This is a genomic window from Bradyrhizobium sp. AZCC 1610, from assembly GCF_036924515.1.
In the GTDB taxonomy this organism is placed as follows: Bacteria; Pseudomonadota; Alphaproteobacteria; order Rhizobiales; family Xanthobacteraceae; genus Bradyrhizobium.
The window spans coordinates 1778448-1893790 of the sequence record NZ_JAZHRR010000001.1 but is presented as its reverse complement, the minus strand read 5'-3'; the positions used below and the strand labels follow the sequence as shown (position 1 = coordinate 1893790).

Genomic DNA, 115343 nt, shown 5'->3' with positions numbered 1-115343 from the left:
CCGAAGCGATCTTCCCGCCCGGCACCGTGATCTCGGATGCGGCCGAAGAGCTGATCCACAAGCTCAACGCCCGGCTCGGCCACAGCAGCGAGGCGGCGGAGTAGTTCTCCGCCGGGCCCAGTTTCTTCAAAGGATTGCCCTTGCGCGGCATTGCATTCCTCACATTCGTCAGGACAATTGGTTTGGCGGGCGCAGTCGCATGCACGGCGGCGCTCGGCATCGCGTTTGCCGCCGAGCCCAAGCCGGACTTTTCCATCAAGACCAAATGGGTCGAGGCCAGCGTCACCCTCGACGCGAAGATCAAGGCCGATCCGGCGCTGGCGGCGAACTGCCTGGCCGAGGGCAAGGCATGGGCCGTGAAGAACCGTGCCGATGCCGACAAGGAACGCAAGCAGGACCCCGAGTTGTTCCGCAACGCGTGGTCGTTTGAGCGGAAATACGAGATCCGCTCGGTGGTCGACGGCCGCTATGTCAGCATCGTCAGGGGCGACTATGAATATACTGGCGGCGCGCACCCCAACAGCTCGTCCGATACGATCCTGTGGGACAAGTCAGCGGGCAAACGCATCAGCATTCGCCCGTTCTTCACCGAAACGGCCGACAACGGCCCGACGCTGAAAGCGATGCGGCAAGGCGTCATTGCATCCCTCGAGGTCGAGAAAAAGAAACGCGGCGCGGAAGGCACTGATACCAGCGCCATCGAAGCCATCGAGCCAAAGCTTCTCAAGATCGGGCCGGTCTCGCTGGCGCCATCGACCGAGGAAGGCAAGAGCTCCGGCCTGACCTTTCACTACGCGCCTTACGCGGTCGGCTCCTATGCCGAAGGCGAGTATATCGCCTTCGTGCCGTGGGAGACGTTGAAGCCTTATCTGACGCCGGAGGGCGCCAGAATTTTCGGCGGCGCGCGCCCGAAGGAAGATGAAGACCGGCCGCAATGACGGCGGATCAAGCGGCACGGCGGCCGAGCGAGCGTTCGAGCGAATGCGTCCAGTCCGGAATCCATGACACGAACAGTGCTTGCCAGCGATCCGCGTCCTGCGGCGCGGTGTCGAGTTTCACGGACCATTCGATGAAGGTGCGGTTGCCCTCGACGACCGGCAGCAGGTGCATCGTTCCCTCGTAGCGCGTCGGCCCGGTCGCGTCAGGCGCCAACCCGGCCGGAAACGGAAACGGCTCGATGCCGGCATAGGTCAGCGAATGCGCTTCGTCCGAATGGTCGGCGAGCCGCTGCCTGATCCAGTTGCCGAGATAGCAGAAGCGCCTGACTGCGCCGACTTCGTCGCCCCGCCTTGGTCATCCTCAATCACGCTTTCGCTGACGCCTTCGATATACGCCGGATAATTGTTGAAATCGCGGATCAGCGCCCACACGGTTTCCAGGGGATGGTTCAGCACGGTGCTGTAATAAGCTGTCGTCATGGTTCTCTCCGCAATCGATCGCGGCTCGATGCCGGGCCGCACATGGATACCTATTCCGGGTAGCCCGATCGCCGCCACCCGATTTCCGGATGTGGCGAGATGCCCACCGGTGATGAAACCGCTTCACTACCAATGCCTTGCGAGGGGAGCGCAAAGCCGCCTACAATGCGGATATTACAAGAGCGCCTGACCTCGCGGCGCCGCAGGGAGGATCACCATGTCCAAAAAGATTACCCGCCGCGCATTCGCGGCTTCGTCTGCTGCTGCCGCAGCCGTCGCAGGCTTTGGTTTCAAGCCGGCATCGGCGCAGGCCTATCCGGCACGGCCGGTGACCGTGATCGTGCCATGGGGTGCCGGCGGCGGCACCGACGCGACCGCGCGCATTGTTGCGGCGCTGTTGGAAAAAGACCTCGGCCAGCCGTTCAACGTGGTCAACCGCACCGGCGGTTCCGGCGTGGTCGGCCATTCCGCCATCGCAACCGCACAGCCCGACGGCTACACCATCGGCATGCTGACGGTGGAAATCTCGATGATGCACTGGCAGGGGCTCACCGAACTAGCACCAAAGAGCTACACGCCGCTCGCGCTGATGAACGAGGACCCGCCCGGCATCCAGGTCAGTTCCACCTCGCCCTACAAGACCGTGAAAGAGCTCGCCGACGCCATCAAGGCCGCGCCTGCCGGCAAGTTTAAAGCCTCAGGCACCGGCCAGGGCGGCATCTGGCATCTGGCGCTGGTCGGCTGGATGCAGGCGATGGGACTGGCGCCGAACCACGTGGCATGGGTGCCGTCGAACGGTGCCGCGCCCGCGATGCAGGATCTCGCGGCCGGCGGTCTCGACCTCACCACCTGCTCGGTGCCGGAAGCCCGCGCGATCATCGAGGCCGGCAAGGCGCGCAGCCTCGCCGTCATGGCTACGGCGCGCAATCCTGCATTCCCCGATGTGCCGACGCTGAAGGAAGCCATAGGCATCGACTATTCGACCGGTGCGTGGCGCGGCATTGCCGGTCCCAAAGGCCTGCCGGCTGATGTCGCGACCAAGCTCACGGCGTCGCTGAAGAAGGTTTACGACTCCAAGGAGTTCAAGGACTTCATGAGCAATCGCGGCTTCGGAACGGTGTGGGGCGATGCGGCCCAATTCGCAGCCTTTATGGACAGGGGCGACGCCCAGATGGGCGTGGCGATGAAGGCCGCCGGCCTGTCGAAGGCTTGACCTTCATCGGCTGACGTCGCTCGATATCCGCGGAGCTTATCTATGCGTCTTCCCGATCGCGTCACGGGATTGTTTCTCGTTGGTCTCGGCGCGGCTGCCGCCTATGGCGGCTGGCAGTTGCCGCCGGTGCCCGGCCAGCCGGTCGGACCTAACGTCTTTCCGCTGGTGATCGGAACGGGCCTCGCGCTATGCGGGCTCGCGATTGCATTGGGGATCGGCCGCAGCTTCGAGGAAGAAGAACATCTTATTCCGGTCGAGGGCGGCCAGGTGAAGCCGCCGACCGGCAAGCTCTACGGACTGCGCGCCCTGCTCCCGCCGGCGCTATTGCTGTTCTATGTGGCGATCGCCGAGCGGCTCGGCTTCATCCTTACGGCGACGCTGATCGTGTACGTGACCGCAACCGCGCTCGGCGCCCGCTGGAAGGTTGCGCTGCCGCTCGCCGTGCTGGCGCCGATCGGCATCCACCTGATTTTCTCAAAATTGCTGCGCGTGCCGCTGCCGCCCGGCGTTTTGCCGATGCCCTGGTGACCGATGCTCAACACCCTCGCCCAAGCGTTTGCGCTCATTACCACCTGGGAAGTCATCGTCGCGATGCTCGCGGCATCGGTCTATGGCCTCGTCATTGGATCGCTGCCCGGGCTATCAGCGACCATGGCGACTGCGCTATTGGTCCCCGTCACCTTCTATCTGTCGCCGATCGCCGCGATCGCCACCATCGTCGCCGCATCCACGATGGCGATCTTCGCCGGTGACATCCCGGGCGCCCTGCTCCGCATTCCCGGCACCCCCGCCTCGGCGGCCTACGCGGACGAAGCCTATGCCATGACGCGCAAGGGCGAGGCTGAGCTTGCGCTTGGCGCCGGCGTGTGGTTCTCCGCCGTCGGCGGCATCGCGGGCACGCTCTCGCTGATGATCCTCGCGCCGCCGCTCGCCGAGATCGCGCTGTCGTTTTCGACCTTCGAATATTTCTGGCTCGCATTCCTCGGCCTGATGTGCGCCACGCTGGTCGCGCGCTCCTCGCCGGTGAAGGCGATTGCCAGCATGTTCATCGGCCTCTTGGTCGCGTGCATCGGCATCGAAAACCCCGGCGGCGTGCCGCGTTTCACCTTCGGCATGACCAATTTGTTCGGCGGCATCGAACCGATCCCGGCGCTGGTCGGCGTGTTTGCCGTGGCGCAGGTGATGCGCGCGATGCTGACGCCGGAGCCGCCGCCGATCCCGCGGCGCAAATTCGGAAGCATCCTGGCGGGCCAGTGGAAGCTCACCAAAAAATACAATTGGCAGATGACGCGAGGGAACATCATCGGGATCATCATCGGCGTGCTGCCGGGCGCCGGCGCCGACATGGCGGCCTGGGTCAGCTACGCCATGTCCAAGCGCTTTTCGAAAGAGCCCGAGAAGTTCGGCACCGGCCATGTCGAGGGCCTGGTCGAAGCCGGCGCCAGCAACAACGCCAGCATCGCCTCCGGTTGGGTGCCCTCGCTGCTGTTCGGCATCCCCGGCGACACCATCGCGGCTATCGCGATCGGCGTGCTCTACATGAAGGGGCTCAATCCCGGCCCGACGCTGTTCACCGAAAAAGCGTCGAGCATGTATGCGATCTACCTGATGTTCATCATCGCCAACATCATCATGATCCCGCTCGGCATCGTCATGATCAGGCTTGCAAGCTACGTGCTGCGCGCGCCGCGTTCCACCGTCATGCCGGTCATCATGCTGTGCTGCGCCGTCGGCTCCTTCGCCATCGGCAACAACATATTCGGCGTCGTGATCGTCGCGACCTTCGGCGTCATCGGCTATGTCATGGAGGAGAACGGCTATCCGGTCGCCGCGATGGTGCTCGGCATCGTGATGGGCACCATGATCGAGCAGAGCTTCGTCACCTCGCTGATCAAATCCGACGGCAGTGTATTCCCGTTCTTCGAGCGTCCGATCGCCGCGATCTTGGCTGCGATGGCGATCGGCGCGCTGATCTGGCCGGTGCTGGTCTGGGTGTGGCGGCGGCTCAGGCGCGGGGCGCCCGCCGCCGCGTCGGCGCGCTGAAGGACTGCGCAAGGCCCCCTCGCCTGCATGGCGCGGGCGTTGTAAACCAAGCCATGACCCTGCCGAAGAATACTTCCCCCGATGTCGGGAAACTCGCCAAAGAACTCCGCGCCGGCCACCGCGCGGCGCTGGCGCGCGCGATCACGCTGATCGAAAGCCGGCGCGGCGATCATCAGGCCGCGGCACGCGATCTGGTGCAGGCGCTGTTGCCGGACACCGGCAAGGCGGTCCGTGTCGGCATCACCGGCTCGCCTGGCGTCGGCAAATCCACCACCATCGACGCGCTCGGCATGTTCCTGATCGAGCGCGGCCACAAGGTCGCGGTGCTGGCGGTGGACCCCTCCTCGGCCCGTACCGGCGGTTCGATCCTTGGTGACAAGACGCGAATGGCGCGGCTGGCGAATTCCGACGCCGCCTTCATCCGGCCCTCGCCGTCGTCAGGCACGCTCGGCGGCGTCGCCGCGAAGACCCGCGAGGCGATGCTGTTGTGCGAAGCCGCCGGCTTCGACGTGGTGCTGGTGGAGACCGTCGGCATCGGCCAGTCCGAGACCGCCGTCTGCGACATGACCGATTTCTTTCTGGCCTTGATGCTGCCCGGCGCCGGCGACGAATTGCAGGGCATCAAGAAAGGCCTGGTCGAGCTCGCCGACATGATCGCCATCAACAAGGCCGACGGCGACAATATCAAGCGCGCCAATCTGGCGGCGGCCGAATATCGCGGCGCACTGCATATCCTGAGCCCCCGCTCGGAACACTGGCATCCGCCAGTGCTGACCTATTCGGCGCTGACCGGAACCGGCATGGACACGCTGTGGCAGAAGATTCTCGATCACCGCACCGCCATGAATGCCTCCGGCGAGTTCGCGGGACGGCGGCGCGAGCAGCAGGTGAAATGGATGTGGTCGATGCTGGAGCAACGGATGATGGCGCGGCTGCGCGCCGATCCCGCGATCCGCGCCAAGGTGAAGAAGACCGAGGCCGAGGTCGCGGAAGGCCGCATCACGCCGGCGGTTGCCGCCGAACAGATCGCGGAGTGGCTGCGGTGAGCGAAAAACTTCGCATTCTCGTCACCGGCTTCGGCCCGTTTCCCGGTGCGCCCTACAATCCAACGCAGCCGCTGGTGGCGCGTCTGACGCGGCTGCGACGTCCCGCTTTCACCGACGTCAAACTGTCCAGCCATATCTTTCCCGTGACCTATCAGGCGGTCGACCACGAATTGCCGCAGGCTCTGAAGAAGCACCAGCCGCACGCACTGTTGATGTTCGGCCTCGCCGGCCGCACCGGCTATCTCCGGGTCGAGACCCGCGCCCGCAATGCCGTCACCATGTTGTGGCCCGACGCCGCGCAAACCCGCGCCCGCAAGGGCTCGATCGCTGACGGTGCCGACGCGCAAAGGTTCGGCCCGCACACCGCGAAACTGCTCCGTGCAGCCAAGGGCACCGGCCTCGACGCCCGAGCCTCGCGCGATGCCGGAAGCTATCTCTGCAACTATCTGAGCTGGCGCGCGATCGAGTCCATCAATGCCGACAACGGCCCCCGCCTCGCCGCCTTCGTCCACATCCCGCCGCTGGCGCGCGGCGGCGCGGTCAGGCGCAAGGGCTTTTCGCGCATCACGCTGGAAGAACTGGTCGACGCCGGCGAAGCGATGCTGCTGGAAATGGTGAGGCTGGCGCGAAGGGCTGCGTAACTTCGTAGGGTGGGCAAAGGCGCACTTCGCGCCGTGCCCACCATCTTCGTGCACTGAGCGATTTGGTGGGCACGCTGCGCTTTGCCCACCCTACGGATCGGACTGCGCTCGTACCCAACATTAACCCTACCCCGAACAATCACCGAGCTCCTGCCTCGTCTTCACCATGCCGGACCGCAATTTCGCGATACCTATGAAGGCGCGAATGCCGCGCTCTGCATTGCGCGAGGGTTATTCACCATGGACATGAACCGCCGTCATCTCATTGGAGCATCCGCCGCCGGAATGGCCGGCGCGCTGGCGATGTCGCCCGAACCCGCGCGCGCGGCGCCGCTAACCTCGGCGCTTGGCCGCGATGTCACGCAATATGGCGTGCGTCCCGGCAGCCCCGACGATCAAACCGCGAAACTGCAGCGCGCCATCGACGAAGCCGCGCGCGCGCAAGCGCCGCTGGCGCTGCCGCCCGGCGTCTATCGCACCGGCATGCTGCGTCTCTCGAACGGCACGCAACTGGTCGGCGTGCGCGGCGCGACCAAGCTCGTGTTCAGCGGCGGCGCCTCGATGCTGCAGGGTGAAGGCGCCAACAGCGTCGGCCTGACCGGCATCACCTTCGACGGCGGCAACATTCCGTTGCCGACGCGCCGCGGTCTCGTGCATTGCCTCGGCGGACGCGACGTCCGTATCGCCGATTGCGAAATCACGGCCAGTGGCGGCAACGGCATCTGGCTGGAACAGGTTTCCGGCGACATCTCCGGCAACATCTTCACCAAGATCGCGACCACGGCGGTGGTATCGTTCGATGCGCTGGGCCTGATCGTCTCCCGCAACACCATCAGGGATACCAATGACAACGGCATCGAAATCCTGCGCACGGCGATCGGTGACGACGGCACGCTGGTGATCGACAACCGCATCGAGGACATCAAGGCCGGCCCCGGCGGCTCCGGGCAATACGGCAACGCCATCAACGCCTTCCGCGCCAGCAACGTCATCGTGCGGGGCAATCGCATCAAGAATTGCGACTACTCGGCGGTGCGCGGCAATTCGGCATCGAATATTCACATCACTGACAACAGCGTCAGCAATGTCCGCGAGGTCGCGCTTTATTCGGAATTTGCGTTCGAGGGCGCCGTGATCGCCAACAACACCGTCGACGGTGCCGCCGTCGGCGTCTCCGTCTGCAATTTCAACGAAGGCGGACGCATCGCCGTCGTGCAGGGTAACATCATTCGCAATCTGCTGCCGAAGCGGCCGATCGGCACCGCGCCCGACGACGACGCCGGGATCGGCATCTATGTCGAAGCGGACTCGACGGTGTCAGGCAACGTGATCGAAAACGCGCCCTCGTTCGGTATCATCGCCGGCTGGGGCAAATATCTCCGCGACGTCGCCATCACCGGCAATGTGATCCGCAACGCCTTCGTCGGCGTCGGCGTGTCGGTGCTGCCAGGCGCTGGCACGGCGCTGGTCAACAACAACATGATTTCGGAAACCCCGCGCGGCGCCGTGGTCGGCCTCGACCACGCCCGCGCCATTACGACCGACCTGTCAGCCGACGGCGCCCAGCGCTACGCACAGGTGGTGGTCGGAGGCAACGCGGTGCGGCGCTAGTTCGCGCCGCGCTACAGCGCGTTGCGCAGCAGCGGATAGCGTTCCTTCATCGTGTCGAGACTGAGCGGCGGCAACGGCATTTCGTCCAGCGCCGGCGCGTCGGGCACAGACGGCGCCTCGTCCGCGACGGCGAGCCGGCTTTCGAGCGCGACCAGAACGTCGGCGGGAATGTCGCGCCGCGGCGGCGCCGCAACTGGTGCTGGTTTCGGTTGAAGCTGTACAACCGGCTGACGGAACCCTTCATCGCGCGGCAGCGGCGTCAGCAGCAGCGGCGCCGTACGACAGCGGCCAAGCCAGGCCATGTCGATCGCCGTGTTGTCGAGCGCGGCTTCGCGGCTCAACAGGTCACGCCAGGTTTCGACGGCGGCCTTGGCTTCCTGGATGTTTTCGAGAAATTCGAGTTCGGTGTGATAGCGGCGCCAGCGCCCGGTCTCGAACAGTTCGGTGAGGTGTTCCAGCCGTTGCTCGGCAAGGTTGCACCAGCGCGCAACAATGTTGCGGCCGCGTGCCACGTCTGCAGGATGTGCCATAAATCAGCCCGTAAGAGAGAGACGGACGCAGACGCAACCTGAAACGAATCAATTGGACGTGACAGGTATATTCTGTGGAAAACTTTCTCCTTGTCCAGTACGTGGAGCTACGGAGCGCGCAGCGGATCGAAGAAACCCGGACAAATACGGAGTTGTCAGCTCTGTTCACCGTCAAGCTGCACGGCAGCATGGCCGCGTTGCGAAGCGCCTCGATAATTTCGTTTGGGAAGACACGAGGAAATATCGCGCGTCACGCAGCCGAACGGAAAGTCCGCGGTCGGCAAATCCACGCGACGCGGCTTCTTCCAAAAAACCTGTTTCCGAAAATGAAAGACCCGTCCGGGGGGACAACCGGACGGGTCAAGCCATATGGGGCGCTTGGGGTGGATGGGCGCTCGCGCCGAATACAGCCGATGGGGAGGGATTACCGCTCCCACATAGATAAGTCGCAGCACCCTCGCCGGACGTTCAAAACGCCGGGCGATTTTTTTTAACCTGGTGTTCGGGACGACCGCCGGAAAATCACTGTGCAGCAGGCTGTTTTGCGGCGTTTGCGGCCGATTTGTCCGCCGCCATCGATGGCTGGGAGTCATTCAGCGCCCGGCTCACGGAAGCGTTATCGGCAGGCGGGTCGAGCGCCGGCGTTTTTTCTCCCGCAGGCTTGCCGGAAACCGAGGCAAGCGGAACCGCCGGCGCGGCGGCCGCCGCGGTGACCGCGGCAAAGGCGTCGGCCTCGCCTGCTCCGAACTGATCGTCGCGGCCGGGGGCGCCGAGATCGCGGGCGGTCTTCGTCAGGATCGCGCGAACATCGGAAGGCTTCAACGCAGGATTGCGCTCCAGCAACAGCGCCGCAACGCCACTGACATAGGCGGCGGAGAACGAGGTGCCCGACGTGATCTGATATTTTTCATCCGGTGCCGGCAGGAAGATATCCGCGCCCGGCGCTGATATCGCGATGTGGTTGCCCCGGTTCGACGCCACAAACAACTTTTGCTGCGCGTCGGTTCCGCTCACTGCAATGACGTTCGGATTGGCGGCGGGATAGAGCGGCGGCGATTTGGCTCCGGCATTGCCGGCCGCAGCCACCATCAGGATGCCACGGGCTGCGGTGGCGGCGATCCCCCGTTCGATCAGCGGATCCTTCGGGCCAGCAAAGCTCATGTTGATGATCTGCGCGCCATGCTCGGCCGCGTAGTCCAATCCCCTCAGGATCACATAGGACGTGCTCTCCGCGCCCTTCGATCCCGCGCCGAATGCGCGGATCGCAAGCAACCTCGCCTCCGGCGCGCTACCCATCAGTTTGGCATGCGCGACGATCGCGCCGGCAATGCCGGTGCCGTGGACATGCGGACCTTCCTTGCTGCCGAGCGCGTCGAAACTGTCGGCGACCGAATTGACGAGTTCGGGATGTTTGACGTCGACACCTGAATCGATCACCGCGATGGTGACGTTCATGCCGCGGACGAGCGCATGGGCCTGCGGCAACCGAAGCTGGGCGACCGCATATTGCGCGGCGTCGCCCTCGATCGGGGCCCTCTTCTGATCCTGCAGGAAATGGCGGAAATTGAGCTGCACCGAACGCACGCTGCCGTCGGCCGCGAGTTCGCGGCGCACCGCGTCCACCGACCGGTTATCGATGATGCGGAACAGGCCGATTGTGCCGCCGAGCAGCGGGAAACTCTGCGACGCGATGCGCTCCAGGCCATGACGCCGCGCCAGTTCGTCGGCCTCGGCGGTGGACAACGCGCCGTCGATTTCGGCGACGAGTTCGTTGCGGACCGCGCGCAGATTGACCGCGGCTTGCGCGTTGTTGCTGCGCGATGCGCCACTGCCCTTTTTGGACGAGCCGCCGTTGCCGCCGCCGGCCGACATGACCGGACGATCGAAGCATTCGCCGTCAGGACCGCGAAACGCATTCTGGCAGGCCGGATAGAGATTGGGCGAAAACCGCGCATGGGGCAGCGTCGACGGCACGCCGGCGCCCGGGCGGACTCGCAGGGTCGAGCCGATGACGCCGACCCGGGATGGCGGCGTCCGCGCCACCCTATCGGCGCTCACGCTCGGCCGGGCCGCGATGGTCGGATTGATCCGCGGCGTTACCGTCGGATTGATGGTAGGCGTTCGCGCCCCGACATTGAGATTGGGCGTGCGCATGATGCCCTGCGCATGAACCGCCGAGGCTGCGAAGGCCATCAATGGCAGAGACACCGCCGACAAAATCAATGCCGCGCGGCGCGTCTTCATCAGCCAATTCGGGCCATCGTGAACCATGGGACCTCGGCCTTCCCGGGGCGCGCCGGCAGCGTCTTAAGGCGTTGCCACCGCAAGGCTGACGATCTTCTCGCGCTGCAGCCTGCCGATCAGGCCAGCAGCTTCGTCCTTGCTCATGGCCTTGTTGCCGAACTGGAGCCGGAACATGCCGCCCTTGGCGCCGTCGACGATCGAGGCCTGGTAGTTGTCGAGCAGCGCGGTGATGTCGGCGATCCGGGCTTCCGGCGCAAACCGCACCAGCGCACGCGTCGGCGCGACGCTGCCTGCGAGATCGCGCGTAATGGGCGCCGCCGACGGTTCGTTCAGGCTCAGCGAGGCGGTCTGGAACGAAGCGGTCTGGTTCTTCATCAGCACGGCGCCGATCAAGCCGGCCTGCAACAGCAACGCCACGGCGCCGAGGCTTGCCGACCAGGCCAGCGTACGCGGCGACAGCCTTGCGAAAAATTCCGATACCCGGGCGGACAGGCTTACCGAAAGCGATGGCTTGCGCACGGGCTCTCCGTCGATCGCGGCAAACAGCTTCGCCATGGCGCGCGCGGACGGCGCACCCAGGCTCTCGTTGAGGCTGATCGTCTCGGCATATTCTTCGCGGATGACTGCGTATTGCCGGGCAAGCTCGGGATCGCTGGCGAGCGCGTCCTCGACGCGGCGTGCATCGCGCGTGCTCAAGGTGCCGGCCGCATGGAACGGCAACAGCATCTCGATTTCGCCGGGCTCGTGATCCAGCATTTTTCTGCTCGCCGCCATCATGGCCAACCTCGCTCTATGCCGGCTGCCTTCAGCAACTCGGCCAATTTCTTGCGCGCATAAAACAGGCGCGTCTTGACGGTGTTCTCCGGAATACCGACGATTTCGGCCACCTCTTCCACGGACTTCTCGTGGTAGTAGACGAGATCGACGATCTCCCGATGCTCTGGCGAAAGCGCCGTCAGGCACTTGCGCAACGCTTCACCCGTATCCTTCTTCTGCACCACCACTTCCGGATCGTCGGACGTGTCCTCGATCGCGTTTGCGGTCTCATCGTCCAGTCCAACGTCCTTGCGGCGCCGAAGTGCCGAAAGGGCCTTGAACCGCGTAATCGCCAAGAGCCAGGTGGTAACGGCGGATCGGCCTTCGAACTTGCCAGCCTGACGCCATACATCGAGAAAAACCTCGCTGATGAGGTCTTCCGCAATCTGTTCATCCCGTACGAGCCGAAGCCCGAAACGGAACACCCTGACATGGTGCCTTCCGTAAAGCACCTGCATGGCGAGCCGGTCGCCTTGAGCGATCCGAGCGATCAGAATTTCGTCTGAAGCCGCCTGTGCCGCGTTCAATGGCCGTCTCGCAAAGTTGGTCTGACGGGAGAGGCCGGCGGTTCGATGTGAAAGGTGAGATTCTTCACATTACGGCAATGTCCGGATTGCATATGTGATCTACCGCACAGACGGACATTACCAAGCCATATTCCCGGCAAGAACGAGCTGAACCCAAATATTGGTACCATAATACGGAAACACTTTCCTAAAGACGGGCCACGCCCAGGACCTTAGCAAGGCTTCGCCGGCAGGGCAGCACCTGCTTCACGCCCGACCGTTCCCGCTCAAGCGGGTTCCGACTATCGGAATCCGGCAGATTTCCGTTGCGAAACAGTGCAATGGCAGGGTTTTAACGGACCCGACTCGGCTTCAAAAGATACCAAACCTAAAGGCTTTATTCCCTAAAGTTTCGTCCGGCACACTCCAATAGCGACGGGACATGAACAGCGCGGCTTCATTGCTTCAGGGGCAAGGCTCCCACAGTACGGCCGCGCCGGTCCGACTGCCGCTGGAAGTATTGAAGCGCCGGTCCGGCCAGCGCCGCCAGATGCTGGCCGTGCAAGGCGTCAGCTACGCGCTCATCACGTCGGTCTTGCTGGTCTATTGCTACGCCGGCACCGTCCCGATCATCATTCCGTCGGCCTATTTCCTTTCCGGCGTCGGACTGGTCTCGGTCTTTGTCGTGTTGTCGGAAGCGCACTTCAACGACCGGTTCGAGGACCACTATCTCACGATCTTCCAGGTCGCCGGCCACGTCGCACTCCAGCTCTGCTTTCTGCTGGCGGCGCCGCAGATCGGATTTGCCTTCCTGAGCGTGGTATTTCTCATATTCGGGTTCGGCGCGCTGCGAATGACCTCCCGGCAGGCGATCATCACCTGGACGCTCACCATGATCGGCATGGCGCCGATCTTCCTCTTTAGCAGCACCCCGATCGGCCTGCCGATTACCACCCAAACCGAACGCGTCGCGGCCATGCTTTCCTTTGTCCTCACCATCGGACAATGCGCCTTCGTGGGACTGTATGGCAGCTCCATGCGCAAGATGCTTTACGACCGCAGCTTCGAACTGAAAGCGGCGTACAAGCGGATCGAGGAACTTGCCGAACTCGACGAATTGACGGGAGCATCCAACCGGCGCTGCATCATGCGAATGCTGGAGGAGGAGATCGCCCGCGCGACCCGCAGCGGATCGCCCTGCTCCATCGCGCTGATCGACCTCGACTGGTTCAAGCGCATCAACGACGCCTACGGCCATCCAACCGGCGACGAGGTGCTGCGGACGTTCTCGATCACGATGTTCGCCAACATCCGCAGCGTCGACCGGTTCGGCCGCTATGGCGGCGAGGAATTCCTGCTGGTGCTGCCCGACATGGACGCCGGCCAGGCGATGCGGGCGCTCGACCGGTTGCGTACCATTATTGCCGATCTCGACTGGAGCGCGTTCTCGCCCGGCATGAAGGTGACGATGTCGGCAGGTGTTGCAACGCTGAATCCGAACGAGACGTCAGACACATTTCTCGCGCGCGCCGACAGCGCGCTTTATGCAGCCAAGGCGCAGGGACGCAACCGCATTACCAGCGCCTGATCCGACATATTTCAGTTCCGGCCGCGGAGAATCCGCTGCCGGTTTTTGCTCCAGGACAGAGTCATGATTTCGAAAGCCGCCACGTCTCCCTCTCCCGGAAGTCTGCTCGATGAGCTGCAGTCCACGCTTGCGCACGGAACCGTCGCTCGCCGGGTCGAGACCCTGCGCCGGGTAACCGATCTCTTCATCAACGGCGCGGTGGACTTTTCGGACGAGCAGGTCGGGCTGTTCGACGATGTCTTCCAGTGCCTGATCGACCACATCGAAGCCTCGGCCAAAATGCTGCTGGCCAACCGGCTCGCCCCGATCGACACCGCCCCGCCGCTCACCATCCGCGCGCTTGCTTTCGATGATGTCATCGAGGTGGCAGGTCCGGTGCTGTCGCAATCGATGCGGCTCGACGACAAGACCCTGATCGAGAATGCGCGCAGCAAGAGCCAGGCGCATTTGATGGCGATTTCGACCCGCAGGACCCTGAGCGGTGCGGTCACCGACGTGCTGGTCCAGCGCGGCAACGATGAGGTGATCCAGTCAACCGTGAACAATCCGGGCGCGGAGTTCACCGAGCGCGGCTTTACCCGCCTCGTCAGCCGCGCCGAAGGCGACGACAGTCTCACGACCTGCATCGGCCTGCGTCCGTCAGTACCGCGGCATCTCTACCTGAAATTGCTCGCCAAAGCCTCCGACACGGTGCGGCAGCGGCTGGAGGCCGCTAACCCGCAGCAGGCGGCCGAGGTGCCGACCGTGGTCAAGGAAGCAACGCGGCGCGCGCGCTCGGCGACCTCGACGATCACCAGGAACACCGCGATCGCGCACGCGCTGGTCAAGTCGCTGTACGAGGACGGCCGGCTCGATGAATCCGAGGTGGCGTCGTTTGCGGCGGCCGGGAAATTCGACGAGGCCAACGCCTCGATCGCAGCGCTCGCCAACGTGCCGGTGGCGATCGCCGAGAACATGATGATCGAAAGCCGTGCCGAAGGCGTGATGATTTTGGCGAAGGTCGCAGGTTTATCGTGGTCGACGGTCAGAACCATCATCAAGATGCGCGACGAACTGTCCGGCGCGGAGCCGGCCGATCTTGCCACCTGCAAGGACACCTACGAGCGGTTGCGGCCGTCGACGGCGCAGCAGGTGCTGCGCTTCCACCGCATGCAGCAGAATGCGCCTGTCGCGTGAGTACTGTGCTTCCGTAGCCCGGATGGAGCGCAGCGCAATCCGGGTCCCTATCCGCTTGCAAAAGAGTCCCGGATTTCGCTTCGCTCCATCCGGGCTACGGGATGGTGCCGCGAATCGTCAATACTTCAGCAGCTTCGCTCCAGCGAGCGCGCCGATCGCGGTCACCAGTGCGGTCGCGATCGTGTACCAGGCCGCCACGAATAGCGGTGAATCGTCCGTGCAATGCGAGGCATAGAGCGTTGCCGCCAATCCCGCCGACAACAGTCCGGCGATAGCGCCCGCCAATGCAGGCCGCGACGGGGCACCGTGACGCAATCCGAGCAGCGCGCCGGCCAGGATCGGCAGCGACATCAGCGGAATCGCCGTCAGACAGACCCACGAATTCTTGCCGACCAGCCGCGTCATCATCGGCAATCGTTGCGGCATCATCATTTCGCCGCCGATCCCAGCGGTCAAAATTCCCACCGGCGCCAGCAGCAGCCAGCCAAATCCGCGCAGCGAGGCTTCGGGTCGCGACAGATGCAGGCTGACGGCAATCGCTGCAATCGCCAGCGCCAGCGTTACCGCGAATTTCAGGTCGAAGAACGGGTTGCGCATCGCAACCATCACGTCGGGCCTGACGCCGAGTTCGGTAAAGAACATCAGCAGCGAGACCGGCGCGGCGGCCAGCAGCGCGAGCATCAGCGCGTATCCCACCGGGCGCGCACGGTGCTCGTTGTCGGCCGCCAGCGTTCGAATGAGACGATCGGTATCCATTCTCATTGTTCCCGTAACTTCGCCGTCAGGCTGGCCAGCCCCCGGTGCAGCGCCACCCGCACCGCACCCTCGCTCATCGAAAATTTCGCGGCCGTATCCTTGATCGAGGCGCTGTCGACCGCGATCGACTGCAACACGTCGCGCTGCCGCGCCGGCAGCGTCTGAAGCTGGGCGGCAACCTCGCTCGCCGAGGCGGTCTCGGTCGGCGTTTCGCCCGGAAGCGTTTCGGCGAAATCGTCAATGTCGATGAAAATGCGCCGGCCGCGGCGGCGCAACGCATCGATCAGCTTGTTGCGGGCGATCGCAAACAGCCATGGGGCAAACGGGGCGGTGACGTCCCAGGTGTGCCGCTTCAGATGGACCGCCAGCAAAATGTCCTGCACGATGTCCTCGGATTGATCGACCGGTTGCCCTGCCCGCGCCAGACCACGGCGCGCCGCGGCCCGGAGCACCGGCGTGACGGCCCTGAGCAGGCGATGATACGCCGCACTGTCGCCTGCAATGGCCGACCGCATCAGGCCGGTCCATTCGTCATCCCGTTCGCGCAAGAGCGCTCCTACCCTGCAATTCGGTCGATCTTTCAATTTGTTACGTCAGGACGATCCGATCACGAAGTCGTGATCGGAAATCCCAGCGCAACCGGCCGGGCACCCCCTGGTCGGGAATCGGAACGGCCGGCTGCGCGGACGGCAGGCTCATAACATTGATTACGCAGGCTCGCACCCCGCGCAGCTCTCCCGAGGGAGCCCGCATCGGCAAAAATGCCCGCCGGTACATGTCCGCTGCAACACCATTGCCCAGCTTTTGCCCGGTGTTGCCCGAAGATTCCCTGTTTTTGCCGCGCTGTGGACACGGCGCGGGGTCTTTTTTCGGGGCTGGGCGGCGGCCAAATGGGGAGATTCCACATGACGATCAAAGCCAGCGCGGGATCGGCATTGATTTTAGCGGCGGGGCTTTTGGTAGGTTTCGCAGGACCACTGCCGGCGATAGCCGCCAGTGCGGATAGCGCCGAGGTCTCGAAACCGGAGAGCGCGACATCCGGCAAGTCCGCCACGACCGGTTCGCGCTACCTGAAGAAACGCTCCGCCCATCGCAAATCCACCCACGCGGCAACGAAATCCACCGAGAGCAAGAAAGCTGACGAAAAGCAGGTCGCTGATGCGAGTGGCAGTCCCCCACCCGCGATGATGCCCGAGTGGCTCGCCAACGCCAATGCACAAATGACTTCGACCGATGCGGCCCCCGATAGCGCCAAGGCCATGTCGGCGGCGATGTCGGAGAAAGCCAGCACAGTCCTGCAGGCGGCGGCGGACAAGCCAGCTGACGCGGAGGCACCGGCCGATGCCGCCGTGGTTGCCCCCGACCAGCTCAACGACGTCGATCGTGCGTTGCAGGAGGCCCCCTCCACGCAGACGGTTGCGATGGCTTCGGCCAAACCGGCAGCGGAGAGCCCCGGTCAGGCCGTGACTAGCGATAGTTCCACGCTGGACAAGACCTCGCTGATCGGAAAGATCTTTATCGCCTTCGGGGCCCTGCTGACGATGGCGTCTGCCGCGCGCATGTTCATGGCGTAGCTGTCGGCGTTCAGGATGCGGCATCCCCACGTCCGGGGTCCGTTCCCGCCACTTGAAGCCCACCCCGGCAGCGGGCACATTGCGCGCAGATTGGGATACCCCGGGGTGGATCATGGCGACGTTCGAATACATCATTGTCGAGAGCAAGGGCGCGGTCGGCATCATCACGCTGAACCGGCCGAAAATGCTCAACGCGCTGTCGTTCGGCGTGTTTCGCGAGATCGCGGCAGCCGTCGACGATCTCGAGGCCGACGACAAGATCGGCTGCATCCTGCTCACCGGCAGCGAAAAAGCGTTCGCCGCCGGCGCCGACATCAAGGAGATGCAGCCGAAAAGCTTCATCGACATGTTCTCCAGCGATTTCACCGCGATCGGCGGCGACCGCGTCGCCACCTGCCGGAAACCGACGATCGCGGCCGTCAGCGGTTATGCGCTCGGCGGCGGCTGCGAGCTCGCCATGATGTGCGACATCATCATCGCCTCGGACACCGCGAAGTTCGGCCAGCCCGAAATCACGCTCGGCACCATCCCGGGCATCGGCGGCACCCAGCGGCTGACGCGCGCGATCGGCAAATCCAAGGCGATGGATCTGTGCCTCACCGGCCGCATGATGGATGCGGCGGAAGCCGAGCGCTCCGGCCTCGTCAGCCGCGTCGTGCCGGCGGACAAGTTGATGGAAGAGGCGCTCTCGGCGGCCGAAAAGATCGCCTCGATGTCGCATCCCGCTGCGGCCATGGCCAAGGAAGCCATCAACCGCGCATTCGAGACGCCGCTGTCGGAAGGCATGAATGTCGAGCGCAACCTGTTCCACTCGACCTTTGCGCTGGAAGACCGCTCCGAAGGGATGGCGGCGTTCATCGAGAAGCGCAAGCCGGTGAACAAGAACAGGTGACATTCGCTATAGCGAGCGAAGCAAGAATCGTAGCAACCATTAAAGCTTCACCCGATCGCCGGTGAGGCTGACGCCGTGCTCACCGCCGTCAAGGCGTGGCCTGACGACAGCGTGGCGGTGGAGGGAGCAGAGCGACGGCCATCCTTGACGGCGTCTGCGCGCGACGTCGTCGGAGCGGCAGGTCGGGACGAAGAAACGGTGCTGCGGTCGAACCAAGAAACCGAATTCATCCGGTCCGGGCGATTACGGCGGTTGGAGGCGGTTCATCTTGCCACAGCGTGCCGCGGGCCACGACGGTGTTGACGAAGATGAGCAGCTTCCTGGCGCAGGCGATGAGGCAGCGCTTGTGTTCTTTTCCGGCGGCCTTCAGCCGCTTGTAAAGAGCGATAAGCTGCGGGTTCCAGCGAAAGGATGCCGGCAGCGCGGCGGTATAGAGCGCCCGGCGCAGCCTCTTGCGCCCGCCGTCGATGTGACGAGCGCCGACTTGCTCGCCGCTGTCATCGTCATAGGGCGCGAGCCCGGCGAGGGCTGCGGCTTGCTCGCGGCTGAGCTGGCCGATCTCGGGCATGCGCACCAGGATCGCGACTGCGGTCGGCAGCCCGGCGCCGCCGACGCTGTAGATCAGGTCGAGCCGCTGGGCGAGGTCGCGATGCTCGCGGATCGCGGCCACCAGAGCCTTGAGTTCGACCCTCGCCCGCTTGGCCAGGCGGGCGATCTCTTCCTTCCAGACCTTCTGGATACGCGGATCTCGGCAGGTCTCGAGCCGGTTCTTGTACAGTTTAATATCCTCGCCGATCTGCTCGATCAACGTCAGGTGTTCGGCAAAAGGCTGCAGCCGGGGATCGGGGGCGGGATGGATCTTCTTGACCGCAGCAGTGCAGGCCGCGATCAGCGCGGCATCGATCTTGTCGTTCTTGGCTCGCTGCAAGTGGAACTTGGCGTAGGCACGCACCTGCGCCGGCTGAAACACCACCACGACAAACCGCTTGCGTCGCAACTCGACGACGACCGCTTGTTCATAGCCGCCGCTCGCCTCGATCCCAATGCGCTTGACCTTGTGGCGCCGCAGCCACTCCAATAGCACCTTGTGACCTTCCGCCGTGTTCTCGACCTGCAACTGCTCGCAGTTGCCATCGATTGCCACGTCGAGCTTCCGTTTGCCGGTATCGATCCCGGCACAGACTGTGATACGCTTAGCCATCTTCGTCGACCCTCCCTTGTGAATGCGAACCTAAAGTTCGTTCAACCATCCGGGTCCCGATGAAGTGCCGACCGCGATCTTGCTACGACAGACAGCCCTCAAGGCTTCGGTGGGCATCGATCCGATCGATCGGCGGCCCAGCCCGGGTGGCCACCCAGGCTGGGCCATTCCTCACGGAACGACGCAAGTATAATCTGGTGCGCTAATACAAGGGTGGGCAAAGGCGCGTGCCCACCTGCAATGTGTGAGACCTCATCCTGAGGAGCCGCGCAGCGGCGTCTCGAAGGATGAATGGCATTAGCGGGGCCACATGGTTCGAGACGCGCTACGCGCTCCTCACCATGAGGGTTTGACTACTCCGATGGTGGGCACGCTTCGCTTTGCCTACCCTACGGCGCCGGTGCTACTTCGCCCTCTGCAGCGCCGCATTGACCAGCGCGCGATAACCACGCTCCGCAAACGTCGTCGGACGATCGAGGCCCAGCCGCGCCAGGCATTCGAGGCCAGCGGCATCCGGCGGCTGCGTCATCCCCTGCCACAGCAATCCGGGCAGAAGCAGCGGCGTCCGCTGCGCTTCCCGCAGCAACTGCAGCGCCGGGATCAGCCGCTGCTCGATCTCGGTAAAGTCGCTGCCGAACGGAAACGACGGCAGCAGCCCGGTCTCGCGCGCGGGCTTCAAAGCCTCCGCCACCCGTTCCGGAAAATTCTCGCGATGCGCGCGCGGAATTTCAAATGCCTTCGGCAGCTTGCCGGCGTCCTTGGCGATCTTCGTAAGCTCGTCCTGGAAACGGGAATCCGTGACCGCGAGCATCGCCGCAATGGTCTCGGCGTCCGATTTGCCCCTGACATCGGCAACACCGTATTCGGTAACAAAGACGTCGCGCAGATGCCGCGGGATGGTCTCGTGACCGTAGTTCCAGCGGATGTTGGAGTGCGTCTTCCTGCCCGCCTGCCGCGTCGCTTCCAGCGTGAGGACCGAGCGTGCGCCTTGAAGCGCGAACGCCTGCGCGACGAAGTTGTACTGGCCTCCGACGCCGCTGACGACCTGGCCATCGTCGAGGCCGTCGGAGACCGCCGCCCCCATCAGCGTCGCCATCATCGCGTTGTTGACGAAGCGGGCATCGATGCGCGCGCGGCGCTTGGCATCCTCGTCGCCATAGAGCTCGTTGGTGAACGATACCGGCATCATCTGGATGCGCGCGAGTTGCTCGGGCGGCATCTCGCGCAACGCGCGATAGAACGATTTCGGCCCGAGGAAAAATGCGCCGTGCAGCACGACGCCGTCGACCTCGCGCTTGAGAATATCGGCCTCGATCAGGCTGAGAAACGCCTCGATCAGCATTTCGCTGACCCCATACAGCCCCTTCGCGAACGGCGCGCTCTCCACTGGCTCCACGCCGGGCGCGAGCCGCTTCATGATGGCGCGGAACTGCGCACTGTCCCGATGACGGACGATCAGCCCCTGCGCCAGCGCATCGCCGACTTGCCCGATGCCGATCTGCAGCGTGCCGCCATCAGGTACGAGGCCTGCGGCGTGAAGCCCGATCGCGTATTTGGTGTCGCTGACTGGCTCGGCCGGCGGGGCGAACAGCGGGAAATCCGTCGCGGGGCTATCGAGCACGGCGGAAAATTCGTTCCCCGGCAGATCGCCCGCACCCGGCATGAACGGCAGTTCTGAATTGACTTGTGCGAACACTTTGAACGATGCGCGCCCCTCGGCGCGGGCACGCAGCAGATCAAGCGCTGTGTCGGTGTTGCAGCTCAGACTGTAACGGGTCACGCCATCGACTACGCGCTTGGCCACCAATGGCGTGACGACATTGAGCCCGCGCGCCAGCAAATACGATGCAGCATGGGTATAGTTTGCGGAGATGTAATGCTGCTGCGCGAACGGCACCTGCAGCCATTTGCCGGCCAGGAAGAAAAACTCGATCACCTTGACGTTGGGCGGCAGTTCTCCGGCATGCAGTGCATTCGCATAGGTCAGGTCGGGATAATCACCAAACAGGCGATCGATCACGGGGCTGATGAAACGTTGTTCGAGCAGGCTCGAAGGCCGTGGCTTTTCCAGCGTCAGTGCCGAAAATAACGTCAGCTTGATCGAACGGTCGGCGGCGGCGCGTGCGTATAGCACGTTGACGACATGGTTGGCCTTGCCGAGCCCGAGCGGCAAGCCGACCACGAGGTTGGTTCCGACATCGCGGATGATATCCTCCGCGATCGCTTCGGGATCGGAAAACAGCTTTGGCATCAATAGCGGACCCAGGGCGTAGCTGCGAAGCCAACCGCCCTGAACCGGACGCCAGCCGCCGAAGCTATAGCGCATCTCCCGCCGGACTTCGTCTGTGACGAACCGGCAACAGCCAAGCGCCGATTTCACTGAATTGATGTACTGATGTCGCGCGGCAGTTTGCCTGTGGCGGCGACGCCCCCTAAACAGGTAGAGGGAGCCGAGGCTGTCGGCGGGGGCGCAGACAAGCAATGCATGATCCGGAATGACGGGCGACCGGCATTCTCCGAAGATCATGCCCAAACAAACAGATAGAGCGGGATAGCTCGAAGCAGGGTTATCACGTTCTTGTGTTGACTACGGGGTCAAATGGCTAAGCGTGCCGCAAGGGTTGGCCACGTCGAAAGACGGTTGCTTCGATCGGGCATTTGCCTTGCTGCGGCTAGCCTAGCGTTTGCGGCGCCGGCTGCGCATGGCGAATCGCTCCCCGAGGCGCTGGCCAAGGCCTACCAGACCAATCCCGCGCTCAATGCCGAGCGGGCGCGCCAGCGCGCCACCGACGAGAACGTGCCGCAGGCGCTTTCGGGATATCGGCCGCAGATCGTTGCTACGCTCTCCGCCGGCTTTCAGGCGGTGCGCAACCTGCTGCCCGACAACACCATCCAATCGGCGAACCTGAAGCCCTGGACCATCGGCGTGACCGTGTCCCAGACGCTGTTCAACGGTTTCAAGACCGCCAACAGCGTGCGCGTGGCGGAACTGCAGGTTCAGGCCGGTCGCGAGGCGCTGCGCAACGTCGGTCAGGGCGTGCTGCTGGATGCGGTCACGGTCTATACAAACGTTCTCGCCAACCAATCGCTGGTCGAAGCCCAGCGCGCCAATGTGGCGTTCCTGCAGGAAACGCTCAGCATTACCCAGAAGCGCCTGAATGCCGGCGACGTCACGCCCACCGATGCCGCGCAGGCCGAGGCACGTCTGAGCCGTGGTCGCGCCGATTTGAATGCCGCTGAGGTCAATCTGGCCGTCAGCCAGGCGACCTATCTTCAGGTTATCGGCAACGCGCCCACCGTGCTCCGCCCTGCCGAGGCCATGGATCGCCTGCTGCCGCGCAGCCGCGACGATGCCACCAGCTTCGCCTTCCGGGAGCACCCAGCGGTGATGGCGGCAAGCTTTGATTTCGACGTGGCATCGACCTCGATCCGCGTCGCCGAGAGCAGCCTGATGCCGACGATCACACTGCAAGGCAGCGCCAGCCGCAGCAAGCAGTCGGACCCCACGCTCGGCACCTTGGGGACCGATCAGGCTTCAGTAACGACCCAGCTCACGCAGCCGATCTATGACGGCGGTATGGCGGCGTCACAGACCCGGCAAGCCAAGGAAATCGCAACCCAAAGCCGGCAGGTGCTGGACCAGGTCCGCAATCAGGCCCGCACCGCTGCGGTCGGCGCCTGGGTCGCCAATGAAGGCGCCAAGATCGCGGTGACCGCATCCGAAGCCGAGGTCCGCGCCGCCACCGTCGCGCTGGAGGGCGTGCAGCGGGAAGCAGCCGGCGGCCAGCGCACCACTGTCGACGTGCTGAACGCGCAGCAGGATCTGATCCTGGCGAAGGCCCGGCTGATCGGCGCGCAGCGCGACCGCGTGATCGCCTCCTACACCTTGCTCAGCGCGATCGGCCGGCTCGACGTCAAGACGCTCAATCTCAAAACGCCGGACTACCTGCCGGAAGTGCATTACCATCAGGTGCGCGATGCCTGGCACGGCCTGCGGACGCCGTCGGGGCAGTAGGTTGCATTTTCTTCCGGTATTAACCGGACGCTGATCATGTCGGGTATTTTCAGTCGCCAGCCATTTGCGTTCGCCTAAAACCCGGGTCCGCTTCCGTCACCCATTTGTTTGATCGATTTTGCGAGGCCTCGTGGTTTCAAACATCCTGCGCTGGTCGGCCAACGGCTTGTTGGTCCTGCTCCTGTCCGCAATCCTTGTGGTCACCTCATTCCGCCTCGCGGCGTCGATACGCGAAACCGGGGCGCGCGCCCAACTGGCGCCACGGACCGGCCACCTGGTGCCGACGCGTTCAGGCCGCGTGTTCGTGCAGGAGAAGGGTCCGGAGGATGGCATTCCCGTGGTGCTGTTTCACGGCACGGCGGCGTGGAGCGAGCTATGGCGGCATACCAGCGACGTGCTGGCCGCGGCCGGCTTTCATGTGATCGCTCTCGATCTCCCGCCGTTTGGATTTTCGGACCGTCCTGGCAGTTATACGCGGCAGGACCAGGCCGCCCGGATCCACGATGTGCTTGATGCACTGAAAGCTGAGCCCGCCATCATCGTCGGTCACTCCTTCGGCGCTGGTGCTGCGACCGAACTCGCGATGCGATATCCGGATCGGGCGCGCGCATTGGTGTTGGTCGATGCGGCACTCGGATTGACGGTTGCGCCGTCAGCCGCGCCCTGGGTGATCCAGCCGCAATGGATTCGTGAAGTCCTGGTGTCGCTGACCATCACCAATCCCGTGGCGACGCAAATGCTGCTCAAATCGCTGATCGCGAAGAAGGAGCGCGCGCTGCCGGAATATGTTGCGATCCTGCAAAGGCCGCTGGCGCAGCGCGACAGCACGCGCGATATCGCCGGCTGGCTGTATTATTTCCTCGGCGCCGACACCGATGCCGCGAGCGCGGACCGCAATGCCTATGCGAAGCTGGAAGTCCCCGTCGCGATCCTGTGGGGCGACAAGGATACGATCACCCCGGTTGAGCAAGCTCTCGATCTCCGAACGCTGCTGCCGCCTGATACGGACCTGACATTGCTGCCGGGGCTCGGTCACATTCCGCAAATCGAGGACCCCGGCATGTTCAACGATGCCCTGCTCAAGACGCTTGGAAAATTCTAGACTGAGCAGAGATTCGACAAGTCCTACCGATCACCGGCCGGAGACATCATGGACATCATCAGATTGTGCGCCTGGGGCTATGCCGCCCTGCTCGGCTTCGTGATCCTTACCGGCTACATCCCGGCCTTCATCGACGCCAATGACATGATCTTCGGCCTGTTTCGCCGCACCTGGTACGCCGACGGGCTGCATCTCGTCTCGGCGCTATGGGCGGCAATTGCGGCGATGACCTCGCGCCGCGCCTCGGAATTGTTCTTTCAATTGTTCGGCGCGTTCTACTTCGCCGACGGCGTGCTCGGCCTGCTCACCGGCAGCGGCTATCTCGACTTCGGCATCCTGATCAACGGCGCACTCAACCTGCCGCTCTCGACGCGGTTTTTCGCCAACGCTCCGCATCTCGGCCTTGGCGGCGTGGCGATCCTGATCGGCTATGGGCTCGCACCGCGGACGCGGTCCGTCGCTCATGCTTAGGTGGCTGCGGCGCATCCTGGCTGTTGTCGCGATCCTGATCGCACTGTCGGTGCTTGTGCCGCTGGCCTATATCGAGGGGACCTGCCGCCCCTCTTCCGGCGCTGCAGTCGCCAATGCGCCGGCCGTGACCCTGCCCGCGATCGACGAGCCGGGCTACCGGCGCAAGCTGAACAACACCTTCTTCACCTTCCCCGAATGGTACATCGTCTATTCGTTCGAGGATTTCGGCCGCTTCCTCGATCGCTCCGGCGAAAGCCATTTCAACTATCTCGGCCATATCTTCGGGTTCTGGCAGAGCTTCTGCACCATCAACCGCGCGGTGCCCGCAACCGGCGAGCAGCTCACCGAGGTCAAGACCATGATCTACGTGATCGGCATCAGCTACTCCGCTGAATACGCCATCAAGGGACTTTATGAAAACACCGTTGGGCGGGTGTTCGAATGGATCAGGGGCGAGAAGCGCACACCGCAGGACGAGTTCGGCCGCGCCGTGCTGCAGGACTATGCTGCGTTCCTCTACACGATCCCCTGGTACAAATATCCGTTTCGCGAGAAGCTCGACGGCCTGATGGCGATCTCAGCGCCGACGCCGAGCAACTTGCGCAGCTGGGAGCGCGACTTCACGCTCGGCGCGGAATATTTCGTCAAGATCGGCTATGCCGCGCTGATCCAGAAGGCGCTCGACGCCGGTGGTGACAATGAGCCGCGCGACATCATGTTCGCGGTCGCGACGCTGCCACCGCAGATGCTGGCGAAGGAGCCGCGCATCAAGCCGATCCGTGCGCTCAACGCACAATGGCAGCTGGTGCAGGCGCCGCGCTACAAGGCCTTCACCGAGATCGTGCAGGGCCTGCTGGATCAGGGATTCGGCCTTGCGGAAATCGCGGGCAATCACGACATCCTCATCACGGTGATTGCGCCGGATGCCGCCAAGCTGGACATTAAAGGTACGGCAGAATTGTTTTCGCTGGAGCTGGATGCCCGGCCCGGGTTTCGCAGGGCCGGCCTGAAAGCCAGGATCGACCGGCTTGTCGACATCAACCGCGAACTCAAGGCCAGGGGTGCAAGCATTGAGCACTTCTATGACTACTGACGCGCGTCAGCGGCATCTGGCGTTGCCGCTGGGCCGCATCGCCGGTGCAATCGCCTTCGTCGTCTTTGGCTGGCTTGCAGTTGTCGTTGCGTTGACCTTTGGATCGGCCCCCGGCAAGTCGATGGCCATTGTCGGTCCGCAATCACAAGCGCTGGCCGCGATCGCCAGGGCTAATGGCCGCATCCTCGCGTCGAACGATTACGTCACCATTGCGCGTTCCGACGATGCCGGTTTTGTCGCCCGCCTCTATGCCGCGGGCGCACTGCTGGTGCTGGACGCAGAGCAAGCCGGCGGCTGCAGCGGCCTGCCGCCCAAGCGATCCACCGCGCAGCTCTGACGCGTTTACGACGCGTACTTCTGATAAAACGTATTCGTGAATAGCTCGCTCGGATCATGTTTCCGCTTTGCCGCGAAGAAATCGTTGATCTGCGGATACGAGCGCTGCAACTGATCGCGCGAATAATAGAGCTGGTAGGGCAGGAAAAACCAACCCTTGTGCGCGATGGTGAGGTCGATCAATTCCTCCGTCGCCTTCTTCATTCGACGGTTGCCCTCTTCATCGGTGGTCTGGTTGATGTAGAGCACCAGCGAGAACGCCGGCTCCGGCGAATAGGTCAGGAAATTGTTCTCCTGATGCACGACGCGCACGGACGCATTCAACAGATTGGTCTTGTTGTCGGTCAGCACCTTGCGCATGCCGTCGACAAACGAGACGAACTGGCCGCGCGGGATGAAATATTCGTGCAGGATGTCGGTATCGTTGGGCAACGCGTTGCGCAAGTAAGGCACGGAATCGTGCATCGGGTCATTGCGGTTGACGAGACAGGCCTCCGCCGATCCGATCGCCTGCGCGCGCGTCACCGTGCAGGTCTCCATCCGGTGCTCGATGTGCTTTTCCGACAGCCATTTCATTTCCTGAAACAGCGGTCCCTGCTTGGACAGGTTGATGGTGAGCCGCCGCAATTTGGTGCCTGAGACCTCGCCGAGCGGCTCGCGCTTGAAATCAGTGCCGTCCACCCTGGTGTAGGTGTAGAGCAGCAATTCGCGCAGGAACGAGCTTGGCGCGGTCGAGAGGTGGCCATACATCAAGCCGACATTGGCGTCCTTCTCGATCTCATTGGCGAACAACGCCGGAAATTCCTTGTAGTCCATCATGCGGCGCCCGGTCTGGTAGACCAGATTATCGGCAATATCGAGCTCGGCCTCGACGATGACGCCGAACAGGCCGTAGCCGCCGACCACGAGGTTGAATAGATCCGTGTTCTCGGTCCCCGATACCGTCTGCAACGAGCCGTCGGCCAGCATCACCTTCATCGACTTGATCGATTTGGCGAGCGCGCCGGCCTGATGGTCCATGCCGTGGGCGTTGACCGAGATCGAGCCGCCGACACTGAAAATATCGGTCGACTGCATGGCGCGAACTGCAAAGCGCGGATGCAGCACGCTCTGGATATCGTGCCAGGTCGCGCCCGGCTGCACCGTGACCGATCGCGAGCTCTCGTTGAGAACGATCTTGTTGAAGCCGCGCATGTCGAGCACGATGCCGCCCTTGCGGAAGGCGTGCCCGCCCATGCTGTGACGCACGCCGGCGGTCGTCACCGAGAGCTTGTTGTCGCGCGCAAACGCCAGCGTCTTCGCGACATCTTCGACGCTGCGCACCTCGACCACGCCGTAGATTTCGGTCTTGTTGAGGCAGCTCGCATCATTGATGCTGCCGCCAAGCTGCGACCATTTCACATCCTTGAGCGGCGCAATCGCCTTGATCCGCTCCAGATCGATCTTCGCCTGCTCCCCGCTGCCGACCGCCGGCCCGCAATCCTTTTCGCCGGCGGGATCGGCAGCCAGCGCCTGAAGCTTGCGATAGCTATAAATGCCGAGCAGCACGACGACCACGGCGACGACCGACGCGCCGGTTTTGAACTTTTGTGAAAATTTTCGCATGAACTGATTCCAGGGGGATTGCGAGATATTCCGGGCAGCGGATCATTAGTCAAATTTGGGCGGCTTCCGGTTCGATAGACCGGTTGCGTTACCGAAGCGATAACTCAACGCAGCCACGCGCCGGGCGCCCTTCCCGCGCCTCACTTCTCCCGATAATCTGCCGACCGCACAGCGGGCGAAGCAACGCCCGGCGCCGAGGAGGAACGCTGAAGTCGACGGGCACGCCCTGTTCGGACACCAACAATCAACAACATTGTCCATGGAGAACACCAATGCTGACGCGACGCAGTATGATGCTCGCCTCCATCGCAGCCGGAGTGATCATGAACAACAGAACCGCCTCCGCCAAAGCGGCGCAACCCGCGACGCCGGTGAATTTCGACGTGCCCGCGGGCGCCTGCGACTGCCACACCCATATCCATCCGGACCCTGAGAAATTCCCGTTCTTCTCCGGCCGCGTCTATACGCCCGAACTGGCCTCTCCGGAGGAAATGACCACCCTGCACAAGGCGCTGCACATGGAGCGGGTCGTGATCGTCACGCCCTCGATCTACGGCACCGACAACTCGGCCACGCTGTTCGGCATGGCGGCGCGGGGACCGACCGCGCGCGGGGTCGCCGTGATCGACGACAAGACGTCGGAGAGCGATCTCGACCTGATGGGCAAGGCCGGCATTCGCGGCGTCCGCCTCAATCTCGCAACCGGCGGCGTCAATGATCCGAGTGTCGCCCGGCCGCGCTTCACGGCAGCCGTCGAGCGCATGAAAGCGCGCGGCTGGCATGTGCAGCTCTATACCAATCTGGCGATGATCACCGCGATCAAGGATCTGGTCATGGCCTCGCCGGTGCCTGTTGTGTTCGATCATTTCGGCGGCGCGCAGGCTGCCCTCGGCGTCGAGCAGCCCGGCTTTGCCGACCTCGTGGATCTCATCAAATCGGGCAAGGCCTATGTGAAGATTTCCGGCGCCTACCGCGCCTCGAAACTGGCGCCCGACTACACCGATTGCATCCCGCTCGCCAAGGCTTTGATCGCGGCCAATGCCGACCGCATCGTCTGGGGTACCGACTGGCCGCATCCGAACTCGGTCACGCCTGCCGACAAGAAGATTACCGACGTCACGCCGCTGTTCCAGATCGACGACGGGCAGCTGTTGAACCAGCTTCCGGTGTGGGCGCCGGACGCGGCGATCCGCAAGAAGATTCTCGTCGACAACCCGGCGCAGCTTTACGGGTTCTGAAGCCCGGCGCCCGACATCGCGGCGCGCTGAAGTCCGAGCGGGTCGTGGTCGCAGTTGCGCAGCCAGTCGCCGGCCTTGCGCAGGCCGCCGAACGGGAACAGGTGAAACCCCGCGATCGGCGCAGTCGCGGCCGCAGGCGCGCAGCGCAATCCCCTGACGACGTCGTCCGGGCCGGTATCCGTCAGCAGCCGGCCGAACCGGCCGATCTGGGCCCGCAGCGCGCGCATCGAATTGCCGATGCCGCAGCGGAGCGCGAATTTTGTCAATGTCGCCGGCGTCGCCGGACCGGCCAGACCGACGATGACAGGAAGATCGACGCCGGCGCGATCGAGCGCAGCGATCCATTGCAGGACCGGCGTGCTCTCGAAGCAAAATTGAGTGACGATATCGACCCGCGTTCCGGTCCGCCTTCCCCAATCGCGCCACGCTTCGAGCCCCTGCAGCGCATCCGGCAGTTCGAGATAGGGATGGCCTTCGGGATGACCGGCCACGCTGACGGACGTCATTTCGTGCGCCTCGAGCAAGCCACTGTTGCAGACATCGCGTGTCGACTTGAACGGGCCCCTTGCGGCGGCGACGTCGCCCGCGATCAGGACAATGCGCGACACATCGGCCTCGCCCCGCGCCCGGGCCAGGAAATCGTCGAGCGCCCCCCGGGAGGGCATTTCGCGCGCAGCGATGTGCGGCACCGGATTGTAGCCAGCCCGGCGCAACGCGGCAGCCGTTTCGACATTGTGGCGATAATTGTCGCCGGGCAGGAACGTGATGGTGACATCCGTGCCGGCAGCGAAATGATCGCGCAGTTCCGCGACCTGATGCCCGCGCGAGGAGATTTCGACTGATACCGACGACAGCAGCGCGGCTAGTCTGGAGGATGACTGATCGGAGACGGTCACGGGCGCCTCCCAAGGTCATGCCGGCGCGCGGCGGCGCGAGATCACGTAGGTTTCGTCGTTGAACCAGAGGCCGCCATGCTTCTTCAGCACGCGGTCGGTGGCTTCGAGGTAGCGGCCGTCGCGGACCACTTCCGACAACCTGTTATCCTCGATCTGCGCCACGTAGATCGCAGCGTTCCAGGCCGCGAACAGCGTCGAGGTCCCGATCGGCCCGCTGACCTCGTCCGGCAGCGTGTGCATGCGGTAGCGGAAGATCGAGCGCGCGTCGGAGGAGGCATTGAAATTGTAGTGCCGGGCCGCCGCGCCAAGCTCGTGCTTGACCTGGCGCAGGATCGCGTAGCGGTCGGTCTTGAACGGATCATCGCCCGGCCAGACCTGGTCGATGATCTCGATGCCGGGGTCCTTGCCATGCGAATGGATGCCGATCAGCCGCCCGCCTGGCCGCAGCGACTTGACCAGCGGCGTCAATACCTTCGAGGCCTTGAACTCCACGCTCGCCCGCGCCCGGTAGGGCTGTGAGGCAATGACCAGATCGTAATCCGCCATCACCCGGCCGGGCCGCGGCATGATCGGATCGAGCAGGAACGAATGATCCTCGCGCCGCAGCGTCAGGATGACCGGACGCTGGTACACCGGATTGCCCGTGGTGGGGCTGATGCCTGCGCGCCAGTTCTCGGCGAGGAAGCCTTCCAGTTCGCCGATCTGCTCGGCGAAGCCGTGCGCGGTGTTGCCGGTCAGGGTGACATCCTTCCAGATCAAGCCTTGCGCTGACGTCACCGAGCGCGGCGTCAGCCACGGCGCCTCCGCGTAATACAGATTGGTCACGACAAGCACGGTGGCGGGATGCTCGAACAGGCGGTCCGCCATCTTCTCCAGCATCAGGCGGACGTCTTCGTAACTGATCTCTTTCGCCACGACATAGAGCGGCATGGTCGGGAAGCGCGCATGCACCGCCCGCATCACGCGCGACAGCACGGTGCCGTCGCCGACGCCGGCATCGAAGATGCGCAGCGCCGGCGGCGCCGGCTGCAGATTGCCGAGCTCGAGCGAGATACGATTGCCGACCTCGGTCTTCTCGCTGCAGGTCGAGACGAACAGCAGGTATTTCTGGCGATTGTCGAAGAATCGGAAGCCCGGCGGCGCGACGGCATTGGCGGCGGCCGCGCCGTTCAGCGGTTTGGCTGACGGCGACGGTTGGCCGGCCGCTGCGGTCGAAGCGGGCTGGTGCTCGGCGAGATACGCGCGGACCTTGTCGAGCGTGCCGGTCGTGATCCTGGCGCCGTCGCGCAGCCGCGACACCAGCTTGCCGTCATTGACCACCAGCCGCCCGAAGGTCGATTCGGCGGTCTGCGTCTGGCGGCAATAGTCGCGGATTTCTCCGAGTATTTGCTCGGCCGTCGGCGCCGCCTTCGCTGGCTGCGCGTGGCCGTTCTGCCCGCCATTCGATCCTTGGCTTTCCTCGATCCGCATGGCTTCTCCTGCGGTTGGTCCCTGCCGGTATCAAGGGACGGCCACAGGATTGCGTCAACCACAAACCGAGTGGGCAGGAAACATGGGCGTGTGCCCATACGAAAATCCCATCACCCGCATCGGCTCTGACTATTTACGCAACGGCCATTGCGGCGGATGAGTGCCGAGCGGCATCGCCGGGCGCGTCCAGAACGCCGGGGTTTTCGACAGGAACGCCGAGTGCCTGACCGATCGCAGCACACCGAAGCCCGAACCGGCCTCCTCGATGAAGGGCCTCACCGCCTCCCCCTTCAGATCATCGGTCGCAAGGCCGTCGCCAACCCGCCCGAGATTCCACAGCCATCGCCCGGTCTGCGCCAGCGACACCTGGACGTGCCAGCTTCCGCCTTCGCGCGCCTGACGTGCCTTCGCCATCATGGCGCCGAACGCCATGAAGTAACCGGTGGCGTGGTCGAGCATTTGCGCCGGCAACTCCTTCGGTCCGTCGATGCCGGCCGCCTGCCCTTCGGCATGGTTGAAGCCGGTCGCAGTCTGCACCAGCGAGTCGAAGCTGCGCCGCGCCGCCCATGGCCCGGCATGGCCATACGCCGACAACGCGACATAAATGATACCGGGATTGATGCGCGCCGCATCCTCCGGCGAGAAGCCGAGGCCGGCGATGGCATGCGGCCGGTAGCCTTGCGAAAAAATATCCGCCTCGGCCAACAGATCGCGCAGCACCTCCCTCCCTTGCTCGCTCTTGAGTTCGACAAAGCTCGTCAGCTTGCCGCGCCCGGTGTCGATGGTGAGCCAGGGAATTGCCGGCAGGTCGGGCCCGGAAATCAGCAACACGTCGGCGCCGTGCGCGGCGAGCGTTCGCCCCGCGACGGGACCCGCGATCACGCGCGACAGATCGAGCACGCGGATTCCCGCGAGCGGACGATCGCCCGCAGGCCACGGCTTTGGCGCGGCATCACCGATTTTCATGATCGAGATCAGCGGCAGTGCGGCGAGCGCTTTCGCATGCGGCGTAGCCGCCCATTCGTCGTGGGAGCGCATGAAGGCAACGACACAGCCGCCGGCATAAGCCGCGGTCTCGAGCGCCTCGCCGTCCCATTGCATCAGCGCGGCCTGCACTTCTTCGCGCTCCGGCTTGCAGTTCAGCAGCTTGCAGACGGCGTCGCGGTGATGCGGGAAGTTTGTGTGCAGCCGCACGAACCTGTTATCGCGGGTCTTGTAAACTCCGGCGATCGCGTCCCAGGCTGGCGGCGGCGGCTTGCCGTCGACGCGCAGATAGCGTTCGCTCCGGCATTCGACCACGGCATGGCGCATATCGACGGCCACCTCCTGCGCTTGCCGGCTGCGCATCTTCCAGATCTCGGCCGCCGCCAATCCGGTCGCGGCAACGCTGACCTGTGCGGCCGCAGCGACGCGAAACGAGGACGGCAGTTGCGGCTCATCGCCGGTCAGCGTGAGCGCGTCGAGCGCGGAAGCTTCGCCGCCGGCAGCGGACCAGATATCGGAGAGAATTTCGCGGGGGCTTTGCATCGGTGTGTCTATTCCGTTCTTTTAATATCCGACGCAACGTAGCCCGGATGGAGCGTAGCGCAATCCGGGTGGAGCGATCCGCTGACAAGATCTTCCCGGATTTCGCTTCGCTCCATCCGAACTACGGATTACCAGGCACCGTTCCCTCCCCGTCATTGCGAGCGCAGCGAAGCAATCCATAGCGCGGCAAGCGGAGAGATGGATTGCTTCGCTGCGCTCGCAATGACGTTGATACAGTTTCGCGATCTCGCGGCGCATTGCGCCCGAGGTTTGCATCTTCTTTTTGCCCTCCTGAAACACAGAGGGCGCAGGGAAGACCGGGTGCTTGCTGCTTGCCGGCAAGGCAAATCAGTCCGCAGACCGTAGGGTAGACAAAGCAACAGCATGCCCATCATCAAGAAGGACGATCGGTGATAGATGGTGGGCACGGCGCAAGTGCGCCTTTGCCTAACCTACGAACTCGGCGCTACAATGCGGCGGAATCAACAAAGGAAAAACAAAATGGATTTGGGTTTGAAGGGCAGAAACGCCGTCGTGCTCGGCGGCACGCGCGGCATCGGGCGGGCGATTGCGAACACGCTGGCGGGCGAAGGCTCAGGCGTCGCGGTGTGCGCCCGCAACGCCGATCAGGTCGCCGGCACCGTTACCGAGCTGCAGGCGATGGGCGCGAAGGCGACCGGTGCGCCCGTCGACATCACCGACGCCGCCGCGCTGAAATCGTGGATATCGGACGCGGCCCGAGAACTGGGCAGCGTCGACATGCTGTTTTCCAATGCCGGGGCCATGGCGCAAGGCGGCGATCCCGCTTCATGGGAGCAGAACTTTCGGCTCGACGTGCTCGGCGCCGTGAACGCGTTCGAGGCTGCGCGTCCCTGGCTCGAAGCCAGCGGCGAGAAGACCGGCGACGCGGCCTTCGTCATCATTTCATCGATCTCGGCGGCGCAGGCGGATAGCGCCAGCTCATACGGCCCGATCAAGGCGGCGCTGATCCACATGGCCAAGGGACTGGCGCGGCAATACGCGAGCAAGAAAATCCGCGTCAATGTGGTGTCGCCGGGCACGGTTTATTTCAGGGGCGGCATCTGGAACATGGTCGAGCAGAACATGCCGAAGCGCTACCAGGATGCGCTGGCGCGCAACCCGACCGGCCGCATGGCGACGCCGCAGGAAATCGCCAATGCGGCGGTGTTCCTGGCGAGTCCGGCCTCCTCCTTCACGACCGGTTCGAACCTCGTCGTCGACGGCGCGATCTCGAACCGCGTGAATTTCTGAGGGCGTTGTGCGGTAGTGTGGGTGGGCAAAGGCGCGCTTGCGCCGTGCCCACCATCTATCCCGATAGCAAACTGAATGGTGGGCACGCTCCGCTTTGCCCACCCGCTTCTCAATGGCTCCGCCGGCAACGGAGCCATCCTAATCGCAGCCCCGCCTACTTCACCGTGTCCACGCCGGCCTTGCAGGCGACGGCATCCTGATCACCGGTGGCGCCGCTGCAGCCGACCGCACCGATGATCTTGCCGCCCTCGACAAGCGGAATTCCGCCGGGAGACGCTGTCGGCGGGGGCGAATCCAGCGTGATGATAACGGCGCCGGCAGGATTCTGCATCGCGTTGTTGAAGATCTGCGTCGGGCGGCGAAGGCGCGCCGAGGTCCGCGCCTTGTTCTGCGAGATCGTCACCGACCCGTGCTGCGTGTTGTCCATCTTGTAGAAATAGACAAGATCGCCGTGCGTATCGACGACGGAAATGGCGAGCTTCCAGTTGCGGGGAGATTTCGTGGCCTCGGCAACGATCGCCTTCACGACATCGGCGGCGCGATCGGCGGTGATCGAATTTCCGTACGGGACATCGAACGGCATCTGGTCAGGCACCGCTGCCGGGGCGGCTGCCGGCTGCTGGGCCTGAGCCTGGCCGCAGATCGTCACGGCCGCGCACGCCGCGAGAATCGCCAAAGTATTCCGACGCATGTCTTCCTCCCAAGGATATTGATTATGAGGGTATTAATTATGTTGCGGCCGGGCCGTCCCCCTACGCTGCCCGGCTGACGTCGACAGTAGGCGTTTTCCGGGCTTGTTGAAACTCAATTTGGGCGTGCGTATCGCGCCAGAGCGAGATGACTTCTCTTCGATTCGTCATCCCGCTCTAACTTTTTGTTTGAGCATGATCTTTTCGGAAAACCGGTATCCACTTTTCCGGGTCATGCTCTAGGCCCGGTTTGCTGCGGCCGCGAAGACCATTACCGATGTCCCGAACGCGGGCCGACGGCGCAGGCAAAGTTGCGAGAGCTCGCCTTACAAGCTCGCCTTGCACTTGCGAAGCAAACCGGCAAATTTGAAACGATAAACTAAGGGAACTTTACGAAATTACCTTCACTCTGACGGCCTGCTTCAAAGACCCAGCCGACTGGGTATCAATGACGGATGGCCACGATGATTGTCGACGACCAAAGGACAAAAGTGCAGCGCGAACCGCGACGCGAACTGCGCAAGCGGCCGACCTGGATGACGGTCGACGACGGCGTGACGAAAATTGAATGCTTCGTCCTGGACGTTTCGCCGGGCGGCGCCAAGATCGCGACCGATGCGGCGCTGGACGTCAGAGACGGCTTTCAATTGGCGCTGGTGCCCGAACATACGACGCGCCAGTCGTGCGAAGTGGTTTGGCGTCGGGGCAAGACCTACGGCGTAAAATTCCTGTCCTGACCGAATTCCGTCTCCGTCATGGCCGGGCAAAAGCGCGAAGCGCGTCTTCGCGCAGATGTCCCAGCCATCCACGTCTTTCTATCCAAGTGAAGCAAGACGTGGATGCCCGGCAGCCGGCTACGCCAAGGCTTCGCCGGGCTTGGTGCCAGTCCGCCGAAGCTTTAGCGAAGGCGGGCACGAGGCCGGGCATGACGAATTCGCGGTAAGACCGCGCTTCATTGCCCGCATTTTGAGCCAGCCCTAGATCGGCCGAACCTGGTTGGCTCGATCGGACCGGCGGCCGACGTCGACCGGCGGCACACTCGCCACCTGCATCCCCACCCGCTGACATACTCATGTCGTGATTGGCTTCGACACATGACTGTATTATTACAGTCAGATGTCAGTTCGATTACAGCGGGGCAGCGAATGAGTTTGGAATGGCAACAGGCGCGGTCAGGTTCCCTGTCCTGGACGAATCCCGTGTCCTGGTGGTGGGGCCTGTTGACCCTGGTGAGCGGCGTCAATATCGCCGTCTGGTTCGTGCTGTATCGTGAGCTTCCGCTCCAGCCGACTGGCGCTGCCGGCAGCACGGCCGGCATCGGGGCCATGCTGCTGTTCTGTGCGGCCTATGTTTTCGGCTGCGCCTTCAGGTCATTTCTGCCGCGCGCGGACGTGCAGCGGATCTGTCTGTTCGACACCTGGTGGTCGAGCGTTCTGGTCGGACGGTCGGTGGCGACCGTGGCCGAGATCTGTTTTGTGGCGCAATGGGCGATTCTCCTGCATCAGCTCGGCACGATGACCGGGGCGGAAACGACCGTGAATGCCGCGTGGGTGATCGTACCCCTGATCCTGATCGCGGAATGCCTCTCATGGTATGCGGTGCTGACCAGGAATTATCTCGGCAATGCCATCGAAAATTCGCTATGGGCGGTTGCCTTCTTCATCATCGGCGTGGGTCTTTGCCGCCTGCTTCCGGAATTCCATGGTGCAGTTCGCGTGGTCCTGGCCATAGCCATCGCAGGCATTGCGGGCTTTCTGGCGTTTCTGATGACGATCGACGTCCCGATGTACCTGAACCGCTGGCGGACCGGCGATGCCGATGGCGACAAGCGCCTGACGCCCCGCGAGGGCCTGCGCGACGTGAGCACGCGCTGGGTGGTGACCCACGACCTTGCCGAGTGGAAGGATGAGATTGCCTGGATGTCGCTCTATTTCAGCCTGGCGGTCTGGTCCAGCCTCGCGCTGTGCGTGATCTACTCGCTCGAAAATCACCTGCCGCAGTACCGGACCGGGGCGGCAATCGTGAGCGTGTCGTCCGATACGGTGGCCGGTCATGGTGCGAACGGCGTCGTGCCGGTGGTGAACGTTTCCGCGGCGGATGCGTTGAGGAAGAACGCGGCGCCGTAGTGCCATCGTGGTGCCCGCTAAAGCCTTACGTCGCGTGACCGGCGTGCATCTATCGCCGGCGTGGGGCTTTGGTTTCATGAGGGCAAGCTTTGGACAGATTTCAGATAGGCGTTCATTTTCTGGCGCTGACGGCGGCCTTCGCGCTGGCCGTTCCGATCGGCTGGACCGCGAGAAGCCGGCGCGAAGCGCAGGCCTGCGCACCTTCCCGCTGGTGGCGCTGGCAAGCTGCGGATTTATCCAGGCCAGCGAAAGTCTGCTGGTGCATTCCCCTGACGGTATGTCGAAAGTGATCGAAGGCCTGATCACCGGCATCGGATTCATCGGCGGCGGCGCGATCCTCAAACAGGGGACGACCGTGCAGGGCACCGCGACGGCTGCAAGCCTGTGGGCCACCGGCGCGATCGGCGTTTCCGTCGGACTCGGCAGCTACGACGTCGCGGTGACGATCGCCGCTTTTACGTTCCTGACGCTGAGGCTGCTGACACTGATCAAGGAAAGAGACGATGTTAGGGACGGTGGCAAGAGCGACCGTAAGACCGACACCAGGTTGGATTGAGCCCAGGTTTCCTGATGCCCACCGGGACTGGTCGCGAAGCAGCGACGCATACGATGCACAACAGTCACCGCATCGTGAGGCTGTTTCGTCGCCCGCGGCCCGCATGAAATATTCCGTGCCTCGCGTGAAGCCATTTTCCTGACCGAGGAAGAACTCCCGAAACGATATCGTCGTAACGTGATCCTCTTCATACAGTGGAGTCGGTCATGTGGATGATCATCGACATGCTCTACCGGGAATATTGCCGGGCCCGGTTACAGGAGATGCGCAGGCTCACCCTTTCTCGCTGAAGTTCAACAGGGCGCGAGCAATCTGTCGCAGCCGGCATTTGCCGACTTGCGGTAACCCGAAATCAGGGATCATCTTGTCGGACCGTCATCGAAGGAGAAAGTTATGCAGCCATCGACAGACGATCTGCTGATACGCCAGATTAGTGCCCTGGTATCAGCGACCGCTGACGCAGCGTCCACCAGCAGGGAACACGTTCCATTCATGGAAGCCAGGCTCTACGAAACCCTGGCTGCACATTGCGCCGAAAAGCAGAGGCTCGCAGCAACATTTGCCAGAAGTGGGGCCGGAAAGACGCGGACGGAATTGGTCTATTGGTAGACCGGAACCAGCCAGATTATTGTGAGAGCCACATACTTTTTAGATTGCCCTCACGCCGCGCCCGAGGGGGATGCGCGTTCGCCCGTCCCCTCCAACCAGCCCCGATCGGGAGCGCGATCCTCTGAATTGGTCCCTAAACTGTCCCGGGGGAATACCGAACTCGCGCTTGAACGCCCGATTGAACGCTGCTTCCGAGTCATACCCGACCTCGGAGGCCACCTGTATCACAGCCTCCCGCGTGGTTTGCAGCATCCTGGCGGCGAGTTGCAATCGCCAGCGCGCAAGATAGGTCAGCGGCGGCTCGCCGAGAAACCGGGAGAACCTCTCGGCAAGGACCGAGCGCGAAACGCCGGTCTCGGCGGCAAGTTGCTCCACGGTCCAATGGTGACAGGGTTTTCGGTGCAGTAGCGCCAGTGCACCGCCGACGACCGGATCCCGCGCACCTGCGAGCCAGCCGGTCTGTTCCGGCGGCAACGCCTCCATGTAGCGGCGAATGGTTTCGATGAAGAGCGCCTCCGCCATCTTGGAGAGCAGGACCGATTGTCCCGGCCGCGCGGATCCAGCCTGGGAGACAAGATGGCGAACCGAGTTCTCCAGCCATTCGCCGGCCGGGTCGCCCCGCAGATTGATTTTGATCATCAGCGGCAGGCCGGCGAGGAAAAGCCGTTCGGCATGACGTTCGCAGCCGAAATAGCCGCAGACAAACCTTGTCACCTCGCCACCGCCGCCCAGTCGCATCGTGGTCATATGGCCAACCAGGAACTCGCTAAGCGAAGCTCCGCTGTCGAGGTAGGTCGATGGCGAGCCGTTCGACACGGTATGGGCATCGCCGTGGGGGATGATCAGGATATCGCCCGCAGCGACGGCGATGTCGTCTTCGCCCTGGAAGCGCACGATCGCCTTCCCGTCCGTGACCAGATGATAGCTGACCAAGCGCTCGGTTCCGGGAGCAAGTACGTGGGCGACGTCCTGCAGGGACGGCACCAGGAACCCCCAAGGGGCAGTGCACTCTGCGTGGTAGAAGATGGCGCCCGTCATGTGCACCGACGCGAGGGCTTCCGATAGGGCATCCATTTCCTTGGCTCCGCCGAACGTGGACCCCATGGGCTGCAAAGAACCACGGAGTTTCGGCAAAGTTGGGGCTTCGATTTCCCGCTAGGCTCGAATGCCTTGGGTCGGGCCACTTGGCTCCGGCCACCGCGATCAGTCAGCCTGGCTGCCATGAACCGGCATGAAGAACTTTGCAAGGAGGGTCCGATGGGCAAGGCATTCGACGTGATCGTCGTGGGCGCGCGCTGCGCCGGCTCGCCAACAGCGATGCTGCTGGCGCGCAAGGGGTACCGGGTGCTGGCGGTCGACCGCGCGTCATTCCCGAGCGACACCGTTTCAACCCATCTTGTGCATCCCCCTGCCGTGAATGCACTATCGCGATGGGGGCTGCTCGACCGGCTGGTGGCGACCGGATGCCCGCCGATCCATACCTACTCTTTCGACTTCGGCGCGTTCACCATTGCCGGCGCCCCCGGCACGGACAAGGATCCCGTTGCCTACTGCCCGCGGCGGACCATCCTCGACAAACTGCTGGTCGACGCCGCCACCGAATCCGGCGCGGAGATCCGTCAGGGTTTTGTCGTCGAGGAAATAGTGATCGAGAGGGAGCGCATCATCGGCATCAAGGGCCGATCGAAGCAAGGCGGCGCCGTCACGGAACATGCCGACGTGATCGTGGGGGCCGACGGCCGGCACTCCGTGCTGAGCGAGGCGGTTCATCCCGAGCAGTACCGCGAGAAGCCGCCTCTGCTGGCGGGTTACTACAGCTATTGGCGAGGGCTGCCGACCGACGGCCGCTTTGAAACCTTTGTCCGCGACAAGCGTGCATTTGCGGCAATGCCGACCCATGACGATCTGACGCTCGTCATTGCGGGATGGCCTTACGCGGAGTTTGCGGAGAACAAGAGGGATATCGAGGGCAATTATTTGAAAGCCATCGAACAGGCGCCGGACTTTGCCAAAAGGCTGCGCAGCGCCACGCGCGAAGCGCCGTTCGCCGGCGCAGCGGTGCCGAACTATTTCCGCAAGCCTTACGGCGCCGGCTGGGCGCTCGTAGGGGACGCCGGCTATAACAGGGACTTCATAACGGCGCAGGGAATTCTCGATGCCTTCCGGGACGCCGAACTCTGCGCCACCGCGATCGATCAATCATTGTCGGGCGCGCGGCCATTCGAGGAAGCCATGAGCGAGTACCAGCACACCCGCGACGCGGCGGCCGGGGCGATGTACGATTTCACCTGCGACCTCGCAACGCTTGAGCCGCCGCCACCCGAGCTGCAACGGATCCTTGGCGCGGTTCATGGCAACCAGGCCGCCATGGACGGTTTTGCACGTCTGAATGCCGGGACGATATCGCCGACGGAATTTTTTGCGCCGGAGAACATCGAAGCGATCTTTGCCGCTGCAGCCAGAGCTCAAGGATGAGTGCATAGTGACCCGCAGATAGATCAGCTCAGTGAAAATCCCGGGACGGCGGCAGGATGCGGACGTCGCGTGGGTGGCGGATTTTCTGCGGGGAATTTTCCGGGTGCTCGCGGCGGTCGTCGTTGAGCGGCTCGATCAGCGCGGGGCCAGCCGGGACCGGATGCTTGCGGCTCGGCGCATCATTGGCGAGGCCGATCAGGTCGTGGGAGCGGTCGAACATCCGCTGCGCTACCAGATGCGTCACCTCCTCCGGGCTGCTCTGGATATAGCCCTCGACCAGGATGAGGCGGGCGCCCATCACCTCTTTCCGGTACTGCTCCATCACCTTGGGCCACACCACGATATTGGCGATGCCGGTCTCATCCTCCAGCGTCATGAAGACGACGCCCTTGGCGCTGCCCGGCCGCTGCCGCACCAGCACCACGCCGGCGCAACTGATACGACGTTTGTCGTTTTTGTGGTTGACGTCCTTGCAGGCGACGACGCGCTCTCTCGTAAACCTCTCGCGCAAAAACTCCATCGGGTGGCCCTTCAGCGACAGCCGCACCGTCTGGTAATCGGCGACCACCTGCTCCGGCAGCGGCATCAGGGGCAGCGGTTTTGCATTCTCGTCGGGTTGCTCGCGGGCGATCGCCGCCTGAAACAGCGGTAGCGGCACGTCGTCGGGCAGCCGCCGCACCGCCCACAACGCGGCGCGGCGATCGAGCCCGATGGAGCGGAATGCATCGGCGTCGGCGAGCAGGATCAGCGCGCGTTTCGGCAGGCCGGTGTCGCGGGCGAACTCTTCCAGCGAGGTGAAGGGACGGCGTTTGCGCGCAGCGACGATGCGGTCGGCCCAGTCTTGCTCTTTCCCCACATTGTCATTCGCGCTACGCGCCCCCACGATGCGCAATTGCGCATCGGAGAATGACAGTTGAAGCTGCTTCAGCCGCTCCTCATCTTCATCAATCCAGCTAAATCCATCGATTTGTCGGAAGCCAAGTCTTACCGCACAGTATTTTCCCTCCCCCTCCTCCAGCGTGTTCTGCGCAAAGCTGTAGGACACGTCGATCTCGCGCACCTCGACGCCGTTCTTGCGGGCGTCGCCGACGATCTGCGCGGGCGCGTAAAAGCCCATCGGCTGCGAGTTGAGGAGACCGCAGCAGAAGGCATCCGGGTGGTAATGCTTCAGCCATGAAGAGATATAGACGAGCTGGGCAAAGCTTGCGGCGTGGCTTTCCGGAAAGCCGTAAGAGCCAAAGCCCTTGATCTTCTCAAAACAATTTTGGGCGAATTCAGGGGCGTAGCCACGCGCGATCATGTTGCCGATCATCTTGTCTTCGAACTTGCCGATGGTGCCGACATTGCGAAACGTCGCCATCGCGCGGCGCAGGCCGTTGGCTTCCTCGGGCGTAAACTTTGCAGCCTCGATCGCGATTCGCATCGCCTGCTCCTGGAACAGCGGCACGCCGAGCGTCTTGTGCAGCACCTTGTAAAGCTCGTCCGGTTCGCCATGCTCAGGCGCCGGCGAGGGATAGCTCACCTGCTCGATCTTGTTTCGCCGGCGCAGGTAAGGATGCACCATGTCGCCCTGGATCGGGCCGGGCCGCACGATCGCGACCTCGATGACGAGGTCGTAGAAGGTGCGCGGCTTCAGCCGCGGCAGCATGTTCATCTGTGCGCGGCTTTCGACCTGGAATACGCCGAGCGATTCACCCCGCTGCAGCATCTGATAAACTTCGTCGTCGTCTTGCGATTTGATGTCGGCCAGTTCGTAACGCTCGCCCTTGTGGTCGGCGATGAGATCAAAGCATTTGCGGATGCAGGTCAGCATGCCCAGCGCCAGCACGTCGACCTTCATCATGCTGAGCGCGTCGACGTCGTCCTTGTCCCATTCGATGAAGGTGCGGTCGTCCATCGCCGCGTTGCCGATCGGCACATAGGTATCGAGCCGGTCCTGCGTCAGCACATAGCCGCCGACATGCTGCGACAGATGGCGGGGAAATTCGATCAGCTCGGTGGCGAGTTCGACCGCAAGCTCGACCATCGCATTGGCAGGATCAAGTCCGGCCTGACGAACCTGCATCTCGTTGAGGCCCTTGCCCCAGCTTCCCCATACGGTATCGGCGAGCGCCGCGGTAACATCCTCCGTCAGCCCCAACGCCTTGCCGACATCGCGGATCGCGCTGCGCGGGCGATAGTGGATGACGGTGGCGATAACAGCGGCGCGGTGGCGGCCGTAGCGGCGGTAGACATATTGCATCACCTCCTCGCGCCGCGAATGTTCGAAATCGACGTCGATGTCGGGCGGCTCCAGCCGCTCCTTGGAAATGAAGCGCTCGAACAACAGATCGACCTTGGTCGGATCGACCGAGGTGATGCCGAGCACGTAGCAGACCGCCGAGTTGGCCGCCGATCCCCGGCCCTGGCACAGGATGTTCTGGCTGCGCGCATAATGGACGATGTCGTGCACGGTCAGAAAATAATGCGCGTATTTCAGCTCGGCGATCAATGCGAGCTCTTTCCGCAAGGTGGCGCGCAGCGTGTCAGAGATCACCCCGCCGAAATATTTGTCGACGCCGGCCCAGGTCAGGTCTTCGAGGTGCTGCTGCGCGGTCTTGCCCGGCGGCACCGGCTCGTCGGGATACTGGTATTTGAGCTGATCGAGCGAAAACGAAATGCGGCTGGCAAAGCGCATGGTTTCCGTAATCGCCTCGGGCAGGTCGCGGAACAGCCGCGCCATTTCGCGGGCCGGCTTCAGGTATCGCTCGGCATTGGCCTCCAGTCGCCTGCCGATCGCGTCGATCGTGGTCTTCTCTCTGATACAGGTCAGCACGTCCTGCAGCCGGCGGCGGGCGGGATGGTGGTACAGCACCTCGTTGGTCGCCAGCAGCGGCACTTTGGCGGCGAGCGCTAGACGATGCAGCCGCGCCAGCCGGCGCTTGTCGTCGCCGCGATAGAGCAGGCTTGCGGCAAGCCAGACGCCATTAGCGCGGCTATTCTTCAGCCGCGCCAGAATTGTTTGCGCCTCCGCGGCGTCGAAGCGATGCGGCAGCGTCAGTATCAGAAGCTGGTCCTCGGCGAATTCAAGCAGGTCATCGAACCTCAGATGGCATTCGCCCTTTTCGATCCGCTCGATGTCGTCGCCGCGCTTGCCGCGGGTCAGCAATTGGCAGAGCCGGCCGTAAGCGGCGCGGTCGCGCGGATAGACCAGAATGTCAGGCGTGCCGTCGATGAAGACCAGGCGCGCGCCGATCAGGAGTTTTGGCTTATGCGTGACCTCGGGATTGTCGAGTTCCTTGTACGCGCGCACCACGCCGGCCAGCGTGTTGTGATCGGCGATGCCGATGGCGGGAATGCCGAGCAGGCTTGCCTGATGCACATAGGCGCGCGGATCGGAGCCGCCGCGCAGGAACGAGAAATTGGTGGTGATGCCGATTTCGGCATAACCGGAAATGTTGGCAACGCCTTTCATGCGAACAGTCCGTGCACGAACCATCTGACCGGCGCGGGCTCGCCTTCCGCGTCAGCCGGTTCGCTTTCATAGAGCCCGTCGCGAAAGATCCAGAAGCGCAAACCCGCTTCATCCTCGATGCGGAAATAGTCCCGCGTCGGGCCATCGCCGTTTTGCTTCCACCATTCCATGGCGATGCGTTCGGGCCCTTCCACCCGCACCACCGCATGCGTCACACGGCGCCAGGTGAACTGATGCGGTGGGCCGTCGGGCACGGTTGCAAACGGCACTTTGATCGGCTCCGGCCTGTCGAACAGCCGCAGCGGCCGCAGCGGCGGCTCGCTCTCGATACGCTCCGGCCATGCCGCCTGCGCGGCGGCCGCCAGATGATGCTGTGCTGCTACGGCCATCACCGCGCGCTCGGGGATGTGGGTATCCTGCGGCAGGTGCACGACCACGCGCTTGCCGCCGATGCGCGCGGCGATGCGGTCGATCAGCGCAGACAGTTCGTCATTGTCATGAACATTGGCGTCGAGATCGCGCTGCTGCTGCACCACGATTTCGGTGCGGCTGGCGGATAACCGAATGAGATCGAAGCCGAAGCCGGGATCGAGGGGATCGTTGAGCGCATCGAGCCGCTCGCGAAACAGGCGATCGATCATATCAGTCTTTGTCACCGGCCGCCCGGTATCGACCGAGATCGTGCGCACCGCGCCGTCGGTGCGGAAAAAACTTGCTTCCAGCCGCCGAGCGCCCTTGCCCTGCTTGTCCATCGCCGTGACCAGCATGGCAGCGAGCGCGGACAGGTTCATCGCGATCACGGTGTCGGTGGCGACCGGTTCGGGAAAGCGTTTCTCGACGATGTAATCCGGCAGCGGTTTTCGGGGGCTGATCGGCGCATCGCCCTGCCCCAGCGCCTGCGCCAGCAAGGCCGTGAAATGAGCGCCGAACCGCGCCGTGATTTCGTGACGCCCGCGCGAAGCGACGTCGCCGATGGTCTTTAACCCCGCGCGGCGCAGGCCGCTGGTGATGGCGTCACCGGCGCCGAGCGCGGATACCGGCAGCGGGCTGACGGCCTCCGCCTCCTCGCCATCGGCAATGATTTGTCCCGAACTATGGCGCGTCAGCGTGCGGGCGCAGATCGAGGTACTCGCGATCGCAGCGCTAACGGCAAAGCCGCGCCGGCTCAGCGCGCCGCTCATGATCTGCAGCAGCGCGCGCTCGCCGCCGAACAGATGGGCGCAGCCGGTGATGTCGAGATAGAGCCCGTGCGGCGGATCGAGCGCCACCAGCGGTGTGAAGCGGTCGCACCAGTCGGCGATGTCTTCGAGCGTCTTGCGGTCGGCGACCTCGTCCGCATCGAATACCGTCAGCTCCGGGCAGATGGCGCGGGCATTGGCGAGCGGCAGGCCGATCGAGAGGCCGGCGCGGACGGCCAACTCATCAAGCGCATAAATCAGAATGGCGTTATGCTGCTTGGCGACGACGACGCTGGGGGGTTTATCCAGCTCTTCGTTGTCGCTCCCCACCTTGCGCTTGATGCGGTCGATGGGCAGGCGTGGCAGCCACAGGCTGAGGATACGCCGCCGGTTCGCTGAATAGGCACTCATCACATTTCCATTCCATGATCCACCGGCCGACCGGGCCATGACGGTTACGAACGAGTTGCGCGTCGAACACCGGCGCGCCCCACGCGCTCCACGGTGCTGACGGCGGCGAATGCGCCGCGCGCACGATCCATCGGGTCTCCGCCGTCGAGGGCCGCGGCTCCGCCGCCATCCGTAGCAGCAATGCGGTGACGCCGGAGGCTGCCGCGGCTAATGTAAGCTTGCGGCTGGCGACGAGATCGAGCTGACGCGCCTGCCCCCAGACTTCCAATACGACGGCGCCTAGCGCATCGCAGGCCAGCGCGTCGGCGGCGGTCCGCAACGCGGCGTCGGTATCCGGGGCGCGCACGGTCACGAGTAACCGCGGATCGAGCCCCAGCTCGCAAAGCCCGCTCATCGACAGCGCGCCGGATTCAATTTCCGAAAAATCCTGCCGCACCCAGACCAGCGGCCGGCGCGGCGATACCCTTCCCGCGAGGCCTGCGATGAATCCCGTGGCCGCCGCGCCCTGATGACCCTCGGCGAACACTTCATGCACCACTGCTGCCGCAAGACCGCCGCACAGCACAGCATCCGCTGCCGCATGGCCAAGCGCGACCTTGTTGAGGTCATGCGCATCGCCATGCGTCTCGATCCGCTCGATGCGCCCTCGCAAATTCGCAAGCGTGCTTGTGCGTGCGGTGCTCATGCGCCGCTCCTTAAGGAAATTTTGCCTTTACCGCTTTTTCCTAGTGAACCCGCGGCCGGCTCATTTGTTCATGATATGTTCTAATATAAAGCTAACCCGCCCGGCAGAGTCAATCGCGATCGACGCTTTGACGATTCATGAACGGAATCAAAGGGATTCAACGATGGCCGTGCAACGTAAGCTGGAAATCACGGCGGATGCCAACCTCGTACGATCGTCATTGCGAGCGAATGACGGGGAGCAGAGAAAATGCACCACATCACCCTCGACAGCGAAACCGATTTCGATGGCTGGCGCAAAGCTGCCCGCGCGCTGGCGCTGAACAATGTAAAACCCTCCGACGTGACCTGGCGCGTCGCGGAAGATGCGCCTGAACTGTTCGCGCCGGCGGCGCCGCCGCCGGAGGGCACCTTCAGCGTACCGGCCAGATTCGTCGAGTTGGCGCAGACCGCGATCCTGCACCGCAACCCCGAGCGGTTTGCCCTGCTCTATCGCCTGCTGTGGCGGCTGCGCGGCAACCATGACCTGCTCGACATCACGACCGATCCCGATGTGGCAGAGCTCGCCGCGATGGCGAGGGCCGTGCGCCGCGACGAGCACAAGATGCATGCCGTTGTCCGCTTCCGCGAAATCGGCCGCGAACAGAAGTCGCACTTCGTCGCCTGGTTCGAGCCGGAGCACCACATTGTCGAGCTCGCCGCGCCGTTCTTCGCGCGCCGTTTCGCCGACATGCCCTGGTCGATCCTGACGCCGGATGTCTGCGCGCATTGGGACGGCCATGTCGTCTCGATCACGCCAGGGGTCGCCAAGAGCGAGGCCCCGACGGCGGGCCGGCTGGAGGAAACCTGGCGTCGTTACTGCGCCAGCATCTTCAATCCGGCGCGGCTGAAGATGGAGATGCCGAGCCGAAGGAACTTGCCGCAGGCTTCGTCGGTTAAACCCTGGATCGACGGCCCCATGACCGCGAACGCCGAGACTGAACCGCGCACGCCGCAGGAACCTTTAATGGCCCGCAAACACGCCGACGCTATCGAAACCCTGCGCGAGGAAGCCGCCGATTGCCGCGCCTGCCCTCTCTACAAGAATGCCACCCAGACCGTGTTCGGCGAAGGCCGGCAAACGGCGCGGATCATGCTGGTCGGCGAGCAGCCCGGCGACAAGGAAGATCTTGCCGGCAAGCCGTTCGTCGGGCCTGCGGGACAGATGCTCGACCGCGCCCTGGAAGAGGCCGGGATCGACCGCCGCACAGTCTACGTCACCAATGCGGTCAAGCATTTCAAGTTCGTGCCGCGCGGCAAAATCCGCCTGCACCAGAAGCCGAATACGCCGGAGATCAAGGCGTGCCGGCAATGGTACGAACGGGAACTGGCTGCAATCCAACCCGAGCTGGTGGTGGCGATGGGCGCCACCGCGGCGCAAAGCGTGTTTGGGAAAATCACGCCGATCAACAAGAACCGGGGCCACCCGATCGATCTCGACGACGGCACCCGGGCGCTGGTGACAGTGCACCCGTCCTATCTGTTGCGACTGCCCGATGCCGATGCCAAGGCACGGGAATACCGGCGCTTCGTCGAGGACCTGATGATAGCGGCCGACCTGCTGCGAAGATCGGCGCACGCGGCCTGAATTGCCGGCAATCCGGCAGCCGCAATTTCTGGTGAAATATAACGGGAAAAATTGACAATCGCCCCCGCAACCATTAATTGATAGAAGACACAATCGCATTCTCAAGGGAATGTGGGACGTCTGGTCACGCCACGACGCTCCCATGCGGTCGACGCGCTGCGCGGTCCACGTCAGCCCCGGCGCCGTGCAGCGCGCGACCTTCTTCCTTGCGGGCGCCCACCTGCAGCGCATCGTCATCACCGTCGGCGAGAAGATCGGCAAGACGCATCTGACCTACGCGCAAGGCGCGTCCGCCGAACTGGTTGCCGCCTCCACGATCGGCGTCGCCGACGTGTTCGGCCTGCCGGTCTCCACCACCCACGTGCTCTCGTCCGGCGTCGCCGGCACGATGGCGGCCAACGGTTCGGGCCTGCAGATGGCGACCATTCGCAACCTCTTGATGGCATGGGTGCTGACGCTGCCGGCCGCAATCTGCCTGTCGGCCAGCCTCTACGTGCTGTTCTCGAATCTGCTCTGAGATTATCGGCGGGGCGGTCGGGTCGCTGCCATGTGCAGCCTCGACGGGTAGCAGGAGGCCGGAGCTAAACTCCGGCCATTCCGTTATCTGTAAGGTAGTCCCGACGCGATGACACCCAGTACCTTCGCAGTCATACCACGCAACCCGACACGCCGGAGTCGCCCATGACCAAAATGCCCCCCGACGACGCCATGCCGATCCACGAGCGCATTCATGCGGAGATGCTGGATAGTTTCGATGAGGAACTGGAACTTGAAATTGACGACGATCGCCTCGATGCGCTGACCAATGAATTCGCCGACCATACCGCGAAGGAGACCGTCGATCGGCGCGTCTATTTCAAGGAATTATTCCGCCTGCAGGGCGAACTGGTGAAACTACAGAGCTGGGTGCAGGACCATAAGCTCAAGGTGGTCGTGATTTTCGAGGGCCGCGATTCCGCTGGCAAGGGCGGCGTCATCAAGCGCATCACCCAGAGACTCAATCCCCGGGTCTGTCGTGTCGCGGCGCTTCCGGCGCCGAACGAGCGCGAGCGCACGCAGTGGTATTTCCAGCGTTACGTTTCGCATTTGCCGGCCGGCGGCGAGATCGTGCTGTTCGACCGTAGCTGGTACAACCGCGCCGGCGTCGAGCGCGTGATGGGCTTCTGCACCGAAGACGACGTCGAAGAATTCTTCCGGTCGGTACCGGAATTCGAGCGCATGCTGGTGCGCTCCGGAATCATCCTCATCAAGTACTGGTTTTCCATCACCGATGAACAGCAGCATCTGCGCTTCATGATGCGGATCCACGACCCGCTCAAGCAGTGGAAGCTCAGCCCGATGGATGTGGAATCGCGCAGACGCTGGGAGCAATACACCAAGGCCAAGGAAGCGATGCTGGAGCGTACCCACATTCCGGAAGCTCCCTGGTACCTGGTCGAAGCCGACGACAAGAAAAAGGCACGGCTGAACTGCATCGCGCATCTGCTCGAACAAATTCCCTACCAGGAAATCGAGCGCGAGCCGGTGGTACTACCGCCGCGGGTTCGCAACCCGGAATATAGCCGCGGGCCGATTCCGCCCGAAATGTACGTGCCAGCGCGCTACTGACCGCCGCCGGACCGTAGACGGTGGCGCCGGGACATGGCTGGATTTCTGCCATGTCTCGAATGTTCACCCGGGCCCTGAGGCGTCCTATCGGCATCTCAAGTCGCGGCTTAGCTGCAAATAAAGAAGGCTTGCACTGGGGATACTGGCCTTCCTTGATGTGCATTCGAACTTCACGTGCGATGGAAGTTCAAGAGAGGAGCGAGGCGCGCTACGCCGCCGCCAGCTTGTTCTCGACCAGCTTGATCCAGTACGAGGTGCCGTACACGATCGCCTCGTCATTGAAATCATAGGCGGGGTGATGGAGCCCTGCGCTGTCGCCGTTGCCGCAAAAGATAAAGGCGCCCGGCCGCGCCTCGAGCATATAGGAAAAATCTTCCGCGCCCATGAGCGGCGGCATCTCGTGAACGTTCTGGGCGCCGGCCACTTCCTTGGCCACTTGCGTGGCGAAGTCGGTTTGCTCGGCATGGTTTTTGGTCACGGGATAGCCGCGCTCGTAAGTGAGGTCGATCTTCGCCCCGGTCATCTGCGCCACGCCCGCGCACACCTCGCGGACCCGCTTCTCGACCATTTCGCGCACTTCCGGCGTCAAGGTACGCACGGTGCCCCTGAGTTCAGCGGTCTGCGGAATCACGTTGCGGGCGTTGCCGGCGTGGAACTCGCAGATCGAGATCACCGCGGAGTCCAGTGGATCGAGGGTCCGCGAGACGATCGATTGCAGGGCGGAAATGAGCTCAGAACCGACGAGCACGGAATCGATGCACTTGTTCGGGCGCGCGGCGTGGCCGCCGAGCCCTTCGATCTTGATGTCGATCGAGTCGGTCGCGGCCATCACCGGACCGGGACGGATGGCAAAGGAGCCGACCGGGATACCCGGGCCATTATGCATGCCGTAGACCTGCTCGATGCCGAACCGGTCCATCAGACCGTCCTTGATCATGGCGGCGGCGCCCGCACCGCCCTCCTCGGCCGGCTGAAAGATCACGACCGCGTCGCCGGCGAAATTCCTGGTCTCGGCGAGATATCGCGCTGCACCCAAAAGCATCGCGGTGTGGCCGTCATGGCCGCAGGCGTGCATCAGGCCCGGCGTCTTGGAGGCATGGGGCAGATGGGTCGCTTCCTCGATCGGCAGCGCATCCATGTCGGCGCGAAGCCCGATTACCCTGATCTCGCCATTGCCGGGCTGCTTGCCCTTGATGACACCGACGACGCCGGTGCGGCCGAGGCCGGTGGCCACCTCGTCGCAACCGAATTCGCGCAAGCGGTCCGCCACGAATGCTGCAGTGCGGTGAACGTCGTACAGCAATTCGGGATGTTCATGGATATCGCGGCGCCATGCCTGAATATCGGGTTGCAGATCGGCGACGCGGTTGACGATGGGCATGGGAATTCTCTGGTCTCGGGTTGGAACAGTATCATCTCTGTAGCATGCAAGCGGCGGTCCACCCAACACGCTGCTGCAGAGCCCCCATCCACCCGGGGAGCTTGGCCGACCAGGCTGGAAAGCCGGGTTACGCGGCCAGCGTGTTCTCGACCAGCTTGATCCAGTAGGAAGTGCCGAACACGATCGCCTCGTCGTTGAAATTGTAGGCGGGGTGATGCAGCCCCGCGCTGTCGCCGTTGCCGCAGAAGATCAGCGCACCCGGCCGCTGTTCCAGCATGAAGGCGAAATCCTCGCCAGCCATCAGCGGTGGCATCTCATGCACATTGGCATCGCCGGCGATTTCTCTGGCGGCCCGCGTCGCGACTTCCGTCTGGTGGATATGGTTGACCGTTACCGGATAGCCGTGGGTGTACTCCAGATCGATCCTGGCGCCCGTGATTAGCGCCACGCCGGCGACGACCTCGCGGACCCGCCTTTCCACCAGTTTCCGCACTTCGCCGTTCAGGGTACGGACGGTGCCCTTCAGCTCCGCGGTTTGCGGGATCACATTGCGGGCGTTGCCGGCGTGAAATTCGCACATCGAAATGACCGCCGATTCCAGCGGATCGACGCTGCGCGACACGATCGACTGCAGCGCCGTGATCAACTGCGCGCCGACAAGGACGGAATCGATGCATTTGTGCGGACGCGCGGCGTGGCCACCGAGCCCCTCGATCTTGATGACGACGGCATCGCCTCCGGCCATGATTGGACCGGGCCGAAGCGCGAACGCGCCGACCGGAATGCCCGGACCGTTATGCATGCCGTAGACCTGCTCGATACCGAAACGGTCCATCAGCCCGTCCATGATCATCGCAACCGCGCCCGCGCCGCCCTCCTCGGCCGGCTGGAAGATCACGACCGCATCGCCGGCGAAATTGCGGGTCTCGGCGAGATAGCGCGCAGCACCCAGCAGCATGGCGGTGTGGCCGTCATGGCCGCAGGCGTGCATCAAGCCCTTCGTCCTGGAAGCGTAAGGCAGATTGGTCACCTCCTCGATCGGCAGCGCGTCCATGTCCGCCCGCAGCCCGATGACCTTCACGTCACCCTTGCCGGCGGGCCTGCTGCCCTTGATGACGCCGACGACGCCGGTCCGGCCGAGACCGGTAATAACCTCGTCGCAGCCGAATTCCCGCAAACGGTCCGCCACCAATGCCGCAGTGCGGTGCACGTCGTAGAGCAGTTCCGGGTGTTCATGAATATCCCGGCGCCAGGCCTGGATGTCGGGTTGCAACTCGGCGACGCGATTGACGATGGGCATGGAGATAACAGGCTTTCCGGGGTTGAATGCTTCTGCCCCTGTAGCATGCAAGGGGCGGTCCAACCAACGCACCCTGCCGCAGAGCCCCATCCATGCAACGGCCGAGCGGCGGGAGGATGGTCGGGCTTGTCCCGGCCGGCCACGTCTGACTAATAAACGCCCAAGAAGACGTGGATGCCCGGAACATCTAGCGCGAAGACGCGCTTCGCTTTTGTCCGGGCATGACGGCGTCGAAGGGTGGAACTGAGAGATGCCGAAACGGCTTGAAGGCGATTTCGACTATATCGTGGTTGGCGCAGGGACTGCCGGCTGCATCATGGCCAACCGGCTATCGGCCGATCCGAAAAACCGCGTGCTGATCCTCGAGGCCGGCGGCAACGACAACTGGATCTGGTTTCACATCCCGGTCGGCTATCTCTTTGCGATCGGCAATCCGCGCTCGGACTGGATGTTCAAGACCGAGGCAGAGCCCGGGCTCAACGGGCGGGCGCTTGCCTATCCGCGCGGCAAGGTGATCGGCGGCTCCTCCGCCATCAACGCCATGATCTCGATGCGCGGACAATCCGCCGATTACGATCACTGGCGGCAACTCGGCCTGACCGGCTGGGGCTATGACGACGTAAAGCCGCTGTTCCGGCGGCTGGAGGATCATTTCCTCGGCGAGAGCGAACATCACGGCACCGGCGGCGGCTGGCGGATCGAGGCGCCGCGGCTGTCCTGGGCCATTCTCGACGCGGTCGGCGACGCCGCCGAGGAAATGGGCATCAGGCGCATTGCGGATTTCAACACCGGCGACAATGAAGGGGTGAGCTATTTCCACGTCAACCAGAAGCGCGGCCGCCGCTGGTCTTCGGCGCGCGGCTTTCTCAAGCCGGTGCTGAACCGCAATAACCTGCGGCTGGAAAAGCATGTGCTGGTCGACGCGGCTCATCATCGAGAACGGCCGAGCGGTCGGCGTACGCTTCCTGCAAGGTGGCGAAGTGGTCGAGGCGCGCACCAAGGGCGAAGTGATTTTGTGCGCCGGATCAATCGGATCGACGCAGGTCTTGCACCGATCCGGCATCGGACCATCAGACTGGCTGTCGCCGCTCGGCATCGATGTCGTGCTCGACAAGCAGGGCGTCGGCCGCAATTTGCAAGACCATTTGCAGCAGCGCGCGATCTACAAAGTCGAGGGCGTGCGTACGCTGAACGAGACCTACTGGTCGCTGATCCGGCGCGGGATGATGGGGCTCGACTATGCCTTCCGCCGCCGCGGACCGCTGACCATGGCGCCGTCGCAGCTCGGCATCTTCACCCGCTCCGACCCGCGCCGCGCGCGCGCCAACATCCAGTTTCACGTTCAGCCGTTGTCGCTCGACAAGTTCGGCGATCCCCTGCATCGCTTCCCCGCCATCACGGTGAGCGCCTGCAATCTGCAGCCGACCTCGCGCGGCACCGTGCGCATTCGCTCGGCGAAGCCTGACGAGGCGCCATCGATCGCGCCGAATTATCTGTCGACCGACGACGACCGCCAGGTCGCGGCGGATGCCATCCGCACCACGCGGCGGCTGATGAAGCAGAAGCGGCTCGAACGATATCGCCCGGAGGAATATTTGCCCGGCCCCAGCGTCGGCGACGACGACGCCTCGCTGGCGAAAGCCGCCGGCGATATCGGCACCACGATCTTCCATCCGGTGGGGACGGCGAAGATGGGCACGGCGAACGACCCGATGGCGGTGGTCGACGAACGGCTGCGCTTCTTTGGGCTCGACGGCTTGCGCGTGGCGGACGCGTCGGTGATGCCGACGATTACGTCCGGCAACACCAACACGCCGACGGCGATGATTGCGGAGAAAGGCGCCGCGATGATTCTGGAAGATGCGCGCTAACGCTGCCTAAGCGCTGGTCTGGGAGGACGATCAAGGCAAGGCTGATCCGTCAATCGACCCGCAGTAGAGGCTCAGGCTGCCGCGGCCGGTAAGTTGTTCACTTCGCCGCGCGCCGGATAGTCCTTGCCGATGACGAAGTCGATGGCGCCGAGAATATCGGCGAAGTGCGGCCGCGCGAACGGCATCGTCTGCACGCTGGCGAAATAGAGCGTGTGGTCCGCCCGCACCAGAAACAGCCCGGGCTCCGAAAACAAGGCCGGCTCCTCGACTCCGGCAGACGTCATTCCGCGGCCCGTCGAGACGTACAATCCCCACGCGCGAGCGACACGGAGATCAAGGCCAAATCCCAGCCTCAGGTTCGGCAGCCTCCACTCTCGCTTGCTGCGTTCCGCGCGCTCGGCATTGTCGGATGATATCGCGACGACGCTAACGCCCCGCTTGGCAAAATCCGGCAGCTTTGTTTCCAAGTCACCTAGCTGCGTCCGGCAAATCGGGCAGTGCAGACCACGATAAAATACGAGCATGGTGAAACGTTCTGGATTTTCGGCGGCAATATCGAATCGCCCGCCACCAACCAGGCTTACCGCAAGGCTCGGAACGAGCTGGCGCGGAACAAGCGGCGTGATGTCAGTCATGATGTTAGTCATGGGTCGGCTCCACTGGCTTCTCGCCCAGCAAATAGGCACGTTACCCAGATTTGAAATCCGCGCTCGATCACGCTCAGGTGAATGATCGTCGCGACGCTGCGCAGCCGACGATCACCTCGGACAATACCAAACACGCCGACGGCGATGATCGCCGAGAAAGGCGCTGCGATGATCCTAGAGGATGCGAAATAGTGTAACGGCGGATGCAGCGCCCGCCGTCACACAACCGGCACGCAGTCCACTATCGCACTGTGCGACGATGCCGCGGTGCGACCGACAGGCGATCACGTTTGGGCACGGGCGAGCCATAATACGCATACGCGTTCGCCGAATCGGGCGGGCGAACCACGGACCTGCCCGCAGTTACGTCCGCGTTGGGATGATAGAACGCGTAGGCGCCGGGCTCCTGTATCGCAGCCTGCGCGAACACCGGCGTTGCAATGGCCGTTGCGAGAAGCGCGACCGCAATGGCTGGAATGAACTTCGTCATGATGAGCATCCTTTGATCGTGGGACCTCATCTATGTGGGCGCGGCAACGCGGAAGTCAGATAGCTGCAGCCCCCATCACCGCGATTTGAGATATTGCACGCAGTACGTGCACGGCGCCGTGATGCGAAAGCGCTTTTTTCTTCCAGCAGGATTGTGAAAAGCACAGCACCATCGCTGCCCGGCCTTCTGACGAAATGTCTCTTCTCCGCTCACTCACGTGATCGCGCAAAACCGACGCGACGATTCATCTTGCACAATTCCATGGTCAGCTATGCTTGCGGCGGATAGCGCTCGAAGATCGGCAACTCGTGCGCGCGCTCCATCCAGCGAATCCGCTCTGCGGTCTGGATATGCATCATTGCCGGAACGGCGTCGGGGTCGTCGTAGGTCGCGCTTTGAATGTCGATAATGCCGGGCATTATGTTGGCGTTGGTGTAGAACAGCCCGGTGCCGCAGTCGGCGCAGAAGTGCCGGCGGCCATGTTCGGAGGACGCGTAGACCTTGGGCTGCCCCTTCGTCACCTTGACCGCATCTTCTGCATACATCGCCCAGCCGACAACAGGCGCGCCGGCGTGACGCCGGCAATCGGTGCAGTGACACAACGCATGAACGATGAGTTCGCCCTCGACCTGATAGCGGATGGCGCCGCAATGACAGCCGCCGGTGATGGTGCTCATGCGCTTCTCCGATAGCTTTGGAGCTTGTAGCCCGGATGGAGCGCAGCGCAATCCGGGACATCCATCAACCGGAGAGACGTCCCCCGGATTGCGCTTCGTTTCATCCGGGCTACGAGGATTTACGCCGACTTCCTGACCGCGTTGTCGACCAGGGTCTTGCCGAGCGACCAGATCGCGCCGGGGACCTTGTGGCTGGCGGCGATGACGTCGTCGAACGACTTCTCGATCCAGCTGCAGTCTTCTTCCGTGATCACGAGCGGTGGCAGCAGCTTGATGGTGTGGCTGCCGTGGCCGGAGACTTGCGTCAGGATCTTGTGATCCTTGAACAGCGGCACGGTGATGAGCTGGCAGAACAGGCCCTTGTTGGCGGTCTCCAGCAAATTCCAGGAAGCCTTCAGCCGCAGCGATTTCGGCGGACCGAACTCGACGCCGATCATCAACCCCTTGCCGCGCACTTCCTTCATCAATTCGTAGCCCGGCACCATCCGCGTGAGCGCGAGACGAAGCTCGGCGCCGCGCTTGGCGGCCTGCTCAACCAGCTTTTCGTGCTTGATCACGTCGAGGGTTGCGATGCCGGCGGCCATCGCCAGATCGTTTTTCGCAAAGGTCGAGCCGTGCACGACCGCGCGGTCCATCTGGTTGAAGATCTTGTCGAAGATACTCTTGCGCGTCAGCAGCGCGCCGACCGGGACATGGCCGCCCGACAACGCCTTCGCCAGCAGCACCATGTCGGGCTCGACATTCCAATGCTCGACCGCGAGGAATTTTCCGGTGCGGCCGATGCCGGTCTGGATTTCGTCGGCAATGAAGATGGTGCCGTATTTCTTGCACAGCGCGGCGGCGCCCGGCAGGAATTCGTCCGTGGGCAGGTTGACGCCCTTGCCCTGGATCGGCTCGACGATGAAGGCCGCGACCTGCCGCGACGACAGCGCCTGCTCCAGCGCTGCAAGATCGTTAAAAGGGATCTGCGTGCACCCCGGCAGCAGCGGCTCGAATCCGGAGCGGAAGTTCGCATCGTCCATCAGCGACAGCGCGCCATAGGACAGTCCGTGAAACGAGTGAGAACAGGAGACGATGCCGGGGCGGCCGGTCGCGCCGCGCGCGAACTTGATCGCGGCCTCGACGGTTTCGGCGCCGGAATTGGAAAAGAACACCTTGTCCAGATATGGCACATGCTCGAGCAGGCGTTCCGCCAGCACGCCGGCGAGCGTGGACACATCAAGTTGAACCAGATTGGGAAAATCGCTGTCGAGCACGCTTTTCAGCGCCTGGCGCAGCGCAGGATGATTGCGGCCAATCGCAAAAACGCCAAATCCGCTCAGTAGATCGAGATAGCGGGCCCCATCACGATCGAACAGGTATTGACCTTGACCCTTCTGAAAGCCCACATCGTAGCCGATGGTCTTCAGCACACGGACGAGCTGCTCGTTCAGGTGGCGCGCATGCATGGAACTTCGCTGCGCCTGCCGCTCTACAAACAGCCCGGAAACATCTAGATATGAATCTGGCATTCGCTACATACGTCGGTTGATGGCTGGTTCGTCAACTGAAAACACTCAATGCGGCGTTTTGACCCCGCTTTGGATCATCTACTTAAACACAGGTTTGAACCATGTTGCACTGCTCAAGAACGATCGCGCGTACAATAGTTTATTCGGGAGTTCTTTTAGCCACAGGTCTTAACGCGGCGCTGGCCGCCGACCCCACCGGCGACTGGAAAGTGGCCGATGGCGTGGCCAACATTCGCGTCGCCCAATGTAGCGGCAACATGTGGGGCGTCGTCGCCTGGGAAAAGACACCGGGCGGCAAGGACAAGAACAATCCGGATACCGCCAAGCAGAGCCGGCCGACCCTGGGCATGCCGATCCTGATCGACATGAAGAAAAAGCCCGGCGTCGATGCATGGGAAGGCGAAGTCTACAACGCCAAGGATGGGCAGCTCTACAGCTCGACGATCAAGCCGGTCGGCACCGACCAGCTTGAGATTCAAGGCTGCGTGCTCGGCTTCCTCTGCGGCGGTGAAACCTGGACCCGAGTCGGACCGCCGATTCCCTCAAGCCCCACCAACAGCATGGCCAAGGGTGCGCCGAAGGGGCCAGCCGGCGCGCCGCCCAAAACCGCAGCTCCGGCTCCTGCGCCGGCGGCGCCGAAGACCACGGGTGCGGTCAATCCGGCACCCGCGCCGAAGGCCGCGCCCGGTCAGAAGCAGGCGGCGGCCGCCCAGCCCGCCGATATCGGCGATATCTGCTTACTGCCCGACATCGCGCGGTTTGCCCATTAGCGCCGGCTGGAACAGCAACACCGCTGCCAGCGTGATGACAAACGACAGCGCCAGCAATTTACCCATGCTGGCGGTGCCGGGATGACTGGATAGCCACAGGCTTCCGAACGCAGTCGCGGTCGTCAGCGCCGAGAAAAAGATCGCACGCGTCAGGCTCGACTGCAGCAGGTTATTTCTGCCCTCGCGCCAGGCCACGACGTAATAGATCTTGAAGGCGACGCCGACGCCAAGCAGCAACGGCAGCGCGACGATATTGGCGAAGTTGAGCGGCAGCTCGATCAGGACGCAGAGCTCCAGCGTCACCGCGCCGGCCACCAGCAGCGGCACCATCGTCATCAGCACGTCGGTGATCCGCCGCAGCGTCAGCCAGAGCAACAGGCTGATCACCAGGAGCGCCCAGATGCCGGCATGGATGAACGCCTTCACGATGGTGTCGCCGGATTTGAGGATCGACACCGGCCCGCCGATCGCATTCGGCTCGGCCGCCAGCACCGCATCGGCAAATCGACGCAGGTTTTCGTTGTCGTTGGGATCGCCCTTCGGTAACGCCTCGACGCGAATCAATCCATCCTTGGATTTCCAGCTGTTCAACAGTTCCGGCGGTAGCGTCTTCAACGTGACAGGGCCTGCCTGCATCGTGTTCTTGAGCTGATCGAATACGATCTTGAGCGGAGCGACGAAAATATTCTGCGCCTTGTCGCGCGTCGCCTGGTTGCTCCCGGCAAGTTTCGACAGCGCATCCGCCAGCCTTCGTGAGGCAACCGCGCCCGGACCCTTGCCGTCGCCGGCGGCTCTGCGCAGGCTATCGACCGAACTCTTCAGCGCCTCCACATTCTCTTCATCCGTGGGCGCGGCGTCGACCTGATCGGGATTGAGCGCAGGCCCCACCACCCTCGCCGCCTTCCCGATCAGTTGCAGCTTCGCAGGCTGATCCTCAGGCACGAAACTATCGATCGACATCACGCGCAGGACTTCCGGCAGCTTTTCCAGCCGCGCCTCGATCTTCTTCGCTTCCGCTTCCGAATTGGTCAGCACGTTGATGGCGTTGGCGCCGGTGTTGGGGTCCTTGCGCAGGTCGAGGAAGGTCGCGATCGATTCAGCCTTTGGATTGCGCAAGTTGATCGGGTTGAAGTCGAACTTCATGAAATAGAGCAGCGGCAGGCCGGCCACGACAAGGAGCAGCGTGCCAACGACGATGATGACGCGATGCCGTTCGAGGAATTCGTCCACCGGCGCCAGAAACGCGTATCCAACAGGCTCGCTCTCGCCGGGCGGGTGAAGCAGCTTCAGCATGGCAGGCAGCGCCGTGATGCTGGTGATGAACGCGATCAGCATGCCGGCGCCGGCAATCTTGCCGAGTTCGGAAATGCCCTTGTAGTCGGTCGGCAGGAAACACAGGAAGCCGGCAGCGGTCGCCATCGCGGCGAGCGACAGCGGGACCGCCGAACGTCTGGCCGCGCTCTCCAGCGCAAGCGCCAGGTCCTCGTTCTTGAAGCGCTCGGAACGGTAGCGGACGCTGAACTGGATGCCGAAATCGACGCCGAGGCCGACGAACAGCACGGCAAAGGCGATCGACAACAGGTTCAGCGAGCCCACCATCCACAGGCCGACGGCGGTCGTGAGCGAAAGGCCGATGAACAGGTTCACGAACACCGCAAAGATGATCTTTGACGAGTGCAGCGCCATCCAGAGAATCACGAGGACAATGAGGACGGTTGCGACACCGTTGACGATCGCACCGTCCTGCACGGTCGAATATTCCTCGTTGGCGATCGGAACCGGCCCGGTCAGCCGCACCCGCGCGCTGTATTGGCCCGCAAAATTGAGATCGGTCGCGGCCTTCCGGATCGCGTCGGTTGCATCCTTGCCGGGTTCGAGCTCGCTGTAGTCAAGCTTAGGCTTGAACTCGATGAAGGCGCGCCGGTCGGCGTCGGTCAAAGGCTTGTCGCTGACAAGTTCGCGCCAGGAGAACGTCGCCGTTCCCTTGTTCAGGATGTCCTCGACCGTCTGGCCGATCAGGTTGAAGGGCCGTTCGGTATTGTCGAGCTTGACTTGCCCGCGCTTGACGCCGGCAAGCCCGGTCTCCAGCGCGCCGGTCAGGCCGCGGATCGAGGGATCGCCGGCCATGATCTCGATCAGGGGGGCGGCGGCTTCGAGCTGGCCGGCGACCTTGCCGACTTCTTCCACCGGCAGGAACAATAGCCCGTTCTTTTCGAAGAACTCGCCGGAACCCAACGGCTGCACTGATTCGAAATGCCTGGTGTCGCCGGTGAGTTTTGTGGCCAGCGCCTTGCTCGCGGCACTGGCAAGTTCGGGCGTTGGCGCCTCCACAACGGCGAGAATCAGTTTTTCGCGGTCGAACGCCTGCTCGAACTGGTTGTCGCGCTTGCGCCAGTCGAGGTCGGGCGAAATCAGCGTGTTGATGTCGGTGTTGATAGCGAAATGCCGGGCCGCATAGTAGCTCCCTCCGACTGCCAGAAGCAGGGAGACGATGACGACGAGAGTGGCAAACCGCGTACAGGTTCTGACAACGGAGACAACAATGCTGGTCAGCACTTCATTTCTTTCTAAATCTCAAGGAGAGCTGGGCGAAAACGCCCGCTGTCTAGCGGAGTTCCCGGATGCGATCTAATGTTGTTTTGGTTACTTCCCGACGGTTCAAACGAAGCCGCCAAAACAGACCGGAACGGGCGTTCGGCGTCGGTATAGCCTGTCCGGATGGGCGAGAAAGTGACGAACCGGTGAGGAACAACGGTTCACAGGAAACGGATATTGGTGTTTTGTTACCAGTTACTTGGTAACCATTGCGCGATTGGCCTTTTCTATCTGCACGATTTTTGACACATAGTCCTGCGTTTCCATCTACTTGGGTGGGGATTACCGACGGGTTCCGGTCATGGTGCGGATATTGCAGATATCCGGATGTGACCGGCTGCACGGAGACCTTCGGGTGAATTTGCGAATTCTGTACCTGGTGCAACTAGCGTAATGGACGTCCCATGGAAGTGTATCTAGCGCAGCCCCGCGGATTTTGTGCGGGCGTCGTGCGTGCCATCGAAATCGTTGAGCGTGCGCTCGAGAAGTACGGTCCGCCGGTCTATGTCCGGCACGAGATCGTGCACAACAAGTACGTGGTCGAAAGCCTCAAGGCCAAGGGCGCGATCTTCGTCGAGGATCTGTCGGAGGTTCCGCCGCTGGCGGTAACCGTGTTCAGCGCCCATGGCGTGGCCCGCAGCGTCGAGGAAGAGGCTGCCGCCCGCGGCCTGCCCGTCCTCAATGCCACCTGCCCTCTGGTCACCAAGGTCCACAATCAGGGCAAACGGTATATGTCCAAGGGCCGGACCCTGGTCCTGATCGGGCATGCCGGCCATCCCGAGGTCGAGGGCACCATGGGCCAGGTTCCAGGGCCGGTTCTGCTGGTCCAGGACGTCGACGACGTGGCGGCGCTGACGCTGCCGACCGACGCCCCGGTGGCCTATATCACCCAGACTACCCTCAGCGTGGACGACACAAAGGACATAATTGCCGCCCTTCAGGCCAAATTTACAGATATTCAAGGCCCCGACATCCGGGATATCTGCTATGCGACACAGAACCGCCAATCTGCGGTAAGGGACCTAAGTAAGCTGGTGGACGTCATTCTGGTGGTGGGGGCCGCCAATAGTTCCAACTCAAACAGGCTCCGCGAAATCGGCACCGAGGTCGGCGTCGCGAGTTATCTCATTGCCGACGGGAGCGAGTTGAACCCCGATTGGCTGAAGGATGCAAAGGCTGTCGGCATCACGGCGGGCGCATCGGCGCCCGAAGTTTTGGTCGACGACGTGATCGAGGCTTTGAGGCGTATCGGACCCGTCACGGTGTCGGTGCTTCCCGGCCGGGAGGAAAATATCGAGTTCCGGCTCCCGGCCGAACTGACTGCGGGCTGATCGGCTTCAAGAGTTCCAAGTCCAGAAAGAAATCTCTCAAATGGCAATACCGTTCTTCAAGGAAATCCGTATCGGCGGCTATCTCATCAAGCAGAAGCTGCTTGGCCGGAAGCGCTATCCGCTCGTGCTGATGCTGGAGCCGTTGTTCCGCTGCAATCTCGCTTGCGTCGGCTGCGGCAAGATCGACTATCCCGACGCCATTCTCAATCGCCGCATGTCGGCGCAGGAATGCTGGGATGCGGCCGACGAATGCGGCGCGCCGATGGTGGCGATCCCCGGCGGAGAACCGCTGATCCACAAGGAGATCGGCGAGATCGTCCGCGGCCTTGTGGCGCGCAAGAAGTTCGTCTCGCTGTGCACCAACGCTCTGCTGCTGGAGAAGAAGCTCGATCTGTTCGAGCCCTCGCCCTATCTGTTCTTCTCGGTGCATCTCGACGGCCTGAAGGAGCACCACGACAAGGCGGTGTCGCAGAAGGGCGTGTTCGACCGCGCCGTTTCCGCGATCAAGGCGGCCAAGGCGCGCGGCTTCGCTGTCAACGTCAACGCGACCATCTTCGACGGCCATGCGGCCGAAGACATCGCCAAGTTTCTCGACTTCACCACCGAACTCGGCGTCGGCGTCTCGATGTCGCCGGGCTACGCCTATGAACGCGCCCCGGACCAGGAGCACTTCCTCAACCGCACCAAGACCAAGAAGCTGTTCCGCGACGTGTTTGCGCTCGGCAAGGGCAAGAAGTGGAACTTCATGCATTCCGGCCTGTTCCTGGACTTTCTGGCCGGCAACCAGTCGTATGAATGCACGCCCTGGGGCATGCCGGCCCGCAACATCTTCGGCTGGCAAAAACCCTGCTATCTGCTCGGCGAAGGCTACACCAAGACCTTCAAGGAACTGATGGAGACGACGGACTGGGACACCTACGGCACCGGCAAGTACGAAAAGTGCGCGGACTGCATGGCGCATTGCGGCTATGAGCCGACCGCTGCCGACGCCGCGCTGACCAATCCGTTGAAGGCGATGTGGGTTGCGCTCCGCGGCGTCCGCACCACGGGTCCGATGGCGCCCGAGATCAATCTCGATAAACAGCGTCCGGCCCAGTACATCTTCTCGGCCGAGGTTCAGAAGCGTCTGTCCGAGATCCGCCGCGACGAGGCCGCCGCTGCCGCGGCCAAACAGCAGGAAAAAGCTTCCACTGCCGCCTGAACGCGTGGAGCAAAAAGATTAAGGGCCCCGGTTCTCAACGAGCCGGGGCCCTTTTCTTTTTGTTTGACGCCTTCGAAAATCCTGAAGGCGGGCGCCCTTGCGTGGGAATCAGATCCCCGCGGCGGCGAGCCCCTCTTCGCCGTGCAGGAAGCCGCGGCAGCCGCGCAGGGAGCGCAGCGCGCGATTGAAATCGATTCCCGTGGAAACCAGCGCGCGCAGCGTGGTGGGATTGCGCGCCACCCCGCGCAGCACCTTGCCGAGGTCGATGTCGCCGTTCGGCTTGATGGCGCTCTTGGCCAGCGCTGGAAGCGCCCGGCTGGCGGGATCGGAGATGACCCGCAGCGCCGCGAACGGCAAGCCGGCCTCGGCCGCATAGGCCGCCGCGATATGGCTCTCCATATCGACCGCAGCCGCCCCGGTTTCTAAATGCAGCGCGGCCTTGCAGGCGGCTGCCGCGATCACCTGTTCCACGCCGGAAAGGACGCCCCGGACCACGCGCCGGCGATGCAATGCGGCGCGGGCGATCAGTTCCTCGTTCAGCGCCAGACCTGCCAGAAAACGGGTATCGCCGGCCAGAACCTCGGTCGCCACCACCACGTCGCCCGATTTCAGCGACGGATCCAGCCCGCCGGCGACGCCGAACGAGATGACCCCCCTGAAAGTGGTGGAATCCAGCGTTGCCAGCAGTGCGCGCAATTGCTGCGGGTCGCTGGAACTGCAGATCACGATCATGCCGGGCCCGGCCGCAATGCGGGCCTCCTGCACCAATCCTGTCACGATCAAAACCGGCCGCGGATCATTCGAATTGCGATCAACCGAATTGTCCACGATCGCGGCGGCCCCCGCCTCCAAAGTCACATCCCGACCCCTACCACCCTGCTGTTGGTGCTTCTCAAATTTCGATACCGCGCCAGCGCCCAGAGCGGAAAGAACTTCGAGTAGCCATGATACCGCAAATAAAACACCCGCGGAAAGCCTGTTGCCGTGTAACGCGCCTCGTCCCACAGCCCTTTCTCGGTCTGTGTGGCTTTTAGGTACTCCACACCCCGCACGACGGCCGGGTTTTCAACTTCGCCGGCCGCCATAAGTCCAAGCAAGGCCCATGCCGTTTGCGAGGAAGTCGACGGCGCGCCCTCGAATCCCTTGTAATCCAACCGGTAGCTGACCGCATCCTCGCCCCAGCCGCCGTCCCGGTTCTGGATCGACACCAGCCAGGCCGCCGCCTTGCGAATCATGGGGTCCTGGTGGTCCACCCCTGCGGCATTGAGCGCACAGAGCACCGACCAGGTTCCGTAGACGTAATTGAGGCCCCAGCGGCCGTACCATGACCCTTCCGCGAGCTGGGTGCGGCGCAGATAGGCGATTCCGTCCGCCACGGCCTTGTTGCTCCCGGCAGTCTCGCCGAGCTGCGCCAGCATCGAGATGCAGCGCGCGGTGACGTCCTCGGTCGGCGGATCGAGCAGCGCGCCGTGATCGGAGAACGGGATGTTGTTGAGGTAGTATTCGAGGTTGTTGACGTCGAAGGCGGCCCAACCGCCGTCGCGGCTCTGCAGGCCCTCGATCCACTCGCGGCCACGCGAGATCGCCTGGTCGTATTCCTTGCTGCCGGACGCCCGGCGCGCGCGGTCCATCGCCATCACCACCACGGCGGTATCGTCGAGGTCGGGATAATACGCATTGTTGTACTGGAACGCCCAGCCGCCCGGACGGACGTCGGGGGCCTTCGCCGCCCAGTCGCCCTTGAGGTCGAGCACCTGCCTCGGCGTCAGCCAGTCGAGGCCCTGCTTCATCTTCTCGAGCGTCTCCTCGCCACCGGCCTCCGCCAGCGCGTGGCAGGTCAGTGCGGTGTCCCACACCGGCGAGACGCAGGGCTGGCAATAGGCCTCGTGCTCGCCGATCACGAGCAGCTTCTCGATGCCCTTGCGGGTGACCGCGCGCGGCGGATAGTCCGGTCCCTTGCCGAGCGCCTCATACATCATGACGATGTTGGCCATCGGCGGATAGATCGCGCCCATGCCGTCTTCGCCGTTGAGCCGCTCTTCGGTGAAAGCGAGCGCCGCATCGATCGCGCGCTGGCGCAGCTTCTTCGGAAACAACGGCTCGATCACCCGCAGGATCTTGTCGAGCGTGCTGAACAGCGTGAACCAGCCCCAGCTTTGATGCGGCGCCTTCGCCGTCATCCCGACCGATCTGGGATCCTGCAGGAACAGCTCGTCGATGCCGACGCCCTTGGGATTTTTCGCCAACGGCTTCAACGCCGCCATCACCATCAGCGGCACGATCGTGGTGCGCGCCCAGTAGGAAATCTTGTTGAGATGGAACGGCGACCACGTCGGCAGCAGCATGATCTCGACCGGCAGCACCGGCACCGCGCGCCAGCTCAGCACGCCATAGAAAGCGAGCAGGAATCGCGTGAAGACGTTGACGCGGGCCGCGCCGCCGTGGCTGCGGATCGCCTCACGCGCGCGCACCATGTGCGGCGCATCGACGGAATCGCCGATCATCTTCAGCGCGAAATAGGATTTTACGCTGGCGCTCATGTCGAACGCGCCGTCCTGCACCAAGGGCCAGCCACCATGGTTGCCTTGCGTGCGGCGCAAATAGTTCGCGATCTTGGCTTCGAGGGCGCTGTCGACGGGCTCGGCGAGATAGTGGCGCAGCAGGATATATTCCGACGGGATCGTGCTGTCGGCTTCCAGCTCGAATACAAAGTGTCCGTCGGATTGCCGGTAACCAAGCAGCGCTTCGGTCGCCGACGAGATGCTCTTCTCCAGCGCGACGGGATCGACTGTCGCGACGGCTTCGCCTGCAATTGTTTTGTCGATGGAAAGCATATCGCTAGCATCCCTCTATTCGCGCGCTGGCTCTGTGAAGCCGGTCACGCAACAAGTCCGGTCGGGCCTTAAGGCCTCGCCAGGACCAGATCGGCGGCACGGTCGCCCGACCGTATCGATCCTTCGATGGTTGCCGGCAATCCCGTATCAGTCCAGTCGCCGGCGAGAAACAGGTTTTTGAATGGTGTCACCGCCCCCGGCCGCAGCGCGTTCTGCTCCGGTGTGGCCTCGAAGGTCGCACGGCGCTCGCGCACGATCTGCCAGGGCGGCAATTCAGGTTCGCCCGGCAGGCTAGCTGCCTTGCAGACATCCCGCCAGATCGCCAGCGCGAGTTCTTCGCGCGGCATGTCGACGAGGCGGTCGCCATTACTGATGGTGACCGACAGCCGTTGCGGAAACGCGAACAGCCATTCCACGAGGCCACCGACGACGCCGAGAATCGGCACGGCATCGCGGGGCGGATCGAAGCGGAAATGCGCATTGACGATGGCGCGGAATTTCGACGGCGTCTTCAGGCCCGGCAACAGCGCCGCCGCCGGGCGCGGCGGCACCGCCAGCACCACGACGTCGTCGGGGCCGAGCGCAATCGCGTCGCTGCCGAATTTCAGCTCGCCGACGGCGTTGCCTGTCATCGCGAATTCGCGCAGCTCATGGCCGAACCGGATCGAGGCGCCCTTGTCCTGCAGCAGCTTGATCGCCGGCTCGACCAGAACCGCGCTGAGCCCATCGCGTGCGATCAGCGGCCGGCAGGCCTGCCCGCCCGCCAGCAGCGTTTCCCGCACGATCGCGCCGGCCAGGCCCGCCGAACCCTCGGGCGGATCGACATTGAGCGCGGCCAACAGCAGCGGTTGCACCAGCCGCTGGTACAGCGTGCCTTTGCAGGGGATCGTGTCGCCGACCAGCCGGCCGGTGCCTGCCCAGAGCAAAGGCATCAAGGCGAGATAATCGAGCAGCTTCGTATCGGGGACGCGGCGCGCCTCGTCGAACACCCATAGCGGCAATTTGCCGTCGCCGAGATCGAGCTGCCAGCGCTGGCCGGTCATGATGTCGGCGAAGGGAAACTGCGCAAGCTTCGGCCCGACCAGCCCCGCCTCGGTGCCGATCGATCTGGCGTAGGCCAGCGCATGGCGATTGCCGGACAACAGCAAATGGTTGCCGTTGTCGATGGTGAGATTGGTGGCCGCGTCGAAATAGGACCGGCAGCGGCCACCGGCCTGCTGCGTGGCCTCGTGGACATGCACCCGGTAATTGGCGTTGGCGAGCCGCACGGCGGCCGAGAGGCCGGAAATGCCGGCGCCGATGATATGAACGTTTTTCTGCATCAGATGATCGCGTAACGGAGAAGGATGGCAATCTTCGCCCATTTGTGAACGCGGACCGGCTCGCGCGGGGCGGCAAAGCCCCGGGCCAGCAACAAGTCCAGTATCGCGCGGTAGTATTTCGACATGATCCGCGGCGCGCGCACCACGCGCCGCGAATTGCGCTTCATGATCTCGTCGGCCTTTTCGAAATGCTTTTTCGCCCGCTCGGCCAGCGGCAGGCAAACCTTGGGAAGTGCGCGATCGACAGTCACTTTCTGCGGATTGTCGCTGGTGATGCCGGCGAGCAGCAGGCCTTCGCGCGGCAGATAGAGGCGGCCGAGGCCGGCGTCTTCGTCGATGTCGCGCAGGATATTGGTCAATTGCAGCGCGCGGCCGAGATGGTGGGCGAGCAGGATGCCGTCTTCCTCGGGCATGCCGAACACTCGCACCGACAGGCGCCCGACGGCGCTGGCAACGCGATCGCAATAGAGATCGAGCGTGGCAAGATCCGGCGCACGAATGTCCTGTGGCACGTCCATCTCCATGCCGTCGACGACCGCGAGAAAATCCTCGCGCTTGAGGCCGAAGGTTTTCACCGAGGCGGCGTAATCCTGCAGACGCGGCGGCGGACGACCGTGATATAGCGCATCGATGTCGTCGCGCCATTGCTGCAGCGCGGCCAGCCGCTCGGGCCGCGGCCCGTCGGAATCGGCGATGTCGTCGACCTGCCGGCAGAAGCTGTAGATCTGGAACATTGCCTCGCGCTGGCTGCGCGGCAGGATGCGCATCGCGGCGTAGAACGAACTGCCGGACGCGGTGGTGCTGTAATCTGCGTTGGCCGCCGCCGTCTGCACCGTCATGCGCCGGCCGCCGGTTTTGTCTGGGGGCGGCGTCCCGAGGCGCGCCTGATCATTTCGCTGGCGATGCCGCCGATGCTCTGCACGAGCAATTCGGGCTTGCTCAGGTGTACGCGCTCGCTCAGGGGATCGCGCACCTTCAGCATGCCGACGATCTTGTCGGCAAAGGCCTGGATCACGGCAACCTCGAGCCCGAGCCGGAAATCCTTTACCTCGGCGCTGAGCGACCTGCTTTCATTGAGCAGCGTCTCGGTGCGCACCGCGAGCGCCTGCAGGCATTGCAGCAGCACCGGCTGCGACTTCGCCCCGCCCAGCATCTCGACGGTGGCGCCGGTGGCGGCCAACGCGTCGCGCGGCAGATAGACGCGGTTGAGGTTTTTGTAGTCCTTGGCGCAGTCCTGCAAATGGTTGTTGATCTGCAGCCCCGCGCACAGCGCATCCGACGCGGCCCAGGTCGAGGTGCTCTCGCCATGGACGTCGAGCATGAAACGGCCGACCGGCATGGCCGAATAGCGGCAATAATGAATGACGTCGTCCCAATTCTCGTAGCGCAGCTTGGTGACGTCCATCCGGAACGCGACCAGCACGTCGAGCGCGTGGCGCGGCGCCATCGAACGCTCGGCAAAAGCGCGGCGCAGGCTGACCGCCTCCGGTTGCGTGTCGCCGTTGCCCAGCAATTCGGCTTCGAGCAGGTCGAGATAGCGCAGCTTCTCGTCCGCGCCGAGCGTCGCGTGATCGGCGATGTCGTCGGCCGTCCTGACGAAATTATAGAATGAGAGGATCAGCGCCCGGTGACGCGGATGAATGATCCACGACGCGACCGGAAAATTCTCGTCGCGGTGGGTCTTTCCGGATCGCAGGTCGCTCGCGCTGGTCATCAAAAACTGGCTACATCAATCGGAATTGGCGCATGCGCCGATAACAGGCGCATGCGAGGAGATCGCGTGCCCCATATAGGGGAATACGCCGCCAAAACCAATGCTATCTGGGCTGATTAGCCCCGCCCGTGACGCGCGTCATAGAGCCGAAAATGGCTTTTCCGCGGGGGTCAACGGGCGCAGCGCGCCTTTATTGGCCGTTGTTCTTGAGAACCTGGTTGCAAGCCGCGCTGATCTTGGACCGGTTTTCCTTGAGGCACGCCAGGACGGTGAAGTCGCCCTGGTCGATCACCGGACGACAGAACTTCTGCACGTCACGGGTACAGGCCTTCTGCTCCTCCGCCGTTCCGCTGCGCTGCTGCGCGAATGCCGCATTCGATGAGATCGAGATCGACAACAAGGTGAGGGCCAGGAGAGATTTACGCATCGTATTCCTTCATTTCGGCGGCAAGAAATCCTGTTCTCGATTTGCACTTCGGCATCGCCGGAACGGATTTTGTTTGGATGGCAGGCGCGCCGCGTAACGCAGCGACGAACAGATGACAAGCATGGTAAATGCGGACAAATTTACGGCGACCTCTACGGCAACCTAAGCACCTTTAATAACCGACTGATATCTAAAGTGTATTTCCGCCACACTTTCCCGGAAATTGGTTGTTGCAGACAATGCGGTGCAAAGCTAGATGCTGCGCCACGGAGTCGGCGTGAATGTTCGATTCCTCTCGGTCGACTGCGCACTTTTTCGTGCCGAAAGCGCCGGAAACCGCACTCCGTCATTTGAACCTAAGATACTGCGGGAACACTAAATCTTCGATGCGGCGAGACGTATCTTTGCTAAGAACGTCTATTTGATGGGAAAACTACAATGAAACTGTTTGGTTCCAGCTTGTTCGGTCAGGCTCTCGCAGCTGCCGGCGTCGGCGCCGCGCTCATGTTGTCGGTCGCCGCAAGCCATGCCCAGGCGGGGGGTCCGTTTGCCGGTTTTGATGGAAACTGGTCCGGCTCGGGCACGGTCGCGCTTTCCAACGGCACTACCGAGAACATCCGCTGCAAGGCCGACTACAAGGTCAACGCCAACGGGCTCGGCCTGAGGCAAAATCTGCATTGCGCCAGCGACAGCTACAAATTCGATCTGTCGAGCGACGTCACCAGCCAGGGTGACCGCATCTCCGGCAACTGGAGCGAGAAGAGCCGGAATATCTTCGGCAATCTGCAGGGCACCGCAGGCGGCGGCCAGATTGACCTGTTCGTCGAGGCTTCCGGATTTGCAGCCAACTTGAATTTGCGCACCACCGGCAACAAGCAGTCCGTGCAGATCGACTCCAAGGGCGAAATCCGCGGCGTCAAGATCACGATGACGAAGACCTGACGCTGCCCTTTGAAACAATGTGAAAGGCAGCGCCGCGGCGCTGCCTTTTCATTCTGATCAGCCGAATTTCCAGCTCCAATACGCATCGCCGCGGTCACGGCGTTCCGTCACTTCGATCCGCATGAAGCGATCATGCGCAAGGGCTGCTCCCACCCATAATTCGTTCCAGGCATCGAACACTTGAGGCGACAGCGCTTCACGTCCCGCCATTAGGCGCCACGACGTCTGGCGCACGGTTGCGCCCGAACCTTCCACCTGTAGTTCCGCGTCGTCGTCCTGTCCCCGCGACAGCCGAGCGAAGGCCGCCGCAAAGCCGGCAGCGCCCGCTTCTACCCCGCCCAACAGCGCCGCGACGTCGTCGAAAGTGTGCATCCCGACGAGCCGCGCCGCGGCGCCGGCGAGGTGGCCGCCCTCTTCCGGGCCGAGCACCCTGATCGTTTCCGGCACGATCGAGGTGACGTACTCCATCGCATAATTGCGAAGCACCTTCTGCAGCCGTTCCTCCGGCCATGTATTCCCGGGTAGGCGCGGCGCGAGATCGGCCCGGAACGGCGGACAGCGCTCGCCGGGGGAAAACTGCAGCCGCTCCTCGGGCGCAAGCTCGTGATCCCACTCCTTGTAGTAGCCCTCCAGCCCCGGCTGGCCGTCGACGGTCTGGCCGGTGCAGACGAAGCCGAGCCTGGGATTGCCGAGCACGACGCCGTTATTGGCATGCCATCCGCGCAGCATCGCCCGCGACACTTCCGAGGGGATGCCGCAAATCGCAGTGCCGGACCAGATCCAGCGCGGCGGCGGATAACGCACCCAGGCCTTGCTGTCGCTCTCATAGACATACTCGACCTTCACACCGCCGACCTGGTTCGACAGATAGTGATACTGGGCGCACGCGACCGCATGCGGAAGCTGGTCGAGGCCGAGTTTCTTCAATCCGGGCAGGAAGCGCGCCAGTTGCTGCCGCCGGAAGGTGCGGAACACCACCTCGGCCGCGCGGGCTGCGCCGGCCCGCGAGGCCAGCATCAGGATCAGCCCGGTGAGGTAGGAATGATAGATGTGTTCGACCGCGCGGTAGGCGGCGGCATCGGCGACCGTTGGACGAACTGCCGGTTCTGCTGACGCCATTCAGCGGCCTCGTTATTCCGCGGGCTTGGTGTGGCTGACGCCGCGAATCTTTTCCGACAGGTTGATCAGGAACATCGAGGTCGGCCGCAGGATGAAGAGATCCGCGACCAGGGCTGCGATCATCGAGAACGCGCTGAGCCAGCCGAACAGCCGCAGCGACGGCAGGTCGGAGAACACGGTGACGCCGAGACCGCAGGCCAGCACCACCGTGGTCAGGATCAGCGCCGGACCGACCAGCACGGTGGCGCGCTCGACCGCCAGCGCCGAGCCGATGCCGGGCTTGCTCTCCAGCCGCAACCGGTTGAGGAAGTGGATAGTGGCGCTCAGGCCTAAGCCGAACGACACCGTCAGCGCGACCACGCTGGCGAACTGCAGCCCCTCGCCCATTATCCACAGCACCGTACCCGATGCCACGACAGGGAAAATGCCGGGCAGAATGCAGGAGAACATCACCACGACCGATCGGAATGCCAATCCGATGAAGATCGCAACTATGAGGAATTCGATGGTCAGGCCGTGATTGAGTTTCTCGATCATGTTGGCGCTGTTGCGCGCGGCGATCGCCGACAGGCCGGTGACCGCGACTTCGAAGCCGGGATGCTCTGATCGCACCTTGTCGAGCGCCTTGTCGAGCTTGTCGACGACGGGAAGGATTTCGCTTGAATCGAGATCGGGAACGCGGCCCGAGACCACCACCGCATCCTGATCGGCCGAGATGAAACGGCGGACCAGATGCTCAGGGATCACGCTGACATATTCCTTCAGCGTCGCAACGTCGCTGCTGCCGGCTTTCTCGGCGAGCCAGCGGCGCAGGGTTTCGAGCGACCAGACGTTGCCGACGCCGGCCGATTTCTCCACCATCGAATGAACGTCGGCGATCGCCTTCAACGTATCCGGCGCGTAGAGCGAGGCGCCCTTGGGGAATTCGATCAGCACGTCGATCGGATTGGCGCCGGTGAGCTTGGCGTCAAGGCGGCTCGATGCCGCCACGGCCTGCCGCTTGTCCGGCACCTGGTCGGCGAGCCGATAGCGCGGCTCCAGCGTGGCGTAGATGAAGCCGAGGCCGGCGACGAGCAGCAACGCGAGCAGGCTGAACAGCCCGGGGCGGCTGACCATGCGCACCGCGATCCAGTAGCAGAAATTGCGCAGCGCCTGCACGCCGGCATCCGCGCTCTGGAATTTGACCGCGAAGATCTTCTCGTTGCGGACGAACAGCACGCCGAACACCGGTACCAGCGAGAGCACCGCAACGAGCGCGATGATGGTGGCGGCAAGGCCGGCCTCGCCGAACTTTCGGATCAATTCGGAATCGGAGAACTGCAGGGCGATGAACGAGATGCCGGCGGTGCCGTGGGTCAGCACGCAGGCCGGGCCCACCACCAGCACGGCGTTGGTGAACGCGGTTAATTTGTCCTGGCCCGCGATCAGGCGGTCGCGCGCGGCGAAAGTCAGCTGCATCGAGTCCGAGAAGCTGATCACCATGATGAGCGGCGTCATCACGTTCAGGAACATGTTGAGATTGAAGCCGGCCCAGCCGAGGCTGCCGAGCGCGAGCAGGATCGCAATGATCGGCGGAAACGCCGCAACCACCATGAACGATATCTTGCGGAAGAAGATGATCGCGATGATACAGCCGGCCAGAATGCCGAGGATGTTGTAGGTCAGCCCGTCGCGCTTGACTGCGTTGCGGATCTCGAGCTGCATCACGGGAACGCCGGAGAGCTGGGCGTTGAGACCGCTGCCCGACAAATCGTCGGCCATGATCTTCCGCATTTCGCCGACTACCTTGCCGAGATCGTTGGAGGAAACGACCTTCGGTTCCAGCGACAATACGATCAGCGCCAGCGTGCCGTCCTCCGACAACAGCTTGCCGCGAATGATCTCGTTGGATTTGACGGTCTCGGCGAACTTCTCGTAGGCGGCGCCTTGCGGCAGTTCGGGCGGGAACAGCGCGGCCGGCAGCTTGCCAGGCTCCGGCGCCTGACGCGCCGAAAACAGCGACACCAGACCACGCACGCCCTCGACCAGTTGCAGGTCGGTGACCATGTCGCGGATCTTTTCGAGGTTCTCGCGGGCCAGCAGCGTCTTGCCCTCAACCACGACCAGCACGTCGAATTCGGTCGCCGGGAAGCGCTTGGTCACAGCCTCGTATTGCTTGTAGTCCTTGGAATCGGACCGGAACAGCTGGCTCAGCGAGTCGTCGATCTTGATCCGCTCGATGCCGAAGAGCGCAGCCACGATCAGCGCGGCGAGAATGATCATCGACACGATCGGCGCCTTGACCGCGATCAGGCCCATGCGCTCGAGCCCGAAGGCGATGCTCTTGCCCGGCGGCGGCTCCTCGATGGCTTCGACGTGGACGTGACTTTCGGAGTTCTTGTCGAGCATACCCTGTCCAGTTCTCACGTCGGCCTAATCTGTGCAGCTTGGTTTTATGCAGTTTGGTGGCGCGAATGCGGCTTTGTCAGCCCCATCCGATCGGCGCTAGCCATTGAAATCACGCGGTAAATTAACCGCCGCCGTTTTACAGGGCCGAACCCCATCCGGCAAGCGCGCGCGGCGGGGCAAATCGACACGAAGGTGACGAAAATGCGCGTTAAGTCTCTGATTTGCCACACCCGTCGGCGCCACTTTGGGGCGTTCCGCCGAGTAACGCCAACGCCAGTCACGATGGCGCGGCGCAACCAGTTTCGGTCAATTTTTCGGGAAGCGGCTCCCGCGAGGAGACCGCGCCTGAAGTGACGCATCGCAGGTTCAATCGATCGGCTTGGCAGCGATGAGCGCGGTTCCGCTTTCGTCCTTCAGCGCCACGCCGGTGATCTGGCGCGCGATGCCTTCACGCACCAGCCATGCGATCTTGAAGGCGGCCTCATCGTAGCTCAGCCCCGCACCGTGGATGTTGGACACGCAATTGCGCTTCTCATCGGTGAGGCCAACGCGCGGTGCAAAGGTGAGATACGCGCCGAGGCTGTCGGGCGCCGACAGGCCGGGCCGCTCGCCGATCAGCATCACGACCATCCGCGCGCCGAGCACGGCGCCGATCTCGTCGCCCAGCGCCACCCGCGCGCCCGACGCGACCACGACATGGCCGAAGCGGATCCCTGCCTCCGTCAGGCGCGAAGCAAGATGGCGAACCAGTTCGACGGCGTGGACATTGACGGCCGCCGGCGACAGCCCGTCGCCGATCACGATCACAATCTCGCGCGCGCTGCCGCTTTGCTTTTCCAGCGCGCGCCGTGAATCCGGATCGAGCATGCGTCCGAGATCGGGACGGCGCAGGTAGTCGCGGCGGTTGCGCGCCTGACTGCAGACTTCGCTCACGGGCACGCCGAGACCGGCCAATCCGGCAACCAGATGCTGCGCTTCGAAAGCTGTGTGAACGGCGTCGCGCGCACGCGCGTGGTCGAGTGTGAAGGCAAGCAGTGCGTCGGTCGGCATGCTCGCGCCGGAGCGGCCGAGCCCGACGCGCGCCGGCGTCAGTTCCCGCAAGGCTTCGAGCGGGCGGGACGGCGGCGCCGGCGTTTTCATGGGCTTTACTCGGCAGGGACCGAGGCCTCGCGCAGCCGGATCGAATAGTTCGACGCGTTCTGCCGGCCACTGGTGGCAGCGCGCGCAAATTCGATCAGGTGATGCGCAATCGTCGCCGAGCCAATCAGTCCCTCGATATCGCCGCAACGAAGCCGTCCCAGCGCGAACTTCCAGAACACTTTTCTGTAGTCGCCGAGTACGCCGACCTGCCAGAAGATGTTCCGGAGCATGATCAGGGCGCGCTTGATATTGGCCCAGTTCTTCTGCTCGGGCGCCACCGGCACCTTGATCCGCTGCGCATAGGTGTAGTCGCATTGATACTGGTAGCGCGCGTACAGCTTTTCCGGCTGATAGGCGACTTCCATGCACCTGCGCCAGGAATCGACCACCTGCTCGTAGGGCAGCAGGAACTCGACGTTGGAATCGCGGCTGTCGTCGTGATTGAGCCGGCCTTCGCGCTCCAGCCGGTCCCACAACGGCGTCTTCGGCAGCGCCTGCAGCAGATTGATCGTGAGCAGCGGTATCCGCGATTCATCGACGAATTTGAGCAGCGCATCCGCGGTGCCGGGCTTATCGGTATCAAGGCCCATGATGATGCCCGAGACGACTTCCATGCCATAGGAGTTGATGGTGTGAATGCCTTCCTGGATCGGGACCATCATGTTGTGGTCCTTGTGCATCGCCTTCAATGCATCGGGGTCGGGCGTCTCGATGCCGCAGAATACGGTGACGAACATCGCCTCGCGCATCTTCTCGAGGATCTCGGGGCGCTTGGCGATGTTGAGCGTCGCCTCGCAGGCGAGCCGCGTGACGTAGCCGGTTCGCTTCTGCCATTCGACAAGGTGCGGCAGTAGATCCAGCGCCGCTTTCCGGTTGCCGATGAAATTGTCGTCGACGAAATAGACCGTGTCGGTCATGCCGCATTCGCGCAGCTTGTCCAGTTCGGCGACGATCTGCTGCGGCGTCTTCAGCCGCGGATTGCGGCCATAGAGGCCGGGGATGTCGCAGAACTCGCACTGGTAGGGGCAACCGCTCGAATACTGGATGCTGCCGAGCAGATATTTCTTCACCTCCGCCAGCTCGTAGGCCGGGATCGGAAAGTCGCTCATGGCAATGCGGTCATTGGTCGTCAGCACCACCTGCTGCGCGGGCCGCGATGGATCGCGCGCCAGCCGAGCGATCAGATCGTTGGTGGCATCGCCCAATTCGCCGACATGCAGATAGTCAAACGAGGGATAGTAATCCGGGCACGCGCTCACCGACGGTCCACCGATCGCAACGGCGAGATCGAAGGCATGCGCGCGGCGGCAGATGTCGTTCATCTGCTGACGCTGGATATGCATGCCGCTGACGAACACCGCCTCCGCCCATTCGAAATCTTCCTTGGTGGCGGGACGAATGTTCTCGTCGATGAAGCGGACCGGCCAGTTCTCCGGAAGATAGGCCGCGATCAATAACAGGCCCTGCGGTGGCATGAAGGCCTGGACGCCGGCGGTCAGGGGATAGGCGTATTCGAATGTACCAAAAGAGGATGTATAGCGTGGGAAGACGCACAGGATACGCCGTACCGTTCCGATGCCTTCAGCTCTCATCAAAATTCCTCAAGCCTGACATGAATTTAAGCACGACATTGAAAGCTGGGCCAGAAATTCTTCAACATTGTGACAGTCAACTCTAACTCATTGTGGGTTCTAACTCCTTGTGGGTTCAATTGGTTGCAGGAAAAATCTACTGGCTCGGGGCCCGGCGCTCAGGCGATCAGCCGCGCGGCAAAGTCGGGCAGCAGACTCGTGTTGCCCACAAGCCGGAAATCGCCGTCCGCGAGGCCTGAGCGAACCAGCCAATCGTCGAATTCTGGCGCCCGCTTCAAGCCGAAGAGATCGCGGATATACAGCGCGTCGTGGAACGAGGTCGACTGATAGTTCAGCATGACGTCGTCGGCGCCCGGCACCCCCATGATGAAGGTGACGCCGGCGGCGGCCAGCAGCGTCAAGAGATTGTCCATGTCGTCCTGATCGGCTTCGGCATGGTTGGTGTAGCAGACGTCGACACCGAGCGGCAGGCCGAGCAGCTTGCCGCAGAAATGATCCTCCAGGCCGGCGCGGATGATTTCCTTGCCGTCATACAGGTATTCCGGACCGATGAAGCCGACGACGCTGTTGACGAGCAATGGATCGAACGCGCGCGCCACCGCATAGGCGCGCGCCTCGAGAGTCTGCTGGTCGACATTGTGATGGGCGTTGGCAGACAGCGCCGAGCCCTGCCCGGTCTCGAAGTACATCACATTGTCGCCGACCGTTCCGCGGCGGAGCGACAGCCCGGCCTCACGCGCCTCGCGTAACAGCGCGAGATCGACGCCAAAGCTGCGGTTGGCAGCCTCCGTTCCCGCGATCGACTGGAACACCAGATCGACCGGAGCGCCCTGTCCGATCAATCCGAGCGTCGTGGTCACGTGCGTGAGCACGCAGGCTTGCGTCGGTATCTGCAGCCGCGAGATGATGCCGTCGAGCAACCGCAGCAATTCACCGATGATTGCCGGATCGTCGCTTGCCGGATTGATGCCGATGCAGGCGTCGCCCGATCCAAGCAGGATGCCGTCGAGGATCGAGGCGGTAATGCCCTTGGCGTCGTCGAAGGGATGGTTGGGCTGCAGCCGCACGCTCATCCGCCCCTTCAGGCCGATGGTGTTGCGAAACGCCGACGTCACGACGCATTTTTTCGCGACCAGGATCAGATCCTGGTTGCGCATCAGCTTCGAAACGCCCGCGGCCATTTCCGGCGTGATCCCGCGCGAAACGTCGCTGAGCGTTCCGCTGGTTGCGGCATCGGACAACAGCCAGTCGCGGAAGCCGCCGACGGTCAGCGAAGAGATCGGCGCAAAAGCTTGCGCCGCATGGGTATCGAGGATCAGCCGGGTGACCTCGTCGTCCTCATAAGGGATCACGGCCTCGTTGAGGAATTGCTTGAGCGGCATGTCGGCGAGCGCCATCCGCGCCGCGATCATCGCTTCCGCGCTTTCGGCCGCAACGCCGGCAAGACGATCGCCGGACCGCGGCGGCGTCGCCTTGGCGAGCAGTTCGCGCAAACCGGCGAATACGTAGGAGGTGGCGCCGATGACCTGGCGATAGACCATGCTGACTTCCTGCGCCCCTACCCGCTCCGCTGCCTCGCGATCCTATCATCACGCGCGCGACAGCGCGTAAGAGGATCTTTTCGAGTGCGGCGGGCCGCTCCGGCCAGCCGCCTCCGGCTAGTTCAGCATAGCGTAATAGCGACTGAAAAAGCTTGTCTCATAAACGAGCGCGGCGAACACGAACAGCGCATGGAACCTGGGATTACGCGTTGTCGCGGCCACCGCGCACATCAGTATGAATATGCCGATCCGCGGCAGATATTCGAGTCCCAGCGATCGGAGATAGTCTTCGCCCTTTATCAAGGTGTCGACCACATCGAGCGCTTCTGTCAGGGCCACAAAGCCAAAGAACCAGCGGCGGCGGGAAAGAAAGTAGTCCTGATAACCCTTATATTCCTCGAGATCCTGCGGGAAAAGCAGGGCGCTCAAGAAATAGTACATCGACGCGTAAACGCAGACGAAGACATACAGGACAAACGTCCAGTGGTGGACGAAGCTCAGACGAAACTCCCACCACCAGAACGTGACCACGTTCAGGAGCGCCCAGGCGACCCAGCCCAGATGAACAGACCAGATCGGGTAGCGGCCGGGATGCTGGATCAATGCCGCGATGCCGCTGACCAAACGCGTGACGCTGAGCCCGAGGATCAGGGCGATCAACACGCGGACGTGAAGATAGAGATCGACGTTGCCCGGCAAGGCGGCACTTTGAGCCATTCAGTCCCCGTTCTCACGCATTATCGAACCAGCGCGGCGCCTTGTGGCGACAGGCGTCACGTGATGATTCGAGACGATGGTTTAAGGATTGCGCGCTTGCCGCCCGGACAAGACACGTTCGACCAAGCTCCGTCGCCGTGCTCGCTGTCTAACCTGATTCGCTTCCTGCGTGCTTGCCAATGCAGGACGCCTTTCGCGAGTACGCTCGTACGCGCTTGCGGCAGGTTGGCACGCGGGCCAGATTCGCTTGGCGGCGTTGCCGTCACGGAAAAGCGAGAGCCGATCATGCCGTTCGTATTGGCAGACGGTTGCCGGGCACGGCGGCCTCTCCCGGCGCGCAGGCCGCATAAATCATCGGATGCGAGGAATAGCGCCCATCTCGTCGTGCCGAGATCGCAACCATCTCCAATTGCGCTGGCATACCAGAGCCCGCTCCGGTCGCGCAGAAATACCAAAAGTTCCCGTCTACGAAATTCGTCATAAATCTACAAGCAATTGAAGTAACTATATAATTTTACTTCGATTGCAGGGTTTGCAGTCTCGTAGGTTAAGACATTGTCCATCATAATTCAGCACAATTTGCAGATCGCCGACGGTACGTCCCGCCCCCGCTGTGGAGCGCCGGTACGGCTCGCATTGTAGAATCCCTAGCTCATTTTGGTGGCACCATGGCATCCCGGTTTTCGCTCGCAGCCAAATTGTATTCGATCTTCGCGCTGTTCGCGGTGCTCGTGGCGGCCATTACGGCCTTGTCCGACTACAACACCCGCCGGAACGCCGAACTCACAGAAGCGGTCGCAACCGCAAGCCGCGCGGCGCTCAATGTCGAGCGCGTCAATTCGCTGGTCTATGCGGTGGTGATGGAATCCCGCGGCGTCTACATGTCGACGGATCCGGCTGTCGTAAAGAAATTCGGCGACGGGTTGCTGAAGTTCAACGAACGCATTCTCGACGTCGTCAAGAACTGGCAGGCGCTGGTACAGGCCGACGACGCCCAGCAATTCGCTACCTTCAAGAAGCGCATCGAACAATTCGTCGAATTCCGCAAGGAACTGGTTCGCCGCGGCGTCGAGATCAACGCCGCCGCCGGGCGCGAATGGGGCGACAATGACGCCAACCGCGAAGTGCGCTCGGCGTTGAACAAGGATCTCGAGGCGCTCTCCCGGGTCTACGCCGAACGCAGCCGGAAACTGGCGCAACAGACAGACACCAACCACACGATGGCCTTTGTCCTGACCTGCCTGGGCGCGCTCGCGCTGATCGTGGTGGTCATGGGCGTGTTGATCATCGCCCGTTCGGTGGCGCGTCCGCTGTCATCCATTACAGATACCATCAAGCGCGTCGCGGAAGGCGCGGAAGGCGTCGAGGTCCCCCACACCAACCGAGCCGACGAAATTGGCGCCCTGGCCCGCGCGATCAAGATCTTCCAGGAAGCGATGGAGCGCAACCGCAACCTCAATTCACAGGTGCTGGAAGATTCCAGGGCGCGCGACGCGCGCACCCGGCAAATCGAAGCCTCGGTCGACGCGTTCCGGGAAGCGATCGGCGGCGTACTGCGCGCGGTCACCGACAATGCGACCTCGATGCGCGGCACCGCCCAGACCATTGCCAGCGTGTCATCGGATGCGAGCGGACGCGCGGTAGCCGCCTCCGGCGCGACCGAGCAGGCTTCCAGCAACGTCTCCGCCGTCGCCAGCGCCGCCGAAGAGCTTTCCGCTTCCGTCGAGGAAATCGGCCGCCAGGTCCGTCAATCGGCCGGCGCCGTCGAGCAGGCAGGTCAGCGCACCGAGAAATCGGTTGCCGAGATCGAGGGGCTCGCGGCCGCGACGCAACGCATCGACGGCGTGCTCACCCTGATCCAGGCGATCGCCGAGCAAACCAACCTTCTGGCGTTGAACGCGACGATCGAAGCCGCGCGCGCCGGCGACGCCGGACGCGGCTTCGCCGTAGTCGCCCACGAGGTCAAGGCACTCGCCGAGCAGACCGCCAAGGCGACTGCCGAGATCGGCCAGAATGTCAGCATGATCCAGACGTCGACCAGGAATTCGGTGGACGCGGTCCGCGAAATCGGCAACGCCGTGCGCGAGATCAACGACGTGACGTCGATCATCGCCGGCGCCATCGAGCAGCAGGATGCGGCGACCCGCGAGATATCGCAGAACGCGCAACTGGCGGCGCAGGGTAACGGTACGCTCGTCGTCAATATCGGTTCGCTCAGCGACGCCATCGGCACGACCAGCACGGCGGCGGCTTCCGTTCTCACCGCATCCAGCGAGCTCACGGCCACGGCCGAGACGCTGTCGCGCGAGGTCGAGAAATTCTTCCGCAACTTGCGCGCGGATTCGTCGGAGCCGGCGCGCAAGACCGGCACCTGAGCCGGCGGCATCTCGGGTTTCGCGCCAGAGTGTGAGGAGCCCACGAATCTGGCTCCGCAAAGTTCGGCAAGACTTCGGATTGACACTCCGCCGACACGCCGATTATTGGCCCTCGGCACGCCACAGGACTTGTTCGGGAGAAGCAGCCTGATGGCAGTCCACTCAACGCCCGTGAGTCATATTTCATGCTTCGAGGCTCCGGTTCGGGAGCTTGATTCATGCCTATCTCGACTTTCGCAACCTCGAAACGGCGGGTGCGAGATGAGCTGGATATCGGACATATCGCTGATATGGCAAAATCGACGCGAATGACACTTAGCGGATTATTAACGCTTGAGGTGCCTGATCACGTTGCGGATACTGGAGCAGTGAGATGTCGCTCATTCTGTGCCTGCTTGCCATCGCGCTGATCGGCGTTGCTGGATGGGGTATCCTGTCCGTTATGACGGAGCTGACCAAGCAGTATCCCCAGGAGCCGTTCGACACCATTTCCCGCAGATTTGAGGTCGAAGTCTTCATCTGGAGCTCCCGCGCACCACGCACATTGCGCCGTCAATACATTGCGACGCAGGCGTGCGCTGTCCCGGCAGCGCTCTGCCTAGCCGCACTAGTATGGCTGAATGAGACGCGCCCTGATGTCCATCTCTGGGGGACTGTCGCATTCTGCGCCGTGTCGCTTCTAATGGCCGGTCGTCTGGCGTGGGTCGTCATTCGGCGTGGGGTTTGACCGCATTGACGGTCCTTGCGTACAGATCCGTGCTGCAAAGCGGACGTGGATCAAGCCACGTTCGCTAATCTCGGCTTTTGGGCCCTACGGCTTAAGCCGACCGGACGGTGGCGAGGAACTTGCCGACCTCGGCCTTGAGGCGCTTGTTTTCGTTGGAGAGCAATTGCGCTGACGCCAGCACCTGGGACGACGCCGTGCCGATTTCACCGGCGCCGCGATTGACGTCGGCGATGCTGGTCGCGACCTGGGTGGAGCCGAGGGCTGCCTGCTGCACGTTGCGGGCAATCTCCTGGGTCGCCGCGCCCTGCTCTTCGACGGCGGCGGCAATCGCTGCCGCGATTTCGGAAACCCTGCCGATGGTGCCGCTGATCTCTTTGATGGCGAGCACCGAATCCAGGGTCGCTGCCTGCATCCCGGCGATCTGGGTAGAAATCTCGCTGGTGGCCTTGGCGGTCTGCGTGGCGAGCGTCTTGACCTCCTGGGCAACCACCGCAAAGCCGCGGCCGGCGTCGCCGGCTCGCGCTGCCTCAATGGTCGCATTGAGCGCCAGCAGATTGGTCTGCTCGGCAATCGTGGTGATCAATTTGGTGACGTCGCCGATGCGGTTCGCGGCATCAGACAATTCGGCGATTCGGGCGTCGGTCTTTTGCGCCTGAACCACCGCCTCGTTGGCGATCCTGTTGGAGTTCGCGACTTGTCTGCCGATTTCATTGACGGAGCTGGCCATTTCCTCCGTGGCTGACGCTACCGACTGCACGTTGGTGGAGGTTTCCTCCGAAGCCGCGGTGACGACGGTGGAGAGCTCCTGGGTGGCGGCGCTGCTGTTGGTCAGGACGGCTGCGGAATTTTCCAATTCGGACGATGCCGCGCCGACATTTTCGACGATATCGCCGACGGCGATCTCGAAGCTTTCGGCCAGATTGTGCAGCTCGGTTCGGCGCGCGGATGCCAGTTCGCGGCGTTTCTCTTCGCGCTCCGCCGTCTCGCGTTCGGCTTTGGCAATCGCCTGCACCTTGAATTCCTGGATCGCATGGGCCATCTGGCCCACTTCATCGCGGCGCTCGAGGCCGGGCAACTGAACCTCGAAATTTCCGCCCGCCAGTTCGCGCATCGCCCTCGACATCGCCACGACAGGACGGGAAATACTTCGGCCAATCAGAAACGAAACGAGGATACCGGCAAGTGCAACCGCCAGAAGGGCCGCCATCAGCGTCATCTGCTGTTGCTCGAGCTTGATCCCGGCACGGGCAATCTCCCGATCCTTGCTCTCGCTGCTATGCGTGATCAGATCGTCGGCCAGTTTTTCGATGACGGCAAAGTTTCGTTCTGCGCCCTTGATGAATATCAGCGCCGATCCGGCGTCGCCGTCGGCCATCTCGATCGCGTTTTTCGATTGCTTGAGATAGCCTGCGACCGCAGCTTTCAGCTTATCGAAAGTCTCCGGGCCGACCCCGTCCTTGATGCCTTCGACGGCCTTCAGCGCGTCGGAAATCTTGCCGGCGGCCGCGGAAGCCTCCTTGGCGACCGCGGCTATTTTCTTCTCGTCCTTTTCGTTGGCTGCGGTGGCAGCAAGACGATACAGCTTGGCGTGCGCCGTCCACACCGTGGTGGTGAGATCATTGGCCAGTTCCGATTGCCGCACCGGCCCGGACACCAGCGCATCGACGGCGGCCTGATTCGACCGCAACGTCTGCAACGCATAGGCGCCGAGCCCGATCAGCACGACGATCAGAAAAGCCGGCGCGAGCTGGACTTTCCACGAAAGGCCAATGTTTCTGATCCAGCCGAGCATATCACCCCTTCAATGCGGCGATCGCCGCACGACAACGCAAACGCTTGATCGGGGTCAGAGCTTGTAGACGCCTGCGCAGACGGCCGTGTTGTCCACCTTCTCGCAGTACATTTCCTTCGGCTCGACCTTCTTGCTGACCGGATTGACGAACTTGTAATCCTGCCAGAACGTCGGCTGCTTGGCGGCGAGTTCGACGCGCTCCTTGACGTAGAGCTTGCCGTCGACGTCCTGGGCATCGATCAGGTCCTTGCCGACAAACTTTTCGTTGGAGCCGTGCGCGAGCACTTTGCCGTCGAGCTGATAGACCACGACGTAGAGGTCGCGATCACGGAACTTGCTGGCCTTGTTGGTGATCTCGGGATACGCCTTTTCGGCGCCCTGATCCCTGATGAAGGCGACCGCCTGTTTGACCATGGCGACGGCTTCGTCCTTGTTCGCTCCACCGCCCGCACTGGCGGCACCTCCGAGAACGAGCATGGCTGCCACGGCAGAAACGAACGGCTTTGTTGACCAATTGTTCACGATTGTCTCCCGGTTAGGTGGGTTGGACTTGCAGACGCGGTTCCGCGCACGTCAGGATGGCGGCAAAAGAGCAAAGCTTCCGTTAAGGTGCCTATCCGTAGTGCAGCGGAGATTGGCGCAGCCTAACCGCTTGGCAGGATAACCGGTCGTTAAGGAATCAGGCGCGGGAGGTATCCCGCCTCACTCGACCAACAGCACGTCCACGGCAACGCTGAGCTTCTGCTTGCGCGAGCCGACGATGATGCCGTCGACCGGCGAGACGTCGGAGAAGTCGCGCCCCACCGCCAGAATGATGTGATCGTTCTCGACCAGCAGGTCGTTGGTCGGATCGAACCCGATCCAGCCGAGTTCGGCGCCGCACCACACCGAGACCCAGGCGTGGGTGGCATCGGCGCCCTGCAGCCGCGGCTGGCCCGGCGGCGGAACGGTGCGGAGATAGCCGCTGACATAGGCCGCCGGCAGCCCGAGCCCGCGCAAGCCCGCAATCATCACATGGGCAAAGTCCTGGCAGACGCCGTGGCGTTTCTCGAACACTTCCCTGAGCGGCGTCGAGATTACCGTGGCCTTCGGGTCGTACCTGAAATCGTTGCGGATCCGGTGCATCAGGTCGACGGCGCCTGAGAGGATGCCGCCGCCCAGCGGGAAGCTTGGCGCGGCATAGGCGGTAAGCGGCGCCAGCACCGGCACCAGCGAACTCGCAAAGACATATCCGACGGGCGAGGCCGGGCCAAGACTGGTGGCCTCGAACGCCACATCGCGGATATCTTCCCATGACGGGCTCGGCGCATTGCGCGCCGGCGCATTGCGCGACACCGAAACCCGCGAGCGGGAATCGATCCGCAAGTTGCGGTGCGCGGTCTCGATCAGCACGCTCTCGGTATGGGTTCCGAAAAAATCCCGCCGCGCCGTGCGTTCCACCGGCTTGGGCCGGATCTCGACCGTATGCGAGATCAGTTGCTGTCCGTCACTGCTGCGCGGCTCCAGCCGCAGCGAGCACCGCGCAAAGCTCACCGGGCTTTCGTAAGCGTAGGTCGTGACGTGACGGATGTCGTAGATCACGCGAGGCCTGTCAGCTTCTCCGGCCGGCTCGCATTGGGCCCGTGCGGAAAGTAATGCAGACCGATGGCATCGGCGAGATTGAGCAGATCCTGCTCCAGCGCGAACAGGGTTTTGACATCCAGCGTCGCGGCCTCGGCTGTCGTCAACATCGCCTGCAACGCTACCGCCAGCCGCTGCGGCCGCTCGATCAGGCCGTGCTCCTTCAGGCTTGGGAGTGCGGCAATGTGATCATGCAGCGTCGCCACCTGAAACGCGACCGAGCGCGGATTATAGGGATCGAGCACCGCGAGATCGCGCACCGGCGCCAGCGCCGGGCCGACCAGATAGCGCGAACGATAGGTGATCTGGCAATCGACCAGCGTCAGCAGCACATCGAGGTCTTCATCGCCGGCTTCGTCATAGGCGAACTGTCGCGCGAACCGCGCGGTGTTGATGGCGCGCTCGACACGGCGGCCCATGTCGAGGAAGCGCCAGCCCGCGGCGCGATTCATGTTTTCCTGCGCCAAACCTGCAAGGCTTGCCAGTTCCTGCAACGTCAGTTCGGCGGCGCTGACGACGCTGTCATCGTCGTCGACCTGCAAGGCGAGACGCTCCACCATCTCGGTGATGATCTGCCAGGCATCTGGCGAAAGCCGCTCGCGCAACGAGCTCGCGGTACGCTGCGCCGATTTTACCAATGACAAAGCCGAGCCGAATTTGTCCGGGCTCTGCAGCGCCTCGGCGACGACCCTTGCGGGGTGGGTCCGCGTCGCCTGCGAGGTCGCGCCCCAGGTCACCAGAAGCCGCTGGATGCGCTCGACCGAGGGCAGCGTGGTCGACGATCCCTTGACGGGGTCGCGCATCGGCGCGCCGAGCGCGCGGATCAGCCGCAGCGTCGCCTCGGCGCGCTCGAGATAGCGACCGAGCCAGAACAGATTGTCCGCAGCCCGGCTCGGGACCACGCCGGCGATGCGCCGGATGCGCACGGCTTCGGCGGCCGGCAGCAGCGTCGAAGCCGACACTGCTTTGTCGGAGACAATCCAGACATCCGCCGACCGCGCGCCATCGCCCATCGAGACGGCACGGGCATCGGGCTCGTCAGCGATCCGGCAGAAGCCGCCAGGCAGGATCGTCCAGCCCTGGGGCGTTGCCGCGGCAAATACCCTGAGCACAAACGGGCGCGGCGTGATCCGGCCCTGCTCCCACACCGGCGTCGTCGACAGCCGCACCAGTTCCTGGCCGACATAATCGATGCCGCGATCGGCGATCGCGCCCCTCAGCCGGTCGCGCTCGGCAGGCGACAACTCGGCGGCGAGCACCGGCCCATGGCTGGAAAAGCCAGGAACGGCCCGGCCATAGGCGCCCTCGATCGCGAAATCTTCCAGCCGCGACAACACTTCCTCGCGCGCGGATTTCTGCCCGCACCACCAGGTCGCGATGTGCGGCATGATCAAATTCTCGCCGAGCAGCCGCCGGCACAGGCTGGGCAGGAACCCGAGCAGCGCCCGCGCCTCCAATACGCCCGAGCCCGGCATGTTGGCGACGACGACGCCGTTCTTGCGCAGCACGTCGACCAGGCCGGGCACGCCGAGATGCGACGACGCATCGAGTTCGAGCGGATCGAGGAAATTCGAATCAACCCGGCGCAGCAGCACGTCGAGCCGCTTCAGGCCGGCGACGGTGCGGATGTAGATGCGGTCGCCGCTGACGGCGAGATCGTCGCCCTCGACCAGCAGGAAGCCGAGGTAGCGCGCCAGGGTGGCGTGCTCGAAATAGGTCTCGCTGAAGACGCCCGGCGTCAGTAACCCGATCCGCGGCTCGTCGCGGTCGGCGCTGGCACGTAGTGAATCGCGGAATGCCTCGAAGAACGGCGCCACGCGCTCGACATTCATCGACTTGTAAAGGTTGGAAAAGGCGCGCGACAGCACCAGGCGATTTTCCAGCGCGTAGCCGGCGCCCGATGGCGCCTGGGTGCGGTCGTTGAGCACCCACCAGCGCCCATCGGGGCCGCGGCCGACATCGGCCGCATAGAAATGCAAATAGCGGTTTCCCGGCGGTTTGACGCCGCAAACCGCGCGCAGATATTCGTTGCTGCCGGCAATCGCGGCCGCGGGCACCGCGCCATCGGTGACCAGCCGGCCCTCGCCATAGAGATCGCGCAGCACCATTTCGAACAATTGGGCGCGTTGCGCGATGCCCGTGGTCAGTTGCTGCCAATCGGCCTCGTCGATGATCAGCGGCAGATGGCTGAGCGGCCACAGCCGGTCGGCGGTCTCGCCGGGCGCACGGTAGGTGACGCCGGCCTCACGCAGGTGCCGGTCCGCGGAGGCGAAGCGCCGCTCGATATCGGCTGGCGAAAGCGCGGCGAAGGCATCGAAGAAACGGCTCCACGCCACGCGGGGCGCGCCGTCCTCGCCGATATATTCGTCGGGAATGCCGGGCAACCGCGCATAGTCGCGCGTCCATTGCGCGATCCGGCGCTGGCCCGGACGGGCCTTGCTTTCCTGACTGTTGCCTTGGCCGGCCATTCCGATTCCCCGAGAGCGTTGCTCCCGATTAGATCAGGAGCGGCGTCCTCAAGTCGAGCGTCAAAGGGAATTCATTTGTGCGTTCCTCGGGCGGCGGGTCGATCTTGCCGGGGGTGTGGCCGTGGTCCTGAAACCGGGCCAGCCGCCGGGCTTCCGCCTCATAGGAATTGACCGGCTTGGTATCGTAGCTGCGCCCGCCGGGATGGGCGACGTGGTAGACGCAGCCGCCGAGCGAGCGGCCGTTCCAGGTATCGATCAAGTCAAATGTCAGGGGGGCGTGGACCGGAATAGTCGGATGCAGCCCCGAGGCCGGCTGCCAGGCCTTGAAGCGGACCGCGGCGACGGCCTCGCCGGACCGGCCGGTTGCCGTCATCGGCATCCGCCTGCCGTTGCAGGTCACAACATGACGGCCTTCGACGAAGCCCACAGCCTTGACCTGCAGCCGCTCCACCGAAGAGTCGACATAGCGCACGGTGCCGCCCGCCGAGCCTTCTTCGCCAAGCACGTGCCAGGGCTCCAGCGCCTGACGCAATTCCAGCGCGACACCACCATGATGGACGCGGCCGAACACCGGAAAACGAAACTCGAGCTGTGCCGAATACCATTCGTGCGAAAACTCGTAGCCGGATTGCCGGAGCTCATCGAGCACGCCGAGAAAATCCTCCCAGAGGAAATGCGGCAGCATGAAGCGATCGTGCAGCGCCGTGCCCCAGCGCACGAACTTGCCCTGCTGCGGCTCGCGCCAAAGCTTTGCGATCAGCGCGCGGATCAGCAATTGCTGCGCCAGCGACATCCTGGGATCGGGCGGCATTTCGAGCGCGCGGAATTCGACCAGCCCGAGGCGGCCGGTCGGCCCATCAGGCGAATAGAGCTTGTCGATGCAGATTTCAGCGCGATGGGTATTGCCTGTTATGTCGACCAGGATGTGCCGGAACAGCCGGTCGACCAGCCACAGCGGGGCCTCGATCTCAGGCGGCGGCACATGAGCCAGCGCGATTTCCAGTTCATAGAGCCCGTCATGCCGGGCCTCGTCGATGCGCGGCGCCTGGCTGGTCGGGCCGATGAACATGCCGGAGAACAAATACGACAGCGACGGATGGCGCTGCCAGTACAGCACGAGGCTCTTCAAGAGATCGGGGCGACGCAGGAACGGCGAATCCTGCGGCGTCGAGCCACCGACCACGACATGGTTGCCGCCGCCCGTGCCTGTATGGCGGCCATCGACCAGAAAACGGTTGGCGCCGAGCCGAACTTTTGCGGCGTCGTCATACAGGCCGAAAGTGATATCGACCGCCTCGCGCCAGCTCTGCGCCGGCTGGACGTTGATTTCGATCACGCCGGGATCCGGTGTCACCTTGATCACCTCGACGCGCGGATCGTAAGGCGGCCCGTAGCCTTCGACATAAACCTGGACTTGCAGTTCCTCGGCGGCCGCTTCGAGCGCCGCGATCAGTTCGAGATAATCCTCAAGCTTTTCGACCGGCGGCATGAACGCGCACAAGACGCCGTCGCGGATTTCGACGGATGCCGCCGTGCGCACCGGCTTGGGTTTGGGTTTCGGCTTCTCCGCCAGCGTTGCGGGCGCGCCTCCCGCTTCGGCGTCTTTATCTTCGACCGCGAGTTCGAGACGCGGCTCCATCGGGTCCTGCTCGACCACGTATGGATACTCTTCCGGAGGGACATGCGGCAGCGATGCCATCGGCAGCCGCAGCCCGAGCGGGGAATCACCCGGTATCAAAAACAGATGGCCACGCTTGAGCTGCCAGCGCTCGCTCATCCAGCCCGAGGCGTCGCCGTCCGCGTGCTGGATCGGCAGCACGAAGCCTTTGGGTTTGTTCAAGCCCTCATCGAATACCCGCGCCATGCGCGAGCGCTCTTCGGGATCGGCGAGTTTGGAGTCGCTGGGATCGACATTGAGCGGAAGTGCTGCTTCCTTCTGCAGCCAGTGTACGGAATCTTCATAGGCCGGCATGACGTAGCCGGCATCCAGACCGAGCCGCTTCGCGGTGCCTTCCATGAGAGCTCTGGCGTCTTCTATGTCGGCCTTGCGCGGGTTCTCGATACTCGCGATCAGCTCGGCATTCTTCCAGATCGGCACGCCGTCCTTGCGCCAATAGAGCCCGAACGCCCAGCGCGGCAGGCTCTCGCCCGGATACCATTTGCCCTGCCCGTAATGCAAAAGCCCGCCCGGCGCAAAGCGGGCCTGCAGCTTGCGGATCAGTTCGTCCGCCAGCGCCTGCTTGGTCGGGCCGATGGCGGCGATGTTCCATTCCGGTGATTCCAGATCGTCGACGGAGACGAAGGTCGGCTCGCCGCCCATGGTCAGCCGCACGTCGTCGCGCTTGAGATCGGCATCGACCTGCTCGCCGAGGCTATCGAGCCGCGCCCAGGATTCATCCGAGAACGGCCGCGTGATCCGCGGCGCCTCGCGGATACGCTTGACGCTCATTTCGAATCCAAATTCGACGTTGGCGAAGCCCGCGCTGCCCGAGATCGGCGCCGCCGAACGGTAATGCGGCGTGGCGGCGACGGGAATGTGCCCCTCGCCCGTCAGCATGCCCGAGGTGACGTCGAACCCGATCCAGCCCGCGCCCGGAAGATAGACTTCGGCCCAGGCGTGCAGATCGGTGAAATCGCTCTCGACCTCGCGCGGCCCGTCGACCGGATCGATGTCGGGACGCAATTGCATCAGATAGCCGGAGACGAAACGCGCGGCGAGGCCGAGGTGTCGGAAGATCTGGATCAACAGCCACGCGGAGTCGCGGCACGAGCCGGTGCCGCGCGCCAGCGTCTCTTCCGGCGTCTGAATGCCCGGCTCCATCCGGATGACGTAGCTGATCTTTTTCTGCAATTGCGCGTTGAGCTCGACCAGGAAATTGACGGTGCTGTCGGCCTCGCGCGGAATCTCTTTCAAGTAAGCTGCGAACAGCGGTCCCTGCTCAGTGGTGACGAGATAGGGCGCAAGCTCGGTCTTGAGGTCGGCGGGGTATTGAAACGGAAAGGAGTTGACGTAGGGCTCGACGAAGAAGTCAAAAGGATTGACCACCGTCATCTGCGCGGTGAAGTCGACTTCGATCTTGAGTTCGGTCGCCTTCTCCGGAAAGACGAAGCGCGCCAGCCAGTTGCCCTGCGGATCCTGCTGCCAGTTCACGAAATGATTTGCCGGCGTCACCTTGAGCGAATAGCTCAGGATCGGCGTCCGCGTATGCGGCGCCGGCCGCAGGCGTACGGTTTGCGGGCCGAGATCGATCGGTCGGTCGTATTTGTAGTGCGTGACGTGATGCAGTGCGACGAAGATCGACACGGACCGGAAACTCCAGCGGCTTTTTTAAGCAGAACACTGCTTCCGGGTAGGATCAAGCACTAACAACGGGCAGCGATTGCCCAGCCAAAGGGCGATTTGTGGCGGATTGCTTGCCGGAGCCGTCGACCTATGGTTGATTTGAAGATATCGATGCGGTCGCTGGGAGTCGTCGATGAGTTTCCTGGTAGAGCTGGCCCGAGGCGCATATCCCGCGGACGCCCTGAACCGCTTCAAGACAACTTCTCAATTCGGCCTCGACAATGCGCGCGCGATGATGTGGCTGTCGCAGCTCGCCTACGAGACTGCGCACCAGGACAAGATCAAGGACATCCTCGGCTCCTGGACCATGAACATGCGCGCATTCGTGAGCAACGATCCCATTACGGGCCTGCCGCCTCATAGCGCCTGCGTTGTCGTTGCGGGCGGACGCGGCGCGACAATCGTTACCTTCTCCGGTACCGACCCGCTCAAAATCGAAGACTGGATCACCAACTTCACCCCGGCACTTTCCACTTCCGATCTGCACAGCGGTTTCGAGCGGGCTGTCGACACGGTCTGGCCGGTCATCAAGCCGCTCATCGAGAACCGTCCCTCCGCCGAGCAACATCTGTTTTTCACTGGACACAGCCTTGGCGGCGCGCTGGCGCTCATTGCTGCAGAACGCGCCGTGCGCGAACTCGGGCCTCGGGGTCAAGCGATGGCCGTCCATACATTTGGCGGCCCGCGCGTCGGCGGCGTGACCTTCTTCAATGCTTACACGCCCAACCTGGGCGATCGCACATTTCGCCTTGTTCATGGAGGCGATATCGTCGCAACCGTGCCGCCGACCAGCAACTTTCGCCATGTCGGCCAATCCATCCAATGTCCAAGCGACGGAAGTTTCGAGGGCGCGCAGATCACCCCCGCCCAGGATAACAAACCGGCCTTTATCGAAAGCATAGTTCAGGACGGGCTTGCCGATTTCAGGGCGTTCGCGGCGGTTCGCTTCCTTCGCCGCATCGGCCCGCGGCCGCTCGACCGGCTCGCGGTGTTGCTGCCGCGTATGGTACGCGACCACATACCATCGAACTATTTCCGGGCGCTCGGGATCCCGCTGTAAAGCGCGATCACATCGTCGCCCCTAACACCCACGGCGCGAACTCGGCGCCGCCGAAGTCAAAGCTTTCGCTCTTGGTCAGCTGGCCGGATGCCGTTTTCAGCATCAGCTCGAAAATGCGCTGGCCGCATTGCTGCACGGTTTCCTCGCCGTCGAGGATGGTGCCGCAATTGACGTCCATGTCGTCTTCCATCCGCTTGTACATCGGCGTGTTGGTCGCGAGCTTGATCGAGGGCGCAGGCTTGCAGCCGAATACGCTGCCACGTCCCGTGGTGAAGCAGACCATGTTGGCGCCGCCAGCCACTTGGCCCGTGGCCGCGACCGGGTCGTAGCCGGGCGTGTCCATGAAGACAAAACCCTTCTTGGTGATGGGCTCGGCGTAATTGAGCACGTCGACCAGATTGGTGCTGCCGGCCTTGGCCATCGCGCCCAATGATTTTTCCAGGATCGTGGTGAGGCCGCCGGCCTTGTTGCCGGGGCTCGGATTGGCGTTCATCTCGGCGCCTTCGCGCCTGGTGTACTCCTCCCACCAGCGCATCAGGCCGACGAGCTTTTCGCCGACCTCGCGGCTGACCGCGCGCCGGGTCAGCAGATGCTCCGCGCCATAGGTTTCCGGCGTCTCCGAGAGGATCACGGTGCCGCCGTGAGCAACCAGGAGATCGCTCGCCGCGCCGAGCGCCGGGTTCGCGGATACGCCGGAATAACCGTCGGAGCCACCGCATTGCAGCGCCACGGTCAATTCGCTGGCCGGCACCGGCTCACGCTTTACTTTATTGGCGTCGGTCAACGCCTCCTTCACGAAGGCTATCCCGGCCTCCACCGTCTTGCGGGTGCCGCCGACTTCCTGGATGTCCATCGCGCGCAGGCGGCCGGCAAGCTTCTGCTCCTGCATCAGGCCGCCAATCTGGTTGACCTCGCAGCCGAGGCCCAGCACGACGACGGCGGAAAAATTCACATGCCGCGCATAGCCGCCGAGCGTCCGGCGCAGCAGCGCCAGCGGCTCGTCCTGCGTCATGCCGCAGCCGGTCTTGTGGGTCAGCGCCACCACACCGTCGACATTTGGGAAATCGGCCAGCGGATTGTCGCCGGTGAACGGGTTCTTCTTGAACATGTCGGCGACGATGCCGGCGACATGGGCGCTGCAATTCACCGAGGTGAGGATACCGATATAGTTGCGCGTCGCGACCCGGCCGTCGGCGCGGCGGATGCCCTCGAAGGTCGCCGGCAGATCGAAATTCGGCACCGGCTTGACGTCGACGCCATAGGCATAGTCCTTGGCGAAATCGCCCATGCCGCAGTTCTGGGTGTGAACATGCTGGCCCGGCGCGATCGGCGCGGTGGCGAAACCGATGATCTGGCCGTAGCGGCGTACCGCTTCGCCCACCGCAATCGGCTTGATCGCAACCTTGTGGCCCGCCGGGATGCGCTCGACCGTGGTGACCCCTTCGGCCACCACCATGCCGGGCGGCAGGCTCGCGCGCGCGATCAGCACGCCGTCGTCGGGATGCAGGCGGATCACGGGTGCCGGGGTCATGGGGTGTCTCCTGTCAGGCTGCGAGGTACCGTGCCCCGGATGCAGCGCAGCGCGCAAGCGGTGCGCTGCTGTTCCGGGGCCCACGCATACCGCTCGCATCTATGGGTCCCGGCTCTGCGGTGCACCGCTAAGAAGCGGTGCACCGCGTCCGGGACACGAGGCGTTTACGCCTTGCCGCCCGAGTCCTTGCGGGTCTGATTCACCTGCATCTTGGCGTAGGTCATCATCAACCCGCTCTCGTTTGACAGCGTCACAAGCTTGAAGCCCATGTTGATCGCGCGCACCGCGCCCTCGGCGCCGGAGCAGTGGATGCCGGGATTGAGGCCGCGCCTGCCGCATTCCTTGACGATCTTCTCGTAGATCTTGAGGATTTCCGGCTCGTCGCGGTCGAGCTTCGGCACCAGGCCGTAGGAGAAGCCGAGGTCGGACGGGCCGATATAGACGCCGTCGATGCCTTCGACGTCGAGGATCGATTCCATGTTCTCGACCGCCGTCCTGGTCTCCATCATCGGCAGCAGGACGATCTCGTCATTGGCCGTCTGCTGGTAGGTACCGGCGGAGCCGTACATGCCGGAGCGGATCGGGCCGTTCGAGCGCGTGCCCTTCGGCGGGTATTTTGCATACTGGACGAGGTTCCTGGCTTCCTGTGGAGTGTTGATCATCGGGCAGATTACGCCATAGGCGCCGCCATCGAGAACCTTGCCGATGATGCCGGGCTCGTTCCAGGGCACGCGGACCATCGGCGTCACCGGGTGGCCGTTCATCGCCTGAAAGCATTGCACCATCGAAAGGTAATCCTGCACGCCGTGCTGCATGTCGACGGTGACGCTGTCGAAACCGCATTGCGCGATCACTTCGGCCGAGAAGCCGGACGGGATCGCGAGCCATGCGTTCACCACGGCCTTGCCCGAGGCCCATACTTTCTTGACATTATTGGTAGCCATTGATCGCTTTCCCTTTGTGATCGTTACGATTGTTGGAGTTCGCGGAGTGGATTAGCCGGTCGCGTGTTGAATAGCCGCCTCGCTGACGCCGACCTCGCGGGCGGTGTTGACGATCGCGGCCCAGGTATCGTCGGGCAGCGGTACGCCGTTCCTGGTGCGCTCGGCGCGCATCTTGCGTTCGGGGTCTCCGGGGACCAGCACGGACTCGACGCCGGCAATCGGCTTGGTCTCCCGGATGAAGTCGGTGTAGCGCGAGATTTCCTCGTCGAAGTAATTGCTGGTGTCGATCACCTTGGGATCGACATAGAAGGCGAGCATGCCATTGGCGAACTGCCGGCCGCCTGACGTCGCGCCGGTGCCGGTGAGCGCGCCGCCGAGCAATTCGCAGATGAAGGCGAGCCCCGAGCCCTTGTGCTCGCCGAACGCGCGGATCGCGCCTGTCCCCTTGGTATGGTCGCGCGGCCCATCCGGCGTGTAGGGACCGTAGAGCACAGACGGCTCGTCGCTCAGCGTGCCGTCGGCGTCAACGAGTGCACCGGTCGGCAGTTTCTTGCCGCCGCGGCTCGCCACCAGCACCTTGCCTTCGGCGACGATGGAAGTCGCGAAATCGAGCACGATCGGATCCTGCCCCTGGCGTGGAATGCCGACGCAGTAAGGCGCGGTCGATAGCCGCTTCTGGACGCCACCGTAAGGCGCGACGAGGAGCGAGCCCGCGGCGTTGACGAAGTGGACCGAGACCAGCCCCTCGGCGGCGGCCATTTCCGCCCAGTCGCCAACACGGCCGATGTGGCCGGCGTTGCGCAGCGCGATCGCGGCAAGGCCTGCCTTCTTGCACTTCTCTATGCCGGTCCGCACCGCGAACGGCGTCACGGTCTGGCCATAGCCGAACTTGCCATCGACCACGGCGAGCGACGGCGTATCGACGACAATCTCAGGGGTCTGGTTGGGAACGACATTGCCTGTCTTCTTCCAGCGGATATAGACCGGCACCCGGATCACGCCGTGGCTATCATGGCCGGTGAGATTGGCTGTCGTCAGGTAGGTGGCGATACGCCTGGCTTCCTCGGGCGAGGATTCCGAATGCGAAAAAACCTCGGCGACAAAATCGATCAGGTTGTTGACTTGTATGGTGACCATATCCGGATTTTCAGCCCTGTCCTTGCATGGGGAAGCCTGCGTTTTTCAGCGGCGAACCCAAAGACTCCCGCACCGGTTTTCATGACCGGCTTGGCCGGCACTTTGAGCGAAAAATCCCGCGCGTGTCTACCGCCACAGTCGCGTTAGCCAAATGATCGCAATCATTTGCCGGGCCGCTATGCATCGGGCCCGTAGCATCATGCAAATTTGTGATTACTCATCAGCCTCGGCGTCTGCCTCGTCAGCCACTTCCATCTCCGCAAGGCTGCGCTCCAGTTCGCCCAGCATGTCCTGCAGTTCAGCGAGCTTGCGGGCGCCGAAGCGGCCGGTGATTTCGGCGTAGATGGCTTCCGAGGTCGGCGCGACGACCTCGATCAGCTTCAACCCCTTGGACGAGATCGACACCTCGCCGCGGCGCAGATCGGCCTTGGCGGTCCGCCGCTCGATCAGATCGCGTGCTTCGAGATCGCGCAGGATTCGCGACAGGCTCGGACCCAGCAGGAAGGCAACGCGGGCCAGCTCGGTGACCTCGATGGTATCCACCGCCGTCAGCGCGCGCAGGATCCGCCATTGCTGCTCGGTCAGCCCGTGGTTGCGCAAGGACGGACGGAACTGCCGCATGACGGCTTCGCGAGCGCGCAGCAGCGACATCGGCAGCGAACGGGAGAATTCGCGCATCGGCGCGCGGCGGGCCTCAGTCGTTCCCTCCGGGTCCGAACGCGGTCCGTTCGGCGATTTCTTGCCTGCCATCGTCAGTGGTCCGCCATCAGGAATCATGGATTCCGCGAAGGATAAAGTTTTGCGGCGCAACAAGCACCAAATCAGTTTGCGGCGGATAACTTAACATGTTAAACAAATTTCAGCACCCGCTTTTTGCTGAGCAGCCGGACGACCCATGGCCCTTTCCAAAGACGATATCCGAAGCGCCGCCGAGCGGCTCGATCACGCCGAAAAGACCCGTACGCAGATCCGCCAGCTTTCGCTCGAACATTCCGGCATAACAATCGAGGATGCCTACGCAATTCAGAAGGCGTGGGTCGAGATGAAGGTCGCCCGAGGGCACGTCGTGAAGGGCCACAAGATCGGCCTGACGTCGAAGGCGATGCAGAGCGCGCTCAATATCGATGAGCCTGACTCCGGCATCCTGCTCGACGACATGTTCTTTGCCGATGGCGGGCTCGTCCCGTCCGATCGCTTCATCGCCACCCGCGTCGAGGCCGAACTCGCCTTCGTGATGAAGTCGCGGCTCTCGGGGCCGGACTGCACGATGTTCGACGTGCTCAACGCCACCGACTTCGTTGTGCCGGCGCTGGAGATTCTCGATACGCGAGTTGAACGTGTCGATCCGCAGACCAAATCCACCCGGAAGATTTTTGACACCGTCGCCGACAATGCCGCGAATGCCGGCATCGTGCTTGGCGGCCGACCGATCCGGCCGATGGACGCCGATTTGCGCTGGATCGGCGCGCTCTGCTTCCGCAATGGCCAGCTCGAGGAAACCGGGCTGGCGGCCGGCGTTCTTAATCACCCAGCCACCTCGGTGGCCTGGCTTGCCAACAAGATCGCGCCGAACGGGCTGGCGCTGGAAGCCGGGCAGGTGGTGCTGGCGGGCTCGTTCATCCGCCCGATCGAGACCCGCAAGGGCGACACGATCCAGGCCGACTATGGACCTTACGGTTCCGTGAGTTGCTACTTCGCCTGACGCGTTAAGAGAGTTGGAGTCATCGCAACATGCCGCATTTCACGATTGAATATTCAGCCAATCTCGACGCCCGCGTCGACATGGCCGCGGTGGTGGAACTGGTTCGGAAAGCTGCGGTCGAGACCGGAATCTTCCCGCTCGGGGGCATTCGGGTCCGCGCACTCAAATGCGAACATTATGCGATTGCCGACGCCCGCCAGAACTACGGCTTCCTCGACATGGTGCTGCGGCTCGGCGAGGGCCGCAACCTCGCTACGCGTCAGAAGGCGGGCGAACATATTTTCAAGGTCTTGTCGGCCTACCTTGATCCCGTGTTTGCGAACCAGAAGTTCGCGCTGTCGTTCGACATGCAGATCAACGACAAGGAAACCAGCTGGAAACGCAACAACATCCACGAGGCTCTGAAAGTGGAGACTATCAATGGATAAGGCGACACCGAAGGACCGGTTTCAGGTCAACCGTGACCGCGCAGCTCCCCTGCTCGCCAAGTTAAAGAGTGAGGGCATCGGCCACATGATCGGCGGCGAGACGGTGCCGTCGACTTCGGGCCAGACGTTCGAGACGAAATCCCCGGTGGATGGCGCGGTGCTGGTGTCGGTGGCGCGCGGCAATGCCGAAGACATCGACCGAGCGGCGAGCGCAGCTGCGCTCGCGTTCAAATCCTGGCGCGACATGCCGGCGGCAGCGCGGAAGAAATTGCTGCATCGCGTCGCCGACGCGATCGAGGACCACGCCGACGATATCGCGGTGCTGGAATGCATCGACACCGGGCAAGCGCACCGCTTCATGGCCAAGGCCGCGATCCGGGCGGCGGAGAACTTCCGCTTCTTTGCTGACAGATGCGCCGAAGCCCGCGACGGCCTCAACACGCCGAGCGAGGAACACTGGAACATCTCGACCCGGGTGCCGATCGGTCCGGTCGGCGTGATCACGCCGTGGAACACGCCGTTCATGCTGTCGACCTGGAAGATCGCGCCGGCGCTCGCCGCGGGCTGCACGGTGGTGCACAAGCCCGCGGAATGGTCGCCGGTAACGGCAGACCTTTTGGCCAAACTCGCGAAGCAGGCAGGTCTGCCCGACGGCGTGCTCAACACCGTGCACGGCATGGGTGAGGAAGCCGGCAAGGCGCTGACCGAGCACCCCGCCATCAAGGCGATCGGCTTTGTCGGCGAGAGCTCGACCGGCTCCGCGATCATGGCGCAGGGTGCCCCCACCCTGAAGCGGGTGCATTTCGAGCTCGGCGGCAAGAACCCGGTGATCGTGTTCGACGACGCCGATCTCGACCGCGCGCTGGATGCGGTGGTCTTCATGATCTACTCGCTGAACGGCGAGCGCTGCACCTCGTCGAGCCGGCTTTTGGTCCAGCAAGGCATCGCCGACAAATTCATCGAAAAGCTTACCGCGCGGGTGAAGGCGCTGAAAGTGGGACATCCGCTCGATCCCACCACCGAAATCGGGCCGCTGATCCATGAGCGGCACCTCGCCAAAGTCTGCAGCTATTTCGAGGTCGCGAAGAATGACGGCGCCACCATCGCGGTGGGCGGAAAGCCGCATGACGGCCCCGGCGGCGGGCATTACGTGCAGCCGACGCTGGTCACCGGCGCGCATTCGAAGATGCGGGTGGCGCAGGAGGAAGTGTTCGGTCCGTTCCTGACCGTGATCCCGTTCAAGGACGAGAAGGACGCGATCGAGATCGCCAATGGTGTGCAGTATGGCCTGACCGGCTATGTCTGGACCGGCGACATGGGCCGCGCGCTTCGCGTCGCCGATGCGCTGGAGGCCGGGATGATCTGGCTCAACTCTGAAAACGTCCGTCATCTGCCGACGCCGTTCGGCGGCATGAAGGCCTCAGGCATCGGCCGCGACGGCGGCGACTACTCGTTCGACTTCTATATGGAGACCAAGCACGTCTCGCTCGCGCGCGGGACGCACAAGATTCAGAAGCTGGGAATCTAGAACTCAGCGTCGTTCCGGGGCGCGAAGCGAACTACGGTGCGCAATTGCGCACCTGAGAACCTCGAGATTCCCCGATGCGCAATTGCTCATCTGAGGTTCGGTCCTGCGGACCGCCCCGGAATGACGAACTAACCAAGGGAACGCCCATGCCGGTGCCGACACACATCTTCGATCCGCCGTTCAACATCATCCGTTGCAGCCACGCCGTGCTCGATGTCGTCGACCTCAACAAAAGCCGCGCGTTCTACGAGAACACCGTCGGCCTCCATGTCGAGGACAGCGACGACAAGGCGGTGTATTTGCGCGGCAGCGAGGAGCATCAGCATCACTCGCTGGTCTTGAGGAAAGCGGCGACGGCCGCCTGCAGCCGGCTGGGCTTCAAGGTCGGCAATGACGGCGATCTCGACAAGGCCGCCAGCTTCTTTTCCGAGAACGGCATTACTTACGGCTTCGTCGAGCAGCCGTTCCAGGGCCGCACGCTGCAATTCACCGATCCCGCCGGCTTCCAGCTCGAACTTTACGCGACGATGGAAAAGCGCCCGCATCTGCTGCGGCGCTACGACCTCTATAAGGGCTGCCATCCGCAGCGGCTCGACCATTTCAACGTGTTCGCGCCGGAAGTGCAGAACACCGTCGATTTCTACGCCCGGCTCGGCTTCCGCCTGACTGAGTATGGCGAGGAAGACGGGCCGAACGGGCGGATCGCGGCGGCCTGGATGCACCGCAAGGGCAATGTCCATGACTTCGCCATCACCAACGGCCGCGGCCCTCGCCTGCACCACATGGCCTATTGGACACCGACGGCGATGAACATCCTGCATCTCTGCGACGTGATGGCTTCCAGCGGCTACCTGAAGAACATCGAGCGTGGCCCCGGCCGCCACGGCATCTCGAACGCGTTCTTTCTGTATGTCCGGGACCCGGATGGACATCGCCTCGAACTCTACACCAGCGACTACTTCACCGGTGACCACGACCACGAGCCGCTGCGCTGGTCGCTGAAGGACCCGCGCCGGCAGACGCTGTGGGGCGCGCCTGCGCCACGCTCCTGGTTCGAGGAAGGCTCGCCCTTCACCGGTCAGGCAGTGCGCGAACCGGCCTTCGTCGCCGACGTCACGATTGCGGATTGATCGGACAGCAGATGACCCCTCCCCGCCTTGCTACCTTCACCGTCGGCGGCGCGCAGAAATACGGCGCCGTCACCGATGCCGGCATCGTCGATCTCTCGGCGGGCTTCGGAAAGGAGTATCCGACGCTGCGCGAAGCCATCGCTGAAGGCGCCCTGATGAGGCTTGCCGAAGGAGCGGCACGGCGCTCACTGGACTATGCGCTCGATGCGATTACATGGCAGCCGCCTGTCCCCTCGCCCGAAAAGATCATCTGCATCGGCGTGAACTACCCGGACCGCAACGCCGAATACAAGGACGGTCAGGACGCGCCGAAATATCCGAGCATGTTCATGCGCACGCCGCGCTCCTTTGTCGGCCACAATACGCCGCTGGTGCGCCCGCGCGCCTCGGCGCAGCTCGACTATGAGGGCGAGTTGGCGCTCATCATCGGCAAGGCCGGCCGGCACATCAAGGAGAGCGACGCGCTGGACCATATCGCCGCGGTTACGCTCTGCAACGAGGGTACCATCCGCGACTGGGTGCGCCACGCCAAGTTCAACGTCACCCAGGGCAAGAATTTCGATTCCACCGGCAGCCTCGGCCCGTGGCTCGTGCCCTACACCGATGAGAGCCAGATCGCGGACATCCGCCTGACCACGCGGGTCAACGGCGAGACGCGGCAGGACGACCACACGGGACGATTGATCTTCGGCTTCCGTTACCTCATCAACTATCTCTCGACCTTCACCACGCTGGTGCCCGGCGACGTCATCGTGACGGGGACGCCGACGGGGGCCGGGGCGCGGTTCGAGCCGCCGCGCTATCTCAAGCCCGGCGATGTCATCGAGGTTGAAGCCGAGGGCGTCGGTGTGCTCAGAAACGGCGTGGCCGACGAAGCCTGACAAATCCTGTGAGCGAGTGGATAGTACGATGAAATCAACTTCCGGCGGCGAAGCGATCGTCAATGGCCTCGTCGCGCATGGCGTCGATACCGTGTTCGGCCTGCCCGGTGCGCAGATCTACGGCCTGTTCGACGCCTTCCATCAGGCGCAGTTGAAGGTGATTGGCGCGCGGCACGAGCAGGCCTGCGGCTACATGGCCTTCGGCTACGCGCGCTCTTCGGGGCGGCCCGGCGTGTTCAGCGTGGTGCCCGGCCCCGGCGTGCTCAACGCCGGTGCGGCGTTGCTCACCGCCTTCGGCTGCAACGAGCCGGTGCTGTGCCTGACCGGCCAGGTGCCGACGTCCTTTCTCGGCAAGGGCCGCGGCCATCTGCACGAGATGCCGGATCAGCTTGCGACGCTGCGCACCTTCGTCAAATGGGCCGAGCGCATCGAATATCCCGACGTGGCGCCGGCCATGGTGTCGCGTGCATTTCAGGAAATGCTATCGGGACGTCGCGGTCCGGTATCGCTTGAAATGCCATGGGATGTGTTCACCCAGCGCGCGCAGGTCGGCCCTTCCCGGGTATTTGACACCTTCCCCGCACCGCAGCCCGATCCTGACCGCATCAAGGCTGCGGCGGCGTTGATCAAGGATGCCAAGCGGCCGATGATCTTCGTCGGCAGCGGCGCGATCGATGCCGCTGAGGAAATTCTCGAACTCGCGGAAATGATCGACGCGCCCGTGGTCGCGTTCCGCAGCGGTCGCGGCATCGTTTCCAATGCGCACGAACTCGGGCTGACCATGGCGGCGGCCTACAAGCTCTGGCCGACTACCGATCTGATCATCGGAATCGGAACGCGCATGGAGTTGCCGACCTCCGGTTTCCGCTGGCCGTACCAGCCCAAGGGCTTGAAATCCGTTCGTATCGATATCGATCCCGTCGAAATGCGCCGGCTTACGTCTGACGCTGCCATCGTCGCGGACGCCAAGGCGGGCACCGCCGATCTGGTGGCGGCCGTGAAAAAGGCTGGCTACAGCAAGACCAGCGGCCGGCGCGCCGAAATCCGCGAGGCCACGGCCGCGGCGCAGCAGGAGATCCAGAAGGTTCAGCCGCAGATGGCGTATCTGAACATCCTGCGCGAAGTGCTGCCTTCAAACGCCATCGTTACCGACGAGCTGTCGCAGGTCGGTTTCGCCTCCTGGTACGGCTTTCCGGTCTACGAGCCGCGCACCTTCATTACTTCAGGCTATCAGGGCACGCTCGGCTCGGGCTTCCCGACCGCCCTCGGCGCCAAGGTCGCCAACCCGGACCGCCCGGTGGTCGCGATCACCGGCGACGGCGGCTTCATGTTCGGCGTGCAGGAACTGTCGACCGCCGTGCAGTTCAAGATCGGCGTGGTGACGCTGGTGTTCAACAACAACGCCTACGGCAATGTGCGCCGCGACCAGCGCCAGCATTTTGACGGACGCGTGGTGGCGTCCGACCTGGTCAATCCCGACTTCGTCAAGCTCGCGGAATCCTTCGGCGTTGGAGCCGCGCGCGTGACCTCGCCGGATCATTTCCGCCCCACGCTGGAAAAGGCGCTGGCTGACGGCGGGCCCTACGTGATCTCGGTGGAGGTGCCGACGGATTCGGAAGTGAGCCCGTGGGCGTTTATTCACCCGGCGAAGAACGCCTAAACCTGCTTCGCCAAACTCCGCTGCAGCCGCGAGGCCGCAATCACCAGCAGGCCCGCGCCGGCGACCGACCAGCACGCCACCGGCGCCCAGTGCAATAGCGGCGCGTATTCCGGCAGCTTCTGCAGGCCGCCGGCAACTGCCGCCATCCGCGCAAAGGTCGCGAGTGCGAGCGCGGAAAACACCAGTCCCACCACCTTGCCCTCGGCGCCGGTCTCGCCGATCGCCAGCGCGGCCGAGACCGCCGCCATCAACATGCAGCCCCACGCAGCACCTGCGATGAACTGCGCCGCAATCAGCACGCTGAGATTGCCTGCCGTCTCCGCGCCCAGCACCGCCAGCGCCCCGAGCAGGCCGGCGGCGCCCATCACGACCAGCCCGCCGCGGTGCTTGACCACGACGCTCGCCGGAAACATCGCGATGTTGAAGCCGATCCAGAACACCGGCATCAGCCATTGCAGCTCATCCGGCTTGGCGAACCGCAGGAAGAACGGCGTGCTGTTGATGGAGAAATGAAGTTGATAGCCGAGCGACAGAATGACCATCGAGGCGATAAAGAACATCGGCACCTGGCCGAGCGATTTTACGGGAACTGGTTCTTTCGCGACGCGAGGCGCCTGCGCCAAATTGCGCTCGACCTTCGACAAGGCAAGCGTGGTGAGCAGCAGCACCACGCCTGAGATCACAAAGGGTAGCCGCGGGTCGTGATTGCGCAGCACCACGCCGAGATAGGGCGATACCGCACCCGCCAGACCGTAGCCGAGCATCGCCAACGCAGACAGGAACGGTATCGCCGGCCGCGCGGCATATTTTCCGAGTAACGTCAGCGGCGGCGCGCGCAGTGCCGATGACGTCACGACCCAGATCAGGATCAGTCCGATGAACCAGACCTGCGCCGCCGGCCCCGTGCCCGCCACGAACGGCAGCGCGACAAAGGCCGCGCAGGAGATTGCGGTCAGGACGCCCACGAATACGCCGAGCTTGCCGACGAACGGCGCGATCCGGTCGGCGGCAATTCCCATCGCGGTATCGGTGATGGTGAAGATCGCCTGATCCAGCATCAGGATCAGGATCACGGCTGATGGCGCGATCCCGACTTCGGCGCACAGTTTCGGCAGATAGATGACGTAGGTGGTCCAGCCCAGCGTGAATACGAGCTGCAGAACGGCGAGATAGACGCCGGTACTGCTGGCGCTGGTGTTGGTTTCGGACGTTACCTCAGATGTGGTCATGTCGGCCCCCGGCTAGGGAAGCATAGACAAGGGGTGCTTCAGTGAAAAGCAGTATGAGCCGTCTCGTGCCCCGGATGCTGCGCAGCGCGTTCGGGATCGCGCTTCGCGCGACTCCTACGGTGCGCTGCTAAGCCGGGGCCCATCGCGGCGGCAGTATGGGTCCCGGCTCTGCGGAGCAGCGCAAAAGCGCGCTGCACTGCGTCCGGGACACGTATCACCGCGCCTTACGAAAGGTCAGGTTGATGCGCTGGTGGCCCAGCAGCGCGTGTTCGCCATCGGCGAGCGGGGCTACGCCGTGAAAGAATAGCCGCGACGGGCCGCCCCAGACCACGACGTCGCCATGCTCCAGCCGGTAGCGGCGCGGCTTGTCGGCCCGCTTCGGGCCGCCGAACAGGAAGATCGCCGGCAGACCCAGCGATACCGACGCGATCGGCGCGGCAAAATCCTGTTCGTCCTTGTCCTGATGCAGTGACATCCGCGCGCCGGGCTCATAGCGGTTGATCAGGCAGGCATCCGGCGCAAAGCCATCGAAGCCGCCAGCGATCGCCGCCTGCACCGCCAACTGACAAAACACCGTCGGCATCGTCGGCCAAGGCTGGCCGGAATTGGGATCGATGCCGTCATAGCGATAACCGCTGCGATCGGTGACCCAGCCGGCGCTGCCGCAATTGGTCATCGCGACCGACATCTGGTGACCGCCCGGCGTGAACATCCGCCGGAACGGCGCCTGGGCTACGATCTCGCGCAACGCCGCGATCAAGTCGCTCTCAAACGGCTTGACGAATCCGCGCAGCAATACGGCGCCATCGGCCATCGCTTCGCGCGACGGGCGGACGTCGGGAACGGTTTCGAACAGATCAGCCGTCAATGCAGCCTGCACTCACTTCTTCATTTGGCGTCGTGAAAAATCACGCCGACGGTATGGCGGTGGCCGGAGCGGATCCGGCTGACGCCGTGGCGCAGATTAACGCGATAGGGCCCGCGCGTCCCCTGCACCGGCCGGTGATGCACAGCAAAGGCCACCGCGTCGCCCTGCCTGAGCGGAACCACCTCGGGCCGCGACTGCATCCGCGGCCGCTGCTCCGTCAGCACGAACTCGCCGCCTTCGAAATCGCGCCCCGGTTCCGACAGCAGGATCGCGACCTGCAGCGGAAACACATGCTCGCCGTAGAGATCCTGATGCAGGCAGTTGTAGTCGCCCTCGCCATATTGCAGCAGCAGCGGCGTCGGCCGCGTCTGTCCGGCGTCGTGGCAGCGTTTCAGGAACGCCTCGTGCCGGTCGGGATAGCGGATATCGATCCCCATCGTCTCATTCCAGCGATTGGCGATGCCGCACAATCGCGCATAGAGGGCGGGCCGCAATTCCGCAATCAGGTCGGGCAACGGATAGGCGAAATACTTGTATTCGCCACGGCCGAAGCCATGGCGTCCCATCACGATCTTGCTGCGGAAATGCCTGTCGTCCGGATAGAGCGCGGCCAACTCGGCGCATTCGTCAGGCGACAGCAATCCCTTCAGGACGGCGCAGCCCTGCGCATCGAGGTCGGCGGTCGCCTTCGCCCAGTCGATGGCATCGACGCGGGCGACGATGTCGGAGGATGCGGAACGGTCGAAGTTTCTTGCGGTTGCTTTCATGGCAAGCAGTTTCGCAAATGGCCCTGGCTCACGCCACCCGATTTCCGGCAGGGGGTCGTCCCTGCGAACGCAGGGACCCATAACCACAGGTCGTCGTGATTCGCCGCGCTGTGGCTCCAGCTGGACCATAACAACCAACGACGGTCGTTATGGGTCCCCGTGCGCGGGGACGACGTGTGGACAAACTTAACCCAACACCGGCATCGTGATCACATCATACCCGTGACTGATCTTGCGCTTCAGCACGGGATCTTCCAGTTCGAACTCGAACCGGCTGGCCGGGCGGATACCGCCCTTGGCCGCGAAGGTGCCGCCGAACATGGCGCAGCCGTCGGGCAGGCCCTTTCCGCCGAAGCCGCGTTCGATCAGATCTTTCACCGGCAGCATGGCGTCCAGCGTGCCCTCCTGATACAGCACCCGCGCGCCATCGATGACGGCCCAGGAACGCAGGATCATCTGGTCCCAATGCGCGATGACCTCCTCAAACTCCCACAGCACGGAGGCCACCGGCTTGTCGCACATCTGCTTGGAGACCGTGACGCTGTAGCTCTCCACCTTGCGGTCGGTATGGTCGGAGCCGCAGCCGACGAAGATGCGGCCCTGCCAGCCGATCAGCACGAACTCGACCTCGCCGCTGGAATCGCCACCCGAGACCTCGATGCGGTCGGCTTGCGTGATCCGCCGCGCTGAGCAGCGGTAGTAGATCGGCGTCGACGCCGGCCGCGCGATGCCGATCGCTTCGAGTTCGGCGATGTGCTTGTCGCGCGCCACTGGATCGCGGCCGGTCCAGCCGGCGATGACGGCCTGATCGATCGCAAGCGTTAGCGGCGTCAACATACCCTTGTCGTCGACGTTGAAGGTCAGATCAAACACGGATGATGTTCTCCATTCCGGCGGCCAGCTCGAAAATGCGGCGGTCCGACCCGCCCGCGGCGGCCAGCATCAGCCCGACCGGCACCTCACCTTCGCGATGCGCCGGCAGCGAGATCGCGCAGCCGTCGAGCATGTTGATCAGCGTGCAGTTGCGCAAGGAGCGCAAATTCTGCGTGGCGAAGGCCTGGTCGTCGGCGAGATCGGCAATGACTGGCGGCGTATTTGATGTGGTCGGCAACACCAGCGCGTCATAGGGCGCAATGCGCTGTTCCGTTCGCGCAATGAACGAACGGCGCGCCTTGAGGATGTCGATATAGTCCGCCGCGCTGATGCCTTCGCCGCGCAGGATACGGACGCGGACGCGAGGGTCGTAGACGTCGCCTTTGCTGGTGAGCAGGTAGCGATGCCAGGCGTAGCTCTCAGCGGCGGCAAACCCGCCCTTGCTGTTCATAACGCCGACGTCGTGAAATTCCGGCACCTCGATCCGCTCGATCGACGCGCCCTGCCGCGACAGCGTCGCCAGCGCACGCTCGAATGTCTTCGCGACCTCTTCATCGACGTCGTCGAGCGCGATCGTGGTCGGCACCGCAAGCCGCATGCCCTTGATCGGGCGCGGCTGCAATGGTTGCACGGCCTCATCCGCGAGCACGGCATCGAGCACCGCGCAGCAGCCGACGGTGCGCGCCAGCGGACCAAAGCTGTCGAGCGAGAACGACAGCGGCACGCCGCCGTCGAGCGGCACACGGGCCTGCGTCGGCTTGTAGCCGACGATGCCGTTATAGGCCGCCGGAATCCGGCAGGAGCCGCCGGTGTCAGTGCCAAGCGCGCCATGGGCCATACGATCGGCGACTGACACTGCGGCGCCCGAGGACGAGCCGCCGGGCACATGACCGACGCTGCGATTGAAGACGCTTTTCGGCGTGCCGTAGTGCGGATTGATGCCGATGCCCGAATAGGCAAACTCGGTCATATTGGTGCGGCCGATCACGATAAAGCCCGCCCGGCGCAGCCGCGCCACCACGGGCGCATCGGCCTCAGCCGGCGCAGAATCCTCCAGCGCGCGGGAGCCTGCGCGGGTCACCTGCCCCTTGATGTCGTAGAGATCCTTGATCGACACGGGAATGCCGGCATAGGGCGACGGCGCGGCGCGCGCTTGTCGCAGATGGTCCATCGCGTCGGCGGCGGCGATCGCCGCATCCTTGTCGACGTGAATGAAGGTCCGCGCGCCTTCGCCGGCGGGATCGGCAATCCTTGCGAGACAATCCTCAACCAGCTTGCGCGCGGTGGTGCGCCCAGTGTCGAGGTCGGCGGCAAGGCTCGCGAGTGTCGGATGGTTCGGCATGGCGTTCTTGATTACTTCCTGTGCGATTTACCGTGGCGCGGACTATCTCCGATGACGGGCTGGCATACAAGCGCTCTCACGCACAGGGAATGCGGCCATGCGACAGCACCGCTGCTGGGACCGTTGACGGAGATCGGTCAATGTCGCATCAAGACCGCAACAAGCGGGTGGACGCCCGCGCCCCAAGGAGATTAGCCGATATGGCGGAGCCTGCGCGCGCAAAACCAAAACCCACGCCTGAAACGCAACATTTCTGGGATGGAACGCAGGCCGGCGAACTTCGCCTGCAACGCTGCGATGCCTGCGCCAATGTGTATTTCCCGCCGCGTCCGTTCTGCCCCTCCTGCGCCTCGCGCAAGGTCTCGGTCTTCAAGGCCAGCGGCAAGGGCACGCTCTACAGCTATGTCATCAACCACCGCCCGGCGGCGCCCGGCTTCACCCCGCCTTACGCGATCGCGGTCGTCGAACTCGACGAAGGCCCGCGCATGATGAGTAACATCATCGACTGCCCGCAGACGCCGGAGGCACTCGAACTCGACATGAAGCTCGAAGTCGCATTCGAGAAGCTCGACGACAAGATCACCCTTCCCCTGTTCCGTCCGGCGAAGGGCTAACCACCATGCGCAAAAATGCAGTCGCCGTCGTCGGCGCAGCCGAGACCACCGAGCTCGGCGTCATCCCGAACATGTCGCAGATCCAGTTGCACGCGGATGCCGCGCTCAACGCCATCGCCGATGCCGGACTGAAACTGTCTGACATCGACGGCATCGCCACGGCGGTGGAGACCCCGCAGCAGATCGCCCATTACCTCGGCATCACGCCGACCTGGGTCGACGGCACCTCCGTCGGCGGTTGCTCGTTCATGCTGCACGTCCGCCACGCGGCGGCTGCGATCGAGGCCGGTCTCTGCAAGACCGTGCTGATCACGCACGCCGAAAGCGGCAAGTCGATGATCGGCAAACTGCCGCGCTCGACCTCGCCCGACAGCTTGAACGGCCAGTTCGAATCGCCGTTCGGCGTCTACGGCCCGCCCAGCATGTTCCCGATCCCGGTGCTGCGCTACATGAAGACCTACGGCATTACCCATGAGCAGATCGCCATGGTCGCGGTGGTGCAGCGGGAATGGGCCGCGAAGAATCCGCGCGCCACCATGAAGGCGCCGATCACGGTTGAGGACGTGCTGAACTCGAAGATGATCGCCTATCCGTTCCGCATCCTGCAATGCTGCCTCGTCACCGACGGCGGCGGCGCGCTGATCCTCACCTCCGCCGATCGCGCCAAGGACTTTCCGAACAAGCCGGTCTATATTCTCGGCACCGGCGAAAGCGTGGAAACGCCGATGGTCAGCCAGATGGAAACGTTCAACTCCTCGCGCGCCTTCAAGGTCGCAGGTCCCACCGCGTTCCGGGAAGCCGGCATCACCCACAAGGACGTCGATCACCTGATGATCTACGACGCCTTTGCGCATCTGCCGCTTTTTGGCCTGGGCGATCTCGGCTTCATGCCGCACGAGGAAGCCGGCAAGTTCATCGCCGACGGCAACACCCGCCCCGGCGGCAAGCTGCCGCTCAACACCAATGGCGGCGGTCTCAGTTACATGCATTCCGGCATGTACGGCATGTACGCGCTGCAGGAGAGCGTGCGGCAGATGCGTGGCATCGCACCCGCGCAGGTCAAGGACGCGAAAATCTCGGTCTGCCACGGCGTCGGTGGCATGTTCGCGGCAAGTGGCACGATCATCTTTACGAACGAACGTTAGCAATGGCTGGCCCGAGCGCAGCGCTCAATCCGTCATTGCCGGGCTTGACCCGGCAATCCATCTTCTTCTGAAGAAGGATGGATGCGCGGGTCAAGCCCGCGCATGACGAGTGGAATTCTGCTTGGGCCGCGGAAAACAGGACAGGAACAATGGCAAAATCACTGCAAGACAAGGTCATCATCGTCACCGGCGCAGGCCGCGGCATCGGGCGTGAAATCGCACTGCTCTGCGCCGCCGAAGGCGCCAAGGTCGTGGTCAACGATCCCGGCGTCGCCGCCGACGGTGCCGGTTCGAGCGCTGCGCCCGCCGAGGAAGTCGTCGAGGAGATCCAGAAGCGCGGCGGCACCGCGGTCGCCAACTTCGAGTCGGTGGCGGAAGCGATCCCCGCGAGCAAGATCGTAAAGACGGCGACCGACCATTTCGGCCGGCTCGACGGCGTCGTCAACAATGCCGGCATTTTGCGCGACATGATCTTCCACAAAATGAGCGTGGAGGCGTTCGAGGCCGTCATCAAGGTGCACCTGATGGGCTCGTTCTATGTCAGCCACGCCGCGGCGCGGCTGTACCGCGAACAGGAGAGCGGCTCCTTCGTGCACTTCACCTCGACCTCGGGCCTGATCGGCAATTTCGGCCAGGCCAATTACGCCGCCGCCAAGCTCGGCATCGTCGGCCTGTCGAAGTCGATCGCACTCGACATGGGCCGCTTCAACGTGCGCTCGAACTGCGTCTCGCCCTTCGCCTGGACCCGCATGATCGGCACCATTCCGACCGAGACCGAGGCCGAGAAGGCGCGCGTGGCAAAAATCCAGCAGATGGGACCGGAGAAGATCGCGCCGATCTGCGCCTATCTGCTCAGCGACGCCGCCAAGGACGTGACTGGACAGATTTTTGGGGTGCGCATGAACGAGATCTTCCTGTTCAGCCAAAATCGTCCGCTGCGCTCGGTGCAGCGGAGCGAAGGCTGGACGCCGCAGACCATCGCCGAGCACGGCATGCCGGCGCTTGCGGGATCGTTCTACAAGCTCGACCGCTCTGCGGACATTTTCCCCTGGGATCCGATCTGACGGCTTTATGAAAATGGTCGTCCCGGCTGGTTGCTGGGGCGACTATCTTCGGTCGCTCAGCGTACCCCGCCCGCTTTATGCCGGATTGCGAGCCGATGTTTTCCTTCCAACAAAAAACTTGGGAGGAAATCATGACAACCTCGCTGACCTTTCTCAATCCCCAGCATAAAGGCGGCGGCTTCGACCGCCGCAAGATGCTGACCGGCGCAGCGGCGCTTGCAGCTTCGGCAGTGACGATGAAAGCTGCCTCCGCGGCCTCTGTAGCGCCGCTCGGCCAGACCGCCGCGCCAACCACGGCAACGCCGCCCCTGCCGCTCGGCCCGCTTCCCGGCGCCCGCTATCCGGATTCTCGCCTGGAGTCGATGAAAAAGCCGAAGGTTTCGTTCGGGCCGACAGGCTTTCCGGCCTTCGCGGGCACCATGGCGGTCGAGCGCGTCGCAACCGGATTCCGCTGGGCCGAAGGCCCGGTCTATTTCGCAGCCGGACGCTACGTACTGTTCTCCGACATTCCCAACAACCGCATCATGCGCTTCTCGGAAGATGACGGCCATCTCAGCGTCTACCGCCAGCCGTCGATGAACTCCAACGGCAACACCATTGATCGGGAAGGACGCCTGATCACCTGCGAACACAGCGGCCGACGGGTAACCCGGACCGAACTCGACGGCTCGATCACGATCATCGCCGACAAGTACAATGGCAAGAAACTGAACTCGCCGAACGACGCGGTCGTCGCGGCCGACGGTTCGATCTGGTTCTGCGACCCAGCCTACGGTATCGGCGGCTTTTACGAGGGCATCAAGGCCGAGCCCGAGCAGGAAAAGAAAAACGTCTACCGGGTGGATCCGAAATCCGGCGACATCAAGATGGTGGTCGATGACTTCGTGCAGCCGAACGGCCTTTGCTTCTCGCCTGACGAGAAGAAGCTCTATATCTGCGATACCGGCTTCACCGACGGGCCGGACAACCCGTCGCATATCCGCGTGTTCGACGTGGATCTCGGGGCCGGAAAGCTTTCGAACAGCAAGGTCTTTGCGGACATGCCCAAGCCCAGCATTACCGACGGGCTGCGCTGCGACACCGCCGGGCGTCTTTGGTGCTCCGTGGGTTGGGGCGATCCGAATGAGGACGGCGTGCGCTGCTACACGGCGGACGGCGATCTGCTCGGCAAGATCCACATCCCGGAAACTGTCGCCAATTTGTGCTTCGGCGGCCAGCAGCGAAACAGGCTTTATATCTGCGGCTCGTCATCGCTCTATGCAGTCTACACCAGTGCGCAGGGCGCGATGAAGCCGTGACCGCCGGCAACGGGCGCCCATGATTATTGAGGATGCGATTTCCACCACGAGTCGTCCCTGCGAACGCAGGGACCCATAACCACAGGGTTCTGTTGTTAAGGATGGGGTCTCCCACCCTGCCTTACTGATAGATCACGCGGTATGGGTCCCGGCGTTTGCCGGGACGACGTGAGAGGGATCCCCCTACCCGCTATTCCTCAACCCCGCCGAAATCCCGTTGATCGTGAGCTGAATGCCGCGCAGCACCTGCTCGTCCGGATTCTGCGCGCGGTGTTCCTTCAACAGTTCCACCTGCACGTGGTTGAGCGGATCGAGATAGGGGAAGCGGTTGCGGATCGAGCGCTCCAGCAGGGGGTTGCCCTGCAGGAGCCGTTCATGCCCCATGATGTCGAGCAGCGTCTCGATCGAGGAATGCCATTCGCGCCGGATGCGCCCAAAAATGCTTTCGCGCAACTTGACGTCAGGCACCAGCTCGGCATAGCGCGAGGCGATCGCGATCGAGCTCTTGGCCAGTACCATGTCCATGTTCGACAGCAGTGTGCGGAAGAACGGCCATTCGCGGTAGAGTTCCTGCAGGAACGGCATGCCCTGCTCCGGATGCTCCGCGATCCAGGTTTCGACTGCGGAGCCGAAACCGTACCAGCCCGGCAGCATCAGCCGGCATTGCGCCCAGCTGAACACCCAGGGAATGGCGCGGAGGTCCTCGATCTCGCGGGTCTTCTTGCGCGACGCCGGACGGCTGCCGATGTTCAGCGTCGAGATTTCGGTGATGACGGTCGAACCCCAGAAATAATCGGCAAAGCCTTCGGTTTCGTAGACCAGCCCGCGATAAGCCTTGAACGCCAGCGCGGACAGTTGCTCCATCGCGGTCAGGTATTCCTTGCGCGGCGCGCTCTGCCGCGGATGCAGCAGGCTCGCCTCCAGCGTCGCCGCGGCGAGGATTTCCAGATTGCTGCGGCCAACTTCCGGGTTGGAATATTTGCTGGAGATGATCTCGCCCTGCTCGGTGATGCGGATCTGGCCGTTCACGGCGCCGCCGGGCTGCGCGATGATGGCGTCATAGCTCGGGCCGCCGCCGCGGCCGACCGACCCGCCGCGGCCGTGAAACAGCCGCAGCCGCACGCCGTGACGCTCGAACACATCGACCAGCTCGATTTCGGCCTTGTAGAGCTCCCAGCCCGAGGTGACGAAGCCGCCATCCTTGTTGCTGTCGGAATAGCCGAGCATCACTTCCTGAACGCCGCCGCGGCTGTCCACCAGCTTGCGGTAATCGTGCAGCGACAGCATCCGGTCCATGATGCCGGATGACGCCTGCAAATCCTCGATGGTCTCGAACAGCGGGACGATGTTGATGGCGCTGCGGCCTGAGGGATTGACGAGGCCGACCTCCTTCAGCAACAGCGCCACCTCCAGCATGTCGGACATGCCCTTGCACATGGAGATAATGCATTGGGAGATCACATCGGCGCCGAACTTGGCGTGCGCCTCGGCCGCGGTGTGAAACACCGCGAGTTCGCCCAGCGTCTCCTCGCTGTATTTGACAAAGGACGACGCCAGCGGCCGCGGGTTGCGCAATTCGCCCGCCAACAGCGCAACGCGCGCTTCTTCGCCGAGCGCGAGGTAAGACGTGCCAGGAGTCGCGGCGTCGAGCAGCTCCGCCACCGTGCGTTCATGCACCGCGGAATTCTGCCGGATGTCGAGCCGGGCGAGATGGAAGCCGAAACAATCCACGGCGCGCCGCAACAACCGCAACCGTCCGCGCGCGATCACGCCCGAATTGTTCGCGATCAGCGAGCGGTTGAGCACGTCGAGATCGGCCTTGAATTCCTTCACGCTTCTATAGGGAGCGGCCTCGCCGACCGGCCGACGGGTGGTTTCAACCTCCAGCCGCAGCGCGGTCGCGGTCAGCCGGGCATAGATGCCGGACACCGCGAGACGATACGGTTCGCCGCTCCGATGCGGCGATTTGTCGGGCGAGCGCTCGGCCAGCGCGCGCAATTCGTCGGAGACATCGGCAAGATGCGCCGCCAGCGACAGTTCCGAGCCGAGGACGTGCAACTCCTCCAGATAGAAGTTCATCACCCGGCTCGACTGCAGCCGCAAGGTACCGCGCATGACATCGGCGGTGACGAACGGATTGCCGTCGCGATCGCCGCCGATCCAGCTTCCTATCGTCAGGAACGATGCCAGGTCGCCGGGCGTGCCGCCCTCCTCCTGATTGAGTCGGTCTTCCAGCGCGCAATGCAGCCGCGGCACCTCATGCAGGAACGTGTAGTCGTAGAATGACAGACCGTTGGCGACCTCATCCAGCACGGTCAGCTTGGTCCGTCGCAGGAGGTTGGTCTGCCAAAGCGTCAGCACCGCACGGCGCAACTGCTCGGCGCTGGCCTCGATTTCCTCCGGCGTCATCTGGACGCGTTCGCGGCGATCGAGCAACGCGGCGATCTCCATCTCGCGGTCGATCGTGCTCTTGCGGCGGACTTCGGTGGGATGCGCGGTCAGTACCGGGCTGACCTGGGCCGCGCCAAAGAATCGGCGCAGGTCGGCGGCGCTGAGCCCGGCGGTCTTTGCATGCGACAAGGTCTGCATCAGCATGTTTGGCCGCGGCCC

At 63.4% G+C, this 115343-nt stretch carries 94 protein-coding genes and 3 pseudogenes (2 of these 97 cut by a window edge); 44 read left to right on the top strand and 53 right to left on the bottom strand.

Translation table 11 applies throughout. The features are described from left to right. Together scpA and V1279_RS09055 are read left to right on the top strand one after the other, a co-directional pair. Positions 1-104 carry the end of a methylmalonyl-CoA mutase gene (gene scpA, locus V1279_RS09060; protein ID WP_334434494.1) on the top strand. The gene continues 2056 nt to the left of window position 1, outside the view, so 104 of the gene's 2160 nt are visible here — the last part of the coding sequence; its start codon lies beyond the left edge, outside the window; the stop codon is at positions 102-104. Positions 105-182: 78 nt separating this feature from the next. Then, positions 183-938 carry a DUF3298 and DUF4163 domain-containing protein gene (locus V1279_RS09055; RefSeq protein ID WP_334434492.1) on the top strand — a complete coding sequence of 252 codons (756 nt, stop codon included), beginning with the start codon at positions 183-185 and terminating at the stop codon, positions 936-938. A 7-nt stretch (positions 939-945) separates the two neighbouring features. On the opposite strand, the gene V1279_RS09050 is transcribed toward V1279_RS09055, so the two are convergent. Next, positions 946-1110, bottom strand: coding sequence for a hypothetical protein (locus V1279_RS09050; protein ID WP_334434490.1), 165 nt, complete (start codon positions 1108-1110; stop codon positions 946-948). Positions 1111-1190: 80 nt separating this feature from the next. Beyond that, complete coding sequence (locus tag V1279_RS09045) at positions 1191-1418, bottom strand: SRPBCC family protein (protein ID WP_334434488.1); 228 nt, start codon at positions 1416-1418, stop codon at positions 1191-1193. Between the two features lie 217 nt (positions 1419-1635). On the opposite strand from V1279_RS09045, the gene V1279_RS09040 reads away from it, so the two are divergent. The 6 genes from V1279_RS09040 (at position 1636) to V1279_RS09015 (ending at position 7972) form a co-directional block, all read left to right on the top strand. Continuing rightward, on the top strand, positions 1636-2631 hold the full coding sequence (locus tag V1279_RS09040) for a tripartite tricarboxylate transporter substrate binding protein (protein WP_334434486.1): 996 nt from the start codon (positions 1636-1638) through the stop codon (positions 2629-2631). A gap of 42 nt (positions 2632-2673) precedes the next feature. After that, on the top strand, positions 2674-3159 hold the full coding sequence (locus tag V1279_RS09035) for a tripartite tricarboxylate transporter TctB family protein (protein WP_334434484.1): 486 nt from the start codon (positions 2674-2676) through the stop codon (positions 3157-3159). Positions 3160-3162: 3 nt separating this feature from the next. Then, the gene (locus tag V1279_RS09030) at positions 3163-4674 is read left to right on the top strand and encodes a tripartite tricarboxylate transporter permease (protein WP_334434482.1); all 1512 of its coding nucleotides are present in this window, start codon (positions 3163-3165) and stop codon (positions 4672-4674) included. Between the two features lie 53 nt (positions 4675-4727). Beyond that, positions 4728-5720 (top strand): methylmalonyl Co-A mutase-associated GTPase MeaB, encoded by a 993-nt coding sequence (gene meaB / locus V1279_RS09025; protein WP_334434479.1) that lies wholly within the window; start codon positions 4728-4730, stop codon positions 5718-5720. After that, positions 5717-6361, top strand: a complete 645-nt coding sequence (locus V1279_RS09020) for a pyroglutamyl-peptidase I (protein WP_334434477.1) — start codon at positions 5717-5719, stop codon at positions 6359-6361. The genes meaB and V1279_RS09020 overlap by 4 nt, the downstream gene beginning before the upstream one ends. Before the next feature lie 240 nt (positions 6362-6601). Further along, entirely contained in the window at positions 6602-7972 is a 1371-nt protein-coding gene (locus V1279_RS09015; protein ID WP_334434475.1) for a TIGR03808 family TAT-translocated repetitive protein, read from the top strand. An 11-nt stretch (positions 7973-7983) separates the two neighbouring features. On the opposite strand, the gene V1279_RS09010 is transcribed toward V1279_RS09015, so the two are convergent. From V1279_RS09010 to V1279_RS08995, 4 genes are all read right to left on the bottom strand, one after another. Continuing rightward, on the bottom strand, positions 7984-8502 hold the full coding sequence (locus V1279_RS09010; protein WP_334434473.1) for a TIGR03809 family protein: 519 nt from the start codon (positions 8500-8502) through the stop codon (positions 7984-7986). A gap of 522 nt (positions 8503-9024) precedes the next feature. After that, on the bottom strand, positions 9025-10746 hold the full coding sequence (locus V1279_RS09005) for a S8 family serine peptidase (RefSeq protein ID WP_442894743.1): 1722 nt from the start codon (positions 10744-10746) through the stop codon (positions 9025-9027). Positions 10747-10809: 63 nt separating this feature from the next. Then, positions 10810-11523 (bottom strand): hypothetical protein, encoded by a 714-nt coding sequence (locus tag V1279_RS09000; protein ID WP_334434471.1) that lies wholly within the window; start codon positions 11521-11523, stop codon positions 10810-10812. Next, positions 11520-12089: a sigma-70 family RNA polymerase sigma factor gene (locus V1279_RS08995; protein WP_212418354.1), complete on the bottom strand. Its 570-nt coding sequence runs from the start codon at positions 12087-12089 to the stop codon at positions 11520-11522. Before V1279_RS08995 ends, V1279_RS09000 begins: the two co-directional genes overlap by 4 nt. A 421-nt stretch (positions 12090-12510) precedes the next feature. On the opposite strand from V1279_RS08995, the gene V1279_RS08990 reads away from it, so the two are divergent. Both V1279_RS08990 and V1279_RS08985 read left to right on the top strand, forming a co-directional pair. Then, the gene (locus V1279_RS08990; RefSeq protein ID WP_334434467.1) at positions 12511-13656 is read left to right on the top strand and encodes a GGDEF domain-containing protein; all 1146 of its coding nucleotides are present in this window, start codon (positions 12511-12513) and stop codon (positions 13654-13656) included. A 63-nt stretch (positions 13657-13719) separates the two neighbouring features. Continuing rightward, positions 13720-14832: a DUF2336 domain-containing protein gene (locus V1279_RS08985; RefSeq protein ID WP_334434465.1), complete on the top strand. Its 1113-nt coding sequence runs from the start codon at positions 13720-13722 to the stop codon at positions 14830-14832. A 117-nt stretch (positions 14833-14949) separates the two neighbouring features. Here V1279_RS08985 and V1279_RS08980 read toward each other — a convergent pair whose 3' ends face one another. Further along, positions 14950-15588 (bottom strand): DUF1109 domain-containing protein, encoded by a 639-nt coding sequence (locus tag V1279_RS08980; protein ID WP_334434463.1) that lies wholly within the window; start codon positions 15586-15588, stop codon positions 14950-14952. A gap of 2 nt (positions 15589-15590) precedes the next feature. Continuing rightward, the gene (locus V1279_RS08975; protein ID WP_334434461.1) at positions 15591-16136 is read right to left on the bottom strand and encodes a sigma-70 family RNA polymerase sigma factor; all 546 of its coding nucleotides are present in this window, start codon (positions 16134-16136) and stop codon (positions 15591-15593) included. A gap of 357 nt (positions 16137-16493) precedes the next feature. Between V1279_RS08975 and V1279_RS08970 the strand changes: the two genes are divergently transcribed. Together V1279_RS08970 and V1279_RS08965 are read left to right on the top strand one after the other, a co-directional pair. Next, entirely contained in the window at positions 16494-17162 is a 669-nt protein-coding gene (locus V1279_RS08970) for a hypothetical protein (RefSeq protein WP_334434459.1), read from the top strand. Positions 17163-17274: 112 nt separating this feature from the next. Next, on the top strand, positions 17275-18054 hold the full coding sequence (locus tag V1279_RS08965) for an enoyl-CoA hydratase (RefSeq protein WP_334434457.1): 780 nt from the start codon (positions 17275-17277) through the stop codon (positions 18052-18054). A 226-nt stretch (positions 18055-18280) separates the two neighbouring features. On the opposite strand, the gene V1279_RS08960 is transcribed toward V1279_RS08965, so the two are convergent. Together V1279_RS08960 and V1279_RS08955 are read right to left on the bottom strand one after the other, a co-directional pair. Beyond that, complete coding sequence (locus V1279_RS08960) at positions 18281-19255, bottom strand: IS110 family transposase (protein WP_334431405.1); 975 nt, start codon at positions 19253-19255, stop codon at positions 18281-18283. 403 nt (positions 19256-19658) lie between these two features. Further along, positions 19659-21506, bottom strand: a complete 1848-nt coding sequence (locus tag V1279_RS08955) for an acetyl-CoA hydrolase/transferase C-terminal domain-containing protein (RefSeq protein WP_334446273.1) — start codon at positions 21504-21506, stop codon at positions 19659-19661. 348 nt (positions 21507-21854) lie between these two features. On the opposite strand from V1279_RS08955, the gene V1279_RS08950 reads away from it, so the two are divergent. The 5 genes from V1279_RS08950 (at position 21855) to V1279_RS08930 (ending at position 26273) form a co-directional block, all read left to right on the top strand. Then, the gene (locus V1279_RS08950) at positions 21855-23270 is read left to right on the top strand and encodes a TolC family outer membrane protein (protein WP_334434455.1); all 1416 of its coding nucleotides are present in this window, start codon (positions 21855-21857) and stop codon (positions 23268-23270) included. 130 nt (positions 23271-23400) lie between these two features. Next, a complete protein-coding gene (locus tag V1279_RS08945) occupies positions 23401-24372 on the top strand; it encodes an alpha/beta fold hydrolase (RefSeq protein ID WP_334434453.1) in 972 nt (323 codons plus the stop codon). 48 nt (positions 24373-24420) lie between these two features. Continuing rightward, positions 24421-24843 carry a hypothetical protein gene (locus tag V1279_RS08940; RefSeq protein WP_334434451.1) on the top strand — a complete coding sequence of 141 codons (423 nt, stop codon included), beginning with the start codon at positions 24421-24423 and terminating at the stop codon, positions 24841-24843. Continuing rightward, positions 24836-25936, top strand: coding sequence for a hypothetical protein (locus V1279_RS08935; protein WP_334434449.1), 1101 nt, complete (start codon positions 24836-24838; stop codon positions 25934-25936). Before V1279_RS08940 ends, V1279_RS08935 begins: the two co-directional genes overlap by 8 nt. Next, positions 25926-26273: a hypothetical protein gene (locus tag V1279_RS08930; protein ID WP_334434447.1), complete on the top strand. Its 348-nt coding sequence runs from the start codon at positions 25926-25928 to the stop codon at positions 26271-26273. Before V1279_RS08935 ends, V1279_RS08930 begins: the two co-directional genes overlap by 11 nt. Before the next feature lie 5 nt (positions 26274-26278). On the opposite strand, the gene V1279_RS08925 is transcribed toward V1279_RS08930, so the two are convergent. Then, entirely contained in the window at positions 26279-27877 is a 1599-nt protein-coding gene (locus V1279_RS08925; protein WP_334434446.1) for an FAD-binding oxidoreductase, read from the bottom strand. Positions 27878-28149: 272 nt separating this feature from the next. Here V1279_RS08925 and V1279_RS08920 point away from each other — a divergent pair, with 272 nt between their 5' ends. Next, entirely contained in the window at positions 28150-29115 is a 966-nt protein-coding gene (locus V1279_RS08920) for an amidohydrolase family protein (protein ID WP_334434444.1), read from the top strand. Here the strand turns inward: V1279_RS08920 and V1279_RS08915 are convergent. The 3 genes from V1279_RS08915 to V1279_RS08905 form a co-directional block, all read right to left on the bottom strand. Beyond that, positions 29103-30011, bottom strand: a complete 909-nt coding sequence (locus tag V1279_RS08915) for a methylenetetrahydrofolate reductase (RefSeq protein ID WP_334434442.1) — start codon at positions 30009-30011, stop codon at positions 29103-29105. The two genes, V1279_RS08920 and V1279_RS08915, sit on opposite strands and share 13 nt — an antisense overlap. Positions 30012-30026: 15 nt before the next feature. Continuing rightward, on the bottom strand, positions 30027-31481 hold the full coding sequence (locus tag V1279_RS08910; RefSeq protein WP_334434440.1) for a hypothetical protein: 1455 nt from the start codon (positions 31479-31481) through the stop codon (positions 30027-30029). 129 nt (positions 31482-31610) lie between these two features. Next, complete coding sequence (locus tag V1279_RS08905; RefSeq protein WP_334434438.1) at positions 31611-33008, bottom strand: CoA transferase; 1398 nt, start codon at positions 33006-33008, stop codon at positions 31611-31613. Between the two features lie 501 nt (positions 33009-33509). Between V1279_RS08905 and V1279_RS08900 the strand changes: the two genes are divergently transcribed. After that, positions 33510-34280, top strand: coding sequence for an SDR family NAD(P)-dependent oxidoreductase (locus V1279_RS08900; protein ID WP_334434436.1), 771 nt, complete (start codon positions 33510-33512; stop codon positions 34278-34280). Between the two features lie 154 nt (positions 34281-34434). On the opposite strand, the gene V1279_RS08895 is transcribed toward V1279_RS08900, so the two are convergent. Further along, positions 34435-34971 (bottom strand): GlcG/HbpS family heme-binding protein, encoded by a 537-nt coding sequence (locus V1279_RS08895; protein WP_334434434.1) that lies wholly within the window; start codon positions 34969-34971, stop codon positions 34435-34437. A gap of 462 nt (positions 34972-35433) precedes the next feature. On the opposite strand from V1279_RS08895, the gene V1279_RS08890 reads away from it, so the two are divergent. From V1279_RS08890 to V1279_RS08880, 3 genes and pseudogenes are all read left to right on the top strand, one after another. Then, positions 35434-35706 (top strand): PilZ domain-containing protein, encoded by a 273-nt coding sequence (locus tag V1279_RS08890; protein ID WP_334434432.1) that lies wholly within the window; start codon positions 35434-35436, stop codon positions 35704-35706. A 408-nt stretch (positions 35707-36114) separates the two neighbouring features. Then, complete coding sequence (locus V1279_RS08885; RefSeq protein WP_334434430.1) at positions 36115-37095, top strand: hypothetical protein; 981 nt, start codon at positions 36115-36117, stop codon at positions 37093-37095. A gap of 89 nt (positions 37096-37184) precedes the next feature. After that, positions 37185-37651, top strand: a pseudogene (locus V1279_RS08880) (MgtC/SapB family protein). Positions 37652-38299: 648 nt separating this feature from the next. Here V1279_RS08880 and V1279_RS08875 read toward each other — a convergent pair. Further along, positions 38300-39394: an AraC family transcriptional regulator gene (locus V1279_RS08875; RefSeq protein ID WP_334434428.1), complete on the bottom strand. Its 1095-nt coding sequence runs from the start codon at positions 39392-39394 to the stop codon at positions 38300-38302. A 123-nt stretch (positions 39395-39517) separates the two neighbouring features. Here V1279_RS08875 and V1279_RS08870 point away from each other — a divergent pair, with 123 nt between their 5' ends. Continuing rightward, positions 39518-40735, top strand: a complete 1218-nt coding sequence (locus V1279_RS08870) for an NAD(P)/FAD-dependent oxidoreductase (protein ID WP_334434426.1) — start codon at positions 39518-39520, stop codon at positions 40733-40735. Positions 40736-40763: 28 nt separating this feature from the next. On the opposite strand, the gene V1279_RS08865 is transcribed toward V1279_RS08870, so the two are convergent. Genes V1279_RS08865 through V1279_RS08855 form a run of 3 tightly spaced genes read right to left on the bottom strand, consistent with a single transcriptional unit; the run spans position 40764 to position 46463 of the window. Next, positions 40764-44189: an error-prone DNA polymerase gene (locus V1279_RS08865; protein WP_334434424.1), complete on the bottom strand. Its 3426-nt coding sequence runs from the start codon at positions 44187-44189 to the stop codon at positions 40764-40766. Continuing rightward, positions 44186-45778, bottom strand: a complete 1593-nt coding sequence (locus V1279_RS08860) for a Y-family DNA polymerase (protein WP_334434422.1) — start codon at positions 45776-45778, stop codon at positions 44186-44188. Before V1279_RS08860 ends, V1279_RS08865 begins: the two co-directional genes overlap by 4 nt. Continuing rightward, on the bottom strand, positions 45669-46463 hold the full coding sequence (locus V1279_RS08855) for an ImuA family protein (protein ID WP_334434420.1): 795 nt from the start codon (positions 46461-46463) through the stop codon (positions 45669-45671). Before V1279_RS08855 ends, V1279_RS08860 begins: the two co-directional genes overlap by 110 nt. 249 nt (positions 46464-46712) lie before the next feature. Here V1279_RS08855 and V1279_RS08850 point away from each other — a divergent pair, with 249 nt between their 5' ends. From V1279_RS08850 to ppk2, 3 genes and pseudogenes are all read left to right on the top strand, one after another. Then, positions 46713-48089, top strand: a complete 1377-nt coding sequence (locus tag V1279_RS08850; protein WP_334434418.1) for a UdgX family uracil-DNA binding protein — start codon at positions 46713-46715, stop codon at positions 48087-48089. 223 nt (positions 48090-48312) lie between these two features. After that, a pseudogene (locus V1279_RS08845) lies at positions 48313-48606 on the top strand (inorganic phosphate transporter); the annotation flags it as partial. 173 nt (positions 48607-48779) lie between these two features. After that, positions 48780-49697: a polyphosphate kinase 2 gene (ppk2, locus tag V1279_RS08840; RefSeq protein ID WP_334446271.1), complete on the top strand. Its 918-nt coding sequence runs from the start codon at positions 48780-48782 to the stop codon at positions 49695-49697. 208 nt (positions 49698-49905) lie between these two features. Here ppk2 and V1279_RS08835 read toward each other — a convergent pair whose 3' ends face one another. Beyond that, positions 49906-51078, bottom strand: coding sequence for a M20 aminoacylase family protein (locus tag V1279_RS08835; protein WP_334434416.1), 1173 nt, complete (start codon positions 51076-51078; stop codon positions 49906-49908). Between the two features lie 127 nt (positions 51079-51205). Beyond that, positions 51206-52378 carry a M20 aminoacylase family protein gene (locus tag V1279_RS08830; protein ID WP_334434414.1) on the bottom strand — a complete coding sequence of 391 codons (1173 nt, stop codon included), beginning with the start codon at positions 52376-52378 and terminating at the stop codon, positions 51206-51208. A gap of 250 nt (positions 52379-52628) precedes the next feature. On the opposite strand from V1279_RS08830, the pseudogene V1279_RS08825 reads away from it, so the two are divergent. Next, positions 52629-54249 (top strand): annotated as a pseudogene (locus V1279_RS08825) (GMC family oxidoreductase). 71 nt (positions 54250-54320) lie between these two features. On the opposite strand, the gene V1279_RS08820 reads toward V1279_RS08825, so the two are convergent. The 4 genes from V1279_RS08820 to hpnO form a co-directional block, all read right to left on the bottom strand. Continuing rightward, a complete protein-coding gene (locus V1279_RS08820) occupies positions 54321-54896 on the bottom strand; it encodes a peroxiredoxin-like family protein (RefSeq protein WP_334434412.1) in 576 nt (191 codons plus the stop codon). Positions 54897-55137: 241 nt separating this feature from the next. Then, the gene (locus V1279_RS08815) at positions 55138-55386 is read right to left on the bottom strand and encodes a hypothetical protein (RefSeq protein WP_334434410.1); all 249 of its coding nucleotides are present in this window, start codon (positions 55384-55386) and stop codon (positions 55138-55140) included. 269 nt (positions 55387-55655) lie between these two features. After that, the gene (locus V1279_RS08810; protein ID WP_334434408.1) at positions 55656-56063 is read right to left on the bottom strand and encodes a GFA family protein; all 408 of its coding nucleotides are present in this window, start codon (positions 56061-56063) and stop codon (positions 55656-55658) included. Between the two features lie 119 nt (positions 56064-56182). Beyond that, on the bottom strand, positions 56183-57574 hold the full coding sequence (hpnO, locus tag V1279_RS08805) for an aminobacteriohopanetriol synthase HpnO (protein WP_334434406.1): 1392 nt from the start codon (positions 57572-57574) through the stop codon (positions 56183-56185). A gap of 101 nt (positions 57575-57675) precedes the next feature. Between hpnO and V1279_RS08800 the strand changes: the two genes are divergently transcribed. After that, positions 57676-58344 carry a DUF2147 domain-containing protein gene (locus V1279_RS08800; RefSeq protein ID WP_334434405.1) on the top strand — a complete coding sequence of 223 codons (669 nt, stop codon included), beginning with the start codon at positions 57676-57678 and terminating at the stop codon, positions 58342-58344. On the opposite strand, the gene V1279_RS08795 is transcribed toward V1279_RS08800, so the two are convergent. Next, positions 58312-60900: an MMPL family transporter gene (locus V1279_RS08795; RefSeq protein ID WP_334434404.1), complete on the bottom strand. Its 2589-nt coding sequence runs from the start codon at positions 60898-60900 to the stop codon at positions 58312-58314. The two genes, V1279_RS08800 and V1279_RS08795, sit on opposite strands and share 33 nt — an antisense overlap. Before the next feature lie 443 nt (positions 60901-61343). Here V1279_RS08795 and ispH point away from each other — a divergent pair, with 443 nt between their 5' ends. Together ispH and hpnH are read left to right on the top strand one after the other, a co-directional pair. After that, positions 61344-62270, top strand: coding sequence for a 4-hydroxy-3-methylbut-2-enyl diphosphate reductase (gene ispH, locus V1279_RS08790; RefSeq protein ID WP_334434402.1), 927 nt, complete (start codon positions 61344-61346; stop codon positions 62268-62270). 40 nt (positions 62271-62310) lie between these two features. Continuing rightward, entirely contained in the window at positions 62311-63471 is a 1161-nt protein-coding gene (gene hpnH / locus V1279_RS08785; protein ID WP_334434400.1) for an adenosyl-hopene transferase HpnH, read from the top strand. A 108-nt stretch (positions 63472-63579) separates the two neighbouring features. Here the strand turns inward: hpnH and V1279_RS08780 are convergent, their stop codons facing one another. The 6 genes from V1279_RS08780 to V1279_RS08755 form a co-directional block, all read right to left on the bottom strand. Beyond that, positions 63580-64329 (bottom strand): phosphorylase, encoded by a 750-nt coding sequence (locus V1279_RS08780; RefSeq protein ID WP_442894742.1) that lies wholly within the window; start codon positions 64327-64329, stop codon positions 63580-63582. Continuing rightward, positions 64326-66305 carry a squalene--hopene cyclase gene (gene shc, locus V1279_RS08775; protein WP_334434396.1) on the bottom strand — a complete coding sequence of 660 codons (1980 nt, stop codon included), beginning with the start codon at positions 66303-66305 and terminating at the stop codon, positions 64326-64328. The genes V1279_RS08780 and shc overlap by 4 nt, the downstream gene beginning before the upstream one ends. Positions 66306-66373: 68 nt before the next feature. Further along, on the bottom strand, positions 66374-67627 hold the full coding sequence (gene hpnE / locus V1279_RS08770; RefSeq protein WP_334434394.1) for a hydroxysqualene dehydroxylase HpnE: 1254 nt from the start codon (positions 67625-67627) through the stop codon (positions 66374-66376). After that, a complete protein-coding gene (hpnD, locus tag V1279_RS08765) occupies positions 67627-68466 on the bottom strand; it encodes a presqualene diphosphate synthase HpnD (RefSeq protein ID WP_334434392.1) in 840 nt (279 codons plus the stop codon). Before hpnD ends, hpnE begins: the two co-directional genes overlap by 1 nt. After that, positions 68463-69341: a squalene synthase HpnC gene (gene hpnC / locus V1279_RS08760; protein WP_334434390.1), complete on the bottom strand. Its 879-nt coding sequence runs from the start codon at positions 69339-69341 to the stop codon at positions 68463-68465. The genes hpnD and hpnC overlap by 4 nt, the downstream gene beginning before the upstream one ends. 190 nt (positions 69342-69531) lie before the next feature. Beyond that, positions 69532-69768 (bottom strand): cysteine rich repeat-containing protein, encoded by a 237-nt coding sequence (locus V1279_RS08755; protein ID WP_334434388.1) that lies wholly within the window; start codon positions 69766-69768, stop codon positions 69532-69534. A 438-nt stretch (positions 69769-70206) separates the two neighbouring features. On the opposite strand from V1279_RS08755, the gene V1279_RS08750 reads away from it, so the two are divergent. Further along, entirely contained in the window at positions 70207-70710 is a 504-nt protein-coding gene (locus tag V1279_RS08750; protein ID WP_334434386.1) for a hypothetical protein, read from the top strand. Positions 70711-70767: 57 nt separating this feature from the next. Here the strand turns inward: V1279_RS08750 and V1279_RS08745 are convergent, their stop codons facing one another. The 6 genes from V1279_RS08745 to V1279_RS08720 form a co-directional block, all read right to left on the bottom strand. Beyond that, positions 70768-71829 (bottom strand): hypothetical protein, encoded by a 1062-nt coding sequence (locus V1279_RS08745; RefSeq protein WP_334434384.1) that lies wholly within the window; start codon positions 71827-71829, stop codon positions 70768-70770. A gap of 12 nt (positions 71830-71841) precedes the next feature. Then, positions 71842-74217 carry an efflux RND transporter permease subunit gene (locus V1279_RS08740; RefSeq protein ID WP_334434382.1) on the bottom strand — a complete coding sequence of 792 codons (2376 nt, stop codon included), beginning with the start codon at positions 74215-74217 and terminating at the stop codon, positions 71842-71844. A gap of 366 nt (positions 74218-74583) precedes the next feature. Continuing rightward, on the bottom strand, positions 74584-75357 hold the full coding sequence (gene eutC / locus V1279_RS08735; protein WP_334434380.1) for an ethanolamine ammonia-lyase subunit EutC: 774 nt from the start codon (positions 75355-75357) through the stop codon (positions 74584-74586). A 5-nt stretch (positions 75358-75362) separates the two neighbouring features. Next, complete coding sequence (locus V1279_RS08730; protein ID WP_334434379.1) at positions 75363-76949, bottom strand: B12-binding domain-containing radical SAM protein; 1587 nt, start codon at positions 76947-76949, stop codon at positions 75363-75365. A 158-nt stretch (positions 76950-77107) separates the two neighbouring features. Then, positions 77108-78490: an ethanolamine ammonia-lyase subunit EutB gene (locus tag V1279_RS08725; RefSeq protein ID WP_334434378.1), complete on the bottom strand. Its 1383-nt coding sequence runs from the start codon at positions 78488-78490 to the stop codon at positions 77108-77110. Between the two features lie 117 nt (positions 78491-78607). Beyond that, a complete protein-coding gene (locus V1279_RS08720; protein ID WP_334434377.1) occupies positions 78608-79207 on the bottom strand; it encodes a hypothetical protein in 600 nt (199 codons plus the stop codon). A 668-nt stretch (positions 79208-79875) separates the two neighbouring features. Here V1279_RS08720 and V1279_RS08715 point away from each other — a divergent pair. After that, the gene (locus V1279_RS08715) at positions 79876-81582 is read left to right on the top strand and encodes a methyl-accepting chemotaxis protein (RefSeq protein WP_334434376.1); all 1707 of its coding nucleotides are present in this window, start codon (positions 79876-79878) and stop codon (positions 81580-81582) included. Between the two features lie 373 nt (positions 81583-81955). Then, a complete protein-coding gene (locus V1279_RS08710) occupies positions 81956-82309 on the top strand; it encodes a hypothetical protein (protein WP_334434375.1) in 354 nt (117 codons plus the stop codon). A gap of 91 nt (positions 82310-82400) precedes the next feature. Here V1279_RS08710 and V1279_RS08705 read toward each other — a convergent pair whose 3' ends face one another. From V1279_RS08705 to V1279_RS08685, 5 genes are all read right to left on the bottom strand, one after another. After that, positions 82401-84101 (bottom strand): methyl-accepting chemotaxis protein, encoded by a 1701-nt coding sequence (locus V1279_RS08705; RefSeq protein WP_334434374.1) that lies wholly within the window; start codon positions 84099-84101, stop codon positions 82401-82403. A gap of 54 nt (positions 84102-84155) precedes the next feature. After that, positions 84156-84578: a cache domain-containing protein gene (locus tag V1279_RS08700; protein ID WP_334446269.1), complete on the bottom strand. Its 423-nt coding sequence runs from the start codon at positions 84576-84578 to the stop codon at positions 84156-84158. Between the two features lie 225 nt (positions 84579-84803). Next, positions 84804-85682 (bottom strand): transglutaminase family protein, encoded by an 879-nt coding sequence (locus V1279_RS08695; protein ID WP_334434373.1) that lies wholly within the window; start codon positions 85680-85682, stop codon positions 84804-84806. Next, positions 85679-88189 carry a circularly permuted type 2 ATP-grasp protein gene (locus V1279_RS08690; RefSeq protein ID WP_334434372.1) on the bottom strand — a complete coding sequence of 837 codons (2511 nt, stop codon included), beginning with the start codon at positions 88187-88189 and terminating at the stop codon, positions 85679-85681. The genes V1279_RS08695 and V1279_RS08690 overlap by 4 nt, the downstream gene beginning before the upstream one ends. 28 nt (positions 88190-88217) lie before the next feature. Further along, entirely contained in the window at positions 88218-91493 is a 3276-nt protein-coding gene (locus tag V1279_RS08685; protein ID WP_334434371.1) for a transglutaminase family protein, read from the bottom strand. Positions 91494-91665: 172 nt separating this feature from the next. Between V1279_RS08685 and V1279_RS08680 the strand changes: the two genes are divergently transcribed. After that, positions 91666-92592 carry a lipase family protein gene (locus V1279_RS08680; protein WP_334434370.1) on the top strand — a complete coding sequence of 309 codons (927 nt, stop codon included), beginning with the start codon at positions 91666-91668 and terminating at the stop codon, positions 92590-92592. Between the two features lie 7 nt (positions 92593-92599). Here the strand turns inward: V1279_RS08680 and V1279_RS08675 are convergent, their stop codons facing one another. The 4 genes from V1279_RS08675 to hpaR form a co-directional block, all read right to left on the bottom strand. Continuing rightward, positions 92600-94123 (bottom strand): UxaA family hydrolase, encoded by a 1524-nt coding sequence (locus tag V1279_RS08675; protein ID WP_334434369.1) that lies wholly within the window; start codon positions 94121-94123, stop codon positions 92600-92602. A 164-nt stretch (positions 94124-94287) separates the two neighbouring features. Beyond that, a complete protein-coding gene (locus V1279_RS08670; protein ID WP_334434368.1) occupies positions 94288-95067 on the bottom strand; it encodes an HpcH/HpaI aldolase family protein in 780 nt (259 codons plus the stop codon). 51 nt (positions 95068-95118) lie between these two features. Further along, the gene (locus tag V1279_RS08665; RefSeq protein ID WP_334434367.1) at positions 95119-96204 is read right to left on the bottom strand and encodes a malate/lactate/ureidoglycolate dehydrogenase; all 1086 of its coding nucleotides are present in this window, start codon (positions 96202-96204) and stop codon (positions 95119-95121) included. Between the two features lie 213 nt (positions 96205-96417). Then, on the bottom strand, positions 96418-96954 hold the full coding sequence (hpaR, locus tag V1279_RS08660; protein ID WP_334434366.1) for a homoprotocatechuate degradation operon regulator HpaR: 537 nt from the start codon (positions 96952-96954) through the stop codon (positions 96418-96420). A gap of 145 nt (positions 96955-97099) precedes the next feature. Between hpaR and hpaH the strand changes: the two genes are divergently transcribed. From hpaH to V1279_RS08630, 6 genes are all read left to right on the top strand, one after another. Next, complete coding sequence (gene hpaH / locus V1279_RS08655; RefSeq protein WP_334434365.1) at positions 97100-97906, top strand: 2-oxo-hept-4-ene-1,7-dioate hydratase; 807 nt, start codon at positions 97100-97102, stop codon at positions 97904-97906. A 29-nt stretch (positions 97907-97935) separates the two neighbouring features. Next, a complete protein-coding gene (locus V1279_RS08650; protein WP_334434364.1) occupies positions 97936-98334 on the top strand; it encodes a 5-carboxymethyl-2-hydroxymuconate Delta-isomerase in 399 nt (132 codons plus the stop codon). Then, positions 98327-99862, top strand: coding sequence for a 5-carboxymethyl-2-hydroxymuconate semialdehyde dehydrogenase (gene hpaE, locus V1279_RS08645; RefSeq protein ID WP_334434363.1), 1536 nt, complete (start codon positions 98327-98329; stop codon positions 99860-99862). The genes V1279_RS08650 and hpaE overlap by 8 nt, the downstream gene beginning before the upstream one ends. A gap of 146 nt (positions 99863-100008) precedes the next feature. Then, a complete protein-coding gene (gene hpaD, locus V1279_RS08640) occupies positions 100009-100992 on the top strand; it encodes a 3,4-dihydroxyphenylacetate 2,3-dioxygenase (protein WP_334434362.1) in 984 nt (327 codons plus the stop codon). Between the two features lie 11 nt (positions 100993-101003). Then, positions 101004-101873: a fumarylacetoacetate hydrolase family protein gene (locus V1279_RS08635; protein ID WP_334434361.1), complete on the top strand. Its 870-nt coding sequence runs from the start codon at positions 101004-101006 to the stop codon at positions 101871-101873. Between the two features lie 28 nt (positions 101874-101901). Further along, entirely contained in the window at positions 101902-103533 is a 1632-nt protein-coding gene (locus V1279_RS08630) for a thiamine pyrophosphate-dependent enzyme (protein WP_334434360.1), read from the top strand. Here the strand turns inward: V1279_RS08630 and V1279_RS08625 are convergent. The 5 genes from V1279_RS08625 to V1279_RS08605 all read right to left on the bottom strand — a co-directional run bounded on the left by V1279_RS08625 (position 103530) and on the right by V1279_RS08605 (position 108612). Further along, positions 103530-104762, bottom strand: coding sequence for an MFS transporter (locus V1279_RS08625; protein ID WP_334434359.1), 1233 nt, complete (start codon positions 104760-104762; stop codon positions 103530-103532). The genes V1279_RS08630 and V1279_RS08625 overlap by 4 nt on opposite strands. Positions 104763-104976: 214 nt before the next feature. Further along, the gene (gene alkB, locus V1279_RS08620) at positions 104977-105630 is read right to left on the bottom strand and encodes a DNA oxidative demethylase AlkB (RefSeq protein WP_334446268.1); all 654 of its coding nucleotides are present in this window, start codon (positions 105628-105630) and stop codon (positions 104977-104979) included. A 20-nt stretch (positions 105631-105650) separates the two neighbouring features. Then, positions 105651-106397, bottom strand: a complete 747-nt coding sequence (locus tag V1279_RS08615) for a 2OG-Fe(II) oxygenase (RefSeq protein ID WP_334434358.1) — start codon at positions 106395-106397, stop codon at positions 105651-105653. A 186-nt stretch (positions 106398-106583) separates the two neighbouring features. Next, positions 106584-107270 (bottom strand): DUF2848 domain-containing protein, encoded by a 687-nt coding sequence (locus V1279_RS08610; protein WP_334434357.1) that lies wholly within the window; start codon positions 107268-107270, stop codon positions 106584-106586. Continuing rightward, positions 107263-108612 (bottom strand): amidase, encoded by a 1350-nt coding sequence (locus tag V1279_RS08605; protein WP_334434356.1) that lies wholly within the window; start codon positions 108610-108612, stop codon positions 107263-107265. Before V1279_RS08605 ends, V1279_RS08610 begins: the two co-directional genes overlap by 8 nt. A 200-nt stretch (positions 108613-108812) precedes the next feature. Here V1279_RS08605 and V1279_RS08600 point away from each other — a divergent pair, with 200 nt between their 5' ends. The 4 genes from V1279_RS08600 (at position 108813) to V1279_RS08585 (ending at position 112733) form a co-directional block, all read left to right on the top strand. Next, a complete protein-coding gene (locus V1279_RS08600; RefSeq protein WP_108519790.1) occupies positions 108813-109226 on the top strand; it encodes a Zn-ribbon domain-containing OB-fold protein in 414 nt (137 codons plus the stop codon). 5 nt (positions 109227-109231) lie between these two features. After that, complete coding sequence (locus V1279_RS08595; RefSeq protein WP_334434355.1) at positions 109232-110371, top strand: thiolase C-terminal domain-containing protein; 1140 nt, start codon at positions 109232-109234, stop codon at positions 110369-110371. A gap of 149 nt (positions 110372-110520) precedes the next feature. Beyond that, complete coding sequence (locus tag V1279_RS08590; RefSeq protein WP_334434354.1) at positions 110521-111435, top strand: SDR family oxidoreductase; 915 nt, start codon at positions 110521-110523, stop codon at positions 111433-111435. A 362-nt stretch (positions 111436-111797) separates the two neighbouring features. Continuing rightward, the gene (locus V1279_RS08585; protein ID WP_442894880.1) at positions 111798-112733 is read left to right on the top strand and encodes an SMP-30/gluconolactonase/LRE family protein; all 936 of its coding nucleotides are present in this window, start codon (positions 111798-111800) and stop codon (positions 112731-112733) included. Between the two features lie 183 nt (positions 112734-112916). Here V1279_RS08585 and ppc read toward each other — a convergent pair whose 3' ends face one another. After that, on the bottom strand, positions 112917-115343 hold the 3' portion of the coding sequence (gene ppc / locus V1279_RS08580) for a phosphoenolpyruvate carboxylase (RefSeq protein WP_334446266.1). Its footprint extends 366 nt past the window's final position; 2427 of the gene's 2793 nt are visible here — the last part of the coding sequence; its start codon lies off the right edge, out of view; the stop codon is at positions 112917-112919.

Bases quoted from the DNA above. Each gene is read 5' to 3' on its own strand.
- V1279_RS08635 (WP_334434361.1), top strand. From the start codon at position 101,004: ATGACCCCTCCCCGCCTTGCTACCTTCACCGTCGGCGGCGCGCAGAAA.
- V1279_RS09035 (WP_334434484.1), top strand. From the start codon at position 2,674: ATGCGTCTTCCCGATCGCGTCACGGGATTGTTTCTCGTTGGTCTCGGC.
- V1279_RS08920 (WP_334434444.1), top strand. From the start codon at position 28,150: ATGCTGACGCGACGCAGTATGATGCTCGCCTCCATCGCAGCCGGAGTG.
- V1279_RS08900 (WP_334434436.1), top strand. From the start codon at position 33,510: ATGGATTTGGGTTTGAAGGGCAGAAACGCCGTCGTGCTCGGCGGCACG.
- ppk2 (WP_334446271.1), top strand. From the start codon at position 48,780: ATGCCCCCCGACGACGCCATGCCGATCCACGAGCGCATTCATGCGGAG.
- V1279_RS08595 (WP_334434355.1), top strand. From the start codon at position 109,232: ATGCGCAAAAATGCAGTCGCCGTCGTCGGCGCAGCCGAGACCACCGAG.
- V1279_RS08630 (WP_334434360.1), top strand. From the start codon at position 101,902: ATGAAATCAACTTCCGGCGGCGAAGCGATCGTCAATGGCCTCGTCGCG.
- V1279_RS09005 (WP_442894743.1), bottom strand. From the start codon at position 10,746: ATGAAGACGCGCCGCGCGGCATTGATTTTGTCGGCGGTGTCTCTGCCA.
- V1279_RS08895 (WP_334434434.1), bottom strand. From the start codon at position 34,971: ATGCGTCGGAATACTTTGGCGATTCTCGCGGCGTGCGCGGCCGTGACG.
- ispH (WP_334434402.1), top strand. From the start codon at position 61,344: ATGGAAGTGTATCTAGCGCAGCCCCGCGGATTTTGTGCGGGCGTCGTG.
- hpaH (WP_334434365.1), top strand. From the start codon at position 97,100: ATGGCCCTTTCCAAAGACGATATCCGAAGCGCCGCCGAGCGGCTCGAT.
- V1279_RS09010 (WP_334434473.1), bottom strand. From the start codon at position 8,502: ATGGCACATCCTGCAGACGTGGCACGCGGCCGCAACATTGTTGCGCGC.
- V1279_RS08835 (WP_334434416.1), bottom strand. From the start codon at position 51,078: ATGCCCATCGTCAACCGCGTCGCCGATCTGCAACCCGATATTCAGGCA.
- V1279_RS08720 (WP_334434377.1), bottom strand. From the start codon at position 79,207: ATGGCTCAAAGTGCCGCCTTGCCGGGCAACGTCGATCTCTATCTTCAC.
- hpaD (WP_334434362.1), top strand. From the start codon at position 100,009: ATGCCGGTGCCGACACACATCTTCGATCCGCCGTTCAACATCATCCGT.
- V1279_RS08940 (WP_334434451.1), top strand. From the start codon at position 24,421: ATGGACATCATCAGATTGTGCGCCTGGGGCTATGCCGCCCTGCTCGGC.
- V1279_RS08955 (WP_334446273.1), bottom strand. From the start codon at position 21,506: ATGCCAAAGCTGTTTTCCGATCCCGAAGCGATCGCGGAGGATATCATC.
- hpnC (WP_334434390.1), bottom strand. From the start codon at position 69,341: ATGACCAGCGCGAGCGACCTGCGATCCGGAAAGACCCACCGCGACGAG.
- V1279_RS09045 (WP_334434488.1), bottom strand. From the start codon at position 1,418: ATGACGACAGCTTATTACAGCACCGTGCTGAACCATCCCCTGGAAACC.
- V1279_RS08670 (WP_334434368.1), bottom strand. From the start codon at position 95,067: ATGGCTACCAATAATGTCAAGAAAGTATGGGCCTCGGGCAAGGCCGTG.
- V1279_RS08650 (WP_334434364.1), top strand. From the start codon at position 97,936: ATGCCGCATTTCACGATTGAATATTCAGCCAATCTCGACGCCCGCGTC.
- V1279_RS08855 (WP_334434420.1), bottom strand. From the start codon at position 46,463: ATGAGCACCGCACGCACAAGCACGCTTGCGAATTTGCGAGGGCGCATC.
- hpnO (WP_334434406.1), bottom strand. From the start codon at position 57,574: ATGCCAGATTCATATCTAGATGTTTCCGGGCTGTTTGTAGAGCGGCAG.
- V1279_RS08870 (WP_334434426.1), top strand. From the start codon at position 39,518: ATGGGCAAGGCATTCGACGTGATCGTCGTGGGCGCGCGCTGCGCCGGC.
- V1279_RS08585 (WP_442894880.1), top strand. From the start codon at position 111,798: ATGAAAAAGCCGAAGGTTTCGTTCGGGCCGACAGGCTTTCCGGCCTTC.
- V1279_RS08965 (WP_334434457.1), top strand. From the start codon at position 17,275: ATGGCGACGTTCGAATACATCATTGTCGAGAGCAAGGGCGCGGTCGGC.
- V1279_RS08985 (WP_334434465.1), top strand. From the start codon at position 13,720: ATGATTTCGAAAGCCGCCACGTCTCCCTCTCCCGGAAGTCTGCTCGAT.
- V1279_RS08730 (WP_334434379.1), bottom strand. From the start codon at position 76,949: ATGAGAGCTGAAGGCATCGGAACGGTACGGCGTATCCTGTGCGTCTTC.
- V1279_RS08740 (WP_334434382.1), bottom strand. From the start codon at position 74,217: ATGCTCGACAAGAACTCCGAAAGTCACGTCCACGTCGAAGCCATCGAG.
- V1279_RS08960 (WP_334431405.1), bottom strand. From the start codon at position 19,255: ATGGCTAAGCGTATCACAGTCTGTGCCGGGATCGATACCGGCAAACGG.
- V1279_RS08815 (WP_334434410.1), bottom strand. From the start codon at position 55,386: ATGACGAAGTTCATTCCAGCCATTGCGGTCGCGCTTCTCGCAACGGCC.
- V1279_RS08890 (WP_334434432.1), top strand. From the start codon at position 35,434: ATGATTGTCGACGACCAAAGGACAAAAGTGCAGCGCGAACCGCGACGC.
- V1279_RS08905 (WP_334434438.1), bottom strand. From the start codon at position 33,008: ATGCAAAGCCCCCGCGAAATTCTCTCCGATATCTGGTCCGCTGCCGGC.
- V1279_RS08820 (WP_334434412.1), bottom strand. From the start codon at position 54,896: ATGACTAACATCATGACTGACATCACGCCGCTTGTTCCGCGCCAGCTC.
- V1279_RS08615 (WP_334434358.1), bottom strand. From the start codon at position 106,397: ATGAAAGCAACCGCAAGAAACTTCGACCGTTCCGCATCCTCCGACATC.
- V1279_RS08990 (WP_334434467.1), top strand. From the start codon at position 12,511: ATGAACAGCGCGGCTTCATTGCTTCAGGGGCAAGGCTCCCACAGTACG.
- V1279_RS08860 (WP_334434422.1), bottom strand. From the start codon at position 45,778: ATGAGTGCCTATTCAGCGAACCGGCGGCGTATCCTCAGCCTGTGGCTG.
- hpaE (WP_334434363.1), top strand. From the start codon at position 98,327: ATGGATAAGGCGACACCGAAGGACCGGTTTCAGGTCAACCGTGACCGC.
- V1279_RS08745 (WP_334434384.1), bottom strand. From the start codon at position 71,829: ATGGCGTCAGCAGAACCGGCAGTTCGTCCAACGGTCGCCGATGCCGCC.
- V1279_RS08865 (WP_334434424.1), bottom strand. From the start codon at position 44,189: ATGAAAGGCGTTGCCAACATTTCCGGTTATGCCGAAATCGGCATCACC.
- hpnH (WP_334434400.1), top strand. From the start codon at position 62,311: ATGGCAATACCGTTCTTCAAGGAAATCCGTATCGGCGGCTATCTCATC.
- V1279_RS08700 (WP_334446269.1), bottom strand. From the start codon at position 84,578: ATGCTCGTTCTCGGAGGTGCCGCCAGTGCGGGCGGTGGAGCGAACAAG.
- V1279_RS08750 (WP_334434386.1), top strand. From the start codon at position 70,207: ATGAAACTGTTTGGTTCCAGCTTGTTCGGTCAGGCTCTCGCAGCTGCC.
- V1279_RS08665 (WP_334434367.1), bottom strand. From the start codon at position 96,204: ATGGTCACCATACAAGTCAACAACCTGATCGATTTTGTCGCCGAGGTT.
- V1279_RS09040 (WP_334434486.1), top strand. From the start codon at position 1,636: ATGTCCAAAAAGATTACCCGCCGCGCATTCGCGGCTTCGTCTGCTGCT.
- V1279_RS08625 (WP_334434359.1), bottom strand. From the start codon at position 104,762: ATGACCACATCTGAGGTAACGTCCGAAACCAACACCAGCGCCAGCAGT.
- V1279_RS08950 (WP_334434455.1), top strand. From the start codon at position 21,855: ATGGCTAAGCGTGCCGCAAGGGTTGGCCACGTCGAAAGACGGTTGCTT.
- V1279_RS08980 (WP_334434463.1), bottom strand. From the start codon at position 15,588: ATGGATACCGATCGTCTCATTCGAACGCTGGCGGCCGACAACGAGCAC.
- V1279_RS09015 (WP_334434475.1), top strand. From the start codon at position 6,602: ATGGACATGAACCGCCGTCATCTCATTGGAGCATCCGCCGCCGGAATG.
- V1279_RS08705 (WP_334434374.1), bottom strand. From the start codon at position 84,101: ATGCTCGGCTGGATCAGAAACATTGGCCTTTCGTGGAAAGTCCAGCTC.
- V1279_RS09030 (WP_334434482.1), top strand. From the start codon at position 3,163: ATGCTCAACACCCTCGCCCAAGCGTTTGCGCTCATTACCACCTGGGAA.
- V1279_RS08725 (WP_334434378.1), bottom strand. From the start codon at position 78,490: ATGGTCTATCGCCAGGTCATCGGCGCCACCTCCTACGTATTCGCCGGT.
- V1279_RS08910 (WP_334434440.1), bottom strand. From the start codon at position 31,481: ATGCGGATCGAGGAAAGCCAAGGATCGAATGGCGGGCAGAACGGCCAC.
- V1279_RS08710 (WP_334434375.1), top strand. From the start codon at position 81,956: ATGTCGCTCATTCTGTGCCTGCTTGCCATCGCGCTGATCGGCGTTGCT.
- V1279_RS08690 (WP_334434372.1), bottom strand. From the start codon at position 88,189: ATGGCCGGCCAAGGCAACAGTCAGGAAAGCAAGGCCCGTCCGGGCCAG.
- V1279_RS08830 (WP_334434414.1), bottom strand. From the start codon at position 52,378: ATGCCCATCGTCAATCGCGTCGCCGAGTTGCAACCCGACATCCAGGCC.
- V1279_RS08755 (WP_334434388.1), bottom strand. From the start codon at position 69,768: ATGCGTAAATCTCTCCTGGCCCTCACCTTGTTGTCGATCTCGATCTCA.
- V1279_RS08800 (WP_334434405.1), top strand. From the start codon at position 57,676: ATGTTGCACTGCTCAAGAACGATCGCGCGTACAATAGTTTATTCGGGA.
- hpaR (WP_334434366.1), bottom strand. From the start codon at position 96,954: ATGGCAGGCAAGAAATCGCCGAACGGACCGCGTTCGGACCCGGAGGGA.
- meaB (WP_334434479.1), top strand. From the start codon at position 4,728: ATGACCCTGCCGAAGAATACTTCCCCCGATGTCGGGAAACTCGCCAAA.
- eutC (WP_334434380.1), bottom strand. From the start codon at position 75,357: ATGAAAACGCCGGCGCCGCCGTCCCGCCCGCTCGAAGCCTTGCGGGAA.
- hpnD (WP_334434392.1), bottom strand. From the start codon at position 68,466: ATGACGGTGCAGACGGCGGCGGCCAACGCAGATTACAGCACCACCGCG.
- V1279_RS08935 (WP_334434449.1), top strand. From the start codon at position 24,836: ATGCTTAGGTGGCTGCGGCGCATCCTGGCTGTTGTCGCGATCCTGATC.
- hpnE (WP_334434394.1), bottom strand. From the start codon at position 67,627: ATGCAGAAAAACGTTCATATCATCGGCGCCGGCATTTCCGGCCTCTCG.
- V1279_RS08675 (WP_334434369.1), bottom strand. From the start codon at position 94,123: ATGACCCCGGCACCCGTGATCCGCCTGCATCCCGACGACGGCGTGCTG.
- V1279_RS08925 (WP_334434446.1), bottom strand. From the start codon at position 27,877: ATGCGAAAATTTTCACAAAAGTTCAAAACCGGCGCGTCGGTCGTCGCC.
- V1279_RS08970 (WP_334434459.1), top strand. From the start codon at position 16,494: ATGACGATCAAAGCCAGCGCGGGATCGGCATTGATTTTAGCGGCGGGG.
- V1279_RS09050 (WP_334434490.1), bottom strand. From the start codon at position 1,110: ATGCACCTGCTGCCGGTCGTCGAGGGCAACCGCACCTTCATCGAATGG.
- V1279_RS08605 (WP_334434356.1), bottom strand. From the start codon at position 108,612: ATGCCGAACCATCCGACACTCGCGAGCCTTGCCGCCGACCTCGACACT.
- V1279_RS08885 (WP_334434430.1), top strand. From the start codon at position 36,115: ATGAGTTTGGAATGGCAACAGGCGCGGTCAGGTTCCCTGTCCTGGACG.
- V1279_RS08810 (WP_334434408.1), bottom strand. From the start codon at position 56,063: ATGAGCACCATCACCGGCGGCTGTCATTGCGGCGCCATCCGCTATCAG.
- V1279_RS09000 (WP_334434471.1), bottom strand. From the start codon at position 11,523: ATGATGGCGGCGAGCAGAAAAATGCTGGATCACGAGCCCGGCGAAATC.
- V1279_RS08930 (WP_334434447.1), top strand. From the start codon at position 25,926: ATGACTACTGACGCGCGTCAGCGGCATCTGGCGTTGCCGCTGGGCCGC.
- V1279_RS08715 (WP_334434376.1), top strand. From the start codon at position 79,876: ATGGCATCCCGGTTTTCGCTCGCAGCCAAATTGTATTCGATCTTCGCG.
- V1279_RS08600 (WP_108519790.1), top strand. From the start codon at position 108,813: ATGGCGGAGCCTGCGCGCGCAAAACCAAAACCCACGCCTGAAACGCAA.
- V1279_RS08590 (WP_334434354.1), top strand. From the start codon at position 110,521: ATGGCAAAATCACTGCAAGACAAGGTCATCATCGTCACCGGCGCAGGC.
- shc (WP_334434396.1), bottom strand. From the start codon at position 66,305: ATGCTTTCCATCGACAAAACAATTGCAGGCGAAGCCGTCGCGACAGTC.
- V1279_RS08850 (WP_334434418.1), top strand. From the start codon at position 46,713: ATGCACCACATCACCCTCGACAGCGAAACCGATTTCGATGGCTGGCGC.
- V1279_RS08680 (WP_334434370.1), top strand. From the start codon at position 91,666: ATGAGTTTCCTGGTAGAGCTGGCCCGAGGCGCATATCCCGCGGACGCC.